Origin of the sequence: Chryseobacterium sp. ERMR1:04 (genome assembly GCF_001297705.1) — a bacterium.
Taxonomy (GTDB): domain Bacteria; phylum Bacteroidota; class Bacteroidia; order Flavobacteriales; family Weeksellaceae; genus Chryseobacterium.
Window position 1 is genome coordinate 5,001 of the sequence record NZ_LIRF01000010.1, and the last position, 115,343, is coordinate 120,343.

A 115,343-nucleotide genomic window follows, 5' to 3' on the forward strand; every position below is an offset into this window, starting at 1 on the left:
GGGATGACAAACTGAGGGATGATTTTGCGATAAAAAAAATGATAACCAGGCAAATATCCTAGCCCTGATAGTAGCGGTTACCCCGCAACACGGAGCTGGATATGAGAAGGACTTAGCCTTGGAGCGCGTTGGCGTGAGGAGTATGAGCGGATAGCAGGAAATAGCTCCTGAAAAATAGAAAATATATTAAATCATATATACCAAGAAATAAGGTCAAATTTTTGCAATAGGTCATTTATGATTAATAATAAAATCATTTAATAATAATTGAAACTAAATTTGGTTGTTTGATAATCAGTTGTTTATGAATAAGCTCTATTATATTGTAATTTAATCATATTCCAAAGTAACGCTTTAATTAATTTTAATAACGATTATAAATGCAGGAATTTTTACAATTATTTTAATTAAATCTTTTTTCTAAATAATATTGAACTTGTTAAAAATATTTTATCAAAAATGTTTTGTTAAGTAATAATTTTTATGTCGTAATAATATTGATTAATGACTGCTGTTTATTTATATTTTCATTAACTAATTATTTGAAAATCAGTTATATTTGCTTCTGAAAACAATGAATGATTTTTAAAAAATGAAAAAATGCTTAACGCTGTTGGGATTGGTCCTTTTAGCTAATGTATCTGCACAGTTCAATTGTGTTACAGATAAAAAAATGAAACAGTTTTACGGTAAAAATCCACAGGCGTTCCTACACCAAAAGGATTTGTATAACTATCTTTCCAGTAAAAATACGAATACTGGGAAAAATACTCAAACCGTAATTACAATTCCAATAGTGGTACATGTTTTATACAAAAATGCAGTACAGAATATTAGTGATGCGCAAATTGCATCGCAGATTGCTGTACTTAATCAGGACTTTAGAAAATTAAATGCAGACTCTAATAATGCACCTGATGTTTTTAAACCTGTTAGATCTGATATGGAAGTAATGTTTTGTTTGGCCACAAAAAATCCTAGCGGAAATATTACGAATGGTATTGTAAGAAAATCTGTTAGTAATAATTTTAATTTTGAGGAAGATTATTTCAAAAGTATAGGTTCTGTGGCTTGGGATCCTACAAAATATCTTAATATTTGGGTTGGAAATCCTAATGATCCAAATTTGGGAGGATGGTCTAGCGTACTTGCAGATGTAGGAAATTCTGACGATGGTATTGGTATGAATTATACAACTTTCGGAACAGTAGGTACAGCAATTTTCCCCTATAATAAAGGAAGATCTATGACACACGAGGTAGGTCATTATTTAGGATTATTACATCCTTTTGGCGAAGATACTGATGTACCTCCTAATAGCGCTAACTGTGGAACACCAAGTTTTGATGATTTCTGTGCAGATACTCCTGCTACCTATTATCCATATTCTGGAAGTCCTACATTTCCAAATAATACATATACATGTACTCCTACATCAAGTGGGGCCATGTTTATGAACTTTATGGATTATACGAGAGATGAAGTTAAAGTAATGTTTACCAATGACCAAAAGACTATTGTTACGAATACATTAGCCGGCCCGAGAGCGAGTTTATTAAACTCCAATGGATGCTCTTCCGTTCTGGGAGTACATGAAGTTGAAAAGGTAAACTCTATTACTATTTTCCCTAATCCTAGCAGTCAGTATATTTCTATAGCTTCACCTTTGATGAAAATTAATACAGCAGAAATATTTAATTCTGAAGGCAGGCTGGTAAAAAAGGCAGATATTAAAAATGAAACTTACAAGATTGATGTACGAGATCTTGCGTCAGGTGTATATTTTGTAAGGACTTACAATAATTACGATTTTGTCAAATCAATGAAATTCATTAAAAAATAACTGAAAATATTTCCAACTATTTACTTTTTAAACCTCGATATAATCGAGGTTTTGTCTTTAAGTGTGTCAATTTGTCATAAAAATATATATGGTACAGATATTGAGAAATAGAGAGTGTAATCAATAATTTAAAAATTAGAAAAAATATAAATATTATGAGTAAAATAATTGGAATTGACTTAGGAACAACCAACTCTTGTGTTGCGGTAATGGAAGGTAAGGATGCTGTTGTAATCCCTAATGCTGAAGGAAAAAGAACAACCCCATCTATCGTAGCGTTTACAGAAGATGGTGAAAGAAAAGTAGGAGACCCTGCAAAAAGACAGGCGGTAACGAATCCAAAAAAGACAGTATATTCTATCAAAAGATTTATTGGAACTCATTTTAAAGATGATGCAAGTGAAATTTCAAGAGTACCTTACGATGTTGTAAAAGGTCCGAATGACACTGTAAAAGTTAAAATAGACGATAGAGAATATACGCCACAAGAAATCTCTGCAATGACGCTTCAGAAAATGAAGAAAACTGCTGAAGATTATCTTGGACAAGAAGTAACAAGAGCGGTAATTACTGTTCCGGCTTACTTCAACGATGCACAAAGACAAGCTACTAAAGAAGCAGGAGAAATCGCTGGTCTTACAGTAGAAAGAATTATCAACGAGCCTACAGCTGCTGCTTTAGCTTATGGTATGGATAAGGCTCACAAAGATCAGAAGATTGCTGTTTATGACCTTGGAGGGGGTACTTTTGACGTTTCTATCCTAGATTTAGGAGACGGAGTTTTCGAAGTATTGTCTACAAATGGTGATACACACTTAGGAGGTGATGACTTTGATGATGTTATTATCAACTGGATGGCTGATGAGTTCAAGGCTGAAGAAGGAGTAGAATTAAAAACTGATGCTATTGCATTACAGAGATTAAAAGAAGCTGCTGAAAAAGCTAAGATTGAATTATCTTCTTCTCCACAAACTGAAATCAACTTACCATATATCACAGCTACAGCTACAGGTCCTAAACACTTAGTGAAGACTTTAACGAAAGCTAAATTCGAGCAGTTAGCTGCAGACTTAGTAAGAAGATCTATGGAGCCTTGTAAAAAAGCGCTTTCTGATGCAGGACTTTCTATCTCTGATATTGACGAAGTGATCTTGGTAGGTGGTTCTACAAGAATCCCTATTATCCAGGAGGAAGTAGAAAAATTCTTTGGTAAAAAACCATCTAAAGGAGTAAACCCTGACGAAGTTGTAGCAATTGGTGCTGCAATCCAAGGAGGAGTTCTTACAGGAGACGTAACAGATGTATTACTTCTAGACGTTACTCCACTTTCTTTAGGTATTGAAACAATGGGTTCTGTATTTACTAAATTAATTGAAGCGAATACAACAATCCCAACTAAAAAATCTGAAGTATTCTCTACAGCTTCTGACAACCAGCCGGCTGTAAGCATCAGAGTAGGACAAGGTGAAAGACCAATGTTCAACGATAATAAAGAGATCGGTAGATTTGATCTTACTGACATTCCACCAGCACAAAGAGGAGTGCCTCAAATTGAAGTAACTTTCGATATTGATGCAAATGGTATCCTTAGCGTTTCTGCTAAAGATAAAGGAACAGGTAAAGAGCAGTCTATCAAAATCCAAGCATCTTCAGGTCTTTCTGACGAAGAAATCGAAAGAATGAAAAAAGAAGCTCAGGAAAACTCTGCATCTGATGCAAAGAGAAAAGAAGAAGTTGAAATTTTCAACAAAGCTGACGGATTGATCTTCCAAACTGAAAAGCAATTGAAAGAATTCGGAGATAAATTATCAGCTGACAAGAAAGCAGCAATCGAAGCTGCTCACGCAGAATTGAAAACAGCTTTCGAAGCTAAAAATGGAGACGAAGTAAAAGCTAAAACTGAAGTTTTAGATGCAGCTTGGATGGCAGCTTCAGAAGAAATGTATGCAGCAGGACAACAGGCAGACGGAGCCGGAGCTCAAAACCCTGGAGGTAATGCTAATGCAGGTGGTGCTGAAGATGTACAGGATGCAGACTTCGAAGAAGTGAAATAAGCAGTCTTAGACTGATTGAATATGAAATCCCCGAGCGTAAGCTTGGGGATTTTTGTTGTAATTATTAATCATGGGGTAAATGCTACCTACTAACTATCTACAGCACTCAATTATGTAAGTTATTGATTATTAATTTTTTTTGGTCGTGCCGTAAATTTGCTGTAGTATAATTTTGCTTATCTGTATATAATTTTGGAGGGATAAATTTTTTAAATATGAAAAAAAAAATAACCTTATTTATTATGCTTTGCGTGCAACAATTATCTGCACAGAGTATAAAGATGCCAGTCATTGGCGCTACCTCATTACAGCCGGCTCAGAGTGGGCAGGATATTTCTAAAGCACTTGACGGAACAATTAGTACTCATTACAATTCTAAATGGGGACAGTTAGGGATCCCTGATCAACTAAATTTTCATTTTTCCGACAGAGTAAAAAGTATTAATAAGCTTATTTACAGACCAAGGAGAGATAGTGGATATGAAAAAGCAGGTGTGTGGACGAAAATAAAAATTTCTTATTCTACACAAGATAATCCGGATGTATTCAATATTATTCTACCTTCCGTATCTCTGATAATGGATAGAACCGATAAAATAATCGATCTTCCTTATGATGTTTTACAACCTGCTGTGATCAGGATAGATGTTTCAGAAGCATATAAGAATGCTTCAACCTGTGGAGAAATGGAGTTCTACTCATCGGAAGAGGTCGGAGCAGAAGAAACTGCAGCTAATTGTATACTACCACTGCCTTCTCTGGATTTTGTTGATACTAAAGTGTATCCCGATGTATCCGGATCTTCTGCATCTAGTACCATTAAAGGATATGGCATTGGAAGAAGTTTAGATGGTGATTTTGATAAGAGCTATCATTCACAAATCATCTCTGATGGAATACCCATTGTCCTGACCTATAAATTTGATGGGAATACTTCAGTTGACTATCTAAAATACTATCCCCGAAATGCAAATAACCGTAATGGAGATTTTGGGAATATAAAGATTAGTTATAACACAATTACCAACCCAAATTATACCACGATTGTTTTGGCAAATCTTAGACAGAAAAATCTAATAAGTACGTTGAAGTTTCCTTCAAGGGTTGTTCCTTTGAACATTAAAGTTGAAGTACTGGATGGGCGAAGTAAGTATGCCGTTGTGGGGGAAATGGAGTTTTATAAAAAACATCCTAATAGTTTGGTATATTCTGATTATTCAAATATTTTTCAAGATGAATTATTTGGAAGTTTAAAATCTAACGTTATCCAACAGGATATTGATGCGATCTCTGTTCCTTTTTTGAAAGAGTTAGCACAGTGTATTTTTAACAATACGTACAACAAAAAATATAGAGTAAGGGCTTACCATCCCTATGCAACCCCAAACTTTATTAAGAATAGTTTGAAAATAGGAAACTATAATGAATTTGAAAATGCAACAGGAATATTTTTCGAAAAAGATAGTACGATTGTTGTTTTCGCAAAAAATGTTTCTTATGTTAACAAAGCCTATCTCAGAATCAAAGACTTTGCTAATGAAGATTCTCCTACAGATGTGTTTTATGATCTGCATAATGGGATCAATATTATCAAAACTACAAATAAAGGATTGGGATATATTCATTACTTCACGGATGCTGCCGGAGTAGAACCAGTAGAGCTAAATATCACAGGAGGATTAATAAATGGATATTACACAAGAGAAGCAAATGACCAGGAATGGCAGGAAATGCTAATGAACAATGTGTATCCTAAAATTGATATCGAAGGTATTTATACTAAATTGATAATGAATAAGGATCTCATTAAAAAATATCATTTTGAAAGTGCGCAGCTTTTAATTGATAAATATGATGTGATGGAAAAGTCAGAACGGGAAATGATGGGCTTCTTTAAATTCAATAGAAATGTTAAAAACAGACAGTTTATAAATATTGATAGCAAAAGCGGATGGTACGCTGGAAGTGAAGGAGTTCATTTGAGTGATACAGGGAGTGATGGTCCTAAGGTTGCTGATTCAAAACAACTGAGTTTATGGGGAATTGCTTATGAATTAGGCCATATCAATCAGGTTAGACCAGGAATTAAATGGGCTGGTATGGCTGAAATTACGAATAATATTTATTCTATGTGGGCTGCATATCATCTGGAAGCTCCTGTAAATAACAGAAAAATTCCGTTTCTAGATAAAAGTCTTGGTACAAAAACATACTTTCCGAAGGTTGCAGGAAATATGTACGGAGAATTTTTGATACAAACTCAGATTCAAAATAAAAGTTATTTTGAGCAGATGAGAAAAGATATTAGTGATGTTGATAGGTCAGATAATCTCTTCAGAATGCTTGTACCATATTGGCAGCTTATGTTGTATTATCAGTTGGCAGGAGCAGCTAAAGGAGCTGAAACGTTAGATTTTGATGAAGATATGTCGGATGAAGATTCAGTAGGTTCAATAGTTCACACTCCAACAAATACGGTAGATTATGCCCATTGGTTTGCTACGGTTGTTGATAAAGTAATACAGACTAATGAAAGCCAACTTAGCAATGGTGAAATAGTCATGAACTTGGTTAAAAATATTTGTGATGCAGTTCAGGAAGATCTCACAGACTTTTTTAGTAATACAGGTTTCTTGGTGCCGCTTGCTACTCAGGTAAGAGATTATGGAGATCCAAAAGATCTTATCATCACACAGGCAATGATTGACGAAGCGAAAGCTTATATTGCCGATAAAGGATATCCTAAGCCAGTTTCACCGGTTGTTAATTATATTTCAGCATCAAGCATAGAAATATTTAAAAATAAAGCAGTTTTATCCGGAGTTACAGGTCAGGGAGCGCAGACAATGGAAAACTCAGCAGGAACATTTTTATTGGTAGACAATTCTAAATGGAAAAATGCCGTAGCATTTGAAACATTCGACGGGCAGAATAAACTGATCAGTGTTTCTGTTGCAGGGACCGGTGATTTAACATTTGCCAATACATATGTAGATTTTCCCTCTAATGCGGTAAAAGTTTTTGCTGTAGGATATGATGGACAAAAGATATTGGTCTATCCAAACGGAACGCTTTTGAACAAGGAAATTAATAAAGAGCAAAGTAAGATTCATTTTTATCCTAATCCGCTTAAGGATGGTGAAAACATAAAAATTGTTATTTCTGATGCCAATAATAATGATCTTTACATTGCTGTATTGCATGATATTAAAGGTAATTTATTATTAAGTACGAAAGGGAATATTGGCGAAATTACCCAATATATTAATACAAAAATAAACGTAATGACATTCGGAAGTTATATTTTAACTTTGGATAACGGTAAAGAACGTTATGATGTGAAAATTTTGAAAAAATAATATCTGATGTTTTCAAACTCTCCAGTTTCTTTAGCTGGAGAGTTTTTTACGGAATTATGTCAGCTTTTTGATAGGAATTACTGTTTTTCATTCATCCAATATCAAAAAAAAATCTTCAGACAAAGCGTTTGGAGAGTTTCTAAATCTAATTTTTATTTACCAAAGAATATTTCATTTTTTTTGCTGTTCTACAGATATTCCTGAAATTTTACAGGCATGTAGTTATATAAAATATTCCAGTTCTGAATTTTGCTGTGCTTTTTAAAGCTTTCAAAAGTAATAAAAGTATAAATTCCTGAGCATAAACTTAGGAATTTTTTTATTCAGAATTAAAGGAAAAATAGCTACATTCGTATAGTTTTAATCAAAAAATAAAGTTCAAATGAAGGGTAATAAAATAATTTTAATCGTTGGCTTATTGTTATTTCAGTTAAATTTTGCACAGGAAAAAGCAGATGTTGTATTAAGCAAAGCATTGAAAGAGGCGAAGGCTAAAGACAAAAATGTTCTTTTAATTTTTCATGCATCGTGGTGTAAATGGTGCAAGATGATGGAGAAAAATATGAACCTTCCTGAAACAAAACCTTTATTCGATAAAAATTTTGTAACCGCTTATCTTGATGTGCAGGAAAGAGGCGAAAAGAAAAGTCTTGAAAATCCTGGTGGACAGGAAATAATGAATAAATATAAAGGGCAAAATGCAGGGCTTCCTTTTTGGCTTGTACTAGATAAGAAAGGGCAGATATTGGCAGATTCTTTTGATGAAAAAGGGGATAATTTAGGTTCACCGGCAACCCCCGAAGAAGTGAGTACATTTTTATCTAAGCTGGAGAAATCTTCCAAATTAAATAAAGAAGAGCTTAAGACCATCGAAAGTGTTTTTGTGAAAAAAGCACAATAATAAAAAAGCACCACATAAATTAAAATGCCTCAAAGAAGTTAAATACTTTTTAGAGGCATTTTTGTTTTAGATAAGATGATCTTAATCTTTGCTTTTGTTGATTTTCTCAAATCGACCTAGGAAACTGTAGCGTTAATAAATCTCGAAAAGATTCACCGATTTAGATACAAAAAACTCCCCGAACAAAACGTTCAGGGAGCTTAATCTAATTTTTATTTACCAAAGAATATTTCATCTTTCTTTTGCTGTTCTACATATATTTCCTGAAATTTCACAGGCATGTAGTTATATAAAATATTCCAGTTCTGAATTTTGGTGTGCTTTTTAAAGCTTTCAAAAGATCTTATAAAAAGATTCTCAATTATATCTTTCACATAAGAATTTCCGTTTCTGTAAATCCCATCCATCAGTTTAAGGTGATGGCCTATGATTGTGATTTTAGAATCTACTAAAAGGTCTTTTAAGTAATTAATGGTTGCCTGTATAACCCCGGCGAAATTATTTTGTTTTGATAACTGAGTGATTTCACTTCTGATTGTTGGATAGAAAAATTTTAAATACTCTACAGCCATTTTCTGATTAATAGTTTGCATTTGCACATTCATCATAATTAATATTTTTCGAATACTTGTATTGCGGCGAAAACCATACCAAACTTACAAACAGGCCGCAAAAATAAATACACCTATTATGATGGCAACATGGGTTGCCAATATTTCCATATTGTGCCTAGAATTGGACTTTTTCCATTGTTTCCAGTCGAATTCTTTTCTGATTTTTGTCTTCATAACTTTAACTTTTTTGTAATAAAATGGGTGAAATATGTAATGAAAAATTTCACATTCCATGTTTATAAATTTGTTTTGAATAAATTTTCTGTAAATCCTGAGAAATATGAGTAAATATGTCTTTTCTATATTCCTCGTTGCAAAATGTGGTAAAATTGTCCAGAGAATAGATGAAAGTACTTTCTACGGCGTTTCTCAGCTTTGTATCACCGTTTTTATAGATCTCATCCATCTTTTGTAAGCTCTTAAATAAAAGATTCCTGTCGTTTTGGCGGATCATGTTTTTAATACGATCCGTGAAAGTCTGAATAACGCTGTAAGAATTCTGCGTGGTATTCTTTTTCAATTCATTTTGGATATCGGGAACTACATCCGTAATTTCCTGAGCAGCTTGTAAATAATTCATTTTAATAATGATTTTGTTCTAAAAGTTTAATGAAAGCACCAGAAATAAAGACGACTAAAAAAGCGATCAATATAAGATGATAAGGCTTTAACCATTTTGGAGTTTTTGGCCCTTTGCTTTTTAATCTTCTTAGTGTATCTAACCGGTTTAATGTCTTTAAGTCCATTTTGTATGTTTTGAAGAGATAGATACCAATTGTATTCCTTTGATTGGTTTGTTTGTTTAATGGGTTGGAAATCAGTATTTTGATTTATTTTAGCTAAATTTTAAGCAATAAAAAACCTCCCAAAACGATAAGGTTTTTATCAGAATGAAAAGAATTGATTAAAGATTTAGGAAAGAAGCTTGTTTTTAATGATACCAATGATTGTTTTTGTTTCTTCTAAAATACTTAAGTCTATTTCTAAGGGTATTAATATGAATGTTTTAATTAGTTCGGTTATAAGGTGCTGTAGAATAATTTTATATACTTGTTTCATCAATTAAGATTTTGACAAAACTGTATTTTTAGCGAAGTATACTGAAGGACAAGTAATAAATTTTTAGTTTATTGATTATCAGTTAAATAAAGTTTTTTTTGAATTTTTTAAAATTTATATTTATTTTTAAATGATTGAATATTAATATTTTAAGTATTTAGCAGTCCATTTTTTTGTCGCAATTTTACACAGGTTAATTTCTATGATAGAAAGGATAGAATGAATATCTTTGCAGTCCAAAATACTTAAGAGATGTTTTCAAAAATCGTAGTACACAGAGTAGGAAATAAAATCAATGGAGAGTCTTTAATACTGTCTCAGGAAGAATTGCAGTTAGAAGAAGGAATGGCAGAATCGCTTGAAGATTATTTTTTAGGTTCTTTCAAGTCTGAGGAAACGTTCAATTTTTACAGTGATACCTATTTGGTGAATAATCCTGTTTTCAGTTCTGTATCTGAAATTTTTGATGATAAAGCCAAGTTTCTTTGGGAAGCCGAAAATATTGCGAAACACCTTTTTGAAGCTGCCGAAAACCCAAGAGTTATGGGTGGTGAACTATTCATCGTTTATTTTGAGGATGATAGAGAAGGTGATGAAAAAGTAGATAAGATCGGGATCTTTAAAACAGAAAAAAGAGAACCTTTCTTAAAGATAGCTCCTCAAGGCGACAGTTTTGAAATTGAAAAAGACTTGGGAATTGGTTTGTCAAAAATTGATAAAGCGGCGTTGATCTACAATAATCATAAAGAAACAGGGTATGTACTTTCTGTGGTTGATAACAACAAGAATGGGGACATGTATTACTGGTTCGAGGATTTCTTGAAAGTGAAGCAACGTGATGATGAATATTTCCACACGCAGGAAGCGTTGATGGTATATAAAGATTTTATCGTGAAACAACTTCCTCAGGAGTTTGAAGTTTCTAAAGCAGATCAGGCAGATTTCTTAAATAAATCAATTAATTTCTTTAAAGAAAAAGAAGAATTTAAGTTAGACGAATTTGCAGCTGAAGTTTTAGGGGATGAGCATGTAATCGAAAGTTTTAATAATTTTAAAACAGATTACGAACAGGATATGCAGATCAATATTGCGGAAGAATTCCCGATCAGTGAAGCGGCTGTTAAGAAGACACAAAGACATTTCAAGAGCATTATTAAATTAGATAAAAACTTCCACATTTACATTCATGGTGACCGTCAGAAATTGGCTACAGGAGAAGATGAAAAAGGGAAGTATTACATGCTTTATTTCGATAAAGAAGTTTAAAAAAACGATATAGAATTAAAATGAACTGCTACTAAACCTTATAGGCTTCTAAAACCTATAAGGTTTGATAAAATGATGTTTGAAAATCAAATTATCCCAATTATTTCTTCCTGAAAAACAGCGCTCTGCTGTATTCATAATTCATTCTGGCAATATTCAACACAGAAATTCCCTGCGGACATTCCACTTCACAGGCTTCGGTATTGGAACAGTGACCGAAATGTTCAGCATCCATTTGTTTCACCATATGTAAGACACGGTTGCTTCTTTCTTCTTTCCCTTGGGGAAGCAATGCCATATGCGTAATTTTTGCAGACGTAAATAGGGCGGCACTTGCATTTTTACAGGTGGCTACACAAGCTCCACAACCAATACACGCAGCAGAATCAAAGGCTTCTTCCGCAATTTGATGAGTGATTGGAATCGCCGTTGCATCGGGAGCCTGACCGGTATTAATCGATACAAAACCACCTGAAGAAATAATTCTGTCAAACGCAGAACGATCTACTTTTAAATCTTTTTTTACCGGAAAAGCTTCAGCACGAAAAGGTTCAATTAAAACAGTTTCTCCATCTTTAAAAGAACGAAGGTGAAGCTGACAGGTCGTTGTGTTTTTTAACGGTCCGTGAGCGAGTCCATTGATCATCATTCCGCATTGTCCGCAGATTCCTTCACGGCAATCATGATCGAATTCTACAGGTTCATCACCCTGAACAATTAGTTTCTCATTTAAGGTATCCAGCATTTCAAGGAAAGACATATGAGGATTTAATGCGGTTAAATCATAATTCACCAGTTTTCCTTCACTCTGATTATCTTTCTGTCTCCATATCTTAAGGTGTAAATCCATAATTTTTGTTTTTTAATCAATTAATAACTCTTTAACCGCAAAAGGAATAAACGTTTTTTAATTAAACACTTTAGAGTAATTTAGTTTTTTAAGCTTACTATTTTGAAAAATAGTAAGATCACATAAGGAGAATATTTCGACTCCGCTCAATATGTAAAGATTTTCAGAAAACTAATGTGCTCTTTTTTGCAGTGTTATATTAAACTTAAAATAACTAACGTGTTAAAGTCTTTTGAATCTTTTGTGGTTAAATGGAATAAACTTTATTTATAACTTCTTACGGTAGGTTGTATTTCTTCGAATATCAAAGGTTCTTTAATCAATTCCGGTTCGTTGTTTTCGCCTTTCCAAGCCCACGCTGAGATGAATTGAAATTCTGAGTCATTCCTTAATGCTTCTCCATCCGGAGTTTGGTATTCTTCACGGAAATGGGCGCCACAAGATTCGTTTCGGGTTAAGGCATCGTAACACATCAGTTCGCCAATTTCAAAATAATCAGCTACACGACCTGCTTTTTCCAGTTCGCTATTCATCATGTCACCTTGTCCGGAAACTTTCACGTTTGTATAAAACTCCTGTTTCAGTTTTCTGATTTCTTCGATGGCATATTTTAAACCTTCTTCATTTCGGGCTAAACCACAATAATCGTAAAGGAGTTTCCCTAATGTTTTATGAAAATGGTCAACGGTTTTTGTTCCTTTTATCGCAATGAAATCTTGAATCTGATTTTTAACTTCATTTTCAGCTTTTTCAAACTCTGGATTTTCAGTTGATATTTTTCCGGTATGAATTTCATTTGATAAATAATTAGCAATCGTGTAAGGGGCAATAAAATAACCATCAACAGAAGCTTGAAGCAATGAATTCGCTCCCAATCGATTGGCTCCATGATCGGCAAAATTAGCTTCACCCAATGCAAATAGCCCGGGAATGGTGGTCATTAATTCATAATCCACCCAAAGTCCACCCATCGAAAAGTGGGCAGAAGGAGAAATCATCATGGGTTCTTCGTAAGCATTGTACCCTGTGATTTTAAGATACATATCGAATAGATTGCCATATTTCTCCTGAATTTTTTCTTTTCCTTGCTCATTAATGGCTTTTGAAAAATCAAGATAGACCGCATTTTTTAACGGCCCGATTCCGAAACCTGCATCAATTCTTTCTTTGGCTGCTCTTGATGAAATGTCTCTTGGCGCTAGATTTCCAAAAGCCGGATACCTTCTTTCCAAATAATAATCTCTTTCATTTTCGGGAATATCGTTGGGTTTTCTGGTCTCATTTTCTTTTAGAGGAACCCAGATTCTGCCGTCATTTCGTAAGGATTCAGACATCAACGTTAATTTCGACTGATAATCTCCAGACTGTGGCAAGGAAGTAGGGTGTACCTGAATCCAGCTTGGGGACGCCATCAACGCTCCTTTTTTATGAGCTCTCCAAATCGCAGAACCGTTGCAACCCATCGCCAACGTTGATAAATAATAGATTTTACCATACCCTCCCGTTGCCAAAACAACTGCGTGGGCGGCGTGTCTTTCAATCTCTCCTGTATCTAAATTTCTAACGATAATTCCTCTGGCTTTTCCTTCAATCATCACCAAATCCAACATTTCGTGTCTTGAAAATAACTGAACGCTGCCTTTTCCAACCTGTCGCATTAACGCTTGGTAAGATCCTAACAACAATTGCTGTCCGGTTTGTCCTCTTGCATAAAAAGTTCGGCTTACCTGAACGCCACCGAAAGAACGGTTGTTCAGATAACCGCCATATTCTCTTCCAAACGGAACGCCTTGTGCAACGGCTTGGTCGATGAGATTCAACGAGCATTCTGCCATTCTGTAGACATTGGCTTCACGCGCTCTGAAGTCGCCGCCCTTTAAGGTATCAACGAACATTCTGTAGACGCTATCACCATCATTTTTATAATTTTTGGCAGCATTTACACCCCCTTGAGCTGCAACGGAATGCGCTCTCCTTGGACTGTCCTGAAAACAAAATGCTTTCACATTGTAGCCCATTTCACCCAAAGAGGCAGCGAGAGAACTTCCTGCTAATCCGGTTCCCACAACAATAACATCTAACTTTTTACGGTTGGCAGGATTCACAAGCTTGGCTTTCTTTTTATAGTTGTCCCATTTTTGTTCTAAAGGGCCTTCCGGTATTTTTGAATCTAAAATCATAGTTTCTCAATTTAATTGGCAGTGAAGAATACATAAATTGGCATTAAGGCAAACCCAACACTGATGATGATTGAATAAGCAATTCCAATGGTTTTAAACCATTTTACAAACTTCGGATGAAATAGTCCTAATGTTCTTACGGCGCTGTAAATCCCATGGATCAGGTGATAGCACAACGCAACCATTGATAACACATAAATGATGACATACCACCATTCTTTAAAAACAGTTACCACAAGAATATAGAGATCTTTATTTCCATTTTCATCCAAAGGGGGATTTCCGAATTTGTAGATATACCAAAAATTCTGAAAATGAATCACCAGAAAAATTAATAATAATGTTCCCAGAATTCCCATATTTCGGGAAGCCCATTTGCTGGCTCTTCCTCTTTTATCGGATTGATAATTTCCGCCTGATTTTTTGTTTTTTAAGGTAATAATCAGTCCATCAACGGCGTGAAGGATGATACTTGCATACAACACATAAGAAACTATTTTGATGACAATGTTTCCTGACAGAAAATGCGAATACGCATTAAACTGAAGATGGGCTTGCTCCTGCGGTAAAAACAGCTGAAGATTTCCCAAGAAGTGAATCAACAGAAAGAAGCTCAGGAATAATCCTGTAAGACACATCAGCATTTTTCTTGATAAGGTAGACAGCATATTTTTTTATTTAATGATTAATTATTGAACTTGTCTAAACTTTTTATTTTGACCACAAAAGAGACAAAAGATTAACACTTGAGCTATTTAAGTTCATTATAAAGTGCAAACAAGAACACATAAGTAAAAAAAAATCTTTGATTTTTATTCTTTTGCAAGCTTTGTATTTAAAAATAGCTGAACTTTAAATGATTCAATAATAGCTTTTGTACCTTTTGTGGTTTAATTTTTTAATTAGTTTATCACAGGCTTATTATTCACAACTTGATTTCATTTAAAAAACTTTGGAACGTTGCGTTAAAAATATTATTAAAGCAGAATTCAAATAAGATTTTAATAATATCCTAGAACTTTCATCCAAAGACCTCCAACGACCATGTAGATAACAAGCAATACAATTCCGATTTCTAATCCGCGGAGCCACCAGGCTTTTAATTCAACATATCCACTTCCGAAGAAAACGGGAGCCGGACCGTGACCATAATGCGTTAATACTCCATAAATAGATCCTAAGAAACCAAGCATCATGGCCAATAACATTGGAGGAATTCCTACGGCAACTCCAACTCCTAATAACGCGGCGTACATCGCTGCCACATGGGCCGTTGCACTCGCAAAAATATAATGACTGAAGAAGTAGACAACTATAATCACCGGAAAGGCAACATACCAGCTTAATCCGCCAATTTTAGCTTTAATTAAATCACTGAACCAACCGATAAATCCGAGTTCATTAAGAGAACTGGCCATCATCACCAAAACGGCAAACCAGACAATGGTATCCCAAGCTCCTTTTTCGGCTTTTACATCTTCCCAGGTTAATACGGATGTTAATAATAAGATGGTTAATCCTATAAATGCGGTGGTTGTAGCGTCAATTGATAATGCTCCACCAAAGATCCAAAGCGTTAATAAAATGAAAAATGCCAATAACATCAACCATTCATTTCTGGAAATAGGGCCCATTTCTTTTAATTTTTGAGCAGCCATTTTTGGTGCGTCACCTGTTTTTTTCAATTCAGGTGGATACAGTTTATACAATACCAAAGGCACAACAAAAAACGCAACTAATCCGGGTACAAAACCTGCGGCAGCCCAAGACATCCAAGTAATATTAATTCCTAAATTGGCAGCGAATTTCTGACACATCGGGTTACTTGCTGTTCCTGTTAAGAACATAGAAGAAGCAATCAGATTCATATAATAACTGTTTAGCGTTAAAAACGAACCGAGCTTTCTATGCGTTTCTGGTTTTTCGGGAACGGAATCAAAACTTATCGCCATAGATTTCATAATGGGATAAATAATTCCGCCACCTCTTGCCGTGTTACTCGGAATAGCGGGAGCCAGACAAACGTCTGCCAATCCTAATCCGTAAGCGAGTCCTAGAGAACTTTTACCGAAAATTCGGATAAACAAAAAGGCAATTCTATTTCCTAAGCCTGTTTTAATAAAGCCTCTGGCAATAAAGAATGAAATCCCGATCAGCCAGATTACTTTATCTCCAAATCCTGAAAGCGCCTTGGTGATTGATTTTCCTGCATCTCCCGGAGCTACTACCTCGGTAAGAGCAGTGAACCCGATGGCCATCATACACATGGTTCCCATTGGCGCAGCTTTAAGGATGATCCCTAAAATAGTGGCTGCAAATATGGCAAATAAATGCCAGGCATTCTCTGTAACACCTTTCGGAGCAGGAATAAACCATATAATGAGCGCAACAGCAAAGGTTATCGCTATATTCCTGATATTAATTTCTTTCATAATCGTTATATGTGTTAATGAATTAAAATCTACTTTGTACCTGAACAATGAATAAATTATTATTGTATTGGTTGGTATTGGCTACCTGATGTTTGTAGCGATCGAACTGTACACCGAGCTGAATTCTGGCTCCGTAGTTTTTCAGAAATTCTAACCCAACCATTGGAGTGATCGTCTGTCTCGGATTTGAATTTAATCTGAAGTTGGTGTCAATATATTCGTATCGGCAAGATAGCTCGAAGGCACTTAGGTTTTTATGGTTCACTTCATACCTTAAATTAGGAAGGAAGTATGCTCCACGAATTAAATATTCATCAGGATTTGTTGGTCTTAATTCCGGAGCAACCGCAAAGTATAATGGGTGATTGGTGGCCTGTTTCCCTTCTAATTGCATGTCTAAACTCCATTTTGAATCAAAATTAACCAATGAGCTTAGATCAACGCCCACAGCATATATTTTTTTGCCGAAAACCTCGCCGATACCACCATTTAATCCCAAATTAAGATTGTATTTTTTTAATAATCCAAAGACTAATCGGGTAGAGTATTGTTTTCCGTCGTCGTTGTCATTCACCTGATTTTTTCCGTTTCCATTGACTACCGAAATGGCATATTGAAAAGGAATTTTACCTAATTCGAGTTGTCCTGTAGCAGAAAGTCCGATTTGGAAGCTCGTCCAGCCTAGTTTCCCGAATTCAGTGTATTGGTTAGACCAATCCAACGATTTAATAATATCAATAGGATAGGTTTCTTCAATCCCAAACCATGGTCTGAATTGCCCAACGGTAAAGGCTAATTTAGGATTAAAGGTATATTTTAAATAAGCATTTTCGAGAACTCTGCTTTTGGGATCATTTTTAAAATCAGCTAAATTGGCCAAGGCTACAACTTCGGTACGTTTACTGATCTTCGCCCGAACCTGAATTCTCATGTATTTTACCATGAAATTGTTATTGGTTCCTGAGCCATCCTCGTGATGAAGACCGTTTACATCTACATCTTTGTTCATCCCGACAAGGTAACGTGCCTGAAAAAGACCTTTAATCTGAAGCTGAGGATATTTTACGCTCTCTTCCTCTTGTTTGGTCTGTAGAGAATCCGGTATTTGTGCATGAGCTGAAAAGCAGAATAACATAAAGCAAAATAATAGATTTCTCTTTTTTGATTGAAAAAAGGTCATATGGTTTGTGTTTAATTAGTAATTTTTTTTTTATTTAAGACGACGTAAGCCTTAAAAATGAAAAGCATTTTGATCTTAATAATCTGTTTTGCTTAGCGAGGGAAATGAAATGTTGGGGAAGTTTTTCATAGTATTTTTTTTGGGTGTAAGTAAAAGTGGATCTTAATTTTTAGTGAAATATTTAACTCTTTATTGGGAAGTACTCTTGGTTTGGTGATATAAATTTAACAAATTTTGTTTAATTAACATAAATTTTAAAAACATTAATATAAAATTCATGTGAATAATCAGGTAGTCTGTATTTAGAATAATTATTGCTGATTTTTTTCGTATCTTATAGCTGAAACCTCGTGGTGATCAAGAAAAAAAGAGAAGATTTACATAATAATTCACACTTGGGTTATTGTAGGAATTCTCTTTGTTAATGATGGTTAAGCGTTTTAATTATTTGGTACCACAAACATATATAGCTGCAAAAATTTCGTTATATTTGATAGTTTAAAGAATAGTATGAATTTTGTAGATTGTCATGAAGAACCCATACATATCCCTGGGTATATACAAAGTTTTGGATATCTGATTGGCATTGATACAGACTCTCATTCCATTACTTTTTTTAGTCAAAATATTTCCAACATTTTCAATATTGAGAATGTTGAATTTCTTTTTGGTAAAAAAATAACCGACTTTCCTGAAAGTTTTCAAAGCATTATAGATTCGGATATTTACTCTTCTTTAACCAAATTTACAAGAAGAGAAAACGAAACCTATTTTGACAAAATTTTCGTTGGTGAAAAAGAATATCACTTCTCTGTTTTCAAAAGTAAAAACCATATTTTTTTAGAATTTGAAAAAGTTTTAAACAACCCAAATAAACGTATTTCTAATAAGTACGATAATTTTTATATCATAGATAATGCACAGGAAATTTGGGACCAACTCTTGAGTACACTTTCAAAAGTGGTGAATTATGACCGAATGATGGTGTATAAATTTATGGCAGATGGTTCCGGAAAAGTAATTGCAGAAAGAAGAAACGGAAATTTAGAAAGTTATTTAGGACTTCATTATCCCGAATCTGATATTCCGAGACAGGCGAGAGAGTTATACCTGAAGAAAAGAAAAAGAATTTTCAGTGATGTATATTCTGAAACGGTTCCTATTTTGAGCAAAAACCATAAGAATCTTGATCTTACTTTTACAGCTTCACGAGGGATGTCGCCTATTCATGGGCAGTACGTTAAAAACTCCGGAGCAACTTCAAGTTTTAGTGTGTCGATTATTATTGATGACAGACTTTGGGGATTGGTAACCTGTCAGAATTCAGCACCTAAACATATCGATCTTGAAGATAGAGTGCAGGCTGGAATTTTTACGGCTTTGGCCTCTAATGCCTATTCTTCCTTTAAATCTAAACAGGAGTTGGAATATCGTATTGGTTTAAATGGAAAATCTGCCTATTTAAAATCTGATTTTCTAAGACATAACACGTTATTTGATTCTTTGGTTGAAAATAAAAAAGACATCAGAGAATTGCCAGAAGCAGATGGTTTAGTCATTGTTTCCGATGAAGATTTGGTAACAGATGGGATAACTTCCGAACGTTCTGTGATTGACAAAATAGTGAAGTGGGCGCATCAAAATACAGAAGACAGTCTGTATGTAAACCGAAGCTTCCTTAAAGAACATGGTGATGAATTAGGGTTAGATGAAAATGCTGCAGGAATCATTATCTATTTTATTGAAAGAAGTAAAAACGAAATGCTGATTTGGTTTCGAAAAGAGTTTGATGAGCACATCAACTGGGCCGGAAATCCGGAAAAGAAAATAGGTGTGTTCTCCCAAAATGGCGAAGAAAAACATATTATTTCTCCAAGAACTTCTTTTCAGGTGTTTACAGAAAATATTAAAGGAAATTCAAGAAGATGGAGCTCCCGAAATATCAGTGCGGTTCAGGCTGTGCGTGATGTAATTTTGGAAACTTCCCATAAACAATACAATGCCATCAAAGAACTTAACAATCAGCTGAGAAAGGTGAATGAAGAACTCGACAGTTTTTCTTATACGATTTCTCATGATCTGGGAACTCCTTTAACGGTGATGAAGCTGAATGCACAAATGCTTCTTGCTAATTTTGAAAAAACAGAGAAGAATAGAAATAGACTGACTTCCATTGTGGAGGAAATCGACAGTATGGCTGAAATGATGCATGATGTTCTACAGCTAAGCCGTGCAAAACACAGCGATATTGAGCTTGAAAGTTTACCAACCCACCATGCAATCCAAAAAATTTCTGAAAATGCGAAGATCACCTTTGATAGCCCGACCAGTGAGGTCATCATTAAAGATTGTCCGGAGGTATTGGCAGATAAAACGATGATGCATCAGGTGTTTTTAAATATCATCAATAATGCGGTAAAATATTCGTCACAACAAGATCAGCCAAGAGTTGAAATTGAAGGGACAGAAGAGGGCGAAAATATTATTTACACCATTTCGGATAACGGCATCGGAATTCCTGAAGAAGATAAACATAAGATGTTTAAAATTTTCAATAGGATGGATAATGCCAAAAAATTTAAAGGAAATGGAGTAGGGCTTTCCATTGTTCATAGAATTATGAATAGAATTGGAGGAAATGTAGATTATAAAAGCAATAAAGATGGTACAAGTTTCATTTTAACGTTCAAAAAGCCTTAAATTTGGGAAACTTTTAAAACCTTATTATGGTATCTGAATATCTTAAACAAAATACAGCAGAATATCACGATGCTGCTGAAAAACTTTTTAATTCTGAAAAAATTTTTAACAAGACTTTCACTTTAGAAGATTATAAAAAAATCATCAATACCAATTATTTGATGTTGCTTCATTCTGAAGATAAAATTTTTACCAGCCTTTCTGATAAATTCTCTGAAAAACTTCAGTTGGATCAAAGAGTAAAGCTTCCTCTTATTGAGAAAGATCTTCAAAGCTTGTCATTAGATAATCAAAATACTTCTCATGATCTTGAATTCAGCAACGAACATGAGGCTTTAGGAGCAATGTATGTGATCGAAGGTTCTACGTTGGGTGGAAATGTGATCGCAAAACAGCTTTCTAGAACAGAAGGTTTTGATAACGTAACGTTTAATTTCTTCGGATGTTATCAGGAAAATACAGGTCCAATGTGGAAGAATTTCAAAGAAGTTTTAGATACAGAAGTTACTGAAGACAACTATAATGAAGTGTTATCAGGCGCTAAAAAATTATATACGTTTTTGCTGAACGTAAACTAAGATCTTCCAAAAAATCGAACTACTTGCCTAATAGATAATAATAAGCTCTTTAAGCTAACTGAAAATTAGGGACAAAAGATTAACACATAGGTTATTTAAGTTCATCATGAACTAGAAAAAAGAACACATAAGTTTAAAAAAATCTTTGATTTTTATTCTTTGAAGATTTTTATTTCAAACTTGCTAAACTTTAAACAGTTTAATAATAGCTTTTGTTTCTGTGGTTAAAATAAAAAGTTTAACCAAGTTCAATATAAACTTCTGAAAGATTGCTCAATTTTTCAGGAATTGTTAAATTTGGGAGTCAAAAAATTGAAACTAAAAAAAATAAATTTAAATAAGTATACATTATGAAAGTAACTGTAGTAGGTGCAGGCGCTGTAGGCGCGAGTTGTGCAGAATACATCGCAATGAAAGACTTCTGTGCAGAAGTAGTTTTAGTAGACATTAAAGAAGGATTTGCTGAAGGTAAAGCAATGGATTTGATGCAGACCGCATCTCTTAACGGATTTGATACCAAAATTACCGGAACAACAGGAGATTACAGCAAAACTGCAGGTTCTCATGTAGCGGTTATTACTTCAGGGATTCCTAGAAAACCTGGAATGACAAGAGAAGAATTAATCGGTATCAACGCAGGAATCGTAAAAGACGTTACTGCTAACTTGGTAAAACATTCTCCAGAAGTAATCATCATCGTGGTTTCTAACCCAATGGATACTATGGCTTATTTGGTACATAAAACTTCAGGTCTTCCTAAGCACAAGATCATCGGAATGGGTGGTGCTTTAGATTCTGCAAGATTCCAATACAGATTGGCAGAAGCTTTAGAAGCTCCAATTTCTGATGTAAACGGAATGGTAATCGCTGCTCACAGTGATACAGGTATGCTTCCATTATTGAGCAAAGCAACAAGAAACGGAGTTCCAGTAACTGAATTCCTTGACGAAGAGCAACAAAAATATGTAATTGAAGAAACTAAAGTAGGAGGAGCAACGCTTACTAAATTATTAGGTACTTCTGCTTGGTATGCGCCAGGTGCAGCTGTTTCTGTAATGGTTCAGGCGATTGCATGTGACCAAAAGAAAATGATCCCTTGTTCATTAATGTTGGAAGGTGAATACGGACAAAACGATATCTGCCTTGGTGTTCCTGCTATCATCGGGAAAAACGGTGTTGAAAAAATTGTTAACATCACATTGACTGCTGACGAGCAATTGAAATTCGCTGAAGCTGCTAATGCAGTAAGAGAAGTGAATGGTGATTTGAAGTTTTAATTGATTAGACTTTATATATTGAAACCGCATCGTGAGATGCGGTTTTTTATTGTCAAAAAATTTGATTAAATAATTTTTCTATTGGAATATAAATATCGTGTTCATTCTCATATTTAGTAACCCATTTATCTTTTAATAAACAAAAATATTTTTTGCCTAATAATTCATTGTCTTCAAATCCTCCCCAATTTTCGGCTGTTAATACTACAAGAAAGGCTTTTGCATTTTTAAAACTTTTCTTAAGTTTATTTTCCCTCTCATTAAAATCTATTTCCCATCTTTTCCTATTCCATCCTAATTGGGTTTTACATTCAATAATAGCAACAACCTCCTCATCTTTCCAGATAGAAATGTCGGGCCTTATCATTCCTCGCTTGGGAATAATTTGTTTTTCCGAAAAAGCTTTAAGTTCTGGATGTTTTTTTGCTAAGTAGATTTTCATAAAGAATAATAATTGTTCGGTAAAAAAGTCAGCACCATTTATTATATAGCTTTTTTCTAAGAATACTTTGTTATCATATTGTGTTTGATAATATTGTCTCATTCTTTCTAATAAATAGTTACTGATTTCAAAATTTTCAAAATCAATATCTTTATTGATAAAATCGGTGTAAGAGCTTTTTAGAGTGATGTGTAAATTGTCTAAAGCTTCTAAATATTTTGTATTGGGCATTTGTAATTTTATTTTATTTTTTTTAAAACATCTAATAATTCAGGAATCTTATTAACCTGCGATTCTGTCCAAAAATAATGTTCATTATCAATGGCACCATAGTCTTTTAGGTAAATAGAAATTCTCCTCGTATTTTTTTCAATATAGAAGTTGAATGATATTTCTTTAGAATTAAAAATATAAGTTGTGGATTGTTTTTTTTCCGTTTTATCTTTTAGATTAGGAATTATATACTGTTCTAGGAACTGAGTAAACTCTTCAACTTCATCTAAATCAAGCCAATAAGTTTTAAAAAATGATCTTGTTTTTCCCATAAAATCATATTTTGCATTCATATCAACCTGAATGGATTTAATCTTTTGACTAGTTTTTAGGTCGATAGCTTCTACAGGAAAAAAAGAAACTTCTTCTCCTATTCCTGATTTGAAATCAGCCGTTATATTCCAATTTTTGTTGATTTGTGTAAATTCTGCGCTATTAATAAATTTGCGGGTAGTAGAATTTTCTTTTTGCTGTGCAGAAGTATATAAGCACAATGATAAAAAGAAGACAGTTGTGACTCTCCTCATGATAAATAGTTTTATTGGTTTTAGTTTTCGGTTTAAATATAATAATTAACTTAATATATATCAAATGTTTGAGCTAAACTTTTCCAATTATTTTTTTCATAATAATCCAATTTGCTATACCCATTTATATTGTTGATTGTATATGTTGCTTTTATATTTTTTAAGTCTTCATCTTCCATATACATACCTGTTACAGGATTATCTGGAAATTTTGCACTATTTGGTTCCTTAAAGAAAACTAGAATTTGAAAATAGCCATCAGTATAATTAGGTTTTACGGATGAACAGTAATTTTTTAATTGTTCTAAACTGATATCTTTCTTAACTTCAAAAAGAGTCATTTGATTAAAATTTCCATCGTTTGCTCGAAGCTCTTTTTTGCTGTCAATTTTTTTGATATCAGTATTTGTATATTCAGTATTATAATGGATTTCAGAATTTTGATTATCGGATATCAATGCTAAACTATCAACAGAAATAGGTGTTGTAGCGATTTCTTTATTGCTCTTATTACAACTAATAGAAATTATAAACAGGCCTAACAATAACAGATTATTTCTTTTACTCATGGTATTATTCTTTTTTATATTTCAAAAATATAAATACCCTAAGCGAATAAATTACGGAAACCCATAACAAAAAAATGCACCCCAAAGGATGCATTTATAATATATTATTCGGGGAAGAATTAATTCTTAGCTTTCTGCTCTTCTCTATATTTTTTAGCGTCTTCTAAAATTTGAGCATATGTTTTTCCTTCCAAGGGTTTGTGTTGAATCTTTCCTAAAATAAGATAAGCCGCCATTAGTTTGGCTTCATCATCACTTAGTTTTTGTTCTTTTCCAATAGCTTTTAGGTCTTGTTCCATTGTTGCATCACTGTATTTTCTGTCCATAGGATTTGAACAAGAAATGATGGTAAGTACTCATAGACACAGGATAAATTTTTTCATGGTTTTAATTTTTTAATGTGATATTCCAAATATAGGGAAAATAGAAGGGTTTATTTTTTGAGTCAATATTCAAGATGAACAGTTTTTATGGTGGGGGTAGTTTTATTTTAATACACACTTTTTAAGGATAATTAATGATATTCCTTAACACCCGGATCGTTTTGCCTTGCCACTATTTTGCCATCAATTGTATAAATGACTTGATCTGCACTGAAATAAATATCGTTGGCGAAAGTAATACGAGTATTTTTCGGTCCGAAAATAGTTTTTCCAGAATGAATATTGAGAATACGACCAACATAATTTCTTCTTTCATTTTCGTTTTCGTTTTTTCCTTCATAGATAATGGCGCTGGCAAAATCATTTTTATAGGAACGGGAGTCCGTTTTTGTAAGGTCATCATATTGAAAAGGAATGATCATTTTATCAAACTCAAAATTATAGAAGCCCATCTTTTGTGTTTTAGCAGATTTTAAAACAACACCGTTTTCAAAAATTCTTGACGGAGAGTATACATTAAATAATTCTGGATACATAAATTGTTTATCAATAGAAATGGGCTCAGAGAGAAGTATTTTCCCAGTCTGATCTGCAAAATAATACTGATTCTTATTTTTTACGATAGCGTAATGTTTATCGTTTGATGTGGTTACAAAAAGAGCATCTTCATAAATAGGAGCAAGCAGTTCTTTTTCATGATCATCTACCAATCCGGTTTTGCCGTTTTCTGTGTAGCTGAAAATTGTAATATCCAGCTTCGGATGATATTGTTTAAGAGCATATTTTCTTTCCGAATGCTCAAATAGATTAAATAAATTGGGAGAAGGGAAACTCCGAATCATAAGATAATAGTTTTTTCCATGCTGCGTGGCACTTATCGTCTTATTGTCATACACTTGTAGGTCTTCATATTCCGGGGGCAGGATATAGCTGAAGTTTTTATTCATCAAGCCGTATTTACCATCCTTTTTTACCCTGAAAATAGGATCATTCATGAACTGAAACTCATAAGGTTTAATATCTTCATATTCATAATTCAGGATACATTGGTAATGATCGTCAATTAATCCTAGCTTTCCATTCAGAGAAGCCAGAAAATAATTTCCTTTAAGATATTGTATAGAATCGAAAAGAGAAGGATAGGAAGCTTTGATATTTTCCTTTCCATCTGATTGATTGCTAACCAACATTCCATATGTATCGCCCGTTTTTATGAATGTGTAGTTTTCTAAATGATATTCAGGTGCTTTTTTAAGAGTGTAGGTTGGTTGTTTTCCATATTCCATGATATTGATATCAAGATCTTTAAAAAAACTGGTTATGGTTTTCTTTTTTTTAACCTCGGCTTTCTTTTCGGTAACGTTAGCTTGAAAAAAATTCTTTCTATGATCCTGAATGAAATTTTCCGCTGGGCGATAGGTAATCATGGAATCTGCTGCAAAAATATCCCGTTTAAAATATTTTTGGTCTTTATAGGTGAGGTAGATATCTTGCTCATACTCACGCATAGGAATAAAATCATATACAGCAGGTTGTAGAAGGCCGGCATTAAGGTTTAGAAATCCCCATAGATAGCCCTTTCGAAGGAATAGCAGGTTTCTTTTGTCTGATGCACTTCTACCATCCCAATTGTAAAATTCATCATATTCGGCATCAAGGATGAGCTGGGCTTTGTAGTTCATTAAACCTATTTTACCTTCTTTTTCGAACATCAACGTATTATTTCTGACAATTGAAGAACCGTAGTTAAAGAGGGAAATAGGATAATCAAACAGGATATTCATTTTTTTTCCGTTTACCATTCCGTTTCCGAATTCATCAATGTTTTCTAAGAGGGTTTCTTTGTAAATCTTATTGTCTTCAACACAATGGATACCCATTTTTCCGTTTCTTTTAAAAGGAATATAATGTTTTGATTCTTTGTATTCGCTTAAAGGTTTTTGAGCAGATTCATATGTATTGATGATTTGGTTAATGCTTTCGTTCTCGAAATAAACATCCTCAAATTCATTGATATATTGTAAACCCGATTCATTGGACAACGCATACAGTTTAACAGCTGAATTGTTTTTAACTTTAATAAGTTGAATATTCGATTTATTGAATGCTCTTCTGTTGAAAAATACTTCCTGAAGACCAGGTTCAAAATTACTTAGTAAGGTTGTCTCTATAGAGCTGCCCTGAGCAAGGACTTTCATTGTTTTTTTTTCAATCAGGCGGATATCACTTTTAGTTTTATAGGCTAAAAAATAGTCATCAGAATGATTAAGATTTACAAATTCAAAGTAGTCTTTAAGTAATACATTAAGATTATCATCGTAAAGGTTATGCCTAAAATCAAAACCTACCACCGCAATAAACTCTCCCAAGTATTGCACGACGTTATGGTATTCTAAAGGAAGAAGGATTTTACCGTTAATATCTGCAATACCGGATTTTCCGTTCTTTCTCAGAAGGATAAGATCTTTTTTAAGGCTTAGAACTCCTACTTCATCATAGATAGGAGGTATAATGTAGCGTTTTTCATTAGGACTGTAAATTCCCATTGTAGAAATGAGGCCCTTTTCGAAGGTTACTTTTTCAATACAGTGATCAAGATTAAGAATTGCTTTTTGGGTAAAATCATACGTAAGAATACTTTTCAGATGAACTTTGTATTGCCAGAGATCACTTTTTGTTTTTTCATCATCTGGATAGTCTTCCAGAACACATAAGGCATTTTGTATATCACCGATTTCATAATATTGTAATGATTGTTTTTTGAGCGAATCAATATTTTGAGCACCTAAAAACTGATGGAAAAATATAATGATTAAAAACAGATTTTTTTTCATCACAATGTTTTTTTCTTACCAATGAAATTACAAAAGATAGATTACTAGGATAAATTCCTGTCCGATTTTTCTTTCTTTAATTTATTCCAGTTATTAATATTCATGATCAAAATAGGAAGTAAAGCGATGGGAATTACAGACAAAGCGCTAAACCCTTTTTTAATGGTTAAGTAAAATGATGAAAAAAATAGAATAAGGATGGCAACCATGAGCATAATGGTAAGGATTTTCATTTTTTTTTCGTTGCTGATGAGTTCTTCGTTGGTGTATTCGGTTATTGGTTTAGTTTGTTTCATGGTTTTATTTTTTGTTAATGATTTCCAGTGTATTGATCGTTCCAACAGGGGCAATTTTGATATGTTTATCTCCTTTGGTTACATAAAAATAATAACTGCTGTTGATGTCGATCATGTATATCTCCGTAGGCTCGCCAGAACTGGAAATAATTTTATAATTGTATTGTAGAGATTGAGTATCAATTCTCCTGTTAATATTTGCCCCTTCACCTATTCCTAATCCTATAAACAAAGCGAGAAGCTCGAAGGCAACCATTATAGCAAACACAGGAACCATTTTCTTTTTGAGTTCTTGTTTATCACCTTCAGTGTTTATTTTATAGCTTCCTAATAACTTTTTGCTCCAGTTTTTATGGCTGTTTTTGAAAAGAATAATTTGAAATAGAAAGAATAAAATAACAACAGTAATGATAACAATGATGAGAATTGGGCTTGAGGCCATATCCGCAATAGGACTGATCAGAATATCGGTAATGGAGGAGTATTTTAAAATATTAATTCCTAATTGGTAAAAAAGAATACTTTCCTTTAAAAGTCCAAGAACGATAAGATATAAATAACCTAAAGGCAGTAATCCTTGAATTTTTTCTAGATATTTCATGGGTCTAATATATTATTTTCTTTTTTAATGCAAAAACGCATCATCTTTGATGCGTTTTATATTAAATGATAGGAATAAGATTATTTATCCCACTTCAAACCTTCTGTGTTGAATTCAAAGATCTGAGCGCCTTCTTGGAAGAATGTTACTTCCAACATTGCTTTTTTAGAATCTTTTATTTTTTTGATGAAATCTTTTGAATTATCTAAGAATATTACATTCCCGCTTCCGTCATTTGGTGAGCCATATGTATATTCTTTTGCAGGCTGATCGTCAAATTTCACTTTTACAGTTTTATTTCCGCCAATGCTTGTCATAAAACGCCCTTTAGATAATGTAAGCATTGCTTCACTTTCTTTTCCGTTATTCCTAAGGGTAATTCCTGCAGTAATTCCTCCATCATAAGGAAACTTCAGCTCAACTTTGTTAGTAGATTCAGCTTTAGCAAAATCATATTTAGTACCTTCCATTTTATCCTCATCTTGAGTGTAGGTCCAATTATCTTTTTTCTCTTCTCCAGCTTTTGTTTCTGTTTTTGCAGCATCACCTTCTTTTTTATCAGAACCTGATGATACGGCAAAGAATGCCATTGCTGCTACTGCGAATGCTGAAATTAAGTGCTTTTTCATGTTGTTAAATTGTTTTTATGTTATAAAATTTTTGTTTTCTAAAAAGGAACGGAAGTATAAGTCCAACCGATATAAAAGCGATATCCTTGATATCAAAAGTTCCATACAATACCTCCATCAAAATTGATAGTACTGATACAATAATAAACCATAAATAATAATTTTTAGAGGAATCTTCTTTCCACACGATTGAAATCAGAGATGAAAGAGCAAAAGCCCATAATCCGTCGGGTAAATTGAATTTTATCCAGCCTGGAAGAGCTATTGTATGAGGATTTAAATGTAATATTTTAAGGAAATATACAGATCTGTCTCTTGCCACCAAATAAATAACTGTACCAATAAGTAAAGGTATAATTACAGATAGTAAAATTGAGGAGGCAAATGATTTTTTACCATAGCCCAGCTTTTCGTGATTCATAAATGATCAGATGGGAAATTTTGATGATGTTATAATATTATTTTTTAGATCCTGAATCCTAGTGAAAATCTTGTAGAATTAAGAAGTGGAGTATGGGAGAGGTAGAAAAAAATAATCTGAATTTTTCATGTTTTTATGGTTATTAGGTGTTAGTTTTTTATGGCTTTTATATTTTTTTATAATAGCTTTTCAAATATAACAAAATAATTTTTATACACTGATTATTTTAGAAAAACTATTTTTATAATATAATTTATACAACTTCTACGAAAGTATTGAGTAAAATAATGATATTTCCACTAATACTTACATTGTTTTCAAAACCCCTCCGTCTGCTCTTAGGCTTGCTCCATTGGTGGCAATAGATAACGGACTGGAAAGATAGGTTGCTAGACTGGCAATTTCTTTAGGCTCGATAAATCTTTGTAATAAAGAATCAGGATTGGTTTGCTGAATAATGGCAGCTTTCATTTGTTCAACACTCATATTTTGAATTTTTGCAAAGTAATCAACGGTTTCAGCAACGCCTTCGGAATACGTTGGGCCACCAAGAATGGTATTAACGGTAACTTCAGTTCCTTTTGTTAATTTTGAAAGTCCATTACTGACTGCCATCATTGCTGCTTTTGTCATGCCATAATGAATCATATTTCCAGGAATATTTACGCCGGATTCACTGCTGATGAAAATGATTCTTCCCCAGTTTTTCTCCAACATTTTTGGCATAAGATGTCTGGATAATTTTACAGAGCTCATGACATTGATTTCAAAAATATGATACCATTCTTCATCAGAAATGGTTGTAAAATCTTTCAGTTCAAAAATTCCAATGTTGTTGATGAGAATATCAATATCATTCAATTGTTCAAGTAAATGATGGACTTCTTGTTGGTTAGAAAAATCAGCTGCGAGTCCTGAAATAGTAGCATCCGGAAATTGCTGCTGTAATTGAAAAACAGCTTTTTCTGTTTTCAGTTTTTGTCTTCCGTTGATGATTACTTCAGCGCCTTCTTCTAATAATTGTTGAGCGATGGCAAAGCCAATTCCTTGTGTTGAACCACTGATGAATGCTTTTTTTGATGTTAATTCTAAATTCATATTATTTAATTATGTAATGATCGATACAAAAATCAATAAAAAAAATTAGCTGAGAACAGCCAATTGTATTTCTATTTGTTGAGACAGAGTCGTTTTATCGGGATACATTCGTCTTAAGGTATTCAGCCCACACCAAAATGTGATGAGGTATTTTCCTAAGATGGATGCATCGGTTTTATTTTTCATACTGTCATTTTCCTGTGCCTTTCGGATGGCTTCAGTATACATTTCTTCAACTTCTTTTAAGATGTTAACAGCTTCATGTTCCAGATCTTTATCCACGTAGGCCATTTCTACGACTGTGTTTGCGATAATACAGCCCTTTAAATGTGATGCTTCATTTTCCTCAGCAATACTTCTGAAAAAGTCTTTAATTAAATGAATTGGGGATTCACTTTTTTCCAATTCGCTCTTAAAGTCTATAAATGCTTGCCTTCTTTGGCTCATCGCTTCTTTGAAAACCTGCTTTTTTCCTCCTTTAAAAGTATTGTAAAAACTACCACTTCCTGCCCCGGTGATGGTTAATAATTCATTTAAAGAAGTTGCGGTATAGCCTTTTTTCCAGAAAATTTCTTGTGCTTTCTGAATAAGTTCCGAGTTGTCATAAATTTGGGGTCTGCCTCTCATTTTATTTTTGTAATGATCGATACAAAAATATGAAAAAAATTATTAGCTGAATTAAAAATTAACGTAAAAATATAATTTTAATTAAACGACTGCCTGAATTCCAACGGTGAAACCTTCGTTTTGTTTTTAAATAATTTGCTGAAAGACTGGGGATGTTCAAAACCTAATTCATACGCAATTTCACTGACAGATAATTGAGTAGTTGATAATTTTTCCTTTGCTTTTTTAATCAGTTTTTCATGAATGTGTTGCTGAGTACTTTGTCCGGTTAAGACTTTTAATAATCCGGTTAGATAACTCGCCGAAACATTCAATTGATCGGCTACAAATTGTACAGAAGGAAGTCCTTTTGTGATCAGGTCTTCATTGTTGAAATAATCATTTAATAACTTTTCTAATGAATCAAGGATCTTATGATTGGAAATTTTTCTTGTAATAAATTGCCTTTGATAAAAGCGTTCAGCGTAATTCAACAACGTTTCAATCTGTGAAATAATAATATTCTGACTGAATTGGTCAATATTCGAATGATACTCGTTTTGAATATTCTGTACCACATTTTTAACAACATCTTCTTCCTTTTCGGAGAGAAATAAAGCTTCCTTCACAGAATAATCAAAATACTCATAATGTTTGATATTTTTGGCTAAAGAAGTATTCCAGAAGAAATCGGGATGAATGAGTAAAATCCATCCTGTATGTTTTGTTTGTAAGCTAGTATCCGGATCTAGGGTTACACCGAAAACCTGTCCCGGAGCCATAAAAAACATTACCCCTTCATCAAAATCATATTCCAGTTGACCATATTTTATTTTTGCATTGGAAGTTCTCTTAATAGAAATCGAATAAAAATCTAAAATCCAACTCAGTTCTTTGATATCAGGATCATGACTGATTGTACTGTAATCTATCACACTAATCAATGGATGCTCAGGTTTTGGCAGTCCACGGAACTGATGGAATTCACTGATGGTTTTGAGTCTGATGGGCTGTTTCATTAGGCCTAAGTTAATTGTTTCTGATGATTTTTTAGTAAAACATATTTGCTGTTTTATAAAGTTTTCAGCTTCGCTCAAACTGACACACATAAAAACCAAAAATATAAAAGTTAGTATTAGCGATGTCATCCTGAGCGAAGTCGAAGGATCTCTCTTTTGTTAGATTACATTAAGACAAAAAACAATTTTACTTATTAAAATATGCTTTAGCAAAATCTTCAGCAAAATCCTTTACTTTCACATTTCCCAGAGCAGGTCTGTTTTGGTAATAATCTTCATATAAAACGCCATTTCCTCTGGCAATATTCATTTCAACAAAACCTTTAGCAGTTTTAGGATTCATTCCTGCGCTGATCATGCCATTGAGTACATCTTCATCAGGAACAGTCAGCCATTTCAGTGCTGGATTTCCAATAGCTTCACCCAACGTTTTTGCAATATCATTAGGCGAAATTTCTTCACTCGCAATATAACGAACTTCTCTGCCTTTAAATGGTTTTTCAATCTCTTCAGCAATGGCATTGGCGATATCTAAAGGCGAAACCCAAGCTTCTTTTTCGTCTCCACCATAATTCTGAATGATGGCGCCTTGTGATTTAATAGTGGGAATAAAAGAATACATATTGTAATAAAATCCCACCGGACGCATAAATTTAATGGAAACATCTTGAGGAAGTTCATTTAAAATCTTTTCTACATTATAATGGAAAGCAAGAATTCCGTTTCCGCTTGGAAGGTGAGCGCCAATACTGCTGAGGTGAACAATCTTCTTCACGCCTGATCTTTCAAAAGCTTCTTTGTAATTTTTTCCAATCTGAGTATTCGCTTCAATAAAATCTACGTTATGATCAAAAAAAACTCCTGCATTTAACGCTTCCATGGCATACACAATATCTGCACCTGTAAATGTTTTGCTTAAAAAATCCACATCTTCCATAGATCCAATGGCCGCTTTAGCACCCAATGCTTCAATTTCTGATTGTCTTTCTGTATTGCTGCTTACAACAGTAACCGAATGTCCTTTGTTGATGAGTTCTTTGGTCAGTGGCTTGCTGATATTTCCTAGAGAACCTGTTACGATAATTTTCATTTTAACTTGTTTTTTATTGAAACAAAGTTCCGACATCCTGTAAAAGATGATGTATCCAAATCTACTTTTTACGTAGTCGAAAAAAAATCTCTATTATTGGATAGAGACTTGAATTTTAATATGATTTATTTTTTGACTTCAGTTCCAAAGGTGAAATTCCATACAATTTTTTAAACGTAAAAGAAAAATGAGAGAGATCTTCAAAGCCAAGATCAACATAAATATCTGTCCGTTTTTTATGCTCTTTATCCAAAAGGAAATAAGCTTCCTGAAGACGTTTATTCATCAGCCATTTTCCGGGAGTGGTGTTGAAAATTGCTTTCAATTCTCTTTTAAAAGTCGATAAACTTCGTCCTGTCATAAAAGCAAAACGTTCCAGACTGATGTTGAATTTATAATTATGATTCATAAACAGCTCCAAATCAATTTTATGCGGAACATTGAAATTGAAGAAAATATCTTTAAGATCAAGATTGCTAATTGATTTTTCTGAATTTAAAATTATCAATTTTATCTCTATAATTTTCAATATCAGTCATCATGAATTCCAATAAATTACTTCTTTTTAACTTCGTGTTTTTGCTATATAAATCTTTTCTAATGTTTAGAAGTAATTCAGACAGTTGAGCTAAAAGAATTATTCCATATTCATTATCATCATAAGATTCTTTATTAAAGAAAGACTGCATTATTGTATTATAAGAATTAACGACTTCATCTGAACCAAAAGTAATTAGGTTGAAAGCTGCTTTTTTATATTCTAAAGTCAGCATTTTTTGTATTCCATTATTCTTTTCATCTTCATCAAGCGTACCAGTCAATGCATATATAAATGGCTCTAATAATGTTTCATAAATTTTTATTTTATTTTCTCTTGCTTTTTCTTCAATTGATAAAAATTCTTCACGTTTTGCTTTTAGAAACCAAGAAATTACACCTCCAATTGTTATTAAAATTGGACTAATTAATGCTATTAAAATTTTGCCATCCATGTTATATTTTTTCAGGATTAATATCTTTAGTAATTGTTTTTATATCTTCTTTGATTTCTGTAAGTTCAAAAATGATGCTTCTTTGATTGTTTGTATCTTCAATAAGAGTTTTATATTCTTTTTCAAGAGAAATTGAAAATTCAAATTTTCTATTTTTCAATAATTTAATATCCTTTCTAATATTTGCTATTTTTTCAATAAGAGGTTCAATATTTCTGTCATAATTTGGTTTGTTATTTCTAATAAATAAAGCATCTTGTAAAAAAGGCTCTAAAACTTTTTCGTTAATTTTATTAAAATCTGTTTCAGAAATAGGATTATTATTTTCGTCAAAGTTTCCGTTAATAACATGATAATAGTTAAGAAGTGCTTCATTGCTTATTTTGACTTCACTAATATTTAAATAATTCAAAAGATTTCTAGCATTATAATCATTAACCAATTGAGCAAAACTGTCCATCAGTTTGCTTAATTCACTTCTTAATAACATTTTTTTTTCAAATAAATCCTTTGAATGAGAATCGTATTTTGCATAAATTGTTTCGAATAATTCGGGGAGAAAATCAAGTATATTGTATAGCTTGCTATATTTTTTTAACCAATTTTCTTCTTGAAGTAAGAAAAACACAAAACCTTTATAAATTTCAAGTCTATCAGTTTCTAAAATTCGAGAATACTTTCTTGATGTGGTTCTGTATAAAATATTAGTGAATAAATCATCTCTTTTTTCTAATTCTATATATTGCTTTATTTTATCAGTTTTTTCATTTATATCATTTACTATATCTTCTAAATCAATTGCTAATAAAGATAAATTATAATAACTCGATATTTTTTCATCCCTTATTTTCTTTACTTTTTCATTTGATATACCTTCATTAAACTGTCCAATTTGTATTTGATTGGCTTTAATTTGCATATAAAATGCTAAGAAGGTTAAAAATACTCCACCTAACGCAATAAAAGGGTTCATAATTCCACCTAATGTATCTCCTATTTGTCCTGTGCCGGTAAAATCTAAGTCTGATTTAGATGCATTAATAGTTAATATATAAGGTGCAAAAAATGAAAAAATAATAATTAATATTGATAGACCTAAAAGAGAAGTTGTAACCCAATCCCAATTTTTAATTTGATTTAAATTTTTTTGCATTATAGCTATTAGTTTTTTTCAAAATTAATAAAATAAAAACATTAAAATTATGGAAAGCCATAATCAAGATTTATTAAAATTCAAATAAGACGCCCCCCGAGAAATAAAATATGTGAAATCAATTTCTACTAATAAACGAAGTAATTTTTGATAAACCCACAAAAAAGCCAGCGCAAAGAAATTACGCTGACTCGTCTATGAAATTTATATATTGAAACTTGCCGAATTAAGCGACAGGAGTTTTCTGTATCATCAGTCCTGAGTTTTCACCAAAGATTCTTTGTTGGGAATTGGCGATAACTTCGTGGGGTGAGCCAAGCTCGATGTTGCTTACTTCATTCAGTTGTTGGATTTGCTCGTTTGAAAGAATAACTGATAACGACTCAAGATTATCATCAAGCTGAGTGAGATTTTTAACACCAAGAATCGTTACGGTAGACAATGAACTCTGATTGTGTTTTTGACGCAACCAAGCCAAGGCAACCTGACCGACTTTCACATTTTTTTCTTCTGCTATTTGAACAAGAGTGTCGATGATGGCGGTTTCACGGGAGCCTTCTTCACCTTTTAGAAGATAGCCGTTCCATTCTTTTTTGCGGAAAGTTTCTTCTGATTCGGGATTACGGTATTTTCCGGTCAGCGAACCGCCTGCAAGAGGAGACCAAAACGCAACGCCTAAACCAAGCGCTTCAGCCATAGGAAGCAATTCTCTGTCGGGAGTTCTTTCGATCAAATTATATTCAATCTGAATTCCCACGATCGGTGACCATCCACGCAAATCAGCCATTAGTGAAGCATTAGCAATTCTCCAAGCCGGAAAATTTGAAAATCCTGCATATAGAATTTTTCCGTCTCTCACCAAGTCGTCAAATCCGCGAACGATCTCTTCGATTGGTGTTTGTCCGTCCGAAAGATGTGCCCAATACAGATCGATATAATCTGTATTCAGTCTTTTCAAGCTGGCTTCCACTGAACGGATGAGGTTTTTACGACTGTTTCCGGTGGTTAATAATTCGTTGCCGCCCATTGTATATTTTGTGGCTAAGACTAGATTTTGACGTTTATCAGCGATCATTTTGCTTAATAATTCTTCTGATTCGCCCAATTGATAGCCGTCGGCGGTGTCTATGAAATTTCCGCCTGCTTCAAGGTATTGGTCAAAAACTTTTTGAGCTTCTTCTGGTTGGGAGCCGTAGCCCCATTTTGTTCCGAAGGTTCCGGTTCCTAAAGCCAGTTCTGAAACTCTAAGTCCAGTTTTGCTGCCGAAAATTTTGTATTTCATGACTTTCTTAATTATTAAAAGTCGCAAAAGCTCCTTCAGTAGCTGCAAAGAAGCTGTTATATAAAATACCTGTATTTCCTACACGGATCTCATAAATATTCTCCTGAAGTCCTTTTACAAGATCTTTGGCAACATCAGAAGCTGGAATTCCGTTTTCTTTACCTCCAATTTCTGCGGAGAAATCTGTGGCAACCAAAGGCGGCATCAATTCAAAAACTTTTACGTTGGTATCTTTAGCCAATTCGTATCTCAATAATTGGGTGTGAGAGTGAAGCGCTGCTTTTGAATCTGAATACGTTGGAAGATGAGATCCTGGAACAAAACCGACGATTGAAGAAACATTAACAATTGCCGCTTCATTTTGTTCTTTCAATAGAGGAAGGAATTTTTCTGACAGTCTGATGGGTGCGAAATAATTGGTTGTAAATTCTGCCAATGCTTTATCATGTGCATTTCCATCATTTGCAATATTGTAGACGTAAGCATTCCCTGCATTATTTATCAAGATATTTAACCCTCCGAAACTTGTTTTTACTTCTTCGAATAATCTGTTGACATCATTTTCATTGGTAATATCTGCCTGAATGGTAAATACATTTTCTAAATCTTTAGCGGCTGCATCTAGTTTTTCTTTATTTCTTCCTACAATAATAATTTTGTTGGATGGGCTTAATGCTTTTGCAATTTCTAAACCGATTCCTGAACCTCCGCCTGTGATAAGGATGGTGTTGTTTGTAATGTTCATAATGTTTTGTTTTTTTGAATTTGTATTATATTTCTATATTGTACTATTTAGTACAAAATTGTTTAAATTTTTTTAATCGAGTATTTTAAGATTAAGCTCAATGATTGATGTAAGTATTTTAGGTGAACTTTCCATACGCTTTGTAACATGAATTCCATTCCATAGATTCGTAAGATGCCATGCTAAAATTTCTGAGTCTTCCGTGCTTTTTATCTGTCCGCTTTCCTGTGCTTTTTGTATCGCTTTTGCAAAAACTTGTTGCAATTTTCTTAGCAATTCACCAGATATCTTTTTTATGTCTTCATCTTTATCAGACAATTGAACCAAGGCATTTCCTAAGTAACATCCTCTTTCTTTATCGAATCCGGACCCATTTGCTAATCCTAAAAATAGTTGTTTGATAAAGTCTATTTGATTATCGGTTTTTGCAATTTGGTCAACTAATTTATGATGAAAATTCTCTGAAAATTGTTTGATAGATCGAGCATATAATTCCTGTTTTCCACCTTTGAAAGCCAAATAAAAACTTCCTTTTCCAATTCCCATTGCTCCCAAAAGTTCATCTGCAGAAGCCGTGTCGTAGCCTTTGTCTTTAAAGACTTCAGTGGCTCTATTTACAGCTTCTTGTTCATTGAATATTTTTGGTCTGCCTGCCATTTGGGTTTATTTTCTGTAGCAAAGGTATATAATTGTACTGATTAGTACAAAATAAAATTTCGAATATCTTTTATAGTTTTTGTCGATAAAGCTAGAGGAGAGTTTCATAACTCATAAACAAAGCTGTCTCTGAAGAATCATTGTATAATTTAGTATTGATTCCAGTAATTGTAAAACCTGCTTTTTGATAGAATTTTACAGCGGGATAATTGGTGTTTTGAGTTTCAAGTTCAACTATTCTGCACTTGAGCTCTCTGGCTCTTTTGTTAACATTTTTAAGTAATAATCTTCCGATACTTTGTCCTCGAAATTTTTCACTGATCAATAGATTTTCGATAAAAAGACTATTATTCCATTCTCGAAATTCACAGATAACCCAACCTACTAATTCATCATCATGAAAAGCTCCGAAAGAATGTCCTTGTTCAATAATTGTATTGAGCTCAGCAATATTCTCAGAATTTGTTTCCCATATTTTTGTGTAAGATTGGTTCTTCTCTCTTAGACTAAATTCAAAAGTATTTGCCATTTCAATACTTGAAACGGCGTATGTTTTATCTGTTTTATAACCATTTAATCCCCAATTTAACGTTGGGTTATTGTGAAGTTTTTCGAGTTTTTTAATATCTATCATAAAATGACTTGAAGTATTAATAAGAATTTATTTTTTTTAAATGCCATCTAGATTCAACTCCAAAAGTAATTTTATTTTTTAAGTGATTTACGAAAATTGATGATTGGTGAATATCATATACGGGTTTGAAAATTTCATGAATAGTTTCACGTTTTAAAGCTACATCAGTTAAATCAATTCTATCAAACAATGTTAGGATTTTAGGTTCAAATTCTCCTATTATAAAAGGGACTTCATTAGAACTGAATGATCTGTCAAAAAGAATTCTTAGTGCATAATTATTATTTAGTGAATCTCTATATTGTATGAAAATATCAAATATATTTATATCTAACGGTGATTCAATAGGAATTTTTATGCTGTAATTATTAGGAAAACTAGCGTAAATTCCTCTTTCGGAAATAGACCAAATTTCATCGTCCCATAAATTTAAGTTTAAATGCTTTTTTGAAATATTTTTTACATAGCCCTCAATAAAATCTTTTTTTATTATGTCTTCTTCAAAATATGTAATGTAATGCCAAATATCAACATCAAAAGCTATTCTACCGCTTTCATTTTTAATTATTAAATAATTAACATTATTATGTATTTCAGTTTCATATTGAAATATGGGTAAATTAGCAATTCTTATTTGTTCATGTTGAAATTTATTTGATTCTTCTTGAGCATTTGCTGACCTTTTAAGTTCGTCACGTGTTAATATTAATTCATCACGTTGAAGTTTTAATTCTTTTCTCTGTAAAAGTATTGTATAAATAATACCACCAAATGCAAGTCCTGAAAATAATGAATTTAATGCTCCAAAACTATCTCCAAAAGTGCCGCGCTCAGTCCAGGTAGTAAATATTAAATTAACTAAAACCACTGAAATTATCCATAGAATGAGTATTACAATAAAAAGCCAAATTAGAGGATTTAATTTTTCTTCATTATTTTTTTCGTTTTCCATTTCTTTATTCTTCTAAATTACTAATTATTCTCAAAATTAATCAAAATTTCACACACCAAAACTTTCAAAACACGTAAATTTGTTCTCAATAAAAATTTACTAGATGCTTAGGAAAATTTCAATTGCGGCAGCAACTTTTCTGTCCGTAGTTACAATCAATGCTCAGAAGAATAAAAATTCTCAATTAGAAAGACCCAAATTAATGGTTGGGCTCGTGGTGGATCAAATGCGTTGGGATTATTTGTACCGATTTTACAATAAATTTGGAAATGATGGTTTCAAAAGGTTATTGAATTCAGGATATTCTCTGAATAACGTTCATATTCCTTATGTTCCTACCGTTACTGCTTTGGGGCATACTTCTATTTATACAGGATCGGTTCCGGCGATTCACGGGATTGCAGGAAATGACTGGAATGATAAAGAAACCGGTAAAAATGTATACTGTACAACAGATGAAAGTGTGCAGCCTGTGGGAACAACCAATGCAAAAGTGGGAAGTCATTCTCCAAAAAACCTTTGGTCTACAACGGTAACAGACGAGCTAAGATTAGCAACCAATTTCCAAGGAAAAGTTATTGGTGTTTCTTTGAAAGACCGTGCTTCTATTCTTCCTGCCGGACATACGCCGAACGGAGCGTTTTGGTTTGATGATTCTACAGGAAATTTCATTACAAGTACTTGGTATATGAATGATTTACCACAATGGGTAAAATCTTTCAACTCTCAGGATTTACCGGGAAAATTAGTAGCGAACGGTTGGAATACCTTACTTCCAATCAATCAGTATACAGAAAGTTCACCAGATAATTCTTCTTGGGAAGGGTTGTTGGGAAGTGCAAAAACACCCACTTTTCCTTATAGTAATTTAGCTAAAGATTATCAGGATAAAAAAGATAACATCCGTTATACACCTTTTGGAAATACGTTGACATTAAAGTTGGCTGAAGCTTCTGTAGAAGGAGAGAAATTAGGAAGTGATGATATCACCGACTTTTTAGCAATCAATTTAGCATCAACAGATTATGCAGGTCATAAATTTGGACCTAATTCTATTGAGGTTGAAGATGTTTATTTAAGATTAGACCAAGATTTAGCTCAGTTTTTCAACTACCTGGATTCAAAAGTTGGAAAAGGGGAGTACACTGTTTTCCTTTCTGCTGACCATGGTGGAGCACATTCTGTAGGATTCTTGAAAGAACATAAACTTCCAACAGGTTTCTTCGGAGAAGGAATGGAGAAAGATATCAATGATAAATTAAAAGCAAAATTTGGGGTTGATAAACTGATCAATGCGGTGGATAATTACCAGGTATATTTCGATAGAAAATTGTTGAAAGACAATAAACTGGAACTGGATGATGTAGTAGATTTCACGGTGAAAGAATTAGAAAAAGATCCTACCGTTTTATTCGCAGTTTCTGTGACGAAAGTTCAGCAGTCTACAATTCCTGAGCCTATCAAACAAAGAATTATCAACGGAATTAACAGACAGAGAAGTGGAGATATTCAATTGATCTCTCATGATTCTATGTTGCCTCCATATGCAAAAACAGGAACTACACACAGTGTTTGGAATTCTTATGATGCACACATTCCATTAATTTTTATGGGTTGGGGCGTTCAGCATGGAGAAAGCAATAAGCCTTATTTTATGACGGATATTGCACCTACTGTTTCTTCATTATTGAAAATTCAGTTCCCAAGTGGAAACGTTGGAAATCCTATCACGGAAGTTATCGGAAAATAATTCCATCGAAAAACATATAATAAAAGCATTCCTTTTTTTGAGGGATGCTTCTATTGTTTTTAGGATCTTCTGAGTTTTTGAATCTTCCCCTGATAATTTCGATTCTGTTTTCTAACCTTTATGATAAAATATAAAAGGAATGCCATAATCATAGCAGCAATACTTATAATAGCAATTCTGAAAAAACGGTATTGAGTTTTTATTTCTCCGCTTTTCTTGGCTGTTTCCATATTGTAATTATTGATGGAATGGTTGATGGAGCTCAGTTCATTTTGCTCTCTTTTAAAGCGCATTTCAAAATACTTTTTATTGTAAGTTTGATAAAGCTCCGGTTTTCCCATCGCGAGATAATTTTCAGACATTTCTTTATAAATTCCTTCGTTAAGAACGAGGTCGCCTGTATTTTTAGAAAGATTTTCAGCTTGTGTTAAAAGTTGTAAAGCAGTCTCATTTTCGCGTTTCTGTTTATGCATTTCGGCCAGACCTTTCAGGGCAAATGCTTCTAAACTTTTAGCACTGTCTTTTTGAGCATACTCAATAGATTCTTGAAAAGCAGATTGTGCCTTTTCCAGCTGATTGAGGTTGATGTAGCAATATCCGATATTGTAATAAACAATACTCATATTGGCAGATGTATTTTTTTTATCCTCTATTTTTTCAAAGTTTTTAATGGAGATCAGAAATTTTTCGAGGGCAATTTCAGAATTAGATTGGCTTTTATAGATCATTCCACGAATGGCGTAACTTCTGGCCGTTTCAAAAAACTTTTCGGAAGCGTTGTCTGGCAGTTTTGCAAGAATAGCATCGGCTTCGTTGAGTACTTCAAGGCTTTTGCTGAAAAGCTCCATCTGTTGATATTGTATGGCCACAGAGATCAAAACATTGGTTTGGGTTTTTAGATCATTTGATTTTTGAGCCAATTCTTTAGCTTTTAAAATATATTGCAGAGATTCATCAAAATTTCTTTTGGCAATATTGGCCGTTGAAAGAAGAAGATAAATGGCAATAGATTTATTAATGTCTTTTTCCTTCTTTAACAAATTTTTTCCGATGCTTATTGCTTTTTCCGGATTGTCATAAAGTTGAAGACGTGCTATTTTCATCAGAGAATCATCAGATATTTTTTGCCCATTGATTGAAATCAGACCAACTAAAAATAGGAACGTAATTGTTTTTAATACTAATTTCATGAGAGTCTGTTTTTACTGATTTCCTGAATGTAAACGTTTGGAGACATTCCGGTGACGGATTTGAAAACGGTGGTAAATGCACTGTGAGAAGAGAATCCCGAAAACTCAGCCAGATAGCTTACTTTGTAACTAAGATATGTAGAATCTGTTTTTAATAAATGAGCGATATGGTTGATTCTTAATTCATTAATGTATCCGTTGAAGTTTTTTCCTTTGTTATTGTTAATGACTTCAGAAAGGTACTTGGTATTCACGCCCATTTGTGCTGAAAGCATAGAAAGCGACATGTTTTTGTTTAAATACCGATCTGAATGTTCCCATTCTTCCAATTTTTGTAGAATTTCACCTTCTTTTTCTTTGGAGATCTTGTTAGAATCTTTTTCAAGTGTTTTATCGATAATAATAACTTGTTCTTCTGTTTCTTCAGGAACGGCTATATGAATTATCTGTTCCCATTTTTTTTGTTTTTCAAAGAAGTCGATTTGTTTTTGAAGGTCTTTATTTCGTCTGGTTTCAATGAAGAAATAGATCATTAAACCAATGATCACTACGAACGTGACCGTTACTAAGCTCCATAGTTTTTTTGACTCATTTTGTTTTTGGAATTCAAGATTTTGAGTTTGATGATTTTCGACCAATTTTACAATATACCGAATACCTTCTTTTGCATTGGAATCTAGTTTTGTTCTCAGATCCATATAAAGTTTATTGTAATAATGGTATTTTTCATCATTATGAAGGGCTAAATAACTTTTGGCTAAAGACTCATATATTTTAATTTTCAACCCGTTGTAGGGAAGGCTTTCAATCTTTAAAAGTCCTTTTTCTAAGTGTTGAATTGATGTGTTATAATCTTGTTTGAGGAAGAAATAACGTGACATGTTTTCATAAGCCAGTGCATGTAGAGAAGAGTTATTGTTTTGGTTTTCAATAGTATAAATGGTTTTTTCAAGCAGTTTTTCAGCTTCCTCAAGTTTGTTTTGCCTCATTAAATAAGAAGACTTGAAGATGTTGTTTTCAAGTCCTGTAATTTTATTTTCTTCATTTTGAGGAGTGATAAACTGATCACTTTTTTTAAGGTTTTCCAGCGCTGAAACATAATTTCTATTGATCCCGAAATTAATAGCCTGAAGCTGGTAAAGCTTAGCAATCGTTATTTTCACCTTAGGGTTTTCGCTTTTAGTGAATAATTTACTATCAGACAGTAGGTTAGAAATGATTTCCTGAGATTGATGATAGAGATTTAAATTCTGATACTGATCGGCAAGACTATAATCTCCAAACATCTGCATAAAATAGGAAAGTCCTTCTTTCTCACTGTTCTCTTTTTGGCTAGAAATATTCACAGACTGCACATAGTCTCCTTTCATTGCATAGGCTTGAGAAATAATGTTTTGCAGAACAATCTTATGTTCAATATTTTGATCGCTTATGAGAAGACTTTGAGAGTAGCTTATACAATCATCCGGATTTTGATATAATTTCTGAAAAGCTTTATCTGCTAGAATAGTAAAGTCGGGACTAGATTGCCCATTTATAATAATTGAAAAGAGGAGTAGGGCTAATAGTAGGAGGTCCCTTTTTATTATTGTTTTGAGAAATAATTTCTTTTTTGTGGACTTTTTCTCAATATCCTTACAATCTGTGCTCAAAATAGATTTTTTGTATATGTTTGTTTTTTAGAGAATTAAATATTTAGTTCTTTCGAAATTCACGAATTCTGTAAGTCAATTTTTTTTCAATGAGTAAATATAATATTAATATTGCTTCCACCAATTCAAAATATTAATACAAAGAATATGAAAAAGTTTTACACAATTTCAGTGAGAGCATTATGTGCCTGTTGTTTGTTAGGATTCTCGGTAGCTGATGCTCAGCTTTCCGTGATGGGAGTAGGTTTTTATAGCGTAGGGGGTGTTTCTGATAATGGGGTCGTAAGTATGGACACCAGCGGCGGAGATATTTTTAAATGGGATGCTCAGAATGGTTTGTTTCAGATCGGAAGCTTAACAAATGGCTATCCTTCGTCAGGAAGAACGGTAATTTCCAATAACGGAACAAAGATTGGTTCTTCAGCGACGAATGCCACAACGAGCTTTAACGAAATTTCAACTTATGATGTGGCAACTTCTACCTGGGTAAATCAGGGCGGACTTGTTCCTACAGGATGGGACGGAAGTGTAAGCTCAACATGGGGAATGACGCCTAATGCCAATACAATTGTCGGACTGGGCTGGGTGAATGGAGCCACTGCACATGCGGTAAAATGGGATGCTCAGAATGGAGTCGTAGATCTTGGAAGTATGGTTCCAGGAAGTAGCTCAAGAGCCAATGCGGTGAATACAGATGGAACCGTAGTCGTAGGATGGCAAGACGAGTATGACGGAACCAGAAGCGGTGCAAAATGGGTCAATGGAATAGAAAGTTATATCACTGATAATAATGGTAATAATGTAGGCGAAGCGGGTGCTGTCTCAGCAGATGGAAATACGATTATTGGTGAAGAGGTACCGAACCCTTACGTTTGGAACAGTACTTCAGGACTTACTTACATCACACATCCTAATTCCTCTTTCTTCTTCAGTGGAAGCGCGACAGGTATATCAGCTAACGGACAAACAGTTATTGGTTTTTTTAGACCTTTCTCTGGACCGCCAATGGCTGGAGAAGGATTTATATGGACTCAGGCAGGAGGGCGTATAAATTTAAATGATTATGCTACGTCGGTAGGTATCAATACACTGGGTGTTACGATGTCTCTTCCGCTAGCCATATCTCAGGATGGAACAAAGATAGCAGGAATAGGAATGAATGCCAATAATGAGGTGGTGGCGTTCTATCTTCAATTGCCGGCGGAGATTCTTGCGACTCATGATGCAGTAAAAAATAAAACGAATGGATCAATTTATCCTAATCCTGTAAAAGATATTCTTTACATCAAAGGGATTGATAAAATTGAGAAAGCAGAAATATACAATATGGTCGGTCAAAAAGTAATATCATTAAATTCCGTAAAAGATCAGGTTGACGTAGCATCCTTATCTCGAGGAAATTATATATTACAAATTTTTGTGAAAGGGGAAGTTTCACAAAGTTATAAATTCATTAAGCAGTAAGTAAAGTAAAAATTGGACACTTAAAATGACTGACCAAAAAACTCGCAGATTTTTCTGCGAGTTTTGTTTTTATGTAATGCTACTGATTTTAATTACTTCTGATCGTCATTTTCTTTTTCATCATGACTTTCTTCTTCCTCAGTTTCCTCATCATCCCCTTCATATTGTTCCAGATAATAACTAAAAGTAAACTCTTCTGATGATTCTTCTTCGATCTCTTCTAAGGTTGTTAATAGATCTTCAAAGCTTTCAAGCTGATCTACGGTCATGTTTACAAATTCGATGTGAAAAGGCATTTCCAATTCCCCTGTGATTACATCAGAAAGAGCGTCCAGGTTATTCCCGAAATGCTCAGGAAGAGCAATCTTTTCTTTTAATTGTGCGTAAAAATCTTCATCGTCACCAATATCGGTGAAATCTATATATATTGTCTTCATATTGAATTGAATTTCCAGTTTTTGTTTGTTAAAAAAGTCTTGCATTGATTGCAAAAGTCTGTTTCCTCGTTAGTTGGGTTTTTACCTTCCGCATCTCTCATAAAACACATTTTTTCAGGACAGTGCTTTAATCCTTGTGTATGACCAAGCTCATGGATGGCTATTTTGAAAAACTGCTCGTCTTGGTTTTCTTTATTTAGTCTGAATTTTGATGCAACACAGGCTTTTCCGGGTCTGTAACCTAATCCCATTATCCCGAAATCTTTTGTTTTTCCCTTGGTTACGCTTATATCTTTTGATGTTAAACCTATTGTTACAAAGCCCTCTTTTGTTCTTGTATTTAAAAATTTAATAATAGAATCTGCCCTGTAGCGGTTTCTTTCTTTATAGTAAGCATTTGAGGGAAAGTCTATGGCATCCAAAACTTTTACATTTGGATAAACCTTTTTTATCTCCTCAGTTATAAATTCTACATTTTCAGGTTTAAGATCTTTAAAAGGCTGAATTAATATCACCATCGGTTTATTTTCCTTTATTACTTTCTGTTGCTTTTCAGAACATGAAACGATAAAGGTTAAACAGAATGCGAGTAAATAAAAACTACTGCTTTTCAAAACTCTTATAATGGTTTTTGGTAAGATAAACATCTCCGGATTTGGTAAATATAATTCGATCCGAATTTCTGTTTCCACAACTGTAGTTTACATCAGCTTCAAAATATTTATCATCTTGTGGCAGGCTTCCTTCTCTGTTGTTGAATTTATCTCCACCAATTGCTTTTCCGGGTAATACCTCACAAAGATTTCCTTTTGACGGGTTCCAGCCTTGTTTTCTGGCTTCGTTTTTTGTGATATAATAGTCAGGAAGTTGATGGTTTTGTTTTACATAACTAATGACTGTTTTATCTTTCGTTAATTCATCAATAGGCTGCTGATTTGAAGATGTACCAACCGAATTTTGATGGTCTGCACTGCCATAAGTAACGGTTTCTGTTTTTACAGCATTTGAATTGCCTTTTTTATCGGCGATAAAATTATTGTAAATGTACATGGCAGACATCCCAAAAAGAAGTCCTAAGCAGATAAAAAATAAAGATCTTATTTTACTATTCATAGCAATAATATATTAAGGTAAGACTTTATCAATTTATTAATTTAACAATGAAGCAATCATCGGTAAACTGTTAGATTGATACATTGGTAAATTTACTCACTTCTCCATTCCTCCGGAATATCACAAACCGGGATAGGATCCATTTTATGTTTGGCCGCTTTGTGCATTCTGTCGAAAATTAAAAATACTTCTTTATCGCGACCTTCATAATCCTCCGCAGTTTTTGTTCCGTATTCTTTTTGAATTTTTTCTAATTCGGGATAGCTTGCTCCAATTTGTTGCTCATCCGTTCTGTCAACATCCCAAAGTCCGTCGGTAGGGATGGCTTCCTGAATATTTTTAACCAAATTTAAAGATTTTGCCAATGTGTAAACTTCCGTTTTATAAAGATCGGCAATAGGAGAGACGTCAACGCCGCCATCACCATATTTGGTGTAGAAACCAATTCCGAAATCCTCAACTTTATTTCCTGTTCCACACACTAAAAGGCCATTCAGTTGGCCATAATAATACAACGTAAGCATTCTTAGACGAGATCTGGTGTTGGCAAAAGCCAGTTTTTCGTTGGGATAAAGATCATCGTGTACATCAAAGCTTTTATATAATTCTTCAAAAGCAGGGGTTAAATTCACAGACATTGTTTCTACATTAGGGAATCTTGATTTTAAATCATTCATGTGTTCCCAAGCGCGGTTTACCTGATCTTCTTTTTGACGAATCGGCATTTCAATTAACAACGTTTTTAATCCCGTCATTGCTGCCAACGTAGATACAACACCAGAGTCAACGCCTCCTGAAACTCCTAATACATATCCGTTTACATTTGCTTTTGTAGCATAATCTTTTAGCCAGCTTACAATATGATCTGTTACTTTTTGTGTCTGCATTATTTATATTTTTTTAGTCTATTCCAAATTCTTTAGGGTATTTTACTACGCCATTTATATTTTCTAATCCGTTTTCTGTTAATGCTATAGCCATTCCGTTTTCTTCGGGAATATCAAACGGAAAAGAAATTCCAAAATTAGTGGTTTTTTCGTATCCAAACTTAGGATAATAGTTTTCATGGCCAATTAATATTACGGAGGTATAGCCTAAATCTTTCGCAAGGGTATGTCCGTAATTAATCAGCAATCCGCCAATTCCTTTATTCTGAAACTCAGGAAGTACGGAAACAGGTGCTAAGGCCAATGATTCAAAAGATGTTGAGTCATTTTCTATTGTAATTTTTGTGAATAAAATATGCCCAACAATTTCACCATCTATTTCGGCAACAATTGATAATTCGGGAATAAAAGCATCAGATTTTCTTAATTTTTCCACTAAGAAATGCTCTTGATGATCGCTATATTCAGCCTCTTTGAACGTTTTTTCAATGACTTCAAAAACCTTTTGACGGTCTTTTTCTTCTTCCTGTCTTAAAATCATGATTTTGAACTGTATTTTTCGCGTTGTAATTCGTACCAAAAACACACTCCGTCAGGTTCCATAAATTCACCTGTTCTTTCAAAGCCCAGTTTCTGTAAAATATGATTTGAACCATCATTTTCAGAATGAGCCATGGCATAAATTACATCTGTACCAATGTCATTGAAACCATAATGTAAAGAGGCTTTTGCAGCTTCCATAGCGTAACCTTTACCCCAATACTCAGGTAGATAGCGATATCCTAGTTCATAGACATTCTTATATCCATTAATAGCTTCGGTTAAAAATTTCAACCCATTCCAGCCAATTAATAAATTACTTTCTTTTTCAATGACCGCAAATCTTCCAACACCATTCTCAGCATATTGTTTTTGAATAAACTGAATCATCTTTTTTGAATCACTAACGTCTTTTACAACGGGTACGCCAATGTATTTCATCACTTCAGGATCAGAATCCAAAAGAAACAAACGTTCATAATCGGTATCTTCAAGTTTTCTTAATACGAGTCTTTCAGTTTCTATTTTCATGGTTGTATATTAAATAGTAAAATGGAGTATGGTAAAATCTGTATCTAAGGGTTTAACGTCTGTTTATTCTTCGAATCCGAAAATAGTAACATCTGTTTTCATTCCTTTTCTTATATCCGCTTCTTTCATTTTATTTCCTGCTAAATTTAAGGTTTGTAGCTCTTTATTTAGAGAGATATCCAGTTTTTGAAGCTGATTATGTTCGAGATTTAATTTTTTTAAATATTTAAGCGAGCTTAAATCAATTGTTTTTAATTTATTTAAAGATATTGTTAATTGATTAATTCTTGGTGCCAGCCTAAACGAAATGTTTTCAATAGCATTGTTGTCTAGATATAAGGACATTAATTTGGGGAGATTATCTGCCTCGAATTTTGAGATCTTACATCCTGTGCATGAAAATAGCTCCAGCTTATTCAGGCTTTTTATCGATGCATTGGGAATGGCGTTGTCATCTAAAACAATTGTTGTTGCATTTCGAAAAAAGGGAAGATCATCCGTTAAGGTTATCCCTTTATTTACTAAAAACAGGTTGGTAATGCCTTCTGCTTCGAATTTACTGATGGCATTGTCTTTATTCATATCAAAATTTTCTATCACTGCTTTTTCAAGATTCTTGTCCTTAAAACTAAGGTTTTGGCTAAAGAAAATGCCTGATGTGAAGCTTAATATTACTGTTATAAATATTTTATTTTTCATCATTTGGTTGTGTTTAAATCCGTATTTTTGTAAACTTAAATTTCATGTAAAAATAATGAAGATTTTTAGAACTATTGCACTTTCTTTACTCTTAGTTTTGGGTTTGAATTCTTGTAACAAAGATTCTCAGAACCAATGGAATGTAGAAGTGAAAAATCCTGCCGAAAAGGTTGAAATTACTGATATTTCAAAAGCATTGTATGATCCGAATGTAAGTTTAGATCAATTTAAAGCTCAATATCCTTGGTTTCAGGGAACGGTTTCAGATGCAGATTTCGGAAAAAGAAGAGCCGATGCCGGAGAAATAAAACTCTATAAAGAAGCCATTGGGAAAATTGATCAGGCTAAGCTTCAAAAAGAGCTTCAGGATCTGTTTTCACATATCAAATATTACTTTCCTCAATTTAAAAGCCCGAAAGTATATTTGTTTTCATCGGCCTTGCAGATGGTTCAGGATCCTATTTTCTATGATGAAAAAGGAAATCTTCTGTTCATAGATGTTACAGGTTTTATGGGAGATGGAAATGCAAACTACAAAGGCTTGGAACTGTATTTTCAAAAATCAATGAATCCTCAGAATATTGTACCGAAAGTGTCGCAGATCTTTGCTGAAAGTATGGTTAAAGAATCTCCTGATCACCAAAAATTTATTGATCAGATTATGCTTAACGGAAAAATAATGATTCTTCAGGATGCATTTTTACCCAATTTTCCGGACTATCTGAAAATGAATTACACCAAAAAACAATATGACTGGACGCTGGCGAATGAAGCAAACATCTGGAATTATTTTGTTGAAAACAACTTGATTTTTGGAGATGATCACCGATTGGTAGAGCGTTTTATTGCTCCGGGACCGTTCTCTAAATTTTATACAGATATAGACAACGAGTCTTCACCACAAGTGGGGATTTTTGCAGGATGGCAGGTTTGTAAAGCCTATTTTAAAGAAAAGCCTGATACAAAGCTTGTAGATTTCCTGAAAATGGATGCTACAACCATTTTTAATCAGTCAGGATATAAGCCGAAAGTTAAATAAGGCTGGAACTTAGAAATTAGAAGTTGTGCGAAAAGCGATAAGCAAAAAGCCAACAGCAAAAAATAAAATTATTAGAATAAATAGAAAGTTATGAGAAAGACTCAAATTACGATAGACGTTGAATTAGATGAAAACCACATTCCGGAACTCATCACTTGGAATGCAGAAGATGGAGGTGTTGAAAAGGAAGATACGAAGGCAACGATGATTTCCGTTTGGGATGATAAAAAGATGGAAGCTTTAAGAATTGATCTTTGGACAAAAGAAATGCCGGTAGATCAAATGAAAATGTTTATCCACCAGATCTTGGTTTCTCTTGGGAGTACTTACCAGAGAGCAACAGGAGAGGAGGATGTAGCAGAATGGATCGAGCAGATCGCAGAAGAATTTGCGATAAAATCTGCTATAAAAATGTAAGAACGCTTTTGGCTTTCTTGCTAAAAGCACAAAGTAAATAATAATAAAGTTTTGGCAGGTTAGTTGTAAAGCTAAAGGCCAAAAGCAATAAACTAAAAGCAAAATATTATGAATTTTAATACAAAAGTTATTCACGGAGGGCAACATCACGAATCTGCAACGGGTTCTGTGAATGTTCCTGTATTTTTAACATCTACATTCGCACAAAAAAGTCCTGGAGTACATTCAGGATATGAATATTCAAGAGCGGCAAACCCTACAAGACAGGCGTTGGAAGACTCTTTGGCAAGCATTGAAAACGGGGCGAGAGGATTGGCTTTCGGATCTGGTTTGGCGGCAATCGACTGTGTTTTAAAATTATTAAACCCAGGCGATGAGGTTATTGCAGTAGATGATTTATATGGTGGAACATACAGAATGTTTACCAGACTTTTTGAAAAATATCAATTGAAATTTACGTTCGTTAATTTTGATGATGCTTCAAAAATTGTTGACGTTATTACAGATAAAACAAAACTGATCTGGATTGAAACACCAACCAATCCATTGATGAAATTGGTAGATATCAAGGCTGTTGTAGAAATTGCAAAAGGAAAAAACATTTTAGTTGCTGTTGATAATACTTTCGCAACCCCTTACCTACAAAGACCAATTGATTTGGGAGCTGATATCGTAATGCATTCTGCAACGAAATATTTAGGAGGTCACTCTGATGTTATCGCTGGTGCATTGATCGCTAAAGATGCTGAATTAGGAGATCAACTTCACTTCATCCAGTTTGCAAGCGGTGGGATTTTAGGACCACACGATTCTTATTTGGTATTGAGAGGGATTAAAACATTGGCATTAAGAGTTCAGAGACATTCAGAAAACGGAATGGCTGTCGCGAAATACCTTGAATCTCATCCTGCCGTAGATAAAGTAATTTATCCGGGATTAGAATCTCACCCACAATATGAATTGGCAAAAGCTCAAATGAAAGATTTTGGAGGGATGGTTTCTTTCACTTTCAAATCAGGTAAAAAAGAAGATGCCGTTAAGTTTTTAGAAAAAGTGAGAGTTTTCACGTTGGCAGAATCTTTAGGTGGAGTAGAATCTTTGGCTAATCACCCGGCATTGATGACTCACGCTTCTATTCCTGCTGAAAAACGTGCTGAATTAGGTATTACTGATGATTTGGTTCGTTTAAGCGTTGGAATTGAAGATGCTGAAGATCTTATCGCAGATTTAGAAAAAGCTTTTTCTTAATATAGATTTTGAATATTCCGTTTTGTCATTCTGAATGTAGCGGAGCGTAATGAAGAATCTACTTTAAAGAAGTAGGGATTCTTCCTTCGTCAGAATGACAAAGTGTGAAAAAAATAAAATTAATTATAAAATAAAAATAATGAGAAAGATTCAGATTTTAGTGCTGTTAATTTTAAGTCAGATTGCATATTCTCAGGTTAAACCAACCGATGAGTTGTATAAAACGGCAAAGAAATTAGACAGTTTGATATTCGATATCGGATTTAACAAATGTGATCTTTCTCATTATCCTTCTATTGTGAGTGATGATTTAGAATTTTATCACGATAAAGGTGGCATTACTTCAGGTGAAAAAGCTTTCACTGCTTCAATCAGGAATAATATTTGTGGCGGACCCAACAAAGTAAAACGTGAATTGGTTCCCAGCAGCATGAAAGTTTATCCTTTGTACAAGGATAATGTTTTGTATGCTTTTATTGAAGAAGGTGAACATGATTTTGCTGAATTGAATAATGGAAAGTGGAACAAAGGAAGCCGTGCAAAATTTACGATTCTATGGATTTTGGATGGCAAAGACTGGAAAATGAAAAGAGTTCTAAGCTACGATCATCACTTATAAGTAAGATGAAAAATACAAGAAAAGCTACCATTCAGGATTTGGCTCAATTGGCTGAATTGTTTGATCAATACAGAATTTTTTATCATAAAGAATCTGATATTTCTGCTGCTGAAAATTTCCTCAAAGAAAGAATCGAGAATAAAGATTCCGAAATTTTTGTTGCTGAAAATGGAGGGAAGTTAGTTGGTTTTGTTCAATTATTTCCTATATTTTCTTCTACTAGAATGAAACGGTATTGGCTGTTGAATGATTTATATGTCAACGATAATTACCGTGGAAAAGGCTATTCAAAAGAATTAATTGAAGAAGCAAAGCAATTAGCAAAATCTACCGAAGCTTGTGGAGTTCTCTTAGAAACAGGGAAATCAAACGACATCGGAAATCAATTATATCCGGCTTGCGGTTTTGAATTGTATGATTCTGTTAACTTCTACGAATGGACGAACAAAGAATCGTGAATTGTCAATTGTAAATTTTAAAAATTACTCATTAGCAATTACTTATTACCTATATTACCATGATTGATTTTCAAAAATATATTCAACGATATTTAGATCATATTCCTTCCGAAAATTGGTTGGGAGAATTAAAGATTTCCGGAGAAAAAACAATAGCTATTTATTCAAAACTTTCAGAAGAGCAATCTCATTTCGCTTACGATGAAGGAAAGTGGACGTTGAAAGAATTACTTCTCCATTTATCAGATACTGAAAGGATTTTTCAATATAGAATTTTAGCTTTTGCAAGAGGCGATAACAATGAACTTCCAGGTTTTGATGAGGAACTGTATGCTAACAATTCTTTTGCTAACGAAAGAAGTTTAGAATCTTTGTTAGAAGAATATAAATTGATCAGAAAGTCTTCTCAAATTTTATTGGAAACATTGAATTCATTAGTTTTAAATAATACAGGAAGAGCCAACGGAAACGAAATCTCTGTAGAAACCATCGGGAAATTAATTATTGGCCATAATATTCATCATTTGAATATTATTGAGGAAAGGTATTTGCCGAAGTTGTAATGCGAATATTAAAGAATTTAGAAATTGAAGAAAGTATTTCTTCAAAGAAATTAATGTTTGAAGAAAGTTGGTGGGAGAAGTTTGATACGTTTACAAACTATTTTATGTTTCTGGCATTAATCGTACCATCAATATTAGCTTTGGGATCAGTGAAATCTTCTGCTAATAGTGATTTAGAATATCTTCTATGTGGTTCTGGGTTATTTTTTGGATTGTATGGATTTTACTGCAAATTCACTGAAAAAGATTTAAAGGAAATAAAGTTTAATATTCATAAAGAAGATGCTAAGCAAAGAATTCTTGAATATGGAAACAAAAATAATTATCGAGTCTCTAAAATTTCAAATAATTTAATATTCTTAAATGAACCGACTAGTGGCTATACTTTGGGTAATTACGAAAAAACAATAATGATTTTCTTTAAAAATGAATCTATTCTTTATACTTTAATTAAGGAGAGTGCACGGTTAAATGTTCCGGTTTTATTTTCTCAGCATATTATTCGAATAGATTTAAAGAAAATATTAAAAAAGACAAATAAGCAAACAAAAAATATAAATAAAAGAAATGGTTTTAGCTCATTTTTTTTAAAAGACTGATTGTATCAAGGTCTAAATTTCTTATTTATTATGGAAAACATCATCAACATATTAAAATCAGGTGGAACCATCCTTTATCCAACAGATACGATCTGGGGAATTGGGTGTGACGCAACAAACATAGAGGCCATCAATAAAATTTTTGACATCAAGAAGCGTGAAAAAAACAAATCAATGATCATTTTAGTGGAAACTGAAAAGAGATTACAGGATTTGGTAGACGTTCCGGAAATGGCTTGGGAAATCATGGATTTAAGTGAAAAACCTGTAACGCTAGTTTATGAAAATCCGAAAGGATTACCGAAAGAATTATTGGCTGAAGATGGAAGCATCGGAATTCGTTTGGTGAAAAATGATTTTTGTAAAAAATTAATTACAAAATTAAACCGCCCTTTGGTATCCACTTCAGCAAATTTCAGTGGAGATAAAAGCCCGTTACAATTTTCGGATATTTCAAAAGAAATTATTGATTTGGTGGATTATACGGTGGAAGAAAACAGAGAAAAAGTTTCTCAATATTCGGGTTCATCTGTGATAAAAATCTGGAGCGATAACAGAATAAAAGTTCTACGAGAATAAAAGAAAAGATTTTAATTATCTTTGCAAAATAATTCAACCATTAAGGCATTAAGAATATTGAGTGTAAAGCTTAATCCCCTTAATTCTTTAGTGGTTTTACATTAGATAAATAAAGGGAGTTATTGAAAACTCTGTTATAGATCTAATAGATCAAGTCTAAATTCTAACATCTACATAATAAACATGTTCATTAATCTTAATCAAAATAAAAATCTAAAACTTTTCAAAATAATCTCTGAAGTCGCGGACAAAAATAATCAGTCGGTATATATTGTCGGAGGATATGTTAGGGACCTTTTGATGAAAAGAAAAGCTTCAACGGATATTGATTTTGTTACGGAACAAAGTGGAATTGAGCTTGCGGAAAGTGTGGGGAAAGAAATAGATCCTAAAATGAAAGTTTCTGTTTTCAAAACGTATGGAACAGCGATGATCAGGTACAAAGATCTGGAACTTGAATTTGTAGGTGCCAGAAAAGAAAGCTACACCGAAAATAGTCGTAAACCAGAAGTAGAAGGTGGTACTTTGGAAGATGACCAGAAGAGAAGAGATTTTACCATTAATGCGATGGCAATCTCTTTAAACAAAGATAATTTCGGTGAATTGATCGATCCTTTCAATGGTGTTGAAGATCTGGAAAAAGGAATTTTAAGAACACCTTTAGAGCCCGCACAAACATATTCTGACGATCCATTGAGGATGATGAGAGCGGTACGTTTTGCATCAACATTGAATTTTAAAATTGAAGAACATTCTTTAAAAGCGATAAAGCAGGAAGCGGAGCGAATTAAAATTGTTTCGATGGAAAGAATCATGGTTGAGTTTAATAAAATCATGCTTTCTGAAAAACCATCGATCGGATTGAGATTGATGGAAGAAACAGGATTAATGAAGCTGATTATTCCTGAATTAATTGAACTAAAAGGAATAGAAGAGGTAGAAGGACAGACTCATAAGGACAACTTTTACCACACGTTGGAAGTGTTAGATAACATTTCTTTACATACGGATAATCTTTGGCTGCGTTGGTCTGCATTGCTTCACGATATAGGAAAAGCTCCGACAAAAAAATTCGTTGAAGGAACAGGCTGGACTTTCCATGGACACGAATTTTTGGGTTCAAAAATGGTAAAAACAATGTTTCAGAAATTGAAATTACCTTTAGGTCCAGATATGAAGTATGTTCAGAAAATGGTAAAGCTTTCATCCCGTCCTATCGCTTTGATTACAGATGATGCTTCAGATTCTGCATTAAGAAGATTGTTGTTCGATGCTGGTGAAGATATGGAGGATTTATTTACGCTTTGTAAGGCCGATATAACGACAAAAAACTCTAGGAAACAGGAGCGATTCAAAAAGAATTTTGAATACGTTGCCATTAAGATAAAAGAGGTTGAGGAAAAAGATCACGTAAGAAATTTCCAGCCACCCATTTCAGGAGAAGAGATCATGGCAATGTTTAACCTTAAACCAGGACGTGAAATCGGAATTTTAAAGGAAAAAGTAAAAGAAGCCATCTTGGAAGGCGAAATTTTAAATGATAAAGAAGAAGCTACAAAATTTGTGATCACCGAGGCAGAGAAATTAGGATTAACTTTAGCGTAAACACTAAATTTTAAATAAAGACATAAAGCAATGGATTGTATCTGTTGCTTTTTATTTTGCCATAAAACAAAATTATAACAAATCTTAAATTTTGTTAATTAAATCTTAAAATTGCATGAGTTTTGTTATTATATTTGTTGAAGGTTTTAGTGTTAAATTGTCGAATTTTTAAAAACTGATTAGTGAAAAAGATACTATTATTTCTGTCATTTCTTTTGTTTGTTTTATCCTGTGAAAATAAAATAGAAAAGGTTGATCGTGCTTTTTATTATTGGAAAACAGATGGATACTCCATATCAAATAAAGAAAGTCAAATTTTAAAAGATCAGAATGTAAAGAAGCTCTACATTAAATATTTTGAAGTAGATTTTACGGAAGCGATGGGAAATTATCCTGTTTCAAAAACGGATCTCAGAATTTCTTCTTATTCTGATGAAAATAGTATGATCAACTGCGAAATTATTCCAACAGTTTACATCAAGAATATTGTTTTCAAAAAAAGTACTGAAAAAGATTTAGACAAGCTCGCAGACGACGTAAATTTCCTTATTAATAAATTTTCAAAAGAAAAATTTAATTCTAGGGTAGTTTCCGAAATTCAGATCGATTGTGATTGGACAGCTTCTACTAAAGACAAATATTTTTATTTCCTTAAAAAATTAAAACCTCTTACTCAGAAAGAAATTTCCTGTACACTAAGGTTGTATCCTTACAAATATCCAGATAAGATGGGAGTTCCTCCGGTTGATAAAGTAATCTTGATGTGTTATAATCTGATTAACCCTTTAGAAGATGATTCTAAAAATTCTATTTTGGATCTTAATGAGCTTAAAAGTTATTTGAATACTCGAAAGAAATATCCTCTTCATCTGGATGTAGCGCTTCCTTTATATTCGTGGATGCAGATTTATCAGAACAATCAGTTTAGCGGAGTTTTGTACAACGGAAATGAAATTAAAAAATATCTGAAACCTATAAAACCGCTTTGGTATGAAGTGACAAAAGATACGGTGATTGATTATAAAAATTATTTGAGAGTAGGAGACAAAATAAAATATGAAGAAATAACGACTTCTCAAATAGATCAGGCTATTGCAATTATTAAGAAAAATGTAAAGTTTGATAAAGAAATTACCGTAACACTTTTCCATTTAGACGAGAATCAATTAAAAAACTACACAGATGCGGAAATTAGTCATTTTTACAACGATTTTACTAAGTAATATTCTTTTGGCGTGTGGTTTCTATCCTTACGGAGAAGATGTGCGATTTTCTTTCCTCAACCCAGATTATTTTTCTTATCATAAATACAATTCGTTTTATTATTCGTCTTTAAGTTTTGGGGATCAATCTTATTATTCTGATCATAAAATGGATGATTCTCAGAATGAAGAACTTTGGAGGAAATACTGCAGCAATAAGGTTTCTATAGAAGATATTACTGTGGTTCTATGGAATTACAGTTTCTCAGATATTAATCCCAATAGTGCTAATTCCTTTCTTCAATATTTACTTAAAACTAAAGATATTGAAGCTGTTAATTATTTGAAATTTGCTAAAAACTGTGAATATTTTAACACTTGGCAGGATGATCCATGGGAAAGAAATGAAAATACAGTGATTGTCAGCAGAACAAAGATGCTAAATAAAGGAATTGCTTTAGCTACGTCTGCAAAACAATTAGAAATCAAAAAAAGATATGCGTTTTTAGCGATTCGTCTGGCTTTTTACAATCATGATATGAAGCAGATTAATAAAGTGTATGGCCAATATTTTTCGACGGACAGATCTGATGATATTGTTGATACTTGGGCTTTGTATTTTAAAGCAATTGCAGAAAATAATCAGGCTCTTAAAAATATTTATTTTGCTAATGTTTTTGCAAAATGTCCTGAAAAATGTTTTGTTTCCTGGCAATATTTTGATTCCAAAGTACCTGAAAATGAAGTATTGAATTATGCTAAAAATAATACAGAAAAAGCCAACGTTTTACTTCTTTATGGAATTTATAATTCTGGTAAAAATATAGATAACTTAAAACAGATCTATACGTATAATCCACATTCTGAAGGATTAGGCTTTTTGCTTGCAAGGGAGATCAATAAATTGGAAGATTGGATTTATACACCCTATTATACCTTATTTGATCCCTCAATGGGATCTCCGGGATATGGTCTGGAAAGTACTTCGGAAAGTGAGTCTGTTCAAAAGGTTTTAAAAAGATCCGACTTCGACAGGAAATATGCGGCTGAAGTATTGGAATTTATTAATTATGTAGATATTTCTAAAGTTAACAATCCTGATTTCTGGAAGTTTGCAAAAGCTGAACTTTTATTAATGACAAAAAATTATAAAGAAAGTTTACTGCAAATTTCACAGTTAGAAAACACGTTGTCTAAAGATTTGAAAATGCGAAATAATTTGGAACAGATCAAAGTTTTGGATCTTTTTGCTAATCAGGATTACGGAAATGCGATGATCCTTGAAGCGGCGAAGGAAATTATTATTAAAAATAAAACCAATAAACGGTTCATTTTTGCTTTGGGCAGAGAATTGGAATATCTTGGCAATACAGATGATGCGGCACTTTTATATGCTTCATTAGATTATTCAGCTTCTGAAAATGATTACTTGTCTAACAATTTTGTGTACTATAAATCTTTAAAAAATGGCAACAAAACATATGGTGATTATTTTGCAGAATCTTTTAATTATTTGGATGCAGTTTATACTCCTGAGGAATTATTGAGTTTCATCAAAAAAGCTCAACGTTTAGAAGAAAAAACGGATTCTTTTTCGCAGAATTTTAAATTGGAAAAATCTTCTTTTCAAAAGTTATATGATTTGCTGGGTACAAAATATGTGAGACAGAATAAGCTTAATTTAGCATTGAATGCATTTCAAAAACCTGGTGAAGAGTATTATAATATCCAATATTCTCTTTGGGAAAGGAATGATAAAACCAGTTATGATTATGGAAATGTAATATTTGATGAAAATCCATTTTTTCATTTAAAATATACTCCGGATTTTATTCCTGAGAAGGAGCAATTCAGATTAAATAAAATTTCAATTACCAAAAAACTGATGGAATATATCAGTAAAGCTAACAACCCGAAAGAAAATGACCGTGATTATTATTACTTTTTAGTTGCTAATTGTTACTACAATATGTCTCAATATGGAAATGTTTGGATGATGAGAAGGTATTCAATAAGTTCAAGTAGTAATTTTTCGGTTCGTGAAGATAATGAAGAGTTTAATTCTTCTCATCTTGCCAGATTTTATTACGGAAAAGCGTTGGAAAATGCTAAAACAGATAAATTTAAAGCTTTGTGTCTTAGGATGCAAGGCAGATGCGAAAACAACAGACTTGATTTTGAACAGCAGAAAAATGGAACTTATCTTTCCTATTCGGACAGCTATATTGATGAGAGATTGGAGAAGAATGAATATTACCGGAAATTGAGGGAAAAATATCCTGATCAATATGATGACATGATGAGTAATTGTGATTTTTTCACTTCTTATTTTAAAGCCAGAAGATAAAAAAAATCCGAGCGGTTTCGAAGAAACCGCTCGGATAAAAACACAAATGATGAAAAAAAATAAAAATTTATATATAATACGCCGTAGCGTAAATCTTAGTTTTTAAAGAATCCACTTGTTCCGATTCCTGCAGTGAAAGTTTTAAGTAAAGATCCACTAGTAGCATTGTATACATTCACTTTGCTGTCAGCTGTGAAACTTGCATCTGATGCGAAAATTCTACCGTCAATTACGTTAAATCCATATAGATTTCCTGGCGTAGTAACAATAGGAGCCGTTGGAACAGTAGTAGAACCTACAGTCATAGAATAAATTTTGTTGCTTGCGTTAGCAAAATAAAATTTGTTATTATCAGCTCTTAATTTTTGAACCTGAGGAATTGCTGTAAGCGTTGTTGTTGTATATGTTCCTGCTGTAGAATTGATCTTATAGATATAAGAATTTGTATTGTCAGAAGCTAATACGTAAGCATCACCATTGTAAGAAATCATATCTCTGATGATTCCAACAGTTGGAAGCGTTATCGTTTTGTCAACTGTATTCGTTGAAGGCTTTACAGTGGTAATGGTATATCCTGTTGGTAAAGCGTTGTAAGGAGGATTTGCTTCATACGTTATACCATCAGTTTGTACAATAATAGTTCCGCTAGCTTCAACAACTTTTTCAGCATATCTGTCAAAAGTGATACTTTTTACAAAAGTATTGTCCTTATTATATACATTAAGTTTTGTAGCACCAGAAAGATTGTTGGTCACATAATATTGGTTTCCTGAAAAAGCAATATATCTTGGACCTTGAAGATTAGTTGTTACAGTAGCCTGTTGTTTGAAAGTATATCTGTTAACAATATCAATTTTATTCGGTACGTTTGAAACCAAATAGGCATTACCATCACTAAAACCAATAGTTTGTAATACATTCCCTAAGATTTCTTTATTCTTTCCTGAATAAATTTTATTCGCAACTAATGATAAGTCATCAGTAACAAAAGAAACTTCTGCTGTTGGAGTTGTAAATCCACCTTCGTTCATAATAAGAATACCTTTGTCGTACGTAGTTTCTACAACTTCCTCGGTGCTGTCGGTAGTACAAGAGGTCGTGAAAAGTAATGTTGCAGCAAATGCAAGAGATAAAATTTTTCTAATATTCATTATATTTAATTATTTAAAAATTGATATTCAAATTCACACTATAATTTCTTTTTGGTAAAGGATAAAATGCCATTGTATAATAGATTTGGTTGAATATATTATTGACTTTAAAACCAATCGTGTAATTTTTAAGTAATGTTGCGGAAACTCCTGAATTCATCACAAAATAAGGGTCTAGAGCATCACTTCTCTTTTCATTAGTATCTGTATAGGTCAATCCGTTGAACATTCCCTGAACATATACTCTCATGAAATCATATTGGTAATCAATATTTCCAAAGATTTTATGAAAAGGAACATACATCAGTTGTTTCTGAGTTTCAAGATTGGTAGATTTCGTATAAGAATATCCTAGAGTTGATCTTAGTGTATGTTTTCCAGATTTTTTTTCATATTCGATTTGAGATTCAATGCCATAGGATTCAACTTTATAAGTGTTAATGGGCGAATAATATCCTAAAGAAGTAGGTAGCCATTGAATCATATCATGAATGTTCATGTAATATGGGGTTACCGAAAGTTTGACATCTGCAATTTTAAACTGATTTCTCAACTCAAATTGATAAGATGTTTCTGGTTTTAGATTAATATTTCCTCCAGGTTGCCAATATAGGTCATTAAATGAAGGGAATCTGAAGTTTTTCGAAATACTCAAGTTTAAATTATACCAGTTTGTAGCATCCCATTTCCCTGAAAATGAAAATAATACTGGTGAACTTATATTTTGTATAAAATCTTTTTTGACTCCTGCTTCAAAGCGTAAATCTTTTGTTGCAAAATAACGGATCAATCCACTCACAGATCCTACATTTCTACTTACATGGTCGATTCCCGATCCATAGCCTTCCCCTTTATTTACCTGAAATTCACTAATTAAATTGAAATTCAGCTTTGGAACGATAAAATAATTAAAATCATTTTTAAGAATATAATTTTTTCCTGTTCCTCCACTTGTTTTTGGTTTATCGATATCACCGAAATATTGGAAGTTTTCTTCTGTATAGGCTGCTTTAAATGAGTTACTGAATTTGGTTTTGTTCCAGTCCCATGAAATCAGGCTGCGAATATTTTGAGTTTCATATTTTGTTTTGTCCTGGCTTTCAAAAAAAATCGGATAATGCTGAGATCCATTATAAAATTCTGAGATCCATGAAATTTGATGATGGGGAGCTATTTTGTAAGCTGCTGCAAAATTAAAATTGGTATTGCTGTATTTTCCGTTTCTGTTGATATAGTTTCTGGCTTCTTCTACTTGGTAGTTATTTTCACTTTGGGTTTGGTGTCCAGAAGCTTTAAAACTAAACTTATCATTACTGTATGAAGCTTTAGCGAAATTATTATAGGTATTAAAAGAAGCTACTTCTGAAAATAAAGAAGTATGAAAACCTCTGTTAAAACTCATGTCATTATTCAGGTGAATACTTCCTCCAATTGCCCCACTGCCATAGATTACACTTCCGCCACCGGCTTTTACGTCAATCTGATCAAAGCCCCAATAGGAAATATTATTCACATCCCCCTGCCCCAGAAAATTAGAATTAATATTAATTCCGTTCCATACAAAAGCAGTCTGTTGCGCTGTAGTCCCTCTGAAAGAAGGTGAAGAAACGGCTCCACGGCCATTTTCTTTAATGTACATCGGAGATTGAAAACGCAAAAGTTCAGAAAGGTTGGTTGAGTTTTTTTCTACGTCTTGAGGAGTAATGGTAGTAACCTGATGAAAAAGTTTTACTTTACTCATTTGGTTATCAAAAACATAAACGGTATCAATTACTTTCTCTTGCGAAAAAAGAAAACAACCGTAAGACGAAAAAAACAGTACTAAAGATCTTTTTATATCCATTTCTATTTTACTTTTCCTCCGAAAGCAAGCTATTTTTTAAATTATAATTTTGGCAGGTCTCCTGACTTTCGCTTTCTACACCTTCCCGTTTTCACAGTGGTTTTTGTTGTAGAAATTTGAGTTGCGATTTACAGTTGCGGGGACAGTTTGGGGGTTTCACCCAATTCCCTTTTCATTCCAAATACACTGGAAACCAAAATTTTCCCAAAGATAAGTTTTTAGATTGATTAGACAAAAAAGAAAAAACGAACTTAAATGAAAGGTTATTTTTGAAGCTATTTCCCGCTATCCACTCATACTTCTCGCGCCAGCCATGCCAACGCTAAAATCCTCCAGCCCTCCAATTTTCTTGCTGTGGGGTAACCGTTGCTATCTGGGCTAGGGTAGTATACACTGTGACTTCGAGGTCCTCAGTCACCAGGTACTTTTGGGATATTGCGAACCGAAGGTGAAGCAATCTTATTACAATAAAATGTTAGAATTAGTAAAAGATTGCTTTGTCTCTTTGTTTCTCGGGATTACCCTGTAATTCCCTAGCTATAAAAAGGTAGCGTCAAAATAAAAAGGAAGTAAATCTTTAATAGAATTCACTTTTACCACTTCATCATTCATGCTTGAAAAATAAAGATCTATATTTTCATTTTGCTTTGTTTCGTATTCTATTAAGCTTTGCCTACAGGCTCCACAAGGTGGAATAGGAGGATTCTTCACATTGAATTCTCTTGGACCGCCAACAATAAAGATCTTTTTGATTTTTTCATTCGGAAAATTGGCTGCTACCCAGAATATAGCTGTTCTTTCAGCGCAAAGACCCGACGGAAATGCTGCGTTTTCCTGATTGTTTCCGGAGAATATTTCTCCATTTTCCAGCAAGATCGAACAGCCAACTAAAAAGTTAGAATAAGGAGCATAAGCATTTTCTCTGGCTTGTTTTGCTCTTTCTAACAATGTTTTCTCTATATCACTAAGTTCAACGCTATTTTTGAAATATTCGTAACGTACCTGTATGTCTTTTTTCATATATTATCGACCTAAAAAAGGGTGACAAAACTACCTCTTTTTCATCAAATGGGCAATATTCAGAGCCTTTTAAAATTTCTAAAATAAAGTATTTTGATAAAGTTTATTTTAGAAATTTTAAAAGGCTCTGATTAAAGAAAATAATAGGTGCAGGTTTTGTTTTCAGCAATATGATATTGATACCTGCATAATTATGATATCATGTGATGTTTCTCTGGTTAAAATCCTCTAGCATTTAAAAGGTAAGCCATAATATTATGAAGAAATATCTCTTGTGGTGTATCAATTACGGTACCTGTAATATTAGATGATCTATAGACTCCTTCATCCCAAGAGAAGATTGCTCTTCCTCCGGTGCCAGTTTTCCAAAGTGCAATGTCATTTGTAGAAGCTGTTTCAGTGGCAAGTACTACAGATCCTGAAGCTAACTGACTAAGCAATATTCTTCCTTGTTGCCCAAACCCAGTGATGCTGGCATTTGTTCCGGTTCCAAAAACTCCATTATTCGTAGTGTCTGTGGTTGTTACTCCGTTCGTTGCTCCGGCTCCTACGCTTCCTGTACCACCAAAAGTTTGGAAAATAGCAGTGTTGAAGCTTTGGTCAAGAAGTATAGTGGCAACGCCTCCTCCGTCTACGTATCCTTTAATTTTAAGGCTACTTGCAGCATCTATTTCAGTATTTGCACCTATACAGATAACATCATAATTGGCAAGTAAACTTGCAGCTGTAGCCGATCCTAAAATACTTGTAATATCGATAAAATTAAATCCACCAATTTTATTGTAAGTTCCCGTAGGACCATAATTAGCCGTATTGGTAAGTTGCGAGTTAAATGTTGAAAAAGTAGAAGTTCCTATTGAATAAGCAGTGCCCCAATAGGCAAAACGTACCCCAGGTGCAACGGTTACAGAATTAGAACAGTTTAATGATAGTTTAGACCATGTTCCTGTAAGTGTACCTTTGTTATTGGGTGTTCCTGTAATAGTATACGTTAACATTTGCGATTGCCCGGCATTAAGAGTTGCTGTAGTAGGACTTACAGAAGATACTGTTAAACCAGTAACTCCACTTAAAACAAGATCGCTTGGTTGAAGATTAAGAGTGGAGGTGGAAAAGGAATTATTTGTAATTGTTACCGTAAATGTTGTTCCACTTAGGGGAATGTTGCTTGTGTAACTGCCTGTAAAACCATTTTGCGTACAGTCTGCAATAATAGTCGAAGTAGATGGCCCACAGGTGTCACATAGGCAATTAGACCATGTACTTCCATTGTAAAATTTAACACACTTCTCAGTATTATCATACATAACGGTTCCTTCTGCTAATGCTCCCCCTTGAGGGTTTGTCATATTGGTGGGACTATTATTGGTTGGTAGCACTAAGCCTTTATTATTGGTTGTAGGAGAATTGATATCTAAAGCTCCTCGAGGAGAAGTTGTACCTATACCTACTTGACAAGATCCCTGAGCGTAGATAAAAATGCTTAATAATAGGATCCAAGAATGTAAGTTTTTCATAACAATTTGATTTTTTGGGATTAAGGAATTTTGGTTGCTAATTAATAATAAATTTTTCTTCAAAAATATCTTAGTTTTTCCTTTATCCTGATTTTTGTCCTATTAATAATTGTTAATTGTTTTTGCTTTTAAATGTTGTTTTTTGTTAATTTTTACAATTATAGATGTTTATTTGTTATACATATGGTGAATATGTGTTGTTAATTGTATTTATGATTGCGTCCCTTTTGAATTAGGCTTTACATTGCCGATTATTTCATTATTATTTTAGAGTGTCTCAAAGATGAATGTTTATTTGTCTCAGAAATGGTTGAAAATATGTACTGTAATATATTTTACTTTCAGTCTCTAATGTGATCTTCTTTTGATTGTCTACGTAGCAATGGTTATGTGTTAGTAAAGTAACGGCGCATCTTGTGTGGGGTACTAAGTATCGTTTTTCCAGTTCTTGAAGTTATTATCAAGTTAAATTGTTGTAGTGTTTTGGTTCAAATGTCTTATAATAAGTATGTTATTGTTTTTGAAGGTGTTGTTTCAAAATATTATGTTCATATAGAATATTGTCCGAATAAGAATATAAGTACATTTATTAAACTTCGTCCTTTGAAAAGTTCAAGGAAACTACGCGTTGAATTTCATGAATTGAAGCAGCCTTATTTGGAGTGTTTTTGGATCATGAATCCGTTAACTCAAAACTCAGTTCATAAATAACCTGTGATATTTTCAATTTCTTGAAGTGATCACAGGTTATATGTAAATATAAAATAGTTTTTTTTGTTTTAGGAATATGATACCTGCTTACTATGATGCGATACTTCTCTAAAACCCTCTAGCATTTAAAAGATAGGCTATAATATTATGAAGGAAGATCTCTTGCGGGGTATCAATTACATTACCTGTAATATTAGACGATCTATATACACCTTCATCCCAGGCGAATACGGCTCTTCCTCCGCTATCTGTTTTCCAAAGTGCGATGTCATTTGTAGAAGCTGTTTCAGTGGCAAGTACTACAGATCCTGGAGCTAATTGACTAAGCAATATTCTTCCGTGTTGCCCTAATCCAGTGATGCTGGCATTTGTTCCATCTCCAAATACTCCAGTATTTGTAGCATCTGTTGTTGTTATTCCATTTACTCCTCCACTTCCTATGGTTCCTGTATTGCCAAAAGCCTGGAAAACAGCTGTGTTAAAGTCCTCATCAAGAAGTATAATAGCAACACCTCCTCCATCTACAAATCCTTTGATTTTACTACTGTCCGTATCATCCAGCTCAGTTTCTGCGCCTATACAAATAATATCATAATTGGCAAGCAAGCTCGGAACTGTAGCTGTATCTAGAATATCTGAGATATCAATAAAGCTAAACCCTCCAATTTTATTATAAGTTCCTGTAGCACCATAATTAGCTGTATTGCTAAGTTGTGAATTAAATTCGGGAAAAGTAGCACTTCCTATTGAATAAGTGTCCCAATAGGCAAAACGTACTCCTGGTAGAACGGTTACGGTATTAGAACAGTTCAGCGTTAGCTTAGACCATGTTCCTGTAAGGGTACCTGTATTATTTGGTGTTCCTGTAATAGTATATGTTACCACTTGCGATTGCCCAGAATTAAGAGTAGCTGTAGTAGGGCTTACAGATGATACTGTTAAACCGGAAACTCCACTTAAAACAAGATCACTTGTTTGAAAACCAAGATTGGCTGTAGAAAAAGAGTTATTTGCAAGGGTTACCGTAAATGTTGTGCCACTTAATGGAATATTAGTTGTATAGCTACCCGTAAAACCATTTTGTGTACAGTCTGCACTAAGGGTGGGAGTAGGTGCTCCACAAGTGTCACATAGACAATTGGACCAAACACTTCCATTATAAAATTTAACACACTTCTGAGTATTATCATACATGACAGTTCCTTCTGCTAATGATCCCCCTTGTGGATTCGTCATATTGGTGGGATTACTATTGGTAGGTAACACTAAACCTTTATTATTGGTTGTAGGAGAATTGATATCCAAAGCGCCTCTGGGAGATGTTGTACCTATGCCTACTTGACAAGATCCATTAACGTACATAAAAATGCTTAATAATAGGATCCAAGAATGTAAATTTTTCATAATAATTTAATTTTTTTTTGTTTTTACCAAAATATCTCGGTTTTGCTATTATTATGATTTTCAAATTGTTAATGATTATTAATTGTTTTGGTTTTTAATTGCAAAAAATGTTAACTTTTAAATGTGTAATCATTTGTTTTTCAGTTGTATATTGGATTGGTTTGTTAAGTTGATTCTATCATTTTTTACTTTTTGGATTGCTTTTAGCCTACTTGTAAGCTGGTTCACTGCTATTTTAAAATTTCTAAGAGCCTGTTTAAATTTTAATAATTTCATTTTTCATGAACAATTTTTCATGCATCCTTGATTTTCAACACTAAGATTACGTAAGGTTTTTAGAATATTAAGTTTGAGCTTCACTTTAAGACTTCACGCTTAAGGAAATCTGTAGACTTTTTCTTAATCTCCTTAACAACTAAAATTATCCTTATTGGGCTACAATTTTCACACAGCAATTATTAGCTGAAGTTTAAACAACCTCTCATAGATTAATGTTTGTTTTTTGTAAAGAAGTCGTCAATTTAAACCTGTGTTCATGTAAATAAGATATTTTAATGATACTAATTTTTGTAATTTTAAATCTTAAAAATTTAAACAATGTTATACACTCCTATACAATTTAGAAATGTTGAATTAAAAAATAGATGGGTAATGTCTCCCATGTGTATGTATTCTTGTGAAAATGGGATGGCCAATGATTTCCATTTTGTGCATTATGGAAGCAGATCACAGGGAGGAACAGGATTAATTATGGTGGAAGCAACCGGCGTGGAACCTCAAGGGAGGATCACAAACCATTGTATGGGAATCTGGAATGATGAACAGGCTGAAAAACTACAGCGAATTGTGGAGTTTGTACACAAAAATTCGGATAGCAAGATGGGGATTCAAATTGCCCACGCAGGAAGAAAAGGTTCAACATGGAATAATCTTCAAATTCCTGTTGAGGAAGGTTGGGAAACTGTGGCACCAAGCCCAATTCCTTATCATCCGACCGAGCGAATTCCGCATGTTTTAACGATAGAAGAGATTAAAGAACAAATTCAAAACTTTAAAGATGCAGCAAGAAGAGCGGTGAAAGCAGGTTTTGATGTAATTGAAATTCATGGAGCACACGGATATTTGGTTCACCAGTTTCTGTCTCCGCTTTCTAATATCAGAACCGATGAATATGGAGGAAGCTTTGAAAATAGAATTAGATTTTTATTGGAAATTGTAGATGCTGTAAATGAAGAATTGAATGAAAATGTAGCTCTTTTTGTAAGAATTTCAGGAACTGAATATGCTGAAAACGGTTGGGATATTGCGAGCAGTGTAGAATTGGCGAAAATATTAAAAAATCATTCGGTTGATTTAGTTGATGTTTCAAGTGGTGGAAATATTCATGGCGCAAAAATTTCTGTTTTTGACGGGTACCAAGTTCCGTTTTCTTCACAAGTAAGAAATGAAGCAGAAGTAAAAACAGGAGCGGTAGGCCTTATTACCAAAATAGAGCAGGCGGAAGAAATTCTTCAAAAAGGTGATGCCGACTTAATTTTTGTTGCAAGAGAGATTTTAAGAAATCCGTATATTGCAGTCCAGGGATCTTTTGAAATGAAGGAAGAATGTTTTTTTCCACATCAATATTTAAGAGCAAAAATTTCTTCTTAATTTTATCCAAATTAATATAGTTCAAAAAATGAAGATTGAAGATTTCATGTTATCGTGCCCAAGTAAAAAGTTCTTAGGAATAGAATGTTTTGGATGCGGTGCGCAAAGAGCTATTGTGATGGTTTTTGAAGGGAGATTCTCTGAAGCTTTTCATATGTTTCCAGCTGTTTATACGCTGTTGATGTTTTTATTCACAGTAGGACTTAGCTTTGTTGACAAGAAAAGGAATTACGGAAATATTTTAATTATAATGGCGGTTGCTAATTCTATTATAATGGTAATTGCTTATTTTTACAAACATTTTTATTTAAATACACACTAAATCAACATTAAAATTATAACTATGAATCAACAGAAATTACCAAATGCTACTGCTGTACTTGTTTTAGGAATCGTCTCTATTATCGGTTGCTGCTGCTATGGGGTAGTAGGTATTATTACCGGAATTGTGGGATTATATCTTTTCAAAAAAGATAATATTTTGTACCAACAGAATCCAGATATGTACTCAGATTATAACAATTTGAAAACAGGTAAGATATTATGTATCATTGGTATTGTATTGAGTATTTTATATATTGTATATCTTATCGTCGTTATTTCTACCCTAGGAATGGACGCGATGAAAGATCCTCAATTGATGCAGGAAAGATTAAAAGAATTAATGGGACAATAATTAATTTCAAATAAATAGAGAAGACCGCAAGTTGCGGTCTTTTTTTATGGCCTTTCTGGAATGATTGGCTTTTTGTTTTTTAGTACACTTATTATTTTTTAACTAACACTTGTTAGTCGTAGAACTACTACAAAATATGAAATAGTGCGATAAAAGTTTTTTGAATCAAAATAGGCTATCTATATTTGTTATAACAAAACATTGAAAAACACAGTGTTAATAATTAAAATTTAGAAATTATGGCAGAGAAAAATTCAAGAGGAATTTTAAAATTCAACGGAAGCGAAGGGCAAAAGTTATTAAAACTTAATTACAGTGTCGCAAGATCTACAGATGTTTCAGGACGTGTAGCATCAGACCCGTCAAATGCAATTATTAAGTTAACTATTGAAGCTACAGAAAAGTCTGAAATTTTAGAAAGTTTACTAAACGGTAAATACAAACCAACAAGCGGAGAAGTTACTTTCAATAAATCTCATGAAGAGGGAACATTGATCACTCTTAACTGGGAAAATGGATATGTAATTCAACACGAAGTAGATTTCGACGCAGTAGACCAAAACTCTATGTTGATCAGTTTCGTGATCAGTGCAGAAAAAATCAACTATGGAAATTCTGCTTACGAAGGACTTTGGCCATCAAGCTAATTTCCAAGGAGTGAGCAATATGTATAAAAGACTGTCCCCCAAGACGGTCTTTTTTCACCTGTAATTTGTAAAGTGAAAAAATATTTTTCATTATAAACCTCATTTTTACGAATAATTTTTTATATTTTTAATAAACATCACAATCACAAAATTATGTCTATTATACCTGAAGGGGTTCGAGGCTCATCGTTTCGTCCTTCCCAAAATGCAGATGGAATCTCTGAAAATCATCACACTGGTATCAACCGTTTGGTGAAGTTATCTTTAGTAATTGAGGGTAAAGTGATTAAATATTTTAAACATTTTAAACTGAAACAAAGTGCACAGCGCCATCATGAGTTTACCCTTACCTTAGCCCACGATACATTAGGAGACCGCCAGACCCATACGCTAGAAGAAGCGAATAAATTCTTAGGAAAACGGTTAACGGTTGTTATTGCTTACAAAGATATCGAAAAGAGTCCTGAAAGAACTTTTGTAGGAGTTATTACGGGAGTAGGGTTCAGTCAGGAGAAAATGAGTCTTGGAAATGTTGTATTAACTGGTTACAGTCCAACGATTTTATTGGATGGTGCGCCACATATTCAAAGTTTTGGAGGAACTCAACCTGTGAATATGGGAATCATTGCAGAAGAAGTGATCAAGCAAGGAATTGATAAAAGCCGCTTTGATATCAGGGTTGACACCAATGATTATTCACAGATTATCTACAGCAGCCAGTATGATGAGACCCATTATAATTATCTGGCAAGAATGGCTGAGGCGTATGGTGAGCAATTCTATTATGACGGTGAAGTTCTGCATTTCGGAAAGCTTCCGCCTCAAAATAAACCCATCAATATTGTATATGGCAGCAGTGCCAATGATATCAAAGTAGAATTGAGAGCAGTACACACAAAACCTCAGTTTTACGGTTATAACAGTAATAAAAACCAGAAACTGACTTCCGGTTCAACCCCCATTAAACATGTAGGAGATCTTGCGCAAACGGCTTATGCACACAACGATAAAATATTTAAAACACCTTCTTTACGTATAGCTCCGGTGAAAGCATCAACGCATTTAGATGTAGAATATTCTCAGAAAAGCACCTCGGGAAGTGAAGCTGTAAATGTTTTCAATTTATCCGGTTCTACCACGGTTCCGTTTTTACATCCGGGTTGTGTGGTAGATGTTCAGATGCGTAAACCAGACAGCAATGAGACCTCCTATTTCACAAGAGTGATGGTCACTGAAACTGAACATGAGGTTGATACCTTAGGGCACTACACAGGTAGTTTTAGCGGAATAGCTTCAGATACCGGATTTTTACCTAAACCAGAATTCACAATCCCTAAAGCTGAACCACAAATAGCAACTGTAATTTCAAATACTGATCCTGAGGGTCAGGGTAGAGTTCAGGTAAGATTTGACTGGCAGACTAACGATACCACCCATTTTATAAGAATGATGAGCCCTGATGCAGGAGGTACAGATCAGATCACTCAAAACAGAGGCTATGTTGCCATTCCTGAAGTGGGAGATCAGGTGATGATTAGTTTTGTACACAATCATCCTGACAGACCTTTTGTAATGGGCGGAATGTTCCATGGCGGAATTGGCTTGGGAGGAGGATTGAATAATCATCTAAAATCAATTCAGACAAGAAGTGGAATCCGAATTTTGATGAATGATGAAGAAGGAAGTGTAAAAATTGTTGATCCTAGTGGAAACATCTATTTTATGGATGGGAAAGGAAATATCAGCTTAAATGCGCCCAAAAATTTCACGCTGTATGCAGGCGAAAATATTAATATTACGGCAGGAAAAGAAATTGTGGTAGACGCTGGTGAAAGTATTTCAAGTACGGCTAACCATAATATCAATTCTACAGCAGGAGCTGATATTGTTCAAAATGCGGCAGGAGATATCAGAGAAACTTCAGATACAAGAACCGAGATGGTAGAAAAAGAATTCAAGAGACAGTCTGAAACTTCTCATGAAGTAGCCGGAGAAATCTCCATGTTCAGCGAAAAAGAAAATATGACCATGCAAAGTGGAAAGATCGTAGAATTCAACAGTGCTGAAAAATCTAAACTTTTTTAATTATGGCTATAAGAAAGACTGCTAAAAATATACTGATCAAAGTAAACGATTCCTATTATTTAACCGTGGGACAGAAGGTTGAAAAAATCGCTGGAAAGATCAATACAGAAGCTAAAAAAGGAAACCTTGTTTTGGCAAGTAATAAAAAAATAATGTCCCATGGGAATAAGTAAACTAAAAATACTGATTCTCTTTGTGGTAGGTGGTTTTTCACTGGCAAGTTGTCAAAATAAGAAAATGGAAGAAAAATATAATTGGTTAGGAACCCTCTCTGCACCGCAGGAATATCCCATGGAAATTTATAAAGGAGCTATTATTGCGGATGATTTTACGTATGGCTTTGATGCCATCTGGGGGACCCAAAATACGGGTTGGGGAAATGAAGGCGGAACAATGAGTGTAAGTACTCAGCATATGGATATTCCTTCTCAGCTAGAGTTTACGTGGTATTCTCTTGTTGAAAATAAATTTTATACCGGAAAATGGGATTTAGATAAAAATAAAATAACCGAATTATTTAAAAAAGGCTTTATAGATCAGGATACGCAGAAGAAAACGACTTATAGTAATTTTATTGTAGGATTGGCTCCCAAAGGAAGAGTGGTTTTATGGATCAACGGCCCGGGAAATCAAAAAGAAGTTGGCGTTTTTCAGGCGCATGATACCATTATTACAAAAGAGAAAGCCTACGAAAATGCAAAATATATGTTGAAAGAAGGTTTTGCAGACCGAATGCTGAATGATCCGGCTTATGAAACCTTTAAGCCTGAGGTAAGAGCAAAAATAAAAGAACAGGGCTATCCGGCTTCGGATGTTTATGATGTCTACAGAGAAAGATATAACTGGAAACCTTCTGTCATATTACCTGAAGGCGCAGAGTGGATAGATTTCGGGTTTAAGAATTATAACGGCGAGCAGGAAAACCTTTTTGGTGAAAGTTTACAAAAAGATTCTTATCAGAAAAGAGCCGTTCCAAAATTCTGCGGTTTTTACTGGAGAGATAAAAATAAAAACAGATATGCGGTATGGATTGATTCTTTTGATGAGAAGGAAATATTTGAACGGTTCCAAAAAATTGGGAAGGAAGAAAATATAGACTTTATTATTAAAGTTGATGACAATAATACCGGCGTTTCGCTGTCATTAAAGACCGAAAAGCAAACAATTCCTATTACGAAAGCAAAGATCAGATTATCTCAGAAAATAGAATAAGTACTCTTTATTTATCAATTTTAAAATAAGAATTATGCCCAATAATATATTTGGAGATTATACACCAACCATAACACAAGAAGAGGTATTAGATATTACTCTTGGGGTATTTTTTGATGGTACGTTGAATAACAAAACCAATACCATCGAAAGAAGGGAAGAAACTGCTGCATATAAGAAAAAAGGAGGTAAGCCTACCGATAATAACAGTTATAATAATGACTGGAGTAATGTAGCACGTCTATGGGATAATTACGATAAAAACTTTGGCATCTACATAGAAGGGATTGGTACAGAAGATAAGGAAGGAGATTCTATGATGGGGTATGCCTTCGGATCTGGAGATACCGGAATCCGGGGAAAGGTGAGAAAAGGATGTGAAGAAATTGTAAAAAAAGTAAAAAATATTAAAGGCTCAAAAAAAGCAGATCGAATAGCCGTTCTTACTTTCGACGTTTTCGGTTTCAGCCGTGGTGCCGCTGCGGCCCGAAATTTTCTCCATGAAATATCAAAATCAAAATATAAAGCTACTTCAAGAACCTATTCCAACGAAGGAATGACTGTGACTGTTCTTTCTGACAGTGATGGCAGTGGAGTAGAAGGTAAGGAACTTCCAAAATGGGGACATTTAGGCCTCAAATTGCAGGAAGCCGGAATTACAGTTGAAGTACTAAAAGTTAGATTTTTAGGAATTTATGATACCGTTTCTTCTTATTCTAAAAACTTTTCTGCAACCCCGAACTTTCACAATGATGTGGAAGAATTAGGGTTGAATGATATAGGGAAAGCACAGACTGTTATTCATTTTGTAGCAGAAAACGAACACAGAGAAAATTTTGATTTAACGAATGTGCATATCGGAATAGAAAAAATATTTCCTGGCGTACACTGTGATGTAGGCGGCGCGTATGAAGATGGAACAGAGACCTGGGAGGAAGTGGAAACTTCTTGGACAACCACTACAAAATTAAAGAACTTAAGAAGTCAGCTTATAGCAGATGCCTGGTACAAAGAAGACCAACTGAAAATTGTGACAGGATTTTATCATTCATTAACAGGAACTCGGGATTTAGTAAAAAGATACAGTTATATTCCTTTACATTTTATGGCAGAATATGGCGTTCAGAAAACAGTGCCGCTGACGATAAAAAAGCTTACGGATGAAACGTATTCTATTTCAGAAGACCCTTTATTGATAAGGGTAAAAGACCGTCTTCGATCGTATGCCATGGAAAACGGAAAACAATATACCTTCAAGAGATACAAAGAAGTGGAGAATGAATACGGGGGTGCATCGATACCGGAACAGAAATATGCAGACTACCAGGCAGAGATGAAAGAGCAGGATGATTTAAGGATTCTTAGAAATAAATATCTGCATTGGTCGGCAAGAAGAGAAGGCATCGGTATGGATCCAACACCGGATAGAGTAAGAGTATTGCATTAATTTTTATCCCATGAAAAAATATCTGGCAATAAGAATAGGAGTATTATTAATAGGATTTTTATTGATTTACTGTTATGCCCATTGGGATTATTGGTTTCATCCTCATCAATCAATTGGAGGGAACGATGGAATGTCTATTCCCATGGATCTTATTTTAAATATCTGTTGGATGACCATCTGGTGTGTATTACTTTTTATAGAGCTATTAGTGAGTTTTTTTACTTCAAGAAATAAAGAATATAGAACGACAAATATAATATTGGTAATGGTGGGAATCATTTTATTGGCCACCTATATTTTCAATATTAAATAAAATTGCAGGCAGAAAATATAATGCTGTTGACCGATAATGTATATGCAAAAATTTAACAAACATATTGTTCAGAAAACGGATACTTTAAAAAGCGTGGCTGCTTTATACAGCTTATCCACACATGATTTAAAGTTTTTTCATAATAACCATTGCAAAGTTCAGGATATGATCCTGATCGAAATTACCAGACAGGTTGAGCTTTTTATACCAAGAATTTCGGTGGCGGATAAAAGCAGATTAGTCAATTTCGGTCGTGGAAACAGGTTGGTTTTTCAGCCTGAAAATTTATTCTCTATATATGGAGTGGTGATTACTATTGAAAATGGAACCCATAAAAATGAATTGAAATATGAAACTTCTGTACGTTGGTTAAAAACAGAAAACAGATTACACTTTTTTGAAATAGACCGAACTTCAAATTTATATCTGAATGAAGAAGAAGTAAATGAAATAGCCGACCTGTTAGCTTACAAAACATCTAAAGTTTTATATCCGCTACAAGTGAGTGTAGACGAGACCGGAAAATTCAATGATATTGAAAATACCTCGGTGTTTAAAGAAAGATGGGCAAAGGTAAAAGAAGAAGTATACAAAGAATATGATGGTGAAACCGTAGATGAATATTGCTCTAAAATAGAGAAAATACTCAATGAGCCTGATACGTTAAGTTTACTTTTAAAAAATGATTATTTCATTCGAACTTTATTTTTTGGAGTGTATCAAAGTTTTGGTCAGATTTTTAAAATAGAAGGAATAGAAAGTTTTCCGATAGTGAGTAATGTGGTAGAACCCAATTATCAAATAGAGTTTGAGGTCGATCCGGTAAAAGATGAATATAATTTAATCAATATAGAAGGACATGGAACTTTACATGATGAAAGAAGTATATATGATTTTATTAATAAAGCCCCTTTTTCATTAATCATGGAAGATAATCCGGTAATGAATAAAGAAGGAAATTGTAGAATAGTACATTATCTGAACGGAGAAACCTTACTTCCCGAATCAGTATATCTGGAGTGTAGCATGATGCTTCAAGAGGAAAAAAAGATTGCGGTAAGTATTGCAGTAATCAATGAAAATTAGAATTATCACATCACAAAATATAAAATAAAATGGCAGAAAAACATATTGTAGTACAAGGTGCTATTTGCAAATGCCAATTTGGACAGGCTCCGGATAAGCTTAAAGTGCTTACCCATAAGAAAGAATATGCTAACGATAAGGATGCCTCCAAAAAACTTATCGTGACCACCAAAGAAATAGGAGCGGCTACATTTGAAAAAAATACTTTCGGAAACTGTACAAAAATGGGAGTACCGCCTCCGCCATGTAAAATAATGGTGACCGAGTGGCAGAATTTTTATGATAAAGTACAATTGAGTAATGGCGGGTTTATTATTCTGGAAGATAGCAAAGCAATTTGTGCCATTGCAGGAACGCCATGCATCGAGATTATAGATAACGGACAGAGAGCGGAAGCCTGCCAACAAAATTTTAAAAATGCGGATAAAGACGTGCAACAGCAAATCAATCCCCTGGTAGATTCTGAAAGCATGCAAAAGAAAGAAATGGTATACGATATGACGGGAGATGCCATTAAACAAACTCTAAGTTAACTTGACATGGGAAAAGGAGTAAATAATATTGATATCGCCACAAACGAGGTAAATGCAAAAGTCATAAGCCGAGCAGGAAATCGTATTTGTGTTGAAGCGGGCAAACTCATCTGGTTTAAAGTTTCCGAATGGATGTCAGGAACTACAGAGGTCGATAAAAAGAAAGGAACAATCTGGATAAGACAGGACTATACCAGAGAAATGATCATCAATAAAAAAGAGATCGGACCTAGCCAAATATACGGGTATGCTTTTGAAAAAAAAGAATGTGGGGCTTCAGCCTATTATTATATTGAATCCACTCTTTTTGGCAATAGAGATACTAAAAATAATACAGGACTGTACGTAAAAGGATTTTCTCCAGCTTTGCTTGTCAGCAGCAAATGGTCTCTGCAGAACGGGGGTGAGGATCAGCGTGCCCGTAAATTTTCATTTGGAGAGAATGTTTTTCTGAGATTGGAAACAGAAGGCCTGAATCAGCAGACTCTTACAATAGAAGTATATCGCCTCAACAATGAAGTTACTGTTGGTAAAGTGGCAGGGAGAGTCTTTGACAGAAATTATGACCCTACAAAAGATGACGAGCAGACCAAAGTATTTCAGAAGCAGGCTAAAGTCATTCAAGGAGAAGTTAACACAGAATTTACCATTCAGCCGTCTTGGAAGAAAGGAACGGAGGATAACCTGTTTTATGTTAAAGTAAAAGATGGAAACAGTTATGTACAAGATGACAAAAAGCAGATCATCCACGGGAGATATCTGAAGGTTAAAAACAATATTGTTCCCATAAAGCAGAATATGGTAACCCTTACCAATAATGCTCCTGTAAAAGTGGGTGCGGCGGATAAAGAGGTTAAAGTAAATCACCTTTGTACCTATAAACAAATCAATATAGAAGATAATGGCGAAACTTTTGAGGTTTTTAGAGAAGGGCAGACCACTTTCAAAAAAACGTCTCCTGTAGTTCAGTATACAACAGCAAAAGTTCATTTTAACTATGATAAATCTGATATCCGCTCTGAGGCTCGCGATACTTTAAAATACCTGTTAGACTTTTTGCTCTATAACCAACATTTAGATATGACCCTTTCCGGACATGCTGATGACAGGGGAACGTTAGATTATAATCAGGCTCTTTCTGAACGAAGAGCACAAGCAGTAAAAGATTTTTTCGCAAAGGGAGGATTAGATAAAAACAGGATAAAAACCCGAGGATATGGAGAAGTAAGTCCTATTGCTTCTGGAAAAACAGAAGAGGCTTATAAGAAAAACAGAAGGGTAGAAATAGAATTCAGTTATATCGAGTACAACCAAAATGCCCTTTTTTATGAAATGATTGCGCCGGATGCAAACAAAATGAAAGAGATTACGGTAAATGTTTTAAACCGTTCAGATAAAGGTTGTTTCAGGAAAGAAAAGCATAATAAAAATATAATCTATGTAAATGAAACAGATAGTAAAGACCTTGTTCCAAAAACTGGAAATAGTATAAAACAGATTGTTTTTTCTCAACAGTCAGCTTTTCCTAAAAACTATGTATTGTTATTGGGGAAATTTTTAAATCCTATTTCAAAGATCTATTATCAGTTTGCATTCCATATCAATAGTTGCGCGTATTATGCCGACAAAGAGAAAGCAACATTGGAAGTAAGAGTTTACCCGGATGTTATATGGATTGGGCATTTTCAGTATAATGGAGAGGAAACTGTAATGCCTTATTATTTTCATAAGCAAAGCTTTGTCTTAGAGCAGGGAATTTCTGATGTTCTTAATGAATTGAAGGAAACTACTTTTTATAAGATTTACAGGTTAATCCCAGCAAATTTCATTGTTGAGCATACCTTATTGAAATATATTGAAAGTCAGGCAAAAAGCTACTTTTACGGAATCCATACTTACCATAATCGTACAGTGGAGAAGGCTGGGCAAGAGCTTTCCCTTTCGGGTACTCAGACGAATCTAATAAAACAAACTCAATATACAAGATTTGCTGCGGCGGCTGTTATTTATGGTTTTGTTGTAATTGGTATTCTTGTTGAACTTTTAATGATCTACCTTACACGTGGGAAAAATATAACGACAAAACTTGAAAAGTTTGCTAAAATGGCTAAGCGTACAGAAGCTTTTTTGAAAAAAATGGATGATGCAGGAGTAGAATTGATTCCACCAGCTATTGCTGTCAATGCAGGTATGTATTACCAAAAGCAAAAAGATGGGAAGCTGGGAATCGTTTATGAAGTTAATCTAAAAGCTGAACCTCTAATTGCGGTTAATTTTAAAAGAGAATTTGATCTATTAAAATTGATTACTAAAACTATACAAGATATAAAAGGAGCTATGTATCCTAAAGATAAGGAGGCTAAGAAAAAGTTGGATAGTAATAAAGAGAACAATAATAGCATAGCACAATATTTTAAAAGTATAGGAGTACCAGAAATATTAGGAACTATAGAAATACGGGGTGACTTAATGTTTGAACATAATGTAAAATATAGTGTTCTTACCAATAGCTATTCAATAATTGATAAGTTAGGTAACGGAATTTCTACAGCAAAAAATGAAATGCTATTGAAGGAGCAAATTCTTTTTAATGCAGTCATAGAAGGAAAATATGAAGGAGTATTTAAATTTTGTAAATTACAAACTTCAATTGAAGGCAAAGTAAGGTTTACACTCAAGGGAAGTTTAGGGTCAAAGCTAAAATATGGTGTAGATCATAGTGGAGGTAAAGGTTTATTTGTAACTAAAATATTATATAGTTCAGGAGTAGAAGGAACTTATTACGGCAGTTTAGAGGTTAAAGGAATTTTTGGCGTTTTCAAAAAAGAAACTAATGATGGAAAACCTATGCCATTTACTCTTATAGAACCTTTTGAGATGCCATTATATGAAATACAATTATTTAAATCATAAACGAAATGAAAAAATTAATAATAGGTACTATAATAATAACAAGTTTTATGGCTTGTTCACAAAATAAAAAGCAAACTATGCAAAATCCAAATATCAATGCAGGAAATATAGTAGAAGAGATTGTTAAACAAGTTAAGCACTATCCATCTGAAAAAATATATAAAATAAGACATGAAAATGATCTTTGCTATTATGAGATATTATTGAATGATATTCCTGTATTTAGAAATTATGATAATAACGTTCCAGATGCGTTTGAGATAAATAATTCTATTTTTAAGAGTGGGAAACAAACAATAACTTATAGAATGTATCCGGTTGGTAAAAATGAAGAAGGCAATTATAGTACATTAGTTGATGACACAAAATTAAAATTAATGGTAAAATCCTATGATGAAAAGGCTGCAACTGCGAAAGACGTTGTATATAAAGAATATGATGCTCCCCAAATAGAAGAAAAGGGTACTGGAAATTATTCTAAATTTAAATTTGCTGGAGCCGGGAAAACTTATTATGAAGGAAAATTTGATATCAATATAGATGTTCCTTATACACTGAATCCATCTTTCGAAAATGCACAAGATTTAAGAAAAATAAACTCAAAAGAATTGGAGGCAAAAGTACTTAAAGAATATCAGAAAATACGTGAAATATATGTAAGCAAAGAAAAAGATGAGATTGCAAAACTTACATATGACAGACTAAAAGATGATTTAGTGGCAGACTATGCAACAGAAGCAAAGGTAAAAGCAGCATGGAATCAGTTAAATGATGTGATAATTAAAGGTGAAGTTGATATTTTACCTGTGAAAAATTATAAAATGCAATTTTTTGCAAACGGTAAATTAGTGGCCTTATATACAGATGGTACTAATCCTGAAATCCGTGGAGGAAATGCTTTAGTGTGTAAAATCAAATCTGGAGAATTCAAAAATAGCATATTTGAAATAAAACATTTTCTTTATCTTCCTAAAGGGGAGACAGAGTTTAAGGTGTATTAAAATGAATATTTATAGAAAATATCTACACTCTATTTTATTGGGAACAAGTCTTATGGCTTGTTCTCAAAAAGAAAATGGGGTCAATCAAAATTCAACGATAACCGCAGACAATATAGCAGATGAGATTTCTAAGCAGGTAAAACATTATCCAATAGAACCAATGTATGTAATATCACATGAAGGAAACTATTGTTATTATGAAATATTCATAGATGATATTCCTGTTTTTAAAAATTTTGATAATATGGTTCCTGAAGGTTTTGATATTAATAAGGTAATCTTTAAAGGTGGAAAGCATACCCTAAAATATAAGCTTTATCCTTTTGGAAATAAAAATAAATATAAACAAGACTATCCTACATTAACAGATGAAACGAGCCTTAATCTAAAATTAGGCTCATATGATCTAAAGAATGAAGATTCGTCGGATAAAACGTTGATGGAATATAGTTTACCCACCACAAAAAATGAAGTAACAAAAGAGTATATAAAACAGAAGTTTATAGGAACAGGAAAAACATTTTACGAAGGAAGTATAGATATTAATGTTACGGTTCCTTACCAAACACAATCTGCATTCGAAAATGCACAGGATCTGAGAAAAATGGATAAAAAGGAACTTGAAGCAAAACTCCTTAAAAAATATAAAGAAGTTTCATCAATCTATGAGAATAAAGATCAGGATAATATTGCAAAGCTGGAGTACAATACATTAAAAGATTTATATGTTTCTAATTATGACAATAAAGAAACAATCAGTAAAAATATCAATATACTTTTCAAAGAGATCTATAACAATCCTACTTTTAAAATGCAGCCTATAGAGAAATATAAGCTAGAATTTTTTGCAAATGGAAAACTAGTAGCTTTAATGATGGATACTACGGATAATAATTTGCGTGGAAACACAGCACTTTGGGCAAAAGCAAACTATGATGGAGGAACAAGGGGAATATTCTTAAACCGATATTTTTATATTCCTGAGGGTAAAAGTGAGTTTATGGCATATTAAAATGAATATTTATACAAAATACCTACAATCTATTTTATTGGGAATAAGTCTTATGGCTTGTTCTCAAACAGAAAATAAGGTCAATCAAAATTCAACGATAACTGCAGACAATATAGCAGATGAAATTTCGAAACAAGTGAAGCATTATCCTTCGGAGAAAATATACACTCTTGGTTACTCCAATGATAAGTGCTATTTTGAGATGTTTGTAGACGGAATTAAACTGACAAAAGCATTTAACAAAGCGCTGGGTAATACTGCTGTAGAAATTAATCATGTTCTTTTCAAAAGTGGAAAACATACAATTTCCTATAAAATGTATCCTTTGGGAAAATCTAAAGAATATGATGAGGTTTTTAATATGCTTGTAGAAGATACAGATCTTGAGTTTGATTTAAAATCTTATGATCTTAAAAATGAAAAAGCACCGGATACAGATTACATAACCTATTCTCTTCCTAAAAAGAAACAGGAAATTGCCAAAGGATATACGAAAGAAAAATTTGTTGGAGCAGGAAAAACATTTTATGAAGGGAGTTTTGATGTGACTATTGATGTTCCTTATAATTCTGAGTCACCATTTAAAAATGCACAGGATCTGCGTAAAATGAATAAGAACGAACTGGAAACTAAATTATTAAAGAAATATAAGGAAGTTTGGAATATATATCAAAATAAAGAATATGACAATATTGCAAAGCTGGAATATAATTCCTTAAAAGATCTATATGTTTCTACTTACGAGAGTAAAGAAGTGATTAATAAAAATATTAATATCCTTTTTAAAGAGATGTATAAAAGTTCTAGCTTTAAAATGCAACCCATAGAAAAATATAAAATAGAATTTTTCGCAGACGGAAAACTGGCTGCTTTAATGTTGGATACAGATGATAACCGATTACGTGGAAACACAGCACTTTGGGCAAAAGTAAACTATGATGGAGGAACAAGAGGAATATTCTTAAACCGATATTTCTATATCCCTGAGGGGAAAAATGAGTTTATGGCATATTAATATGAGTAAGTATAGAAAATGTTTGCAATTTATATTACTGGGAATAAGTTTAATAGCTTGTTCTCAAAGTAAAAATGAAATTATGCAAAACTCCAATATTAATGCAAATAATATAGTAGAAGAGATTACAAAACAGATTAAACATTATCCTTCCGAAAAACAATATACTTTTACCTATAACAATCACATGTGCTATTTTGAGATTTTAGTAAATGATATGCCATCATTTAAAGAATATGACGAAGCTCAAACAGGATCTGCATTTCTAATAAATGATGTTATTTTTAAAAGTGGAAAACAGAAGGTTACCTATAAAGTCTATCCTGCAAGTTCGGAAGTACTTCCTGATAATACAGATTTGAAATTGACATTAAGTTCTTATGATCAGAAAAATAAAAGTGCAGATGATGTCACTTATATGGAATACAGCATTCCAAAAAATGAAAAAAAGGTAACAGAGAATTATTCCAACTATACATTTTCGGGAGCAGGAAAAACATTTTATGAAGGCAGCTTTGATATTAATGTAGAAGTTCCATATGCTAATCAAGCACCATTTGAGAAAGCACAGGATTTACGTAAAATGAATAAGAAAGAACTTGAAATAAAATTGTAAAAGAATATAACAAGGTCCGCAGTATTTATCAGAGTAAAGACAAAGATCAGGTTGCCCGCCTTTTATTTGATAAATTAAAAAATCAGATGGTGGCAGAGTATGCTTCGCCAGAAAAAGTAAAAGCAGCTTGGAATGAAGCAGGAGAAATAGTATTCAATAGCGATATCGAAATACTTCCTATTGAAAAATATCAGATGCGTTTCTTTGCAGATGGTAGATTAGTGGCACTTTATACGGATGGTTCTAATCCAAAAACCAAGGGAGACAATGCTTTAATTTGTAATATGAAGTCTGGCTATGGAAAAGGATTGTTAGAATTGAAACATTTATTTTATATTCCTCAAGGCGAGACAGAGTTTAAGGTGTATTAAAAAGAGTAAAAATAAAGTAAAAAAGACTTCCCTTATTAAAGAGAAGTCTTTTTTTATGGTCATTGCGAGGAGCATAAGCGACGAAGCAATCTCAATACAATCACCCATTTGTCATTTCGGAGGAATCTAAACTTAGCTATTAAATATGATTGCTGAGATTCTTTCAGAAAGATAAAGTTAGATTTTCTGAATTCTTACTGTACCACAAATTTCAAGGGAGTATGATCCAGTTTTAAAATGTAAATCCCCTGTTCTAAGTTTTTAATTTTAAGCGAATTTCTACTATTTTTAAAAGGTTGGTAGATGGTCTGCATCACTTTTCCCTGTAGGTTATAAATCTCTGCTTTTTGGATGTTTTGAGTCTCTCCTTTTATAAATATTTCCAGGTTAGAAACCGGATTGGGATAAATCTGTAAATCTTTAGCCTCAGCTTTATCTAAAGAAGAAACGTTCTGTTTTGAGGCGCCTGAATAACAGGTCCAGTTCAAATTGTCAATAGCGACTCTGTTGCTGGATGTTGTGTTTTCTAATGTTACAATCACATTTCCTGTGACATTAATGTTATTGATGGTCGTTGTTGCAGCCGTTGCACTGTAAGGAACTGTTCCTACCGTTGTTCCATTTACTTTTACATTAAAAGTTCCATTGCTTCCTGAAAACTTCAGTTGGGTAGTCACCGTTAATGATCCAATCCCATTAGCTGAGCTGCTTGAAGTTAATGAACCGTCTCTTACCGTAATGGCTTTATTAGAAATTGTTTGGTCTGTTCTTGCATCGGTTGCGGTCCAGTTTATTCCTCCATTCGTCCATGTTCTTGTTGAGTACGATGCACTGCTTGCAGGGATGGTTTCAAAAGTTTCATTCACACAATTTGTTGATGGAGTAGATGTTCCTGCATTGGTTGTTCCCGAAACGGTTGAACTGTTTGTTGAAGAATTTCCTGCTGCATCTTTTGCGACAACATAGAAATTATAAGTCGTAGAAGGATTTAATCCTGCAATGGTTGTTGAGGTTGAGCTTACCGTAGTATTCAAGCTTCCATTCATATAAACAGCATAGGAAGAAACACCAACATTATCGGTTGAAGCATTCCATGAAAGAGAAATACTGTTAGATGTTTTTGAGGTAATTGTTAAGCCTGTAACCGTTGTCGGAGCTTGTGTATCTGTAGTCGATTGTTGAGAACCCCAAATCTGGTTAACATAATTTGGATTATCAATAAACGGATTTCTATTTCCCTGATAAGCATAAGAAGCATTATTTCTGTTAATTTCGGCCTGAGAAACAGGATCCTGATTATGCCAAGCAAGTAACACATTCAACTCCCAAGTCTGAAGCCCTGGAAATGCAGTGCTTCCTAACATATTTCCTGAAGAAAAAGTTGATAATTTACTTTGATAACGGGTTACAAAATACAAAATCATACGGGCCACATCCCCTTTAAACTCATTAATGGGCTCAAAAACAACTCCTGAATATCCTGAAGAAACAGAGCTTCCAAGCTTAGACCCATTTTTAGAGGTAAACGTAGCTGTTCCTACTTTCCCGTAAGGATAATTAGATCTCATTCCATTTACTTTTCCGTCGGTAGCTCTGATGAAGTTGATGTCAGAAACCATTGGTGAAGCTTGATTAAATAAACTTTGAGGAATGACGTGCTCACGGTTGTAGCAATTTCCTTCCACAGAATACGTTCCACACTGATTGGTCCCTGGAGTATATTTATAAGGGTCTGGTCCGTTAGGAATTTCAGAATAAATATCTAAAATGGAACCGTCATTTTCATAATTTTTATCGATGTCGGTTGTTTTATAAGCAGTCCAAAGTCCGTTATAGCCTTTATCCTGATGACCGTTGGTAATAATAGAGCTTAATGCCGTTTTTAAAGGGGCTCCGGTAAGTCCGTTTGCTGCGTTGTAGTATCCTGCAGGAGCCTGAGCGTTGGCAAAGCCTGCCCCTACAAGAAATAAGATAATTTTTTTCATATTGATAATTTACAGTAAGATTACTATATTTTTTTGAATGAAAAATTACATTACTGTTAAATTTAATAGGCATTGCATTTTAGTTAACCATAATATTGTAAAAATTATATTGATCAATTATAAAGTCTGCTTATACTGATTAAAAAATTAAACTACAAAAGACACAAAAGTTTAAATACTTAAGTCATTTTAAGTTAAAAGTTAACAAGTACACTTTAGTTTTTTTTTGAAAATATTTACCTATTGAGCGGAGTCGAAATATTCTTCTTATGTGAGCTTTACTATTTTCTACCGATTCAATTTTTAAAACTTAAGTACTTTAAAGTGATTAAATAAAAACTTTGAAAAAGTTCACATAATGAAAAAAAGCCAACACAAAAATTGGGCTGGCTCTATTAATATAATTGATTAAAATTTTCTTATTTTCTTTGTGGAGGATAGTTTTTCATAATATCCGCCATGATTGCAGGGATTTGTCTTTGTTTAGCTTTAGGTGAATCTACAGAAATTCCACTTCCGATACCTTGCCAAACCAATTTGTTGGATTTAGCATCTACAAGATCCACGATAATAGCCCCTTCATTATAGTTGCTTGTCCATGTTCTGCTCATGCCGACACCCCAACCGAAAGGCCCGCCCCAACCATACATTCCGTAAGGAGAGGTATTATTAATATCTGTTACTTTCTTGTGATTGGCTTTTACATTCACGATCAAATCAGGATTTTCTCCCGATTGAAGACCTTTGCTTTGCAGTTGCTTAGACAACTCATTCAAAACTCTGTCTTTATCAATATCATTCAACTTCAGGTCATCAATTCTTATTTTATACGTTTTATAAGAAGTGAAGTTTGCAGTATCAGCATAGTCTGAACGTACTTGGAAAGGACTACAAGACGTTAAACCCAAAGTAGCCGCAGCTAACAAAATAAAAATATATTTTTTCATTTTATTTAATTTTTTTATCGTTTTTAATGAATGTATCGGTCTTTTTATCGTAGCCATATGGGCAGTGCCTACAGCCACTTTTACAGCAATGTCCCCTTTTTAGGTGAAATTTTTCTGTGAAAACCTTATACCCTTGTTCGTTGTAGTAAAAGTCTTCACCCTCTTTGATGTCGAAAAGTGCCATAAGTTAAATCGCTAAGTCAAAAAACTTTATATTTGTTATCATGATAATTATTTGCCAAAAGCCATTAAAAAAACTAAAGATCAATGGCATCGCTCTTTTTCCTTTTATCTTCATTAGGAGACCCGAAGATAAGGAAAATAAAATACTTATCAATCACGAAAAAATTCATTTAAAACAGCAATTGGAAATGCTGATTATTTTCTTCTATATTTTTTACGTCATCGAATATTATTACTGGTTTTTTAAACTAAAAAATAGCCACCAGGCATACATGAGAATTTCATTTGAACGAGAAGCATATGCCAACGAAAGCAATTTAAATTATCTCCAAAAAAGAAAATTCTGGAGCTTTAGAAAGTATCTGTAGGTAGAGTTATTTTTAAATTTCATTTCTAATGTTTCAACGGCAGTAAACTGACATAGGAAAATGGAGCGTTAAGAAAATTAATTCTTTGAACGTTAAGAAAATTCTACTGTTTGAAGGCGAGACAAATATCGAATCAAAGGATAAATTTTGAATTCGCGCAAGTTTTAGAATTTTTAGAGAATAGAAATGATTTTTAGCGGAAGTTTCCAAGTCTTGAATTTTTGGTTCTTTTGTTTCAAGACAAAACGAACAAAAAATAGTAATTTTGTTCAAAATAAATATCATTTAAAAAGAATGCTATTACAAGTTCCAACAGAAAAAATCCCTATTCAGGAAATCCTTATTCATAAAAACGTAAAACTTTTCATTAAAAGAGAAGATCTCGTTCATCCTCAAATTTCAGGGAATAAATACTGGAAGCTTTTTTACAATATCAATCATTATGTAACCCAAAATCCAGAAAAGCCTTATATCATAACTTTTGGCGGAGCATTTTCAAATCATATTTCTGCCGTTTCTGCCGTAGGAAAATTAGCAGGAATTCCAACATTAGGAATGATCAGAGGAGAAGAATTACAGAATAAATGGCGGGATAATCCAACCTTAGTTTTCGCAAAAAGGAACGGAATGAATTTAAAATTCATCACCCGCGAACAATATCGAAACAAAGAAAAATTATCAGAATTTTTACAGGAAGAATTTCCTGATGCTTTGATCGTTCCTGAAGGAGGAACCAATGAAGATGCCGTACAGGGCGTAAAAATGATGTTAAATAACGAAACAAAAGATTTTGATTATCTTTGCACCGCAGTTGGAACCGGAGGTACAATTGCTGGGATTTCTAAATTTTGTGAAGATAATCAGAAAGTTATAGGTTTTAAGGTAGTTGACGATTCTTCTTTAGAAAATAAAATTTTTGAATTAACTTTAAAAAGAAATTTTGATCTAATAGATTCAAGTTTTGGAGGTTATGGTAAAATAAAAGATGAAAACATCCGTTTTATCAATGATTTCAAAGAGAAATATGGGATTCCATTAGAGCCGATATATACGGGAAAGATGATGCAGAAAGTTTTTGAACTGATTGATGAAGGGGAGTTTCCTGAGAATAGTAAGATCTTGTGCTTTCACACAGGTGGATTACAAGGAATTGAAGGAGCAAATTTGCTTTTAGAAAAACAGAATAGAAATTTAATTATATAAAGTAAAATTGAAAAACATGAAAAGACTTTTCTTACTAATAAGCCTTTTAGTTTTATCAAAATTCTCGGCTCAAACTTGGGCTACTGAAGACCAATACATCCAAAAATTCGCTCAATATGCAGTGGAAGAAATGGAGAAGTATAAAATACCTGCTTCTATTACCCTTGCTCAGGGACTTCTTGAGACTGGTGGTGGACAAAGCAGATTGGCTTTGGAAGGGAAAAATCACTTCGGAATAAAGTGCAAAGAAGATTGGTCGGGTAAAACCATGAAACATACTGATGATGCTCCCAATGAGTGTTTCCGTGTGTATGAAGATCCCAGACAATCGTACGAAGACCATTCTATATTTTTAGCAACAAGAAAATATTATACAGGTCTTTTCAATTTAGATATGAAAGATTACAAAGCGTGGGCAAATGGTCTTAAAAAGGCTGGGTATGCAACAAATCCTCGTTATGCATCTATCTTAATCGGAAAAATTGAAAGATATAAACTGTATGAATTCGACAATACAAGTTCTAAAGAAGTATTGTATGCAGTCCTTAGAATGTATCCTGATTTGAAGGATGACAGAAGCTTTATGGCGAGATTAGAACCTGGTAAAATGGTAAAGAAAGCGGCTCCTGTTACAGTAAATGTTCCTTATAAGCAGACTTCTTTCGCTCAGCAGGAAAAAAGAGTGGAAAGAATCAAAACAAAAGCTGAAATCCTTAATTCTATTCTCATTAAAAGTCATCCTAATGACGGCTTGAAATATATCGTTATTCCTGAAGATACCAATGTTCAATTCATTGCCAATAAATTTAAAGTAAGCGAAAGCAGACTTACCAAATGGAATGAATTGGAGAGCGATGTTTTAAAGAAGAATGACATCGTATTCCTTGAATCTAAAAATTCTGATGGAAATACAGCCACGTATAAAGTGACTCCCGGTGAAGATATGCATGACATTGCCCAAAAATTCGGAATCAAATTACATAAACTATATGCTAAAAACAGGATGGATGAAGGTCAACAGCCATCACCAGGACAGTTAATGTATCTGATAGATAAAAAACCTAGAAACTAATATACTACCCCAACCATGAAGACTTTAAATGTGAATTTTAAATATCTAGGGATATTTTTATTATTCATATCGTGCAACGTATTTTCACAAGAACAAAAGTACATTCCCTTTAGAAGAGGGAATTTATGGGGATTGTGTGAAGCAAATAAATTCATTGCGGTACAGCCACAATATTACAGCATAAGTTGGTATGACGAATCGGTAGGCGGATTCCATGCCGAGCAGAATGGAAAGTTTGGTATAATAGATAGCAATGCAACGATTATAATGCCTTTCATTTCTGATAAACCGATCATTGTAAATGGTGAAAATTATCTCGTTTTCGAAGGTCTTGACTATTATAATTATTCCATAAAAACAAGGATGAGGCTTGACAAATATATTGAGCCTGAAAGGTATCCTATCAATGATCGCGGGTGGGGAAGAGGTACTGATATCGGAGAGCCAAAAGAGATCAAATTAACTTGGAATGATCTGGATGATGAAGATTTAAGCATGATAAAACCTTTTGAGGATGAAGAAAATTATCAGATCAATTTTAAAGCTGATTTACTTGAGATCGTATCTAAAGACTCACATGTAGGAATTTACATTCCTAAAATCAAAAAAATGTATTTAAGTACACCAGATATAGCATATGTCGGATGGAAGTTTTATAATGGGAAACCTTATATTGTTTCAACCAATTCAACCAATTTATTTGGATTGGTTGACGAAAATTCTAATCAGGTTTATCCGATTAAATATGCTTCAATAAATCTAATGGATGGTTCTGGATTAGTTGTTGTTTCTGAACCTGATCAAAATGATCCAAATAACTTACTATATCAAACTATTTTCCCAAACAATAAAGTACTGGAAGGTCAATTTTTTCCGCAAGGAAATGTGTGGAGAAATGGATCTGCATTTAGGCTATATTATAAAATAGTAAATGGTTTGAGAAACTATGCAGGAGAAGATGGAACCCCTTATTTTGAAGGGTAAAATAATAAAGAAAAAATAGAAAATGAAGTATCAAAGAAGTTCAGCTTTATTCGATGAAGCTTACAAATACATTCCGGGAGGAGTAAATTCTCCTGTTCGTGCATTCAAATCTGTGGGTGGCGTTCCAGTTTTCATGAAATCTGCAAAAGGGGCTTACCTTACAGATGTTGATGACAATACCTATATCGATTACATTAATTCTTGGGGCCCGGCTATTTTAGGGCACACTCATCCAGAAGTGTTGGAAGAATTAAAAATTCAGGCAGAGAAAGGTTTCTCTTTCGGTGCACCGACAGAATTGGAAACTGAGATTGCAAAATTCATCGTAGAGAATGTTCCCAATATTGATCAGATCAGAATGGTTTCTTCAGGAACAGAAGCTTGTATGAGCGCAGTAAGATTGGCAAGAGGTTTTACGGGAAGAGATAAAATTGTAAAATTTGAAGGATGTTATCATGGGCATTCAGATTCATTTTTGATCAAAGCGGGAAGTGGTGCTGCTACTTTTGGAAACCCAAATTCTCCGGGAGTGACAGAAGGTACTGCAAAAGATACTTTGTTGGCAAGATATAATGATTTTGAGCAGGTTCAAGATCTTTTCCGTCATAATCAAGGGCAGATTGCAGCCGTAATTATTGAGCCTGTTGCCGGAAATATGGGGTGCGTACTTCCTGAAAATAATTTCCTTCAAAACTTAAGAAAGATCTGTGATGAGAACGGAGCTTTATTGATTTTTGATGAAGTAATGACGGGTTTCAGATTGGCTTTTGGAGGTGCTCAGGAACTGTATAATGTGAAAGCAGACTTGGTAACGTATGGAAAAGTAATCGGAGGTGGACTTCCGGTTGGTGCTTTTGCAGGAAGAAACGAAATTATGGATCATTTAGCTCCAAAAGGTGGTGTTTATCAAGCTGGAACATTAAGTGGAAATCCTTTGGCAATGAGAGCGGGTTTAAAAACGCTTCAATTGATTAAAAGTGATGAAAATTTCTTCACTAATCTTAATAAAACAACAGAAACCTTAGATTTTGAAATTGGCAAAATTTTAAATGAAAAAGGAATTGCTCATAAGATCAATAGAAAAGGTTCGATGATGTCTGTTTTCTTCCATATCAATAGAGTTTCTAATTTTGATGAAGCACAGGAAGCAAATCATGCCTTATTCAATAACTTTTTCCATCAAATGTTGACAAATGGAATTTATCTTCCACCAAGTGGATATGAAACGTATTTCATCAGTGATGCGATCAAGGATAAAGAAATTGACATGACCTTGGAAGCAGTTAGAAAATTCGAATATTCTTAGACTAAGAAGATAAAATATATAAAGGATGAGGTATAGAGCTTCATCCTTTTTTGTTTTGATTAAAACACAAATTGCACTAATATTTTACACAAATAAAGCACAATCATCTGTGTAAATCCGTGAAATCTGCGGGAGATAAAAAAGAGAATCTACAAAATTTGAAATGCTTCGACTCTGCTCCTGCCTGACAGTGAATAACCTTACGGATAGTATTAGCGCTGTCAGGCTGAGCGGAGTCGAAGCCTTTGCCATAATTATAAAGATTACCTTTGAACTCAATGAACTAAAGTCCGTTCCTATTGATAAAATTGAGATTCAATAAATCATACAAACAATACAATAAACGATACACGTTCAGCAGCTCAGTTCTTATTAATTTTGTAATAAATAGATTGGAAATGAAGACTTCAAACATATCTCGTAAAGATTTTCTTAAAAACTCAGCATTGGCGATGGCCGGATTAACTTTAATACCCAACATGATAATGGCAAATTCAATTTTTGATACTGCAACGGTTTCTGCAAAAGGAAAATTAAGCTTAAAAAATGTTCGTCTTGAAACTGGTTTTGAATACGAAGAAGGTGAAGTAATCTCCACAAAAACCGATTTATTTTATATCGAAATTGAGAATGGGAAAATTTCAAAAATAACGCCCAACCAGCCGAATGCAAAAGCTGTTGATGCAAAAGGATTTCTAATGTTACCTGCATTTAAAGACATGCATATTCACTTGGATAAAACGTTTTATGGAGACAAATGGCAAGCGGTGCGAAAAAGAACAGGCGGAGTAAAGGGAATGATTGCTTTAGAGCAGAAAATCCTTCCTGAAATGTTAAAAAACTCAACTTTCAAAGCGGAGAAAATGATTGAGTTGTTGCAGTCAAAAGGAACGTCTTTCGCAAGAAGCCATGTGAATATTGAGCCGACTTCAAAATTAGATTCATTAAAAAATCTACAGAAAGCATTAGATCACAAAAAGAAAACTTTCGGAGCAGAATTGGTGGCTTTTCCGCAGCATGGTGTTTTTTATACAGATTCAGTTCCGTATTTGAAAGAAGCAGCGAAAATGGATATCGATTTTATTGGTGGAGTAGATCCTTTTACGATTGACGGAGCGATTGAGAAAACAATTGACTTTACAGTTCAGTTGGCTTTAGATAATAAAAAAGGAATTGATATTCACTTGCATGAAAGCGGAGAATCTGGTTTAAAAACCGTTGAATATTTAATTGATAAAGTGAATGAAAATCCTTCATTAAAAGGAAAAACATATCTGAGTCATTGTTTCGTTTTAGGAAAATTAGAAAAGCCAAAGCAGGAAGAGATTGCAGAAAAACTAGCTAACGCAAAAATCGGAATTGTATCTACGATTCCTTTTGGAAGCTTAATTATGCCGATTCCTACTTTATACAAATATAATGTTGAGGTTTTAACAGGAAACGACAGCATCGTTGATCATTGGAATACTTTCGGAACGGGAAGTGTTTTACAAAAAGCCAATCTAATGGCGCAATTATACGGCCAGTCCACTGAATTTTTATTATCAAGAAGTTTGAAATTAGCTACAGGAAATGTTCTTCCATTAGATAATAAAGGAGTTCAGCAATGGCCAAAAGTTGGTGACAATGCAGATTTGAGTTTCCTTAATGCAAGCTGTTCGGCGGAAGCTGTTTCAAGAATTTCAAATGTTGAATCGTTGATTCATCAGGGAAATGTTGTGTTTTAATTTTTTAAAAGTTTTTCGGGATCGGGAGCCTTGTCAAGGCTTATAGTGTTTTAGCCTATTAAAATTACAGTAATAGTTAAAATCTTACCCTGGGTGTAGATCGGAGATTAATTTTATTATATTTTTGAGAAAAAATTACACACAATGAGCCATCAATCAGATCATTTTCCCATTTTAGGGATTCAGGCATTCAGTGAACATCGATCGAAGGGTTGTAATTTGCTGTTTAATGAATTGTATGGGGAGCGCTCTATTGATGAACCTCACAAGCATGATTTTTTTATCATTAACCTTTTTAAATGTGGAAAAGGCTCTCACACAATCGATTTTGTGGAATATCAGGTTGAAGATCATCAAATTCATTTGGTATTTCCGGATCAGGTTCATCAATGGGTGATCGAAAAAGAAACAATCGGCTATCAATTAATGATCACACGAGATTGGTTTGAAAGTTTTCTTCCTGCATTGAGATTTTCTGCTTCTTATTATAAGAATCATCCGGTTATCAATCTTTCGAAAGATATTTTTCCAACTTTTTTATATGAATTTCAGGCAATTCAAAAAGAATTAAATGAAGAAAATGTATTCTGGGAACTGATTCAGAAACGAAGTGAATTGATTGGTTTATTGGTCAGTAAATCGGTGGAAGGAGCTTTTAAAGATTTTGAAGTGTATCATTCGAATCCTATTATTTCTAAATTTTTAAACTTAATTGATATTCATTTTAAAACGGAGCGTTCGGTTTCTTTCTATGCTGAAAAATTGAATATTTCTGCCAATTATTTAAATATTGTCTGTAAGAAAAGCCTTAACACATCGGCTTCTTCTCTTATTCAGGACAGAATTTTACTGGAAGCAAAACGATTATTAAAAGTTTCTGAAATGTCTGTTAAAGATATTGTTTATGATCTCGGTTTCTATGATCATGCCAGTTTTTCAAAGTTTTTTAAAGCACAAACCGGAATGACGCCTTCTCAGTTCAAAGAATAATTGATACAAAACAAGACATAATTGATACTCCTGTTTAAGATTTGGCAGTCGTAATTTTGTAGGATTAAACTTGGGATCATGCAATTACAAAATCAACCGCTTGCGAAAGGACATTATACTTTAAAAAATGTTCGTTTGGAAACGGGTTTCGAATACGATAATGAAGAGGTTGTTATAACAAAAACAGAGCTGTTCTGTGTTGAAATTAAAGAAGGAAAAATAAAATCAATTAAACCTAACGATGCACATTCTGATGCTGTTGATGCAAAAGGAAAACTGATGCTTCCTGCCTTCAGAGATATGCATGTTCATTTAGATAAAACATGGTACGGACTGCCGTGGCAAACACTTTCGCCAAAAAAGAAAACGGTGAAAGATATGATTTCTTACGAACAGGAAATTATTCCTGAACTCTTGAAAACCTCAGTAGAAAGAGCTGAACAGTTAATTGATTTGCTACAAAGCTACGGAACCCATTATGTGAGAACGCATTTTAATATTGATCCTACTTCGGGTTTACAATCATTAGAGAATCTGGAGAAAGCTTTAGACAATAAAAAAGCTTCTTTCGGTGCCGAGTTGGTTGCTTTTCCTCAACATGGCTTATACTATACGGATTCTATTCCTCTGATGAAAGAGGTCACCAAATTACCGCATGTGGGTTTTATTGGTGGACTAGATCCTTTAAGTATCGACGGAAGTATTGAAAAAGTACTTGATTTTACGGTGCAATTAGCCTTAGACCATAATAAAGGAATTGATATTCATTTGCATGAAGTAGGAGAGTCTGGGATGAAAACCATTAATTATTTAATTGATAAAGCGATTGAAAATCCTCAACTTCAAGGGAAAACGTTCGTAAGTCACGCTTTTGCATTAGCTCATCTTTCACCAAAAGAAGCACAGGAAATTGCTGAAAAGTTGGCGGCTTCTAAAGTGGGGATTGCTTCATCCGTTCCATTCACCGGAAAAGTAATGCCGATTCCTATATTGAAAAAAAATGGAGTAGAAGTTTTAATCGGAAATGATAACGTTCAGGATTACTGGAGTACTTTCGGATCCGGAAATATGCTTCAGAAGGCTAATTTAATTGCCGAATTATATGGATACGCAACGGAGTTTCAACTTTCAAGAACACTGCAGTTTGCTACCCAAAATATTCTTCCGTTAGATGATAAAGGAAATCAGCAATGGCCAAAAGCTGGAGATAAAGCAAATATTGTCTTGGTAGATGCGAGCTGTTCCGCAGAAGCGGTTTCTAGAATGTCTGGTGTTGAAGCTCTAATGAATGAAGGTAATTTATTCTGGAAGAAATAAGATAATCTGAAGTCTAACTTCTGAAATCTAAATCATAATATTTTTTAATACTTGTTTTTATAAATGAAATCCCTGAGAAAGTAACTTTCCCAGGGATTTTTTATGGTATCTCAACAGATATTTACTTTTTATAATCCTGACCATCCGGTGGCCCATGTTGGAACTAGAATTCCATTTCCAGCACCTACTGCATCTGCTTTTTCTGTGTAAGTAGTATCTACGATGGGTACGTTTGCCCCAGCGGTAGATTTCAGAGAAACTTTCGTTGCGGTAGTGTTAAATAGAACGTTCGTAATCTTTTTATGTCCATTGAATTTTGCTACTGTAGAATCACTTTCAATATTAACTCCTGTAGTCCAGTTGGATGTTACTGCATTATCAATGGTTGCATACGTTCCTGATTTCAATTTTATAGCATTGGATTCTCCGGTAGTAGCTCCAAGAAAAGTAACATTCTTGATAATAGGATTAGATCTTGGCGAAGCGTCTGGGTTGCTTGTATTATTTGTTCCTTTAATTCCTGTATTTCCTATACCGTCGGCTTTTCTTTTGGTATAGATACCTGTTGCGGTTCCGTTCCAGCCGTCTGTCCATTCGAAAGCATCATCCAGATTGTTTATCGATACAATATTAGATAGGTTTACTGTTCCTCCATACAGGTGAATACCATCATTAGCACTGTTTACCAAAGATACGTTACCTATTGTAGTTCCGCTACCCACGCCGAATAAAGACAGTCCGTTGAATTTTGTGGTTCCTGTATAGACTGCCCCTGTATTTTCAATTCTTACAAATGATAAAGACCCTGAATTATCAGCACTTACTGTACCACCATAGGTAGAATTGCCTAATTCTGAAGTTCCTGAAGTTCCAGTGTTGATGGGTGCCTTACCGCAGATCACCAATCCTCCCCAGCTTCCGGAAGTGGTAGAAGAAGCAGACAATAATACGGGAGATCCGGAAGTTCCGTTAGCATATATTTGCCCACCTTGCTCTACGATGATAAAAGAAGTGGTAAGAGTTGCTATAATTCTGGTTCCGGCAGGAATTACCAATTTTCCTCCATCTTTTATGTTAACAGCTCCTGTAAGTTTATATACTTTGGTAGGATCTAATGTTACTATTTGTCCGTTCGTAATATCACCTTTGAAATTAGTGGGATCAACAGCGATTCCTACGGGAGTGATGGTGGGAGTAGAATCATCATCTTTGCTACAAGAATAAATGGTAAATGTAGTACCTATGAATAAAGCTGCAGCAATTAATTTTAAGTGATTCTTTTTCATATATTTTTTGATTTAATTCTGATTTAATTTTTATCTGCTTTGTGAATATATAAAACTCAAAAACATAGATATTATTTTAAGTGAAATATATATTCTACAATTACGAGGTCCAAATTACCACTTTTCTATTTATTTTCCCAATTCAAATGTACCGTTGTTGTAAATTTTTATTCTTGTTAGGGGGTAAAATGTTCATGTAATTTATATAAAAAGAAACAGCCTCAGAAAATTACTTTCTAAGGCTGTTTTGATTTGATAAAAAAAACTAATTACTAATTATGGTAATAGCGACTCAAAGTCACTTAATATATTATAAATTATAGTTTGTCCAACCTGCATACCAAGTATCGTTAGCATCTTTAACAGCTCCTCTGTACGTTACTGCAGTAAACCATCCAGTTAATTTAGGGTGAGTAAATACACCCCCTGTTAATAAAGGAGATCCTGCAGCAGGAGAGAAGTTTGGTGTAGTACCAGCCGGCGCCCAAGCATTTGTAAATTTAGCATCAGCTGTGTAAGCCAACGTAGTGTTTCCTCCTGTATTGTACCAGTTGGTAAGATCTGCGAATGTAAAAGCGGTAGGAGTTGATGTAGATGCCCCGAATTTTAAAGGCGTTACATTTCCTGCTAATATGTTATTCTGGAATACCAAACGTGAAGCACCAATATTGTTATCTGTAGGAGTACCTTTTGTTGCATCAATGAATAAACCAACCGGGAACCCAGTGAATACAGAGTTAAATACTGAGATTGTTGAGTTTCTTCTGATCTGTAAAGCATTTTGGAACAAAGAGTTGATATTACCAACGTTTGTATTTGTAGCCGAAGTAGAATTAACAGGCCCAATGATCGTCATATTAGAGAATGTAGCTCCGGTTTGTGGTGTTAAAGGAGAACCGTTAGCATCATTATCAGATTCAAATGCATTAGAACCTGAAACGTCTGCAATCTGAGAATCTCTTACCGCAATACCGAACTGAATTTTTCCTGAGAAACCATTGTCTGTATCAAAATCATCATCAAGACCTTTGTAAGCAATAAGGTGAGAACAGTTTACCGTTCCTCCGAACCATTCAAAACTATCATCATTTGCGTACGCTACCTCTACGTAATCTACCGTAGTACCATTACCTACACCTCCGAATGTAATTCCGTTGATCTCTTTATCCGGTAAAAATGCATATCCTGCATATTCTACTCTTACATATTTTAAAATTCCACTGTTATCAGCAGCATTTGTTCCTCCGTAAAGACCTAAACCTTCTGTGTTGTTGATTCCTCCTTCAATCTCTCCAATTCCTGCTTGTCCGTTGAAAGATGCGTTCGTAGGAGCAGCTCCTAAGATTACCAAACCTGCCCAGTCTCCTCTTTTAGGACTTGGCTTTTCTGAAGTGAAAATAATTGGGTTTGCAGCAGTACCTTCTGCCATTATTTTACTTCCTTTTGTAATAATTAAAGATCCGTTTTTATCAGCTTCACCAACAATTTTTGTACCTGGCTCGATGGTTAATGTAGCACCGTTTGTTACATATACTAATCCTCTTAGCTTATACGTATTATTCGCTTTAAGGGTAAGGTTTGATGTTATTTTTCCTGAAAGAATTAGGTTGTCAGTACTTCCGTTTCCTGAATTTCCGTTCTGAACAATTGTCTGCCCATCTTCTTCTATATTTCTACATGCGGTAATAGTTGTTGCTACAGTACCAAGCATTAAAGAGTATAAAACAAATTTTTTCATGTTATAAAGAGTTATTTTTTATTAGATATTGATTGATTTAAATTAGAAGCTATAGCCAAGAGTTAAACTGATATTTGTTCCTGTTACTCTGTCGATAGCAAGTGCATCAGCACTGTCGTATTTTTTATTATCGTTTAGATCGTGATAAAATCTTGCGTGACGGTTTAAGATATCTGAAATGTTAAGCTTGATTTCTCCTTTGTTCTGCCAGATCTTTTTTGCAACCTGAAAATCAAGAAGAGGTCTTGGTGCTTCCCAAATTGGTGGAACCTGATCATTTCCTACATAAAGGATTCTTCTTCCAATCATATTGAAAAGAATGGTTGAGGTCCAACCTGTTTTTTCAGTATCATACTGAAGACTTACATTAACAGTGTAAGGAGATTGTCCTTGCATTGGTCGGTCTACCTTCGTTGCTTCGTCAGTTACTTTGTTTTTGATTAAAGCAAAGTTTCCACCTAGCGTAAAGTTTTTAAGAACACTGAAGAAATCTAGTTTTTTTCTGAATTCAAGTTCCGCTCCGTAAGCATCAGCTTTGTCTACGTTTAGATAGTTGAAGGTATTACTTGTTCCTACACCAGATTGGTTAAAGTATAATTCAATCGGATTTTTAAAGTTTTTATAGAAACCTGCAACGGAAAGAATCTCTCCATTTCTTGGGTACCATTCCCAACGCACGTCGGCATTGGTAATTTTCGTTCTCTGAATATATTTGTTACCGATAACGGTAGCTCCTAAATCAAAATCATAATAAGCAAGTGGAGAAACTTCTCTAAACTCTGGTCTTACGACAGTTTGTGAACCGGCAACACGTAAATTCATGTTGTTCGTCAGTTTAAATGTCATGTTTAAAGCAGGTAAAAAGTCAGTAACACGAGTGTTTACAAAACGATCATCACTTCTTTTTGTGCTTCCCACTAACTGATCAAAGTTTTCAACTCTTAATCCCCATACCGCTCTGAACCACGGCGTAAAGTTATTATCCATCTGTAAATAACCTGCGTTTAGAATCGTATTGGCGATATATCTGTATTGGTTTCCTGCAATTTCGTCGAAAGTGAATTTACCACCTCCTGTTCCAAAATTATCCGGACTAAAGATTGTTTCGAAAGGCTGAGAAAGCAATTGTTGGTTATATCCTTCCAACTTTACAGAGAAAGGTCTTGAGTTATACACTCTGTCTTTTACCTGAAACAAATATCCTCCTTTGATGGTTTGTTTTTGGCCAAACATTTCAAAGTTTTTAGATAAATCTCCGCCTGCATTGTATAAATAATCGCTAAGCGTAGAGTAGAATACACTTCCTGATTTTTGTGAAAGACCATTTGAAATCAAAGCCAAATATGGACTTCCGTTTATATCAGGATATTGGTTGTACTGAAGACGCTGTAATAATGGAATGTATTGATCTAAAATACCGAAACTTCCGTACCAGTTGAAAGTAATACCACCAAGAACATCCATTTTATGGGTTCCGTTTAGGGTAGAATTATAGAAAGTAGTTTCTTTAAAACCAATTTCTCTGGCCAGAATATTTGTTCCGTTTACAGGATCAAATTCAAAATCTTTCCCTGTTCTGAAAGACATATGATTTACCGTGTTGTTGGTGATAATATTCTTTAGGGAGATTTTGTTGTTGTTATTAAGTTTTAAAGTAAGGTTTAATAAACCTCCTAAAATAACGTCGTTTTGATATTTTTCAGTAAAATAATCAAAGTTCGTATCTGCTAATTGATCATTGATGGTAAAGAAACGGTTTCTGGATTCCGTTCTTCTTTTATTGTTACTGTAGTTAAGAACCGCAATAACGCCTAGATCTTTTCCGAAAATTTTTGTATTGAAACCTCCGTCTAATTGTAAACTTAAATTCTCAGGATATCCTACACTGTTGTATCCTAGGTTTTTTACATAATCTTTCCCGATTCCTGTTTTAGTAGCTTCATCCAAAATAGTGAAAGCATTTTTTGCAGGCATACTTGTTGGAAGTTTTCTGTATCCGTCATCAATTCCTAGAAAATCCCATTTTCCACCTTTTTGCATACGGAACTCTTGTCCCATTGTGATAGAGTTTCCTCCTACACCTACTTGTAGATTAAAAAAGTTTTTATTGGGGATGTCTTTAGTATTTACCTGGATCAATCCACCTGCCCATTCACCACTGTATTCTGGAATGAAAGTTTTATTGATAACAAGCGTTTCGATAACGTTGGCCGGGAAAAGTTCGAAAGAGAAAGTCTTTCTGTCTGGTTCGGTACTGGATAACTGAATACCATTCAACATCGCTTGGTTATAACGGTCAGATAATCCTCTTACTACGATGTATTTTCCTTCAGCTAAACTTACACCGGAAACTCTTTTCAGAACTTCTCCTGTGTTTCTGTCCGGACTTCTTTTAATAGCTTCCACACCAATAACCTGTGAAACGACACCAGAATTTCTTTGTAAACCAATGGTAGAGGCAATGGTCTCTTTTCTTGCATTGGATTTGATAACAACACCTTCAATTTGCTTTTCTTTTGTAGAAGGTTTATCCAAAATGATATCAAGATGAGTGCTTGCTTCATTTTTTACGGTAACCTCACTGATCTCTTTTTTGTTATATCCATTAGAAGTTACGGTGATCACATAATTGGTTCCGGGTGGAAGACTGAGAGAGTAGTTTCCGGAAATGTCAGTGGTTACTTCCTGATCATTTACCTTTACCTTTACGCCTTCAATAGGAGTATTGTCTTTCTCATCCAATATCCTGCCTTCCAGAACATGGCTTTGTGCAAACGCATAGCCAGCAGAAAACAAGGCAAGTAGCATAATGCTCTTGTGGAGTTGTTTTTTCATTTTACTTTATCTTACTATATTCTTTCGGGGCAAAGAAAGAGAAGTTTAGTGCTGTAAATGGTTTACGGAAATTTAATTTTTTCTTAACTAAACATTAACAAATCATTATTATTGTTAACTTTATGTGAACGATAGGTTATTTGTTAATCTATGCTTCAAAAATTGTTAACTTTGACTCAGTAAAAATTAAAAATGAACCAAAAGAAAATACTCTTAATAGACGATGAGTTGGATATTTTAGAGATTCTGTCTTACAACTTAGAAAAGGAAGGCTACGACATTTACACAGCTACCAATGGTAACGAAGGTATTGAGAAAGCCAAACAAATTGTTCCCGATCTTATTTTATTAGATGTAATGATGCCCGAAAAAGACGGTATCGAAACGTGTCAGGAACTTCGTAAGATAAAAGAACTTCAGAAAACACTTATTGTTTTCCTTTCTGCAAGAAGCGAAGAATTTTCACAATTAGCAGGTTTTCAAGCCGGAGCTAATGATTATATTGTGAAATTGATCAAACCGAAAATTCTGATTTCTAAAGTAAATGCTTTATTGCAATTAACGTCTCAAGTTTCTGATAATGCTAAATTAATCGAGATTGGAGATTTGATTATTGATAAAGACAATTTTAGAGTATCAAAAGCCGGACAGCAGTTCTTACTTCCGAAAAAAGAATTTGACCTATTGTATCTTTTAGCTTCAAACACAGAGAAAGTGTTTAAAAGAGAAGAGATCCTGGAGAAAGTTTGGGGAAATGATGTGATTGTTGGAGAAAGAACAATTGATGTTCACATTAGAAGATTAAGAGAAAAACTGGGGATCAATACCATCCAGACTCTAAAAGGCATTGGGTATAAGCTGATCGTTTTATAGCTTAAAAAACCTAACTTTACATAAACCAAAAAACCTTTGTAAAATTGAAATTTTACAGACTTACCCTTGTAGCCTCATGTCTATTGACATTGGTGATGTTTCTTCTAGTGATCATGTTCGATTCACTAAAAGATATCTATTATAAAACTCCTTTCTTTAAAATAGGACTTTTTATATGCCTCATCCTTATTTTTATCATTAATTATTTAGTGTTAGAATTACTGTTTAATTATTATGGTAAAAAGCAGGTTCGTGGGCTTTCACAGCTTTTGCCGCAGGAAATCGTTCATGATAATAACGAAAATATTACCATTAAAGAATTAGGAGAACGGTTTTCTGATCTCAATCAGCAGAAGGTCACAGAGATCGATATGATGAAAGAGATGGAAAGTTATCGTAAAGAATATATTGGGAACGTTTCACATGAGCTTAAAACACCACTATTTTCTATTCAGGGATATGTGGAAACTTTAAGGGATGGTGGGGTAGATAACCTTACCATTCGCGATAAGTATCTGGAAAGAATTGATATTTCGGTAGAAAGGCTCATTGCTATTGTCACAGATTTAGATATGATCAATAGGCTTGAAGCAGGAGAAATTAACCTTAATGTTTCCAGATTTGATGTCAATTTATTGATCAAAGAAATTTTTGATTTGCTCGATCTTGAAGCAGAAAAACATACTACAACATTACAGATTCAGACGCTGCATCCTCAGGTTTTTGTGGATGCCGACAAACAGAAAATATCGCAGGTTTTTATCAATCTGATTTCCAATGCTATTCATTATGCCAATAGACAGGAAGCAAGAGTGGTGGTAAAAACAAGTGTTCTGAAAAATAAAGTTTTGATTGAAGTAATCGACAACGGGATGGGAATAAAATCAGAAGTTTTATCAAGAATCTTCGAAAGATTTTACCGCGTGGAGACCAGCAGAAGCAGACGAGAGGGTGGTTCAGGGTTAGGATTAGCCATTGTAAAACACATTCTTGAGGCTCATAACGAAAACATTACAGTAGAGAGTGTTTATCTTGAAGGCACGAAGTTCAGTTTTATGCTGGAGAAAAGTAAATAGTTTTTGCAAAATGTAAGAAAAAAAAATATTTTAAAAAATCCAGAAATATTTTTTTGTCACATCTCATTTATTATATATTTGCAATAGAGATTTATCATAATAACAAAGGCAAAAAAGTAATTTAAAACTGATATGGTTTACAAAATCCGCGTAATATTAGATGCGAAAGAAGATATTTTCCGTGATATCGAAGTTAAAGGAAAACAGACGCTATGGAATTTACATTTAGGAATTAAAAGTGCGTTCAGTCTTCAGGGCGAAGAACTGTCTACTTTTAATTTATTAGAAGAAGATGGTACGATCGTGAAAAGTGTTCCGTTAGAGGATATGAGCGATGATGGTGATGGGGAGATTATGTCGGATGTATATATTGACGAAGCGTTTGAAACTACAGGTTCTAAGACTCAGTTTCAATATGGTCTTCTTGATCTTTGGGAGTTTTTCTGTGAACTTGTTGAGGTGATTGAAGAAACAAAAGGAGTTAATTATCCAATTACAGTATACAGATTTGGAAACGTTCCGTTGAAAGCACCTAGTAAAAACGGAAGTGGAGGCGCTAAAAAGAAATCGGCAATGCCATTAATGGAAGATGATTTTGCTTTTGAAGACGACTTTGGTGGTGGAAGCAGCTTTGCAGATGAAGATGATGATAACTTCGATGATGATGAAGAAGAAAACTACGATGACGATGTTTTCGATGAAGAAGATGACAGCGACGAAAGATAATTTACAATATACAGCCCTGAATTTTTATTCGGGGCTTTTTTATGAGTAGCTATTTGACTATATCGAACAGCAATTATTTTTTATTTGAAGCTATTTCCCGCTTTCCGCACTCGCTATTTTTTTGTTTCTGCGGCGGCAAAGCCGCCGCAGAAACAAAAAAATGAGCTCAAACAATTGCTTCAATCGGGGCTAGGGTATCGGGAATGGTGACTTCGAGAACCTCAGCCACCAAGCGCTCTCCGTCATTGCGAACCGAAGGTGAAGCAATCTCAAAATAAAGTAATACACAAAATTATAGCATACACTTTGTCACTCTGTAAGAATCTCGACAGAAAAAAGATAAACTTATAAAAATTGCTCCTTGCAAAGACATTACACAGTAATTAGATTCAATGCAATTCCATTTAACTCTCAAGAAATTCAAGCTCTTCCCATATGATTCACTATTTTTGTTGACGGGAAGAATGCTGATGAAATAATTGGTCTGGGAATTGTTTCCTGTACCTTCAAAATACAAATAAGAATATGATGGATTTACCTAAAGAATGGAAACATTCAACTAATATTTACGAAGTCAACGTCAGACAATATACAAAAGAAGGAACTTTTAAAGCATTCGAAAAAGAAATGCCTCGCTTGAAATCAATGGGAGTGAAAACCCTTTGGTTTATGCCGATTACTCCGATTGCTCAGGAAAATAAAAAAGGAAGCTTGGGAAGTCCTTATGCGGCTTCAGATTATACATCTATCAATCCTGAATTTGGAACATTAAACGATTTCAAACACATGGTAAATGAAGCGCATAGATTGGGATTTAAAGTGATCATCGACTGGGTTGCCAATCATACAGGATGGGATCATATATGGACAAAAACCAATCCTGAGTTCTATTTAAAAGATTCTGATGGGAAATTCCATATCGCTTCAGGAATGGACGACATTATCGAGCTGGATTATACAAACCAAGAAATGCGACTGGCAATGATCGATGCCATGAAATTCTGGATCAAAGAAACAGATATTGACGGATTTAGATGCGATTTAGCCTCTTGGGTAGAAGTTGATTTTTGGGAACAGGCCCGCCCTGCCGTTGAAACCATAAAGCCTCTTTTCTGGTTGGGAGAATTTGATGAATTGGAAAGTCCCGAATACGGAAAAGTTTTCGATGCAAGCTATTCTTGGAAATGGATGCATACCTCTGCAGATTATTACAGTAAAAATATGCCTTTGCAGGATTTAAAAGATCTTTTAATACAATATTCTAATATTGGAGATTCTTCTATGAGAGCTTGGTTTACTTCAAACCACGATGAAAATTCATGGAATGGAACAGAATACGAAAAGTATGGTGAGATCACAAAACCAATGGCTGTATTTTCTGCAACATGGAATGGAATTCCGTTATTATATTCAGGGCAGGAGCTTCCCAATATGAAAAGATTGGAATTCTTTGAAAAAGATGCGATTGAATGGACGAATACCTATCAATCTGCAGATTTTTATAAAACATTATTAAGCTTGAAATCATCAAATCCTGCTTTGCGAGGAGGAGATCCAAGTGTTGGAACTTACCTTTTGAATACCACCGCAAACGATAAAATATTAGCTTACCTAAGAAAGAATGACGATCATGAAGTTTTAGTAGTACTCAATATGTCAAAAGAATCAGTAGATTTCAATATTCAGGATGATCATTTTTCTGGAATTTTTAAAAATATTTTTGAAGGAACAAAAAGAGATTTCAACAACGGGAAAGATTTTAGTTTCAAGGTTTCAGATTATGCTCTATTCGAAAAAATGAACTAAGACCATTAAATTTTGGGTGAAAATATAAAAATTCTTATATTTAAAAATAATATAATCAGTGAGAGCGGGCTAAAGCCCGCTTTTTAATGTAAATGAATAAAGGCTTTAGCCAAACATACCAATGAATAAAGGAGAAATTTTAAGTATCATTAAAACAAAGATTTCAGAAAAAATTCAAAATTTTGAAAATCTCATAGCCGAAACGCGTGCTTCAAGCAACGATACCAAAAGTTCAATGGGAGATAAATATGAGACGGGGAGAGAAATGCTGCAACAGGAAATCAATAATCTGCAAAGACAATTGAATGAAACTTTAAATCAGCAAAATATTATTCAGAAAATAAATGCCGAACCCTCTTCTAAAGTACAAAACGGAGCGTTGGTAAAAACGAATAAAGGATTGTTTTATATTGCTGCCTCTTTAGGGGAGATTGTTTCAGAAGGGCAAAAAATAATGACCGTTTCGGTGGAGTCACCTCTTGTAAAAGCAATGTTTGGTAAGGAAATTGAAGAGACATTTACAATAAATAATATTCATCAAACGATTGAGAATATTTGGTAAACGAATCCTTTATTAAAATGAAAAATGTATTTCTGATTACTTTCTTGCTAAGCAATATCTTTCTTAATGCTCAAATGCGGGCTCATGTTTCTTGGAATTCCTATGATTTAGAATCTGTTGATATCGCAATCGGTGATATCACGGTTAATCTTAGTAAAGCCGGGCAAATAACGAATTTTTACTCTGAGAGCTTAAATGGAGATATTGATTATAATGAAGATAAGAATTTTGATCAATATAAATTCGGAAAATTGAAAAGCATTGGAAATATTAAAATTGATTATTGGGATGGCTTCAATAAAAATGATCCAAAAGTGGGGAAAATAAAAAGTATTGGAGATCTGAAAATTGACTATTGGGATTCTATTGGCTTTGATAAAGATAAACTGGGAAAGGTAAAAACAGTAGGGAATATTTCTGTTGATTATTATGAAAATGATATTATTGATAACAGCAGATTGGGGAAGTTAAAGTCTATTGGGAGTGTTTCTATTGATTATGGAACTAAAGATATTATTGATGAGAGTAAATATAAAAAACTGATAAAGTTTGGTTCGGTACATCTCGATTACTGGAATGATAAGATCATAGAAAAAACTAAGTTTGGAAAATTGAAATCTATTAAAGGCAATTCAAAAGATCAAATGGTGGTATTGTTATAGTGTAAAACCGTTGCCAAAAAGATACACCACAAAATAAATTATAGAAAGCATTCATAAAAGTGAATGCTTTTTTTATGACTTATGATACCCAAAAATCGCTTATATTTTTTTAAATTTGAACCTTAAAAATAGCTCTTACAATGCAAAATTATTTAGACCTTTTACAACATATTTTAGACAATGGAACCGATAAAACTGATAGAACGGGTACTGGAACAAGAAGTGTTTTCGGATATCAGCTGAGATATGATTTGTCTAAAGGCTTTCCTTTGGTAACAACGAAAAAAGTGCATTTGAAGTCTATTATTTATGAACTTCTTTGGTTCTTAAAAGGAGATACAAATATTAAATATCTAAATGATAACGGCGTAAGCATCTGGAACGAATGGGCGAATGAAAATGGAGATTTGGGTCCTGTTTACGGAGCACAATGGAGAAGTTGGAACGGAGCGGACGGGAAAATTGTTGATCAGATTACAGAAGTTATCGACCAGATTAAAAAAAATCCAGACTCTAGAAGATTGATCGTTTCTGCTTGGAACGTTGCCGAAATTCCAAATATGGCATTGGCGCCTTGCCATGCACTGTTCCAGTTTTATGTGGCAGATGGAAAATTATCACTTCAACTCTATCAAAGAAGTGCAGATGTTTTCTTGGGTGTTCCGTTTAATATTGCAAGTTATGCGTTGTTGCTGATGATGGTAGCGCAGGTTTGCGATTTGGAAGTAGGAGATTATGTTCACAGTTTTGGAGATGTTCATATTTACAATAATCATTTTGAGCAGGTAAACAGACAGCTTTCAAGAGAAACAAGAGCACTTCCAACCATGAAATTAAATCCGGAAATTAAAGATATTTTTGGTTTTAATTTTGAAGATTTCACACTAGAAAATTATGATCCACATCCAGGAATTAAAGCTCCGGTAGCGATTTAATTTTGCTGAAATAATTTTTGTAATTATTTCTTTAACTTTGATTTAAATTCAAAATGCATGGAAATTAAAATAAGTTTAGACGAATATGCAGATGTTGATTTCATTAAAAAACTTTTATCCCAGATAAAAGGGATTAATGCTATTGAAATTTCTGAAAATGAAAAGACTTATTCTTGGAATGGGCTTGAAAACTCAGAATACTTTGGAAAAGTGATGGAGCAAAGTGAAAATGATTATAAAAGTGGAAAAACTCAGGAACTGACGGATGATTTATTAAATGAAATATTTAGTGAAAAATGAAAATAACAATTTCAGAAACTGCGAGAATTTCGCTAGAGGAAATTATAGATTTTCTCCAAGCAAAATGGACTGCAAAAGAAATTGCTATTTTACAAACTGATATTAGGAAATTTAGACAAACAATGATTGATGATATTCTAAAACATCAATCTTTAGAAAAGTTTCCCAATATAAAATTTACGTTTATTGGTAAGAAACAAATTAAGCTATTTTATGAAATCAAAACAGACGAAATTGTTATTAAACTATTTTGGCACTGCAAAAAAGATCCATTACAATTAAAATATCTTCTGAATAAATATTACAAAAAAAGTGAAGTCTAAAACTTCACTTTTTTTGTACTTTTAAGAGCAAATCTCAAAAGTATGTTAAAAAAGTTATTTTTTCTTTCGTTAATAAGTATTTCTAGTGTTGTTTTTTCTCAAAATCAGAGTAGGCAGAAGCTGATGGATTTTCTGGATTCTTTAAATGTACATCATAAAGTAATGGGAAGTTTTGCATTTGCCTATAAAGATCAGCCCACCTTTCTTAAGGTCATTGGGTTTTCAGATGCTGAAAAACAGAAAAATGCGAATATGAATACACAATATCGCATTGGTTCCATTTCTAAAACTTTCACGGCAGTTTTGATAATGAAAGCTATTGAAGATAAGAAGCTCTCATTAAATACTAAATTATCAGATTTTTATCCTGAAATAGAAAATGCGAATAAAATTTCTATTGAGCAATTATTACAACATAGAACAGGAATTCATAACCTTACTGACGATAAGGAATATTGGACTTATAATACAAAACCTCAAACAGAAAGCAGTTTAATTTCAATTATTAAAAAATATAAAAGTGATTTCAATCCCGGAATAAAATATGAATACAGTAATTCTAATTATATTTTGCTGGGTTATATTTTAGAAAAAGTATATCATACAACTTATGCTCAACTTATTCAGAATAAAATTGCAAGACCTTTAAAATTAACACTTACGGAAGTTGGAGGAAAAATAGACGCTTCTAAAAATCAAGCTTTTTCTTATAATTATGAAGGTGGAAAGTATGATACTTGGGAAGAAACAGATATGAGTATTCCGATTGGAGCTGGAAATCTAATTTCTACACCTACGGAATTATTAAAATTTATCATTGGACTTGAAAATGGAAAAGTAATTACAAAAACGAGTCTTAAAGAAATGAAAAATTATATTGATAATTATGGTTTTGGACTTACAAAAGTACCGTTTGGAGAAAGTTGGGGATTTGGCCATAATGGCGGAATAGATCAGTTTAGATCAGTTTTGTATTATTTTCCTGATCTGAAAGTGGCTATAAGTTTTATTACGAATCAATCTAGTTTTGATAATAATGATATATCTATTAAAATGATTAAGGCTGCTTTGGGGCAAAATTTTGAAATACCGAAATTTAACGATGTTGTAGTTTCAAAAGATATTTTGAAAAAGTATGAAGGGAATTACAAAACGAAAGATTTTCCTTTAGATATTAAAATATTTGTAGAGAATGGGCAATTAAAAGCTCAGGCAACTGGGCAAGGCGCTTTTTCTCTAGAGGCGGTTTCTGAAAACGAATTTAAATTTGATATGGCAGGAATAAAGATTAAATTTAATGCAGAAATAAATACAATGGATTTTTCTCAAGGATCAAGTAAATTTACCTTTAAAAAACAATAAATGAAATATTTAAAGATTAATATAGAAGAAAGCGCAGATGCTGAAAAACTGAAAGAACTTTTATTTCAGGTAAAAGGAGTCAGTTCAATAGATATCATTGACGATGAAAACCCGGAAAGCGAACTGAAAAAAGCGTTTAACAAAACCAAAGAACAGTTTAAAAAAGGCGATTACGAAACGGTAGTCAATGATATTTTCGATATTTTAACAAAAAATAATTCTAAAAATAATTAATAAATAAAGATGAAGAAGGCTATTTTATCGATTGCTATATTGGGTGGGATTTTCTTTTCTGCAAATGTATCGGCACAAACCGAAACTTCAGGCAGAGAAAAGGTGTACAGAGCTACTCATACCAAAGTAACAGAGCTAAAACATACCAAGCTTAAAGTAAATTTTGATTATCAGAAGGAGCAAATGAATGGGGAAGAATGGTTAACCGCTTCGCCTTATTTTTATCCTACCAACGAATTAACGCTTGATGCAAAAGGAATGTTGGTGCATGAGGTTGCTTTAGATATTAACGGCAAAAGATCTCCTTTAAAATATGAATATAAAAATGATATTTTAAAGATTAATTTAGATAAGACCTATCAGAAAAATCAGGATTATACGGTTTATATTAAATATACTTCCCGTCCAAACGAAGTAAAGCAACAAGGAAGTGCGGCGATTAATGATGCAAAAGGCTTGTATTTCATTAATGCACAAGGAAAAGATCCAGACATGCCAACTCAGATCTGGACGCAAGGAGAAACAGAATCTTCTTCTGCGTGGTTCCCAACCATTGATAAACCAAATCAAAAGTCTACTCAGGAAATCTACATGACGGTTCCAGATAAATATGTGACGCTTTCAAACGGGATTATGAAAGATTCTCAAAAGGAATCGAACGGATTGAGAACGGATCATTGGGTGATGGATAAAAGACATTCAACTTACCTTTTCTTTATGGGCGTGGGTGAATATGCAATTGTTAAAGACAAATGGAGAAATATTCCGGTAGATTATTATATTGAAAAGGCATATGAGCCGTATGCAAAACAGATCTACGGAAATACGCCTGAAATGATCGAGTTTTTCTCTAAAAAGATGGGCTACGATTATCCTTGGGCAAAATATGCACAGATCTCAGGAAGAGATTATGTAAGTGGTGCGATGGAAAATACCACAGCAACGCTTCATGGAAGCGATATTTTACAGAAACCAGGACAATTAATTGATGAAAATACTTGGGAAGACACCATTGCTCACGAATTATTTCACCATTGGTTTGGAGATTTAGTGACTGCAGAAAGCTGGAGCAATCTTACAGTAAACGAATCTTTTGCTAATTATTCCGAATATCTTTGGAATGAATATAAGTATGGAAAAGATCAGGCAGATTACCATCAATTGGAAGATGTCAACAGATATATTCACAGTCCGTCTGATTTCAAGGATGATTTGGTGAGATTTGATTATGAGTCTCGTGAAGATGTTTTTGATTTAGTGACTTACCAAAAGGGTGGCGGAATTCTTCACATGCTGAGAAACTATCTTGGTGATGATGCCTTCTTTGCGGGAATGAATGATTATTTAAAAACCAATGAATATCAGAATGCAGAAGCACATCAGTTAAGATTATCATTTGAAAAGGTTTCAGGAAAAGACCTGAACTGGTTCTTTAATCAGTGGTATTTCGGAAGCGGAAACCCAAAATTGAACTACTCATCTGCTTTTGAGCCTGTTAAGAAACAAGTTACGGTAACGATTAATCAAACGCAAGAGGAGCCTTTTGAATTTCCTTTGGCAATTGATGTATATGATAATGGCAAACCAAAAAGATATACTGTTTGGGTGGATGCTAAGGCAAAAAATACATTCAATTTTGATGTTTCAAAAACACCGGATTTAATTAATATCAATGCAGACGGGGTTCTATTGGCTGAAATTACTGATACAAAAACACCAGAGCAGTACTTAATGCAGTTTACGAATTCAAAAGAATTTAAAAACAGATATGCTGCGTTGAATGGAATTAAAGATCAGGTTGGAAAAAATCCTGCAGCAACTAAATTATTGGCTGCGGGGATAAAAGATCCGTATTTCAGAGTGAGAAATAAGGCGTTAGAATTGATGGATTTATCTAATCCGGAACAAATGAAAGCCCTAGGAGCAGAGGTTGAAAAAATAGCATCTAATGATCCGAAAACATTAACTCAGGCTGCTGCGATTAATGCGTTAGCAAAAACAAAGGATAAAAAATACCTTCCGATTTTTGAAAAAGGAGTGAATGCGGTTTCGAATGCAGTGAGAGGAAATTCTTTGGGAGCAATAGCGACTATTGACCCTACCAAAATTGGTGCTTTGGCTGATAAAATAGATCTTAGTGGCGCTTCAGAAAATCTATTGACACAAATGTTACCGATTGTTGTTAAAAATAAAGTGACTTCTCAAATGGCTAATATTGCTCAGATTGCTGCATTTTATCCTTTTGTGAAATTCCAAAATCCGGAATTGGGAAAATCTGCTGAAGAAGGATTCAACTGGATCATGACTTCAGATAATTTGAAAGCTACAGAAAGCATTACGAAAATGTTGTCCCGTGCAAAAGGACAAATGGGAGATAATGCCCAGGCAAAAATGATGATTTCTCAAATGTTGAAAGATGGTCTGAATAAAAAGATGGATCTGTTAAAACAAAATCCTCAAAAAGCTTCAAGTATCAATCCACAAATTGACGCCATTAATAAGGCGATTGAAGATTTTAAATAATAAAAGCTAAATTAAACGTTTTTAAAGCATCTCATTTTGGGATGCTTTTTTAGCATTAATGCTAAAAAACAGGTGAATAATGAACCTTATTTTGAATTATCTTTTATAATTTAGTTTTAAAATTACAGAATTATGACTTTTGGAATTGAAGCTGCAAGCTATTATGTACCATCTTTATATTTGGAAATTAAAGATTTAGCAGAGAAAAGAGGAATTGAACCCGCAAAATTAGAAAAAGGATTAGGGTTGCATAAAATGGGATTTCCCGATGTTCATGAAGATGCAGCTACTTTTGCAGCAGAATCTTTATTAAAATTAATACATGATTATACGATTAATCCAAAAGATATTGCCCGCATTTACTTAGGAACGGAAAGCGCTTTAGATGCTGCAAAACCAACCGCTTCTTATGCGATGCAAATGGTAGAAAAAGTATTGGAAAAGGAATTTGGAGAAAGATGTTTCAGAAACTGTGATGTGGTAGATATGACTTTCGCCTGTGTAGGAGCAGTAGATGCTTTACATAATTCTTTAGATTTTGTGAGGGTAAATCCGGACAAAAAAGCAATCGTGATCGCCAGCGATTACGCAAAATACGAATTGGCTTCTTCAGGCGAATACACACAAGGTGGTGGAGCTGTATCTTTATTGATCTCTTCAAAACCTGATTTGTTGGAAATTGAAAACAATTGGGGAGTGGCTACAGAAAGTGTTTTTGATTTTTTCAAACCCAGACGACAGTATAAGAAAGAAGACCTAACAAATGCTTCCGAATCTTTTCCCGATAAAATAGAAATCTTTACGGATGAACCTGTTTTTGATGGTCAGTATTCCAACCAATGTTATCAGGATAGAATCAGAGAAGCCTACAGCCACTATAAAGAAATTACAGGGAAAAGTAAGCCTTATGAAAATTGGAAATATTTGATTTTCCATCTTCCGTATGCTTTCCACGGTAAAAGAGTTTTCACTGAGATTTACAGTTTAGAAAATGGACTTTCTTATGGTACTCCCGATGAACAAAAAGCGGTGGCGAAGTCTGAAAATTATATTCAGTTTATCAATAATACGATAGAAAAATCACAAAGAGCTTCATCCGAAATTGGCAATATGTATACAGCTTCTATTTTCATGGCCTTACTTTCTGCATTACAAATCTCTTTTAATGAAAATGAAGAATTAAAAGGTTCCGAAATTGGGTTTTTTGGCTACGGAAGCGGATCAAAATCTAAAGTATTCGCAGGGAAAGTTTCAGAAAACTGGAAAACGGTTGTGGCAAAATGGAATTTATTTGAAGGCTTAAAAAACAGAACCGCCATTGATTTTGAAACCTACGAAAAACTGCATAGAAAGCAATTAGAA

108 protein-coding genes and 1 riboswitch (1 of these 109 only partly in view) are annotated in these 115,343 nt (G+C 33.7%); of the genes, 59 read left to right on the top strand and 49 right to left on the bottom strand.

The features are described 5' to 3' along the window. The first annotated feature begins 592 nt into the window (after positions 1–592). The 4 genes from AMQ68_RS23500 to AMQ68_RS23520 all read left to right on the top strand — a co-directional run bounded on the left by AMQ68_RS23500 (position 593) and on the right by AMQ68_RS23520 (position 8,157). Positions 593–1,843 (top strand): zinc-dependent metalloprotease, encoded by a 1,251-nt coding sequence (locus tag AMQ68_RS23500; protein ID WP_054513046.1) that lies wholly within the window; start codon positions 593–595, stop codon positions 1,841–1,843. 155 nt (positions 1,844–1,998) lie between these two features. Then, on the top strand, positions 1,999–3,897 hold the full coding sequence (dnaK, locus tag AMQ68_RS23505; protein WP_054513047.1) for a molecular chaperone DnaK: 1,899 nt from the start codon (positions 1,999–2,001) through the stop codon (positions 3,895–3,897). Positions 3,898–4,112: 215 nt separating this feature from the next. Continuing rightward, a complete protein-coding gene (locus AMQ68_RS23510; RefSeq protein WP_082384273.1) occupies positions 4,113–7,256 on the top strand; it encodes a M60 family metallopeptidase in 3,144 nt (1,047 codons plus the stop codon). 382 nt (positions 7,257–7,638) lie between these two features. Further along, on the top strand, positions 7,639–8,157 hold the full coding sequence (locus tag AMQ68_RS23520; RefSeq protein ID WP_054513050.1) for a thioredoxin family protein: 519 nt from the start codon (positions 7,639–7,641) through the stop codon (positions 8,155–8,157). A 212-nt stretch (positions 8,158–8,369) separates the two neighbouring features. On the opposite strand, the gene AMQ68_RS23525 is transcribed toward AMQ68_RS23520, so the two are convergent. From AMQ68_RS23525 to AMQ68_RS23535, 3 genes are read right to left on the bottom strand one after another with little or no spacing between them, the layout of a single operon-like run. Beyond that, positions 8,370–8,765, bottom strand: coding sequence for a hypothetical protein (locus AMQ68_RS23525; RefSeq protein WP_054513051.1), 396 nt, complete (start codon positions 8,763–8,765; stop codon positions 8,370–8,372). Positions 8,766–8,813: 48 nt separating this feature from the next. After that, positions 8,814–8,945 carry a hypothetical protein gene (locus tag AMQ68_RS25860; protein ID WP_262483926.1) on the bottom strand — a complete coding sequence of 44 codons (132 nt, stop codon included), beginning with the start codon at positions 8,943–8,945 and terminating at the stop codon, positions 8,814–8,816. 49 nt (positions 8,946–8,994) lie between these two features. Continuing rightward, on the bottom strand, positions 8,995–9,351 hold the full coding sequence (locus AMQ68_RS23535) for a hypothetical protein (protein WP_054513053.1): 357 nt from the start codon (positions 9,349–9,351) through the stop codon (positions 8,995–8,997). Between the two features lie 731 nt (positions 9,352–10,082). Between AMQ68_RS23535 and AMQ68_RS23540 the strand changes: the two genes are divergently transcribed. Continuing rightward, positions 10,083–11,096 carry a nucleoid-associated protein gene (locus AMQ68_RS23540; protein ID WP_054513054.1) on the top strand — a complete coding sequence of 338 codons (1,014 nt, stop codon included), beginning with the start codon at positions 10,083–10,085 and terminating at the stop codon, positions 11,094–11,096. A 100-nt stretch (positions 11,097–11,196) separates the two neighbouring features. Here AMQ68_RS23540 and AMQ68_RS23545 read toward each other — a convergent pair whose 3' ends face one another. The 5 genes from AMQ68_RS23545 to AMQ68_RS23565 all read right to left on the bottom strand — a co-directional run bounded on the left by AMQ68_RS23545 (position 11,197) and on the right by AMQ68_RS23565 (position 17,738). Continuing rightward, positions 11,197–11,946 (bottom strand): succinate dehydrogenase/fumarate reductase iron-sulfur subunit, encoded by a 750-nt coding sequence (locus AMQ68_RS23545; RefSeq protein ID WP_054513055.1) that lies wholly within the window; start codon positions 11,944–11,946, stop codon positions 11,197–11,199. Positions 11,947–12,209: 263 nt separating this feature from the next. After that, entirely contained in the window at positions 12,210–14,126 is a 1,917-nt protein-coding gene (locus tag AMQ68_RS23550; RefSeq protein ID WP_054513056.1) for a fumarate reductase/succinate dehydrogenase flavoprotein subunit, read from the bottom strand. A gap of 11 nt (positions 14,127–14,137) precedes the next feature. Further along, a complete protein-coding gene (locus AMQ68_RS23555; protein WP_054513057.1) occupies positions 14,138–14,794 on the bottom strand; it encodes a succinate dehydrogenase cytochrome b subunit in 657 nt (218 codons plus the stop codon). Between the two features lie 333 nt (positions 14,795–15,127). Then, positions 15,128–16,558, bottom strand: coding sequence for an anion permease (locus tag AMQ68_RS23560; RefSeq protein WP_054513058.1), 1,431 nt, complete (start codon positions 16,556–16,558; stop codon positions 15,128–15,130). 22 nt (positions 16,559–16,580) lie between these two features. Further along, positions 16,581–17,738, bottom strand: a complete 1,158-nt coding sequence (locus AMQ68_RS23565; RefSeq protein ID WP_054513059.1) for a porin — start codon at positions 17,736–17,738, stop codon at positions 16,581–16,583. A gap of 510 nt (positions 17,739–18,248) precedes the next feature. Between AMQ68_RS23565 and AMQ68_RS23570 the strand changes: the two genes are divergently transcribed. The 3 genes from AMQ68_RS23570 to AMQ68_RS23580 all read left to right on the top strand — a co-directional run bounded on the left by AMQ68_RS23570 (position 18,249) and on the right by AMQ68_RS23580 (position 22,293). Then, a complete protein-coding gene (locus AMQ68_RS23570; protein ID WP_054513060.1) occupies positions 18,249–20,438 on the top strand; it encodes an ATP-binding protein in 2,190 nt (729 codons plus the stop codon). A gap of 26 nt (positions 20,439–20,464) precedes the next feature. Continuing rightward, complete coding sequence (locus AMQ68_RS23575) at positions 20,465–21,016, top strand: biliverdin-producing heme oxygenase (protein ID WP_054513061.1); 552 nt, start codon at positions 20,465–20,467, stop codon at positions 21,014–21,016. Positions 21,017–21,366: 350 nt separating this feature from the next. Next, on the top strand, positions 21,367–22,293 hold the full coding sequence (locus AMQ68_RS23580) for a malate dehydrogenase (protein WP_054513062.1): 927 nt from the start codon (positions 21,367–21,369) through the stop codon (positions 22,291–22,293). 52 nt (positions 22,294–22,345) lie between these two features. Here the strand turns inward: AMQ68_RS23580 and AMQ68_RS23585 are convergent, their stop codons facing one another. From AMQ68_RS23585 to AMQ68_RS23685, 21 genes are all read right to left on the bottom strand, one after another. Beyond that, the gene (locus tag AMQ68_RS23585; RefSeq protein ID WP_054513063.1) at positions 22,346–22,966 is read right to left on the bottom strand and encodes a hypothetical protein; all 621 of its coding nucleotides are present in this window, start codon (positions 22,964–22,966) and stop codon (positions 22,346–22,348) included. An 8-nt stretch (positions 22,967–22,974) separates the two neighbouring features. Continuing rightward, positions 22,975–23,535, bottom strand: a complete 561-nt coding sequence (locus AMQ68_RS23590; protein ID WP_123905775.1) for a hypothetical protein — start codon at positions 23,533–23,535, stop codon at positions 22,975–22,977. 50 nt (positions 23,536–23,585) lie between these two features. Continuing rightward, the gene (locus tag AMQ68_RS23595; protein ID WP_054513065.1) at positions 23,586–24,104 is read right to left on the bottom strand and encodes a hypothetical protein; all 519 of its coding nucleotides are present in this window, start codon (positions 24,102–24,104) and stop codon (positions 23,586–23,588) included. 119 nt (positions 24,105–24,223) lie between these two features. Continuing rightward, the gene (locus tag AMQ68_RS23600; RefSeq protein WP_054513066.1) at positions 24,224–24,430 is read right to left on the bottom strand and encodes a hypothetical protein; all 207 of its coding nucleotides are present in this window, start codon (positions 24,428–24,430) and stop codon (positions 24,224–24,226) included. Positions 24,431–24,618: 188 nt separating this feature from the next. Then, positions 24,619–27,321 (bottom strand): WG repeat-containing protein, encoded by a 2,703-nt coding sequence (locus AMQ68_RS23605; RefSeq protein WP_054513067.1) that lies wholly within the window; start codon positions 27,319–27,321, stop codon positions 24,619–24,621. A gap of 44 nt (positions 27,322–27,365) precedes the next feature. Then, a complete protein-coding gene (locus AMQ68_RS23610; RefSeq protein ID WP_054513068.1) occupies positions 27,366–27,617 on the bottom strand; it encodes a hypothetical protein in 252 nt (83 codons plus the stop codon). A 4-nt stretch (positions 27,618–27,621) separates the two neighbouring features. Beyond that, positions 27,622–28,218 carry a hypothetical protein gene (locus AMQ68_RS23615; RefSeq protein WP_054513069.1) on the bottom strand — a complete coding sequence of 199 codons (597 nt, stop codon included), beginning with the start codon at positions 28,216–28,218 and terminating at the stop codon, positions 27,622–27,624. An 80-nt stretch (positions 28,219–28,298) separates the two neighbouring features. Beyond that, positions 28,299–28,847, bottom strand: a complete 549-nt coding sequence (locus AMQ68_RS23620; protein ID WP_054513070.1) for a hypothetical protein — start codon at positions 28,845–28,847, stop codon at positions 28,299–28,301. Positions 28,848–28,851: 4 nt separating this feature from the next. After that, complete coding sequence (locus AMQ68_RS23625; protein ID WP_054513071.1) at positions 28,852–29,268, bottom strand: hypothetical protein; 417 nt, start codon at positions 29,266–29,268, stop codon at positions 28,852–28,854. A 306-nt stretch (positions 29,269–29,574) separates the two neighbouring features. Beyond that, the gene (locus AMQ68_RS23630; RefSeq protein ID WP_054513072.1) at positions 29,575–30,366 is read right to left on the bottom strand and encodes an SDR family NAD(P)-dependent oxidoreductase; all 792 of its coding nucleotides are present in this window, start codon (positions 30,364–30,366) and stop codon (positions 29,575–29,577) included. 45 nt (positions 30,367–30,411) lie between these two features. Continuing rightward, positions 30,412–30,993: a TetR/AcrR family transcriptional regulator gene (locus AMQ68_RS23635; protein WP_054513073.1), complete on the bottom strand. Its 582-nt coding sequence runs from the start codon at positions 30,991–30,993 to the stop codon at positions 30,412–30,414. A gap of 77 nt (positions 30,994–31,070) precedes the next feature. After that, on the bottom strand, positions 31,071–31,991 hold the full coding sequence (locus tag AMQ68_RS23640; RefSeq protein WP_054513260.1) for an AraC family transcriptional regulator: 921 nt from the start codon (positions 31,989–31,991) through the stop codon (positions 31,071–31,073). Between the two features lie 187 nt (positions 31,992–32,178). Then, complete coding sequence (locus AMQ68_RS23645) at positions 32,179–33,081, bottom strand: NAD(P)H-binding protein (RefSeq protein ID WP_054513261.1); 903 nt, start codon at positions 33,079–33,081, stop codon at positions 32,179–32,181. Positions 33,082–33,196: 115 nt separating this feature from the next. Further along, the gene (locus AMQ68_RS23650; protein WP_241775203.1) at positions 33,197–33,589 is read right to left on the bottom strand and encodes a helix-turn-helix transcriptional regulator; all 393 of its coding nucleotides are present in this window, start codon (positions 33,587–33,589) and stop codon (positions 33,197–33,199) included. After that, complete coding sequence (locus tag AMQ68_RS23655; protein ID WP_054513074.1) at positions 33,558–34,073, bottom strand: hypothetical protein; 516 nt, start codon at positions 34,071–34,073, stop codon at positions 33,558–33,560. The genes AMQ68_RS23650 and AMQ68_RS23655 overlap by 32 nt, the downstream gene beginning before the upstream one ends. Before the next feature lies 1 nt (position 34,074). Continuing rightward, complete coding sequence (locus AMQ68_RS23660; RefSeq protein WP_054513075.1) at positions 34,075–35,226, bottom strand: hypothetical protein; 1,152 nt, start codon at positions 35,224–35,226, stop codon at positions 34,075–34,077. Between the two features lie 226 nt (positions 35,227–35,452). Continuing rightward, entirely contained in the window at positions 35,453–36,556 is a 1,104-nt protein-coding gene (locus tag AMQ68_RS23665; RefSeq protein WP_198408899.1) for an aldo/keto reductase, read from the bottom strand. After that, the gene (locus AMQ68_RS23670; protein WP_054513077.1) at positions 36,516–37,253 is read right to left on the bottom strand and encodes an SDR family oxidoreductase; all 738 of its coding nucleotides are present in this window, start codon (positions 37,251–37,253) and stop codon (positions 36,516–36,518) included. The genes AMQ68_RS23665 and AMQ68_RS23670 overlap by 41 nt, the downstream gene beginning before the upstream one ends. A gap of 72 nt (positions 37,254–37,325) precedes the next feature. Further along, a complete protein-coding gene (locus AMQ68_RS23675; protein ID WP_054513078.1) occupies positions 37,326–37,910 on the bottom strand; it encodes a TetR/AcrR family transcriptional regulator in 585 nt (194 codons plus the stop codon). A 91-nt stretch (positions 37,911–38,001) separates the two neighbouring features. Beyond that, positions 38,002–38,544: a GNAT family N-acetyltransferase gene (locus AMQ68_RS23680; RefSeq protein WP_054513079.1), complete on the bottom strand. Its 543-nt coding sequence runs from the start codon at positions 38,542–38,544 to the stop codon at positions 38,002–38,004. A gap of 16 nt (positions 38,545–38,560) precedes the next feature. Beyond that, complete coding sequence (locus tag AMQ68_RS23685) at positions 38,561–39,496, bottom strand: hypothetical protein (protein WP_054513080.1); 936 nt, start codon at positions 39,494–39,496, stop codon at positions 38,561–38,563. A 103-nt stretch (positions 39,497–39,599) separates the two neighbouring features. Between AMQ68_RS23685 and pafA the strand changes: the two genes are divergently transcribed. Further along, positions 39,600–41,246 (top strand): alkaline phosphatase PafA, encoded by a 1,647-nt coding sequence (pafA, locus tag AMQ68_RS23690; RefSeq protein WP_054513081.1) that lies wholly within the window; start codon positions 39,600–39,602, stop codon positions 41,244–41,246. Positions 41,247–41,305: 59 nt separating this feature from the next. On the opposite strand, the gene AMQ68_RS23695 is transcribed toward pafA, so the two are convergent. Together AMQ68_RS23695 and AMQ68_RS23700 are read right to left on the bottom strand one after the other, a co-directional pair. Then, positions 41,306–42,436 (bottom strand): lipopolysaccharide assembly protein LapB, encoded by a 1,131-nt coding sequence (locus tag AMQ68_RS23695; protein ID WP_054513082.1) that lies wholly within the window; start codon positions 42,434–42,436, stop codon positions 41,306–41,308. Next, on the bottom strand, positions 42,433–44,088 hold the full coding sequence (locus AMQ68_RS23700) for a helix-turn-helix domain-containing protein (RefSeq protein WP_054513083.1): 1,656 nt from the start codon (positions 44,086–44,088) through the stop codon (positions 42,433–42,435). Before AMQ68_RS23700 ends, AMQ68_RS23695 begins: the two co-directional genes overlap by 4 nt. 147 nt (positions 44,089–44,235) lie before the next feature. Between AMQ68_RS23700 and AMQ68_RS23705 the strand changes: the two genes are divergently transcribed. Beyond that, on the top strand, positions 44,236–45,552 hold the full coding sequence (locus AMQ68_RS23705; protein ID WP_054513084.1) for a T9SS type A sorting domain-containing protein: 1,317 nt from the start codon (positions 44,236–44,238) through the stop codon (positions 45,550–45,552). A gap of 92 nt (positions 45,553–45,644) precedes the next feature. Here the strand turns inward: AMQ68_RS23705 and AMQ68_RS23710 are convergent, their stop codons facing one another. The 7 genes from AMQ68_RS23710 to AMQ68_RS23740 all read right to left on the bottom strand — a co-directional run bounded on the left by AMQ68_RS23710 (position 45,645) and on the right by AMQ68_RS23740 (position 49,762). Beyond that, a complete protein-coding gene (locus AMQ68_RS23710) occupies positions 45,645–45,989 on the bottom strand; it encodes a barstar family protein (RefSeq protein WP_054513262.1) in 345 nt (114 codons plus the stop codon). After that, on the bottom strand, positions 45,986–46,603 hold the full coding sequence (locus tag AMQ68_RS23715) for a matrixin family metalloprotease (protein WP_160318010.1): 618 nt from the start codon (positions 46,601–46,603) through the stop codon (positions 45,986–45,988). Before AMQ68_RS23715 ends, AMQ68_RS23710 begins: the two co-directional genes overlap by 4 nt. Next, positions 46,590–47,102, bottom strand: coding sequence for a ribonuclease domain-containing protein (locus AMQ68_RS23720; RefSeq protein ID WP_054513086.1), 513 nt, complete (start codon positions 47,100–47,102; stop codon positions 46,590–46,592). Before AMQ68_RS23720 ends, AMQ68_RS23715 begins: the two co-directional genes overlap by 14 nt. 92 nt (positions 47,103–47,194) lie before the next feature. After that, complete coding sequence (gene nadE / locus AMQ68_RS23725; protein WP_054513087.1) at positions 47,195–47,989, bottom strand: NAD(+) synthase; 795 nt, start codon at positions 47,987–47,989, stop codon at positions 47,195–47,197. 13 nt (positions 47,990–48,002) lie between these two features. After that, on the bottom strand, positions 48,003–48,530 hold the full coding sequence (locus tag AMQ68_RS23730) for a GNAT family N-acetyltransferase (RefSeq protein WP_054513088.1): 528 nt from the start codon (positions 48,528–48,530) through the stop codon (positions 48,003–48,005). After that, a complete protein-coding gene (locus AMQ68_RS23735) occupies positions 48,527–49,060 on the bottom strand; it encodes a GNAT family N-acetyltransferase (RefSeq protein WP_054513089.1) in 534 nt (177 codons plus the stop codon). Before AMQ68_RS23735 ends, AMQ68_RS23730 begins: the two co-directional genes overlap by 4 nt. Before the next feature lie 63 nt (positions 49,061–49,123). Beyond that, complete coding sequence (locus tag AMQ68_RS23740) at positions 49,124–49,762, bottom strand: hypothetical protein (protein ID WP_054513090.1); 639 nt, start codon at positions 49,760–49,762, stop codon at positions 49,124–49,126. A 52-nt stretch (positions 49,763–49,814) separates the two neighbouring features. On the opposite strand from AMQ68_RS23740, the gene AMQ68_RS23745 reads away from it, so the two are divergent. From AMQ68_RS23745 to AMQ68_RS23795, 11 genes are all read left to right on the top strand, one after another. Continuing rightward, complete coding sequence (locus AMQ68_RS23745; RefSeq protein ID WP_082384290.1) at positions 49,815–50,798, top strand: gliding motility protein GldB; 984 nt, start codon at positions 49,815–49,817, stop codon at positions 50,796–50,798. A 90-nt stretch (positions 50,799–50,888) separates the two neighbouring features. Continuing rightward, positions 50,889–51,215: a gliding motility protein GldC gene (gldC, locus tag AMQ68_RS23750; RefSeq protein WP_054513091.1), complete on the top strand. Its 327-nt coding sequence runs from the start codon at positions 50,889–50,891 to the stop codon at positions 51,213–51,215. A gap of 108 nt (positions 51,216–51,323) precedes the next feature. Next, a complete protein-coding gene (locus AMQ68_RS23755; protein WP_054513092.1) occupies positions 51,324–52,463 on the top strand; it encodes a cystathionine gamma-synthase in 1,140 nt (379 codons plus the stop codon). 139 nt (positions 52,464–52,602) lie between these two features. Then, on the top strand, positions 52,603–53,082 hold the full coding sequence (locus AMQ68_RS23760) for a nuclear transport factor 2 family protein (protein ID WP_054513264.1): 480 nt from the start codon (positions 52,603–52,605) through the stop codon (positions 53,080–53,082). Positions 53,083–53,087: 5 nt separating this feature from the next. Beyond that, entirely contained in the window at positions 53,088–53,540 is a 453-nt protein-coding gene (locus AMQ68_RS23765) for a GNAT family N-acetyltransferase (protein ID WP_054513093.1), read from the top strand. A gap of 59 nt (positions 53,541–53,599) precedes the next feature. Next, complete coding sequence (locus tag AMQ68_RS23770; protein ID WP_054513094.1) at positions 53,600–54,103, top strand: DinB family protein; 504 nt, start codon at positions 53,600–53,602, stop codon at positions 54,101–54,103. Beyond that, positions 54,103–54,702 (top strand): hypothetical protein, encoded by a 600-nt coding sequence (locus tag AMQ68_RS23775; RefSeq protein ID WP_054513095.1) that lies wholly within the window; start codon positions 54,103–54,105, stop codon positions 54,700–54,702. The genes AMQ68_RS23770 and AMQ68_RS23775 overlap by 1 nt, the downstream gene beginning before the upstream one ends. Before the next feature lie 30 nt (positions 54,703–54,732). Next, positions 54,733–55,281, top strand: coding sequence for an L-threonylcarbamoyladenylate synthase (locus tag AMQ68_RS23780; RefSeq protein WP_054513096.1), 549 nt, complete (start codon positions 54,733–54,735; stop codon positions 55,279–55,281). Between the two features lie 183 nt (positions 55,282–55,464). Continuing rightward, entirely contained in the window at positions 55,465–56,886 is a 1,422-nt protein-coding gene (locus tag AMQ68_RS23785) for a CCA tRNA nucleotidyltransferase (RefSeq protein WP_054513097.1), read from the top strand. Between the two features lie 182 nt (positions 56,887–57,068). Then, on the top strand, positions 57,069–58,109 hold the full coding sequence (locus AMQ68_RS23790) for a hypothetical protein (RefSeq protein ID WP_123905776.1): 1,041 nt from the start codon (positions 57,069–57,071) through the stop codon (positions 58,107–58,109). After that, entirely contained in the window at positions 58,069–60,435 is a 2,367-nt protein-coding gene (locus tag AMQ68_RS23795) for a hypothetical protein (protein WP_054513099.1), read from the top strand. Before AMQ68_RS23790 ends, AMQ68_RS23795 begins: the two co-directional genes overlap by 41 nt. Before the next feature lie 95 nt (positions 60,436–60,530). Here the strand turns inward: AMQ68_RS23795 and AMQ68_RS23800 are convergent, their stop codons facing one another. The 5 genes from AMQ68_RS23800 to AMQ68_RS23820 form a co-directional block, all read right to left on the bottom strand. Further along, positions 60,531–61,586 carry a DUF5074 domain-containing protein gene (locus AMQ68_RS23800; RefSeq protein ID WP_054513100.1) on the bottom strand — a complete coding sequence of 352 codons (1,056 nt, stop codon included), beginning with the start codon at positions 61,584–61,586 and terminating at the stop codon, positions 60,531–60,533. Positions 61,587–61,599: 13 nt separating this feature from the next. Beyond that, positions 61,600–63,429, bottom strand: coding sequence for a TonB-dependent siderophore receptor (locus tag AMQ68_RS23805; RefSeq protein ID WP_054513101.1), 1,830 nt, complete (start codon positions 63,427–63,429; stop codon positions 61,600–61,602). Between the two features lie 33 nt (positions 63,430–63,462). Beyond that, positions 63,463–63,642, bottom strand: a riboswitch (cobalamin riboswitch). A gap of 324 nt (positions 63,643–63,966) precedes the next feature. Beyond that, complete coding sequence (gene cdd / locus AMQ68_RS23810; protein ID WP_054513102.1) at positions 63,967–64,449, bottom strand: cytidine deaminase; 483 nt, start codon at positions 64,447–64,449, stop codon at positions 63,967–63,969. A gap of 218 nt (positions 64,450–64,667) precedes the next feature. Further along, the gene (locus AMQ68_RS23815) at positions 64,668–65,966 is read right to left on the bottom strand and encodes a hypothetical protein (RefSeq protein WP_054513103.1); all 1,299 of its coding nucleotides are present in this window, start codon (positions 65,964–65,966) and stop codon (positions 64,668–64,670) included. Positions 65,967–66,785: 819 nt separating this feature from the next. Then, positions 66,786–68,081 (bottom strand): hypothetical protein, encoded by a 1,296-nt coding sequence (locus AMQ68_RS23820; protein ID WP_054513104.1) that lies wholly within the window; start codon positions 68,079–68,081, stop codon positions 66,786–66,788. Between the two features lie 597 nt (positions 68,082–68,678). Between AMQ68_RS23820 and namA the strand changes: the two genes are divergently transcribed. The 17 genes from namA (at position 68,679) to AMQ68_RS23900 (ending at position 84,658) form a co-directional block, all read left to right on the top strand. After that, entirely contained in the window at positions 68,679–69,731 is a 1,053-nt protein-coding gene (gene namA, locus AMQ68_RS23825; protein ID WP_054513105.1) for an NADPH dehydrogenase NamA, read from the top strand. Positions 69,732–69,759: 28 nt separating this feature from the next. After that, positions 69,760–70,053, top strand: coding sequence for a DUF2752 domain-containing protein (locus AMQ68_RS23830; protein ID WP_054513106.1), 294 nt, complete (start codon positions 69,760–69,762; stop codon positions 70,051–70,053). 21 nt (positions 70,054–70,074) lie between these two features. Continuing rightward, positions 70,075–70,407 (top strand): CCC motif membrane protein, encoded by a 333-nt coding sequence (locus AMQ68_RS23835; protein ID WP_054513107.1) that lies wholly within the window; start codon positions 70,075–70,077, stop codon positions 70,405–70,407. Positions 70,408–70,646: 239 nt separating this feature from the next. After that, a complete protein-coding gene (gene tssD / locus AMQ68_RS23840; protein WP_054513108.1) occupies positions 70,647–71,054 on the top strand; it encodes a type VI secretion system tube protein TssD in 408 nt (135 codons plus the stop codon). A gap of 153 nt (positions 71,055–71,207) precedes the next feature. After that, positions 71,208–73,139, top strand: a complete 1,932-nt coding sequence (locus AMQ68_RS23845) for a type VI secretion system Vgr family protein (protein ID WP_054513109.1) — start codon at positions 71,208–71,210, stop codon at positions 73,137–73,139. Between the two features lie 2 nt (positions 73,140–73,141). After that, positions 73,142–73,312: a hypothetical protein gene (locus tag AMQ68_RS25410; RefSeq protein WP_160318011.1), complete on the top strand. Its 171-nt coding sequence runs from the start codon at positions 73,142–73,144 to the stop codon at positions 73,310–73,312. Continuing rightward, on the top strand, positions 73,299–74,351 hold the full coding sequence (locus AMQ68_RS23850; RefSeq protein ID WP_054513110.1) for a DUF2931 family protein: 1,053 nt from the start codon (positions 73,299–73,301) through the stop codon (positions 74,349–74,351). Before AMQ68_RS25410 ends, AMQ68_RS23850 begins: the two co-directional genes overlap by 14 nt. A 34-nt stretch (positions 74,352–74,385) precedes the next feature. Beyond that, positions 74,386–75,798, top strand: coding sequence for a DUF2235 domain-containing protein (locus tag AMQ68_RS23855; RefSeq protein ID WP_054513111.1), 1,413 nt, complete (start codon positions 74,386–74,388; stop codon positions 75,796–75,798). Between the two features lie 10 nt (positions 75,799–75,808). Continuing rightward, positions 75,809–76,111: a hypothetical protein gene (locus AMQ68_RS23860; protein ID WP_054513112.1), complete on the top strand. Its 303-nt coding sequence runs from the start codon at positions 75,809–75,811 to the stop codon at positions 76,109–76,111. 42 nt (positions 76,112–76,153) lie between these two features. Beyond that, positions 76,154–77,197: a hypothetical protein gene (locus tag AMQ68_RS23865; RefSeq protein ID WP_123905777.1), complete on the top strand. Its 1,044-nt coding sequence runs from the start codon at positions 76,154–76,156 to the stop codon at positions 77,195–77,197. Positions 77,198–77,226: 29 nt separating this feature from the next. After that, entirely contained in the window at positions 77,227–77,730 is a 504-nt protein-coding gene (locus AMQ68_RS23870; RefSeq protein ID WP_054513114.1) for a DUF4280 domain-containing protein, read from the top strand. 6 nt (positions 77,731–77,736) lie between these two features. Next, entirely contained in the window at positions 77,737–80,643 is a 2,907-nt protein-coding gene (locus AMQ68_RS23875) for an OmpA family protein (protein ID WP_054513115.1), read from the top strand. 5 nt (positions 80,644–80,648) lie between these two features. After that, on the top strand, positions 80,649–81,644 hold the full coding sequence (locus tag AMQ68_RS23880; protein ID WP_123905778.1) for a hypothetical protein: 996 nt from the start codon (positions 80,649–80,651) through the stop codon (positions 81,642–81,644). A 1-nt stretch (position 81,645) separates the two neighbouring features. Beyond that, positions 81,646–82,656, top strand: coding sequence for a hypothetical protein (locus tag AMQ68_RS23885; protein WP_054513117.1), 1,011 nt, complete (start codon positions 81,646–81,648; stop codon positions 82,654–82,656). A 1-nt stretch (position 82,657) separates the two neighbouring features. Further along, positions 82,658–83,671 (top strand): hypothetical protein, encoded by a 1,014-nt coding sequence (locus AMQ68_RS23890; RefSeq protein WP_082384293.1) that lies wholly within the window; start codon positions 82,658–82,660, stop codon positions 83,669–83,671. Between the two features lie 82 nt (positions 83,672–83,753). After that, positions 83,754–84,287, top strand: a complete 534-nt coding sequence (locus tag AMQ68_RS23895) for a hypothetical protein (protein ID WP_123905779.1) — start codon at positions 83,754–83,756, stop codon at positions 84,285–84,287. An 86-nt stretch (positions 84,288–84,373) separates the two neighbouring features. After that, positions 84,374–84,658 (top strand): hypothetical protein, encoded by a 285-nt coding sequence (locus AMQ68_RS23900; protein ID WP_054513120.1) that lies wholly within the window; start codon positions 84,374–84,376, stop codon positions 84,656–84,658. A gap of 194 nt (positions 84,659–84,852) precedes the next feature. Here AMQ68_RS23900 and AMQ68_RS23905 read toward each other — a convergent pair whose 3' ends face one another. The 3 genes from AMQ68_RS23905 to AMQ68_RS25015 all read right to left on the bottom strand — a co-directional run bounded on the left by AMQ68_RS23905 (position 84,853) and on the right by AMQ68_RS25015 (position 87,774). Continuing rightward, positions 84,853–86,643, bottom strand: coding sequence for an endonuclease (locus tag AMQ68_RS23905; RefSeq protein WP_054513121.1), 1,791 nt, complete (start codon positions 86,641–86,643; stop codon positions 84,853–84,855). A 419-nt stretch (positions 86,644–87,062) separates the two neighbouring features. Beyond that, positions 87,063–87,590: a DUF4136 domain-containing protein gene (locus AMQ68_RS23910; protein ID WP_054513265.1), complete on the bottom strand. Its 528-nt coding sequence runs from the start codon at positions 87,588–87,590 to the stop codon at positions 87,063–87,065. 1 nt (position 87,591) lies between these two features. Continuing rightward, positions 87,592–87,774: a DUF5522 domain-containing protein gene (locus AMQ68_RS25015; RefSeq protein WP_082384278.1), complete on the bottom strand. Its 183-nt coding sequence runs from the start codon at positions 87,772–87,774 to the stop codon at positions 87,592–87,594. Positions 87,775–87,814: 40 nt separating this feature from the next. Between AMQ68_RS25015 and AMQ68_RS25755 the strand changes: the two genes are divergently transcribed. The 8 genes from AMQ68_RS25755 (at position 87,815) to AMQ68_RS23950 (ending at position 96,740) form a co-directional block, all read left to right on the top strand. Beyond that, positions 87,815–88,141 (top strand): hypothetical protein, encoded by a 327-nt coding sequence (locus tag AMQ68_RS25755; RefSeq protein ID WP_054513122.1) that lies wholly within the window; start codon positions 87,815–87,817, stop codon positions 88,139–88,141. A 294-nt stretch (positions 88,142–88,435) separates the two neighbouring features. Continuing rightward, positions 88,436–89,344, top strand: coding sequence for a 1-aminocyclopropane-1-carboxylate deaminase/D-cysteine desulfhydrase (locus AMQ68_RS23920; protein ID WP_054513123.1), 909 nt, complete (start codon positions 88,436–88,438; stop codon positions 89,342–89,344). 16 nt (positions 89,345–89,360) lie between these two features. Next, positions 89,361–90,416 (top strand): glucosaminidase domain-containing protein, encoded by a 1,056-nt coding sequence (locus AMQ68_RS23925; protein WP_054513124.1) that lies wholly within the window; start codon positions 89,361–89,363, stop codon positions 90,414–90,416. Between the two features lie 15 nt (positions 90,417–90,431). Continuing rightward, a complete protein-coding gene (locus AMQ68_RS23930; RefSeq protein WP_123905780.1) occupies positions 90,432–91,400 on the top strand; it encodes a hypothetical protein in 969 nt (322 codons plus the stop codon). 22 nt (positions 91,401–91,422) lie between these two features. Beyond that, positions 91,423–92,706: a glutamate-1-semialdehyde 2,1-aminomutase gene (gene hemL / locus AMQ68_RS23935; protein ID WP_054513126.1), complete on the top strand. Its 1,284-nt coding sequence runs from the start codon at positions 91,423–91,425 to the stop codon at positions 92,704–92,706. Between the two features lie 398 nt (positions 92,707–93,104). Beyond that, complete coding sequence (locus AMQ68_RS23940; RefSeq protein WP_054513127.1) at positions 93,105–94,433, top strand: amidohydrolase; 1,329 nt, start codon at positions 93,105–93,107, stop codon at positions 94,431–94,433. A gap of 144 nt (positions 94,434–94,577) precedes the next feature. Next, entirely contained in the window at positions 94,578–95,423 is an 846-nt protein-coding gene (locus AMQ68_RS23945; RefSeq protein ID WP_054513128.1) for an AraC family transcriptional regulator, read from the top strand. 78 nt (positions 95,424–95,501) lie between these two features. Beyond that, complete coding sequence (locus tag AMQ68_RS23950; protein WP_054513129.1) at positions 95,502–96,740, top strand: amidohydrolase; 1,239 nt, start codon at positions 95,502–95,504, stop codon at positions 96,738–96,740. A 128-nt stretch (positions 96,741–96,868) separates the two neighbouring features. On the opposite strand, the gene AMQ68_RS23955 is transcribed toward AMQ68_RS23950, so the two are convergent. The 3 genes from AMQ68_RS23955 to AMQ68_RS23965 all read right to left on the bottom strand — a co-directional run bounded on the left by AMQ68_RS23955 (position 96,869) and on the right by AMQ68_RS23965 (position 102,599). After that, a complete protein-coding gene (locus AMQ68_RS23955; RefSeq protein ID WP_054513130.1) occupies positions 96,869–98,026 on the bottom strand; it encodes a hypothetical protein in 1,158 nt (385 codons plus the stop codon). A gap of 310 nt (positions 98,027–98,336) precedes the next feature. Further along, positions 98,337–99,764, bottom strand: coding sequence for a hypothetical protein (locus tag AMQ68_RS23960; RefSeq protein WP_054513131.1), 1,428 nt, complete (start codon positions 99,762–99,764; stop codon positions 98,337–98,339). A 42-nt stretch (positions 99,765–99,806) separates the two neighbouring features. Beyond that, the gene (locus tag AMQ68_RS23965; RefSeq protein ID WP_054513132.1) at positions 99,807–102,599 is read right to left on the bottom strand and encodes a TonB-dependent receptor; all 2,793 of its coding nucleotides are present in this window, start codon (positions 102,597–102,599) and stop codon (positions 99,807–99,809) included. A 192-nt stretch (positions 102,600–102,791) separates the two neighbouring features. On the opposite strand from AMQ68_RS23965, the gene AMQ68_RS23970 reads away from it, so the two are divergent. The 13 genes from AMQ68_RS23970 to AMQ68_RS24030 all read left to right on the top strand — a co-directional run. Further along, positions 102,792–103,472, top strand: coding sequence for a response regulator transcription factor (locus AMQ68_RS23970; protein ID WP_054513133.1), 681 nt, complete (start codon positions 102,792–102,794; stop codon positions 103,470–103,472). 44 nt (positions 103,473–103,516) lie between these two features. Next, the gene (locus AMQ68_RS23975; RefSeq protein WP_054513134.1) at positions 103,517–104,548 is read left to right on the top strand and encodes a cell wall metabolism sensor histidine kinase WalK; all 1,032 of its coding nucleotides are present in this window, start codon (positions 103,517–103,519) and stop codon (positions 104,546–104,548) included. A 132-nt stretch (positions 104,549–104,680) separates the two neighbouring features. After that, positions 104,681–105,274, top strand: a complete 594-nt coding sequence (locus AMQ68_RS23980) for a hypothetical protein (RefSeq protein WP_054513135.1) — start codon at positions 104,681–104,683, stop codon at positions 105,272–105,274. A 525-nt stretch (positions 105,275–105,799) separates the two neighbouring features. Beyond that, positions 105,800–107,080: an alpha-amylase family glycosyl hydrolase gene (locus AMQ68_RS23985; RefSeq protein WP_054513136.1), complete on the top strand. Its 1,281-nt coding sequence runs from the start codon at positions 105,800–105,802 to the stop codon at positions 107,078–107,080. 121 nt (positions 107,081–107,201) lie between these two features. Further along, entirely contained in the window at positions 107,202–107,642 is a 441-nt protein-coding gene (locus tag AMQ68_RS23990) for a hypothetical protein (protein WP_054513137.1), read from the top strand. A gap of 17 nt (positions 107,643–107,659) precedes the next feature. Beyond that, positions 107,660–108,304, top strand: coding sequence for a hypothetical protein (locus AMQ68_RS23995; RefSeq protein ID WP_054513138.1), 645 nt, complete (start codon positions 107,660–107,662; stop codon positions 108,302–108,304). A gap of 140 nt (positions 108,305–108,444) precedes the next feature. Then, positions 108,445–109,239, top strand: coding sequence for a thymidylate synthase (locus tag AMQ68_RS24000; RefSeq protein ID WP_054513139.1), 795 nt, complete (start codon positions 108,445–108,447; stop codon positions 109,237–109,239). A 57-nt stretch (positions 109,240–109,296) separates the two neighbouring features. After that, the gene (locus AMQ68_RS24005; RefSeq protein ID WP_054513140.1) at positions 109,297–109,539 is read left to right on the top strand and encodes a hypothetical protein; all 243 of its coding nucleotides are present in this window, start codon (positions 109,297–109,299) and stop codon (positions 109,537–109,539) included. Continuing rightward, complete coding sequence (locus AMQ68_RS24010; protein ID WP_054513141.1) at positions 109,536–109,862, top strand: hypothetical protein; 327 nt, start codon at positions 109,536–109,538, stop codon at positions 109,860–109,862. The genes AMQ68_RS24005 and AMQ68_RS24010 overlap by 4 nt, the downstream gene beginning before the upstream one ends. A gap of 42 nt (positions 109,863–109,904) precedes the next feature. Further along, positions 109,905–111,224 (top strand): serine hydrolase, encoded by a 1,320-nt coding sequence (locus tag AMQ68_RS24015; RefSeq protein ID WP_054513142.1) that lies wholly within the window; start codon positions 109,905–109,907, stop codon positions 111,222–111,224. Next, a complete protein-coding gene (locus tag AMQ68_RS24020) occupies positions 111,225–111,458 on the top strand; it encodes a hypothetical protein (protein WP_054513143.1) in 234 nt (77 codons plus the stop codon). It begins immediately after the preceding gene. A 9-nt stretch (positions 111,459–111,467) separates the two neighbouring features. Next, positions 111,468–113,981: a M1 family metallopeptidase gene (locus tag AMQ68_RS24025; RefSeq protein ID WP_054513144.1), complete on the top strand. Its 2,514-nt coding sequence runs from the start codon at positions 111,468–111,470 to the stop codon at positions 113,979–113,981. Positions 113,982–114,113: 132 nt separating this feature from the next. Next, positions 114,114–115,343 carry the 5' portion of a hydroxymethylglutaryl-CoA synthase family protein gene (locus tag AMQ68_RS24030; RefSeq protein ID WP_054513145.1) on the top strand. Its footprint extends 99 nt past the window's final position, so 1,230 of the gene's 1,329 nt are visible here — the first part of the coding sequence; it begins with the start codon at positions 114,114–114,116; its stop codon lies off the right edge, out of view.

Bases quoted from the DNA above. Each gene is read 5' to 3' on its own strand.
- AMQ68_RS23500 (WP_054513046.1), top strand. From the start codon at position 593: ATGAAAAAATGCTTAACGCTGTTGGGATTGGTCCTTTTAGCTAATGTA.
- dnaK (WP_054513047.1), top strand. From the start codon at position 1,999: ATGAGTAAAATAATTGGAATTGACTTAGGAACAACCAACTCTTGTGTT.
- AMQ68_RS23510 (WP_082384273.1), top strand. From the start codon at position 4,113: ATGAAAAAAAAAATAACCTTATTTATTATGCTTTGCGTGCAACAATTA.
- AMQ68_RS23520 (WP_054513050.1), top strand. From the start codon at position 7,639: ATGAAGGGTAATAAAATAATTTTAATCGTTGGCTTATTGTTATTTCAG.
- AMQ68_RS23525 (WP_054513051.1), bottom strand. From the start codon at position 8,765: ATGATGAATGTGCAAATGCAAACTATTAATCAGAAAATGGCTGTAGAG.
- AMQ68_RS25860 (WP_262483926.1), bottom strand. From the start codon at position 8,945: ATGAAGACAAAAATCAGAAAAGAATTCGACTGGAAACAATGGAAAAAG.
- AMQ68_RS23535 (WP_054513053.1), bottom strand. From the start codon at position 9,351: ATGAATTATTTACAAGCTGCTCAGGAAATTACGGATGTAGTTCCCGAT.
- AMQ68_RS23540 (WP_054513054.1), top strand. From the start codon at position 10,083: ATGTTTTCAAAAATCGTAGTACACAGAGTAGGAAATAAAATCAATGGA.
- AMQ68_RS23545 (WP_054513055.1), bottom strand. From the start codon at position 11,946: ATGGATTTACACCTTAAGATATGGAGACAGAAAGATAATCAGAGTGAA.
- AMQ68_RS23550 (WP_054513056.1), bottom strand. From the start codon at position 14,126: ATGATTTTAGATTCAAAAATACCGGAAGGCCCTTTAGAACAAAAATGG.
- AMQ68_RS23555 (WP_054513057.1), bottom strand. From the start codon at position 14,794: ATGCTGTCTACCTTATCAAGAAAAATGCTGATGTGTCTTACAGGATTA.
- AMQ68_RS23560 (WP_054513058.1), bottom strand. From the start codon at position 16,558: ATGAAAGAAATTAATATCAGGAATATAGCGATAACCTTTGCTGTTGCG.
- AMQ68_RS23565 (WP_054513059.1), bottom strand. From the start codon at position 17,738: ATGACCTTTTTTCAATCAAAAAAGAGAAATCTATTATTTTGCTTTATG.
- AMQ68_RS23570 (WP_054513060.1), top strand. From the start codon at position 18,249: ATGAATTTTGTAGATTGTCATGAAGAACCCATACATATCCCTGGGTAT.
- AMQ68_RS23575 (WP_054513061.1), top strand. From the start codon at position 20,465: ATGGTATCTGAATATCTTAAACAAAATACAGCAGAATATCACGATGCT.
- AMQ68_RS23580 (WP_054513062.1), top strand. From the start codon at position 21,367: ATGAAAGTAACTGTAGTAGGTGCAGGCGCTGTAGGCGCGAGTTGTGCA.
- AMQ68_RS23585 (WP_054513063.1), bottom strand. From the start codon at position 22,966: ATGCCCAATACAAAATATTTAGAAGCTTTAGACAATTTACACATCACT.
- AMQ68_RS23590 (WP_123905775.1), bottom strand. From the start codon at position 23,535: ATGAGGAGAGTCACAACTGTCTTCTTTTTATCATTGTGCTTATATACT.
- AMQ68_RS23595 (WP_054513065.1), bottom strand. From the start codon at position 24,104: ATGAGTAAAAGAAATAATCTGTTATTGTTAGGCCTGTTTATAATTTCT.
- AMQ68_RS23600 (WP_054513066.1), bottom strand. From the start codon at position 24,430: ATGGACAGAAAATACAGTGATGCAACAATGGAACAAGACCTAAAAGCT.
- AMQ68_RS23605 (WP_054513067.1), bottom strand. From the start codon at position 27,321: ATGAAAAAAAATCTGTTTTTAATCATTATATTTTTCCATCAGTTTTTA.
- AMQ68_RS23610 (WP_054513068.1), bottom strand. From the start codon at position 27,617: ATGAAACAAACTAAACCAATAACCGAATACACCAACGAAGAACTCATC.
- AMQ68_RS23615 (WP_054513069.1), bottom strand. From the start codon at position 28,218: ATGAAATATCTAGAAAAAATTCAAGGATTACTGCCTTTAGGTTATTTA.
- AMQ68_RS23620 (WP_054513070.1), bottom strand. From the start codon at position 28,847: ATGAAAAAGCACTTAATTTCAGCATTCGCAGTAGCAGCAATGGCATTC.
- AMQ68_RS23625 (WP_054513071.1), bottom strand. From the start codon at position 29,268: ATGAATCACGAAAAGCTGGGCTATGGTAAAAAATCATTTGCCTCCTCA.
- AMQ68_RS23630 (WP_054513072.1), bottom strand. From the start codon at position 30,366: ATGAATTTAGAATTAACATCAAAAAAAGCATTCATCAGTGGTTCAACA.
- AMQ68_RS23635 (WP_054513073.1), bottom strand. From the start codon at position 30,993: ATGAGAGGCAGACCCCAAATTTATGACAACTCGGAACTTATTCAGAAA.
- AMQ68_RS23640 (WP_054513260.1), bottom strand. From the start codon at position 31,991: ATGAAACAGCCCATCAGACTCAAAACCATCAGTGAATTCCATCAGTTC.
- AMQ68_RS23645 (WP_054513261.1), bottom strand. From the start codon at position 33,081: ATGAAAATTATCGTAACAGGTTCTCTAGGAAATATCAGCAAGCCACTG.
- AMQ68_RS23655 (WP_054513074.1), bottom strand. From the start codon at position 34,073: ATGGATGGCAAAATTTTAATAGCATTAATTAGTCCAATTTTAATAACA.
- AMQ68_RS23660 (WP_054513075.1), bottom strand. From the start codon at position 35,226: ATGCAAAAAAATTTAAATCAAATTAAAAATTGGGATTGGGTTACAACT.
- AMQ68_RS23670 (WP_054513077.1), bottom strand. From the start codon at position 37,253: ATGAACATTACAAACAACACCATCCTTATCACAGGCGGAGGTTCAGGA.
- AMQ68_RS23675 (WP_054513078.1), bottom strand. From the start codon at position 37,910: ATGGCAGGCAGACCAAAAATATTCAATGAACAAGAAGCTGTAAATAGA.
- AMQ68_RS23680 (WP_054513079.1), bottom strand. From the start codon at position 38,544: ATGATAGATATTAAAAAACTCGAAAAACTTCACAATAACCCAACGTTA.
- AMQ68_RS23685 (WP_054513080.1), bottom strand. From the start codon at position 39,496: ATGGAAAACGAAAAAAATAATGAAGAAAAATTAAATCCTCTAATTTGG.
- pafA (WP_054513081.1), top strand. From the start codon at position 39,600: ATGCTTAGGAAAATTTCAATTGCGGCAGCAACTTTTCTGTCCGTAGTT.
- AMQ68_RS23695 (WP_054513082.1), bottom strand. From the start codon at position 42,436: ATGAAATTAGTATTAAAAACAATTACGTTCCTATTTTTAGTTGGTCTG.
- AMQ68_RS23705 (WP_054513084.1), top strand. From the start codon at position 44,236: ATGAAAAAGTTTTACACAATTTCAGTGAGAGCATTATGTGCCTGTTGT.
- AMQ68_RS23710 (WP_054513262.1), bottom strand. From the start codon at position 45,989: ATGAAGACAATATATATAGATTTCACCGATATTGGTGACGATGAAGAT.
- AMQ68_RS23720 (WP_054513086.1), bottom strand. From the start codon at position 47,102: ATGAATAGTAAAATAAGATCTTTATTTTTTATCTGCTTAGGACTTCTT.
- nadE (WP_054513087.1), bottom strand. From the start codon at position 47,989: ATGCAGACACAAAAAGTAACAGATCATATTGTAAGCTGGCTAAAAGAT.
- AMQ68_RS23730 (WP_054513088.1), bottom strand. From the start codon at position 48,530: ATGATTTTAAGACAGGAAGAAGAAAAAGACCGTCAAAAGGTTTTTGAA.
- AMQ68_RS23735 (WP_054513089.1), bottom strand. From the start codon at position 49,060: ATGAAAATAGAAACTGAAAGACTCGTATTAAGAAAACTTGAAGATACC.
- AMQ68_RS23740 (WP_054513090.1), bottom strand. From the start codon at position 49,762: ATGATGAAAAATAAAATATTTATAACAGTAATATTAAGCTTCACATCA.
- AMQ68_RS23745 (WP_082384290.1), top strand. From the start codon at position 49,815: ATGAAGATTTTTAGAACTATTGCACTTTCTTTACTCTTAGTTTTGGGT.
- gldC (WP_054513091.1), top strand. From the start codon at position 50,889: ATGAGAAAGACTCAAATTACGATAGACGTTGAATTAGATGAAAACCAC.
- AMQ68_RS23755 (WP_054513092.1), top strand. From the start codon at position 51,324: ATGAATTTTAATACAAAAGTTATTCACGGAGGGCAACATCACGAATCT.
- AMQ68_RS23760 (WP_054513264.1), top strand. From the start codon at position 52,603: ATGAGAAAGATTCAGATTTTAGTGCTGTTAATTTTAAGTCAGATTGCA.
- AMQ68_RS23765 (WP_054513093.1), top strand. From the start codon at position 53,088: ATGAAAAATACAAGAAAAGCTACCATTCAGGATTTGGCTCAATTGGCT.
- AMQ68_RS23770 (WP_054513094.1), top strand. From the start codon at position 53,600: ATGATTGATTTTCAAAAATATATTCAACGATATTTAGATCATATTCCT.
- AMQ68_RS23775 (WP_054513095.1), top strand. From the start codon at position 54,103: ATGCGAATATTAAAGAATTTAGAAATTGAAGAAAGTATTTCTTCAAAG.
- AMQ68_RS23780 (WP_054513096.1), top strand. From the start codon at position 54,733: ATGGAAAACATCATCAACATATTAAAATCAGGTGGAACCATCCTTTAT.
- AMQ68_RS23785 (WP_054513097.1), top strand. From the start codon at position 55,465: ATGTTCATTAATCTTAATCAAAATAAAAATCTAAAACTTTTCAAAATA.
- AMQ68_RS23795 (WP_054513099.1), top strand. From the start codon at position 58,069: ATGCGGAAATTAGTCATTTTTACAACGATTTTACTAAGTAATATTCTT.
- AMQ68_RS23800 (WP_054513100.1), bottom strand. From the start codon at position 61,586: ATGAATATTAGAAAAATTTTATCTCTTGCATTTGCTGCAACATTACTT.
- AMQ68_RS23805 (WP_054513101.1), bottom strand. From the start codon at position 63,429: ATGGATATAAAAAGATCTTTAGTACTGTTTTTTTCGTCTTACGGTTGT.
- cdd (WP_054513102.1), bottom strand. From the start codon at position 64,449: ATGAAAAAAGACATACAGGTACGTTACGAATATTTCAAAAATAGCGTT.
- AMQ68_RS23815 (WP_054513103.1), bottom strand. From the start codon at position 65,966: ATGAAAAACTTACATTCTTGGATCCTATTATTAAGCATTTTTATCTAC.
- AMQ68_RS23820 (WP_054513104.1), bottom strand. From the start codon at position 68,081: ATGAAAAATTTACATTCTTGGATCCTATTATTAAGCATTTTTATGTAC.
- namA (WP_054513105.1), top strand. From the start codon at position 68,679: ATGTTATACACTCCTATACAATTTAGAAATGTTGAATTAAAAAATAGA.
- AMQ68_RS23830 (WP_054513106.1), top strand. From the start codon at position 69,760: ATGAAGATTGAAGATTTCATGTTATCGTGCCCAAGTAAAAAGTTCTTA.
- AMQ68_RS23835 (WP_054513107.1), top strand. From the start codon at position 70,075: ATGAATCAACAGAAATTACCAAATGCTACTGCTGTACTTGTTTTAGGA.
- tssD (WP_054513108.1), top strand. From the start codon at position 70,647: ATGGCAGAGAAAAATTCAAGAGGAATTTTAAAATTCAACGGAAGCGAA.
- AMQ68_RS23845 (WP_054513109.1), top strand. From the start codon at position 71,208: ATGTCTATTATACCTGAAGGGGTTCGAGGCTCATCGTTTCGTCCTTCC.
- AMQ68_RS25410 (WP_160318011.1), top strand. From the start codon at position 73,142: ATGGCTATAAGAAAGACTGCTAAAAATATACTGATCAAAGTAAACGAT.
- AMQ68_RS23850 (WP_054513110.1), top strand. From the start codon at position 73,299: ATGGGAATAAGTAAACTAAAAATACTGATTCTCTTTGTGGTAGGTGGT.
- AMQ68_RS23855 (WP_054513111.1), top strand. From the start codon at position 74,386: ATGCCCAATAATATATTTGGAGATTATACACCAACCATAACACAAGAA.
- AMQ68_RS23860 (WP_054513112.1), top strand. From the start codon at position 75,809: ATGAAAAAATATCTGGCAATAAGAATAGGAGTATTATTAATAGGATTT.
- AMQ68_RS23865 (WP_123905777.1), top strand. From the start codon at position 76,154: ATGCAAAAATTTAACAAACATATTGTTCAGAAAACGGATACTTTAAAA.
- AMQ68_RS23870 (WP_054513114.1), top strand. From the start codon at position 77,227: ATGGCAGAAAAACATATTGTAGTACAAGGTGCTATTTGCAAATGCCAA.
- AMQ68_RS23875 (WP_054513115.1), top strand. From the start codon at position 77,737: ATGGGAAAAGGAGTAAATAATATTGATATCGCCACAAACGAGGTAAAT.
- AMQ68_RS23880 (WP_123905778.1), top strand. From the start codon at position 80,649: ATGAAAAAATTAATAATAGGTACTATAATAATAACAAGTTTTATGGCT.
- AMQ68_RS23885 (WP_054513117.1), top strand. From the start codon at position 81,646: ATGAATATTTATAGAAAATATCTACACTCTATTTTATTGGGAACAAGT.
- AMQ68_RS23890 (WP_082384293.1), top strand. From the start codon at position 82,658: ATGAATATTTATACAAAATACCTACAATCTATTTTATTGGGAATAAGT.
- AMQ68_RS23895 (WP_123905779.1), top strand. From the start codon at position 83,754: ATGCAAAACTCCAATATTAATGCAAATAATATAGTAGAAGAGATTACA.
- AMQ68_RS23900 (WP_054513120.1), top strand. From the start codon at position 84,374: ATGGTGGCAGAGTATGCTTCGCCAGAAAAAGTAAAAGCAGCTTGGAAT.
- AMQ68_RS23905 (WP_054513121.1), bottom strand. From the start codon at position 86,643: ATGAAAAAAATTATCTTATTTCTTGTAGGGGCAGGCTTTGCCAACGCT.
- AMQ68_RS23910 (WP_054513265.1), bottom strand. From the start codon at position 87,590: ATGAAAAAATATATTTTTATTTTGTTAGCTGCGGCTACTTTGGGTTTA.
- AMQ68_RS25015 (WP_082384278.1), bottom strand. From the start codon at position 87,774: ATGGCACTTTTCGACATCAAAGAGGGTGAAGACTTTTACTACAACGAA.
- AMQ68_RS25755 (WP_054513122.1), top strand. From the start codon at position 87,815: ATGATAATTATTTGCCAAAAGCCATTAAAAAAACTAAAGATCAATGGC.
- AMQ68_RS23920 (WP_054513123.1), top strand. From the start codon at position 88,436: ATGCTATTACAAGTTCCAACAGAAAAAATCCCTATTCAGGAAATCCTT.
- AMQ68_RS23925 (WP_054513124.1), top strand. From the start codon at position 89,361: ATGAAAAGACTTTTCTTACTAATAAGCCTTTTAGTTTTATCAAAATTC.
- AMQ68_RS23930 (WP_123905780.1), top strand. From the start codon at position 90,432: ATGAAGACTTTAAATGTGAATTTTAAATATCTAGGGATATTTTTATTA.
- hemL (WP_054513126.1), top strand. From the start codon at position 91,423: ATGAAGTATCAAAGAAGTTCAGCTTTATTCGATGAAGCTTACAAATAC.
- AMQ68_RS23940 (WP_054513127.1), top strand. From the start codon at position 93,105: ATGAAGACTTCAAACATATCTCGTAAAGATTTTCTTAAAAACTCAGCA.
- AMQ68_RS23945 (WP_054513128.1), top strand. From the start codon at position 94,578: ATGAGCCATCAATCAGATCATTTTCCCATTTTAGGGATTCAGGCATTC.
- AMQ68_RS23950 (WP_054513129.1), top strand. From the start codon at position 95,502: ATGCAATTACAAAATCAACCGCTTGCGAAAGGACATTATACTTTAAAA.
- AMQ68_RS23955 (WP_054513130.1), bottom strand. From the start codon at position 98,026: ATGAAAAAGAATCACTTAAAATTAATTGCTGCAGCTTTATTCATAGGT.
- AMQ68_RS23960 (WP_054513131.1), bottom strand. From the start codon at position 99,764: ATGAAAAAATTTGTTTTATACTCTTTAATGCTTGGTACTGTAGCAACA.
- AMQ68_RS23965 (WP_054513132.1), bottom strand. From the start codon at position 102,599: ATGAAAAAACAACTCCACAAGAGCATTATGCTACTTGCCTTGTTTTCT.
- AMQ68_RS23970 (WP_054513133.1), top strand. From the start codon at position 102,792: ATGAACCAAAAGAAAATACTCTTAATAGACGATGAGTTGGATATTTTA.
- AMQ68_RS23980 (WP_054513135.1), top strand. From the start codon at position 104,681: ATGGTTTACAAAATCCGCGTAATATTAGATGCGAAAGAAGATATTTTC.
- AMQ68_RS23985 (WP_054513136.1), top strand. From the start codon at position 105,800: ATGATGGATTTACCTAAAGAATGGAAACATTCAACTAATATTTACGAA.
- AMQ68_RS23990 (WP_054513137.1), top strand. From the start codon at position 107,202: ATGAATAAAGGAGAAATTTTAAGTATCATTAAAACAAAGATTTCAGAA.
- AMQ68_RS23995 (WP_054513138.1), top strand. From the start codon at position 107,660: ATGAAAAATGTATTTCTGATTACTTTCTTGCTAAGCAATATCTTTCTT.
- AMQ68_RS24000 (WP_054513139.1), top strand. From the start codon at position 108,445: ATGCAAAATTATTTAGACCTTTTACAACATATTTTAGACAATGGAACC.
- AMQ68_RS24005 (WP_054513140.1), top strand. From the start codon at position 109,297: ATGGAAATTAAAATAAGTTTAGACGAATATGCAGATGTTGATTTCATT.
- AMQ68_RS24010 (WP_054513141.1), top strand. From the start codon at position 109,536: ATGAAAATAACAATTTCAGAAACTGCGAGAATTTCGCTAGAGGAAATT.
- AMQ68_RS24015 (WP_054513142.1), top strand. From the start codon at position 109,905: ATGTTAAAAAAGTTATTTTTTCTTTCGTTAATAAGTATTTCTAGTGTT.
- AMQ68_RS24020 (WP_054513143.1), top strand. From the start codon at position 111,225: ATGAAATATTTAAAGATTAATATAGAAGAAAGCGCAGATGCTGAAAAA.
- AMQ68_RS24025 (WP_054513144.1), top strand. From the start codon at position 111,468: ATGAAGAAGGCTATTTTATCGATTGCTATATTGGGTGGGATTTTCTTT.